Below are 112,268 nucleotides of genomic sequence, written 5' to 3'. Positions count from 1 at the left end.
GGCGAGTTGAATGCCGAGTCGGGCCGCCTCACCGGCGAGACGCTCAAGTACATGACGGACCTCGCGCTCGCGGGCGAACTCGACGGCATCTGCTTCGCGCCGCTCAACAAGGCGGCCCTGCATCGCGGCGGCTGGAACTATCACGACGAACATCAGATGTTCGCCGCCTGGACGAAGCACGAAGGCTACTTCGGCGAAGTCAACATCATTCCGCAGTTCTCGACCTTCCGCGTAACCTCGCACGTCGCGCTGCGCAAGGCCGTCGACATGGTGAAGCCCGACCGCATCGAAGGCGCGCTCACGCTCGCGCACGACACGATGCGCGCGTTCGGCAAGACCGCGCCGCGCATCGGCGTCGCGGCGCTCAATCCGCACGGCGGCGAAAACGGCCTGTTCGGCGACGAGGAAATCACGATCATTCGCCCGACCCTCGAAGCGCTGCGCGCGAAAGGTCTCGCGAGCGAAGGCCCGTTCCCGTCCGACACCGTGTTCATCAAGGCGCGCCGCGGCGATTTCGACGCGGTGGTGATCATGTATCACGACCAGGGGCAGATCGCGACGAAGCTGCTCGGCTTCTCGCAAGGCGTCACGCTGACGGGCGGCCTGAAGACCGTTTATGCGACGCCGGCGCATGGCGTGGCGTACGACATCGTCGGCACCGGCACCGCGGATGTCGGCGCGACCGCCGCCGCATTCGACGTCGCGACGCGCACCGCGGTCGCCCGCAAGAGCGCACGCGCGGCGCTCGCGCACTGAAGCACACGCACCACGATCGCATCGAAAGCCCGCCGCGCCGCCTGGAGACGGCGCGCGCGGCGGACCCGCAATAACCTGCTTACGCATTGCCATAGAGGTCAGTCATGCCCATGTTTGAGAATTTCACCAAAACGACGATCAAAACGAGCGGCGCCGAGATTGTGACGGTCAAGGGCGGTGAAGGCCCGCCGCTGCTGCTGATGCACGGCAACCCGTTCAATCACCTGTCCTGGCACAAGATCGCGCCGCGCCTCGCGAAAGAGTTCACGGTGGTCTGCACCGACCTGCGCGGCTACGGCGACAGCTCGAAGCCGCCCGGCGGCGGCGATCACTCGGACTACTCGTTCCGCGCGATGGCGCAGGACCAGGTCGAAGTGATGGCGGCGCTCGGCTTCGACAAGTTCTATGCGGCGGGCCACGACCGCGGCGCGCGCGTGCTGCACCGCATGTGTCTCGACCATGAATCGACGGTGCTCAAGGCGGCCTTCGTGGACATGCTGCCGCAACACCATCTGCTCAACAACGTGACGCGCCAGTGGGGCAAGTTCTCGTGGCACTGGTTCTTCATGATTCAGGACTATCCGACGCCGGAAAAGATGATGGGCGCGGACCCCGAATTCTTCATCCGCCGCAAGCTGTCGAAGACCGACCAGGGCACGAGCTTCTTCGGCCCGGAAGCGCTCGCGGACTACATCCGCTGCATCAGGAATCCGGACGTGATCCACGCGATGTGCGAGGACTACCGCGCGACCTTCGGCATCGACCTCGACATGGATACCGCCGACTTCGACGCGGGGCGCCGTGTCACCACGCCGTCGATGATCCTGTGGGGCGCGAAAGGCGGCGTCGGACGCAATCACAACGCGGCCGAAGTGTGGAGCCGCTACGCGACGAACATCGTGCGAACCGCAACCGTGCCGTCGGGCCACTATCTGCAGGAAGAATGCCCCGACGAGACCTACGAAGAGCTGAGCAGCTTCTTCCGCCAGTAAATCCCGTGCCATGACCGCCGCGCGCGGGCTCCGCTGGTCAGAGAGCCGCGCGCGGCGCGATCGCGCCGTAAAACAATGAATGGAGGAAGACATGTCCCCTTCGCAGCCTACGCGAAGCAGGGCAAGGATCACGTTCGTCCTGCTTTGCATCATGGCGTTCATCATGTACGTCGACCGCACCAATATGTCGGTCGCCGCTCCCGTGATGAGCAAGGAACTCGGTTTTAGCAACACCCATCTCGGCTTCATCTTCTCCGCCTTCGCCCTCGCCTACAGCTGCTTCATGATTCCGGGCGGCTGGCACAGCGACCGTATCGGCTCCCGCAAAGGCCTGTTGCTGTACGGCTCGCTGTGGGCAATCGCGACGATCGCCACCGGGGTCGTCGGCAGTCTGTACGCGCTGGTCGCCGCGCGCTTCTTCGTCGGCGTGGGCGAAGCGCCGATTTACCCGACCGCCGCGCGGATGATCGCCCGCGTGATTCCGGAAGAGCGCCGCGGCGCCGCGCAAGGCCTCATGCACGCGACCGGCCGCATCGCGAACGCGCTTGCTCCGCTGATCGTCACCGGCCTGATCGTCACGTTCTCGTGGCGGCTCACGTTCATCATTCTCGGCGCAGTCACGCTCGTTTACATGGTCGTGATGTATATCGGGCTCAACGAGGCGAAGCGACATGGCGCAACCCCGGGCGACACCGCGGCCGCGACTGCGGCTCCGGCGCGCAAGCCGATCAACTGGCCGGACATGATCCGCCGCGTATGGCCCGCGACTGCCGCGTGCTTCTGCCATGGCTGGGTCTTGTGGTTCTTCCTCAACTGGATTCCGACGCTCTTCTCGCAACGCTACGGCATGAAGCTCTCGCACAACGCGATCTTCTCCACGCTCGTGCTGCTCGGCGGCTCGCTCGGCACGGCGGTCGGCGGGATGATGACCGACTGGCGCCTCAAGCGCACCGGCAACCGGCTGCGCGCACGCCGCGAAGTCATCATTTTCGGCTTTCTCTCGTCGATCGTTTGCCTGATTCCGCTTCTGCTCACCCGCGATATCACCGTCAGTTCGATCTGCCTCGGGCTCGCCTTCTTCTGCTCGGAACTCGCCGATTCGCCGCTGTGGGTGGTCGGCACCGAGGTTTCTCGCGAACACTCGGCCACGTCGAGCGCATGCACGTTCACCGGCATGGCGTTGGCCGGTGCCGTCTCGCCCATCGTCGTCGGCCTGCTGCTCGACGTGTCGCACGGCAGATGGGTCGTTGCCTTCGCCGCCTCGATCGTCGTGCTGCTGCTCGGTCCGCTTTTCACGTTCTGGATCAAGCTCGACGACGAACCCTCCGCGGCCACCGACCACGCCGACATTCAGGCCATGACATCCCGGCCGGACGTTTCGCACGCCGCGTCGCGCTAACGCGCAGCACGGGAATCCTCAACGCGAACACCACCCGCCGGGTTCGCTGATTCCACACGGCGCGGGCCCGAACCGGCAGCGAACGGCACGCGCCGCACCGCACTACCGAAACGGTGTATCGCCGTTTCGGTAGTGCCAGGTATAACTATCTATCCACCGAAAATCGATCCGTCCCGCCATCAGGTCGGGCGAGCCGGCTATCGACCCCATAAGGAGAACAAGAATGCGTCATCAAGGGATCTTCACCGGAATAAAACCGCTTTTTCTGGGAGCGCTTCTGGCATCGCTGAGCGCGGGTGCCCATGCGCAGTCGAGCGTGACGCTGTATGGCATCGCGGACGCCGGCGTGGAATTTCTCACCGGTGTCCCCAATAGCTCGGGCAAAGCGTCGAATCTGCTGCACATGGAGTCGGGCGGCGTCAAAAGCAGCCGGATCGGACTCAGGGGCGTGGAAGATCTCGGCGGCGGTCTGAAGGCGATCTTCACGCTCGAGGGCGGCATCGACATTACCACGGGCAAGTCGCAGCAAGGCGGACGGCTATTCGGCCGGCAGGCGTTCGTCGGCCTGAGCAGCCGCTACGGGGCGCTCACCTTCGGCCGGCAGAAGGTGCCGATGTATGACTTCTCGGTACGTTACGACCCGCTCAACTACACCGTCTACGGCCTGAAGCAGACCGACGCGCAATTCGCGGGCAGAGCCGACAACTCGGTCAAATACCAGGGCAGTTTCGGCTCGATCCACTACGAGGCGCTGTATAGCACCGGATACGACTCGACGATTGCGAACGGCAGCCAGGTGCCGGGCGAATTCAAGGTCGGGCGGGAAATCGGCGCCGCCGTCGAATATGCGGCCGGCCCATTCGCGGCGATGGTGGTCTACGACCTGCGCAACGGCACTTCTATCGCCACACAATCCGGCAAGGAGCAGCATCTCGCGGCGGCCGCGACCTACCGGATCGGCAAGGCCAAGGGTTTTGTCGGCTACCGGTGGTTGAGCAGCACCTTACCGCTCGATGCGAGCACGCAGGGTCATGCGAACGAGTTCTGGACCGGCCTCGAATATCGCGTGTCCGGCCCGCTCACGCTTGCCGGCGCCGTCTTCTGGACCGACATTACTTCGGCGGGACAGCGGCCGCTGTATCTGGCCGCGACCGCGAAATATCAGTTGTCGAAACGCACGGCACTGTATTCCGAACTCGGCTACGTGAAAAACAGCCATGGCTCGAACCTCGGCCTGAACGGCTACGACACCGACGTCGTCGCGGGCCACAACCAGACCGGCGTGATGATGGGCGTCGTCCATTACTTCTGAGAGCGGCACCGAAACGAGCGAATGCCCAAGCCCCCGGCTCGGGCATTCGTGGCAAGCCCTTGGTCACACCGTTTTCCCGTCGCTTCTTCCTACAGATCTTTCCTCAGTTCTTTCTTCCGTAGACGGCATTGCGCAGCGCCCGTATTCCTGCTGTTAGAATGCTGCTCATGCGACACAGCGCTCGATTCCCCTCCGTTCTCCTGCTCTTTGGTTGGCGTTAAGCCAGCCAACCTTCCTTTGCGGCCCCACCGCGGGCATCCGCGTAACCCCGTGCGACCGGGGCGACAGCGCGGCAAATTTATCCAGGCCCCCAATCCACAGGGGAAAACCCCGGTTCTCTCAGGAATCCAGGAGCAATCATGCTGCTCATGATCGACAACTACGACTCGTTTACCTACAACCTGGTGCAGTACTTCGGCGAACTCGGCGAAGACGTGCGCACCTACCGCAACGACGAAATCACGCTCGACGACATCGCGCAACTCAACCCCGAGCGCATCTGCCTGTCGCCGGGACCGAGCAATCCGCAACACGCGGGCATCACCCTCGACGTACTGCGCGAATTCGCCGGCAAGACGCCGATTCTCGGCGTGTGCCTCGGCCATCAGGCGATCGGCGAGGCGTTCGGCGGGCGCGTCGTGCGCGCGCGGACCATCATGCACGGCAAGGTCAGCACGATCGAAACCGACTGCAGGGGCGTATTCGCAGACCTGCCGAAGCACTTCACGGTGACGCGCTACCACTCGCTCGCAATCGAACGTGAATCGCTGCCCGACTGCCTCGAAGTATCGGCATGGACCGAAGACGGCGAAATCATGGGCGTGCGCCACAAGGAACTCGCCGTGGAAGGCGTGCAGTTCCACCCGGAGTCGATCCTCTCCGAACACGGCCACGCGCTGCTCGAAAACTTCGTCAAGCAGTCGAAGCTCGCCGCCGCCGGCAAGACACCGGGTCACGCCGCGTCCGGTCACGCCTGACACACAAAGAGAGGAGACCATGTCTATTACGCCCCAGGAAGCCTTGCAGCGGACCATCGAGCACCGTGAGATTTTTCACGACGAAATGCTGCACCTGATGCGCCTCATCATGCGCGGCGAACTCTCGCCCGTGATGTCGGCGGCGATCATCACCGGCCTGCGCGTCAAAAAAGAGACCATCGGCGAAATCACCGCGGCCGCCACGGTGATGCGTGAATTTGCCCGGCACGTCGAGGTGCAGGACAACTCGAACTTCGTCGATATCGTCGGCACCGGCGGCGACGGCGCGCATACGTTCAACATTTCCACCGCGACGATGTTCGTCTCGGCCGCGGCCGGCGCGAAGATCGCGAAGCACGGCAATCGCGGCGTGTCGAGCAAGTCGGGCAGCGCCGACGTGCTCGAAGCGCTCGGCGTCAACATCGATCTGCAACCGGAGCAGGTCGCCGCGTCGATCACGGAAACGGGCATGGGCTTCATGTTCGCGCCGAACCATCATCCGGCCATGAAGAACGTCGCGCCGGTGCGCCGCGAACTCGGCGTGCGCACGATCTTCAACATTCTCGGCCCGCTCACCAATCCGGCCGGCGCGCCGAACCAGTTGATGGGCGTGTTTCACGCGGACCTCGTCGGCATTCAGGTGCGCGTGATGGAGCGTCTCGGCGCAAAACATGTGCTGGTCGTGTATGGTATGGACGGCATGGACGAAGTCTCGCTCGGCGGGGCCACGCTGGTCGGCGAGTTGCGCGACGGCGAGGTCCGCGAATACGAGATCCATCCGGAAGACTTCGGCATGCAGATGGTGTCGAACCGCACGCTCAAGGTCGCCGACGCGAGCGAATCGAAAGTCATGCTGCTCGAAGCGCTCGACAACAAGCCCGGCGTCGCGCGCGAAATCGTCACGCTGAACGCGGGCACGGCGCTCTATTCAGCGAATGTGGCGGCATCGATCGCAGACGGCATCCAGCTTGCGCGCGAGGCGATCGCGAGCGGCAAGGCGCGCGCGAAGGTCGACGAACTCGTGCGCTTTACCCAGCAATTCAGGCAGTAATCACGTAGGGAAATATTGATGAGTGACATCCTCAACCGTATCATCGCGGTCAAACGCGAAGAAATTCGGGCGGCCGAACAAAGTGCGCCGCTCGAAGCACTGCGGCTCGAAGCCTCGTCGCGCGACGTCCGCGACTTCGTCGGCGCGTTGCGTGCCAAGCACGCGGCGGGTCTCGCCGCGGTGATCTCCGAGGTCAAGAAAGCCAGCCCGTCGAAGGGCGTGCTGCGCGAGCACTTCGTGCCGGCCGACATCGCGCGCTCGTACGAGAAGCACGGCGCGGCGTGTCTGTCGGTGCTGACCGACGTGCAGTTCTTCCAGGGCAGCGCCGCGTATCTGCAGCAGGCGCGCGCGGCATGCAATCTGCCGGTGCTGCGCAAGGACTTCATCGTCGATCCGTACCAGATCGTCGAAGCGCGCGCGATGGGCGCCGACGCGATCCTGCTGATCGCCGCCGCGCTCGACACCGCGCAGATGCAGGACTTCGAAGCGCTCGCGCATTCGCTCGGCCTCGCGGTGCTCGTCGAAGTGCACGACAACCACGAACTGAAGGAAGCGCTCACGCTGAAGACGCCGCTGATCGGCATCAACAACCGCAATCTGCGCACGTTCGAAACCTCGCTCGACACGACGCTCGGCATGCTCGACGCGATTCCGGACGACCGCATCGTCGTGACCGAATCGGGCATCCTGTCGCGCGAGGACGTGGAGCGCATGCGCGCGCGGGACGTGCATACGTTCCTCGTCGGCGAGGCGTTCATGCGCGCGGACGAGCCTGGCGTGGCGCTTGAGCAGATGTTTTCCTGAGCGTTGCCGTCTCGAAGTATCGACGTCGACGCATCAACGTATCGGCCGCGCACAAACGCTCGCCACGAGGACACGCATCATGGGCATGGAACGCGAAATCAAGCTGGCGCTGCCGCCCGCGCAGGTGCAGGCGGCGACGCAGTGGTTTGTCGCACGCGCCGGCAAGGACGGTCAGGCGATCAGGCTCGTGAACCTTTACTTCGACACGCCGCAGTTGACGCTGGCGTCGTCGAAGAGCGCGCTGCGTTTGCGGCAGACGCCGGACGGCTGGCTGCAAACCTTCAAGACGGTCGGCCACGCGACGAACGGTTTGCATAGCCGGCACGAATGGGAATTGCCGGTGGCCGATGCGAAGCTCGACATCGACGCGTTGCTGCGCGTCTGCGACGAGCCGGCTGCTGCGGCGGCGTTGCAGCAGCCGGCGCCGTCGCTGATCGAGTTGTTCCGCACCAATTTCACGCGCACGCTGTGGCTGCTCGAAGTGGACGGCGCGCGGATCGAGGCGGCGATCGATCAGGGCAACGTGCTCGCGGAAGTCGGCGGTGAGACGCGTCGCGCGCCGATCTCCGAAATCGAACTCGAACTGAAATCCGGCGACGAAGCGGCGCTTCACACGCTCGCGGCGGAACTCGGTCAACACATTGCCGGCCTCGCGCCGGACGATATCAGCAAGGCGCAGCGCGGCTACCAGTTGCGGGCCGGCGAATGACGCCGACGCGGCGGCGCGAGTCAGTGCTTTAGGCGCTTTAGGCGCTGCTCGCGGTCGAACGCCTTGCACTCATGGCAATCACGGCCAGCCCCGGCAACCGGATTCCCGGCCACGCAATCCCCGCTCCGCCGCACCTTGAGCTAGCCGCCGTTTGCTGCGACACTTCCCCGCCATGACATCCGCTTCCCGTACCCGCTCCAATCCATCGCAGGCTTCGCTGTTCGGCGATGCTGAGGCCGCGTCCCCGACGCCGGCCATGCCCGCCACCGCACCGCAACAGCCGGCCGACCCCACCGCCCCGCCCACGCTCGAAGCCCAATTCGATGTCCTGCCCGCCGCGTGGCACGCGCATCTGAAGCCGTTCATCGACAGCGACGCCTACGCGCCATTGTGCCGTTTCGTCGATGGCGAGCGCGCCGCCGGCAAAACGATCTACCCGGCCGACGTGTTTCGCGCGCTGCGCCTGACGAGCCCCGATGAAGTCAAAGTCGTGATCCTCGGTCAGGACCCGTATCACGGCGAAGACCGTGGCACGCCGCAGGCGCACGGGCTCGCGTTCTCGGTCGCGCCGCACGTGCGCCCACCGCCGTCGCTGCGCAACATCTTCAAGGAAATCGCCGCGAGTCTCGGCCATGAAACGCCGCGGCACGGCTGTCTCGACAGTTGGGCCAAACAGGGCGTGCTGCTGCTGAACACCGTGCTGACCGTCGAGCGCGACAGCGCCGCGAGCCATGCGAAACGCGGCTGGGAGAAATGCACCGACACGCTGATCCACGAACTCGCGACACGCCACGACGGTCTCGTGTTCATGCTGTGGGGCGCGCATGCGCAGGCCAAGCGCGCGCTGCTCGGCGGCAAGTCGCATTGCGTGCTCGAGGCGCCGCATCCGTCGCCGCTGTCGGCGCATCGCGGCTTTCTCGGCTGCGGGCACTTCGCGACGGCGAACGAGTATCTCGTGAAGCACGGCCGCGAACCGATCGACTGGCGCCTGCCGGACGAAGCGCAGATGCTTGCCTGACTGAACACGCGGTAACCGGCGCGCAGAACCGGTCGCACTGCCAGAAAACAAAAACGCCACGGATGGAGAACCCCATCCGTGGCGTTTTTTCGTTTCACCACCGGCGCCGCGATCAAGCGGCACCACACGGCGCAACGAGATGACTCAGACTGCGGCGATCGCTTCGCGCGCGTTGCTCAGCGCGGCGCTGGCTGCGTCCGGGCCTAGGTTCAGACCTTCGGCGTAGATGAAGTTCACGTCGGTCATGCCGAGGAAGCCGAGGAAGCTCTTCAGGTACGGCGTTTGGCTGTCGTTCGGCGTGCCGATGTACTTGCCGCCGCGTGCCGACACGACGTGCACCTTCTTGCCCGTCACGAGGCCGACCGGGCCGTTCTCGGTGTAGCGGAACGTGATGCCGGCGCGGGCGATGAAGTCGAAGTACGTCTTCAGTTGCGACGAGATGCCGAAGTTGTACATCGGTGCGCCGATCACGACGATGTCGGCGGCTTGCAGTTCGGCGATCAGCGCTTCGCTGCGCGCGGCGATCTCGGCTTGCTCCGGCGTGCGCTGCTCGGCCGGCGTGAAGAACGCGCCAAGCACGGCGTCGTCGAGGTGCGGCAGCGGTTCGGCTTGCAGGTTACGGACGACGACTTGCGCGCCCGGGTTCGATTGTTGCAGCTTCGCGGTCAGCTCGTTGACGAGCATCGTCGAGTTCGCGCCTTGCGAGCGGGCTGCCGAGTTGATTTGCAGGATCGTGGTCATGGTTGACTCCAGTAGGGGGCGCGCTGTGTTGCGCGAGTGGAGCCATTGTGTTTTTTTACCGGTCCGCGAAAAAGCTATCCGGCAGCGAAGGATTGTTGCATTGATAGAACAATCCCCGCCCTCAGCCGTCAATCAATAACGTTAGGCATGACGCTCAGCTTGCAAGCCAGCGTTCGCGAGCGCGGCGCGTGGCGGCCCGCTTGTCGGTGACCGCGAGCTTGTAGCGTGCCACTTCGGGACCGTCGAGCCGCACCTGCGTGACGCGCAGCTCGTCGCGGCGGAATGCGTGGAGCTCGACCTTCGCGCCCGGCTGATAGCGCGCGAGCAGCGCGTCGATATTGCCGCCGGTCACGCGCAGGCCGTCGAGCGCGATCAGCACGTCGCCGGCGGAAAGCCCAGCCTTCTGCGCGGCGCTGCCCTCGTGCACGGCCGCGAGCATGCAATCCGCGCCGCCGCGCAGACGCACGCCGAGCGACGGCTTGCCATTGCGGTCGAAGTCAGGCGCGAGCGCCACGCCGAACGGCGCGAGCAATTCGGCAAGCGGCAAATCGCGCGTGCCGTACACGGCCTCGGCGAACAGCCCGCCGAGCTGCACGCCGGTCGCTTCCGCGAAAATCGCCTCGATCTCGTCTTCCGCGACGCCGGCCGGCTTGCCGCGATAGAAATCGCGACCGAAGCGCTGCCACAGGAGACGCATCACGTCGTCGAGCGATTTGCGGTTGCCCGTTTGCGCGCGGATCGCAAGATCGAACGAGAGCGCGACGAGCGAGCCCTTCGTGTAATAGCTGACGATCGCGTTCGGCGCGTTCTCGTCCTGCCGGTAGTACTTGACCCACGAGTCGAACGAACTTTCGGCGACGCTCTGCTTCAGACGGCCGCTGCCGCGCTGCACGCCGCCGATCACCTTGCCGAGCAGCCCGAAATAGTCGTCCTGCGAAATCACGCCGCTGCGCACGAGGATCAGATCGTCGTAGTACGAGGTGAAGCCCTCGAACAGCCACAGCAGCGAGGTGTAGTTTTCGACGCTCAGGTCGTACGGCGCGAATGCGGCCGGCTTGATGCGCTTCACGTTCCAGGTGTGGAAATACTCGTGGCTGCACAGGCCGAGGTAGGTCCGGTAGCCCTCGCTCATCGCCTCGCGGCCCTGCACCGGCAGATCGGTGCGATTGCAGATCAACGCCGTCGAGGCACGATGTTCGAGCCCGCCGTAGCCGTCGGTCACGGCCTGCGTCATGAACACGTAGCGCTCGACCGGCGCCTTCTTCGACTTCGGTTCGAACAGCGCGATCTGCGCCTCGCAGATGCGCTTCAGGTCCGCGCACAGCCGCTCCATGTCGAGCCCGATCACGCGCCCGCCGATCACGACGTCGTGCGGCACGCCATGCGCCTTGAACGTCGCGAGCGCGAACGTGCCAAGTGTCACGGGATGGTCGATCAGTTCGTCATAGTTCTGCGCGCGGTACTCGCCGAAGCCGTAGCGCTTCGTGGCGCGCGCTTCCGGCAGCGCGGTCGCGACGCGCCAGTTGCGGTACGCCTCGCCTTGGGGCTTCTGAATCTCGACCACGCACGGCGCCTCCTCATGGCCGAGCGGCGAGAGGAACACGCTCGTGCCGTTGAAAAAGCCGGTCGTATCGTCCAGATGCGCGGCGCGCACCGACAGGTCCCATGCGTACACCTCGTAGCGCAGCGTCAGCGCGCCCTTTACCGGCGCGGCCTGCCACGTGTGCTTGTCGATCTTGTCGATGCGCACCTTGCGGCCTGCCTCGTTCACCGCGCGCAGCGTGACGATGTTGCGCGCGAACTCGCGCACCATGTAGCTGCCCGGAATCCATACCGGCAGCATGAAACGCTGCCCAACCGGATCGGGGTCGGCAACGGTCACGGTAACTTCGAACAGATGGGCGGCGGGGTGACTCGGAACGATGGTGTAGCGGATCGGCTTCATCGGCAGCGGTGGGCAAATTGGAATGGGGGAGTCGAAAACGGGGCGGCCTGGGATAACCCGAGATGGCGCCCCTTGATGCGAAAGAAGGCGCTTCCCGCGCCTTCTTTCCGATGATTGTGCGGGGCTCAGTGCACCGCGGAGAGTTCCCGGTCGAGCCGGTCGGCCGGCACGGCGCCGGGCAGGCGGCGACCGTCGGCGAGGAACACCGTGGGCGTGCCGTCCACGTTCATGGCATGACCGAGCGCGAGGTTCTTGTCGATCGCGGCGGTGTCGCAGGTGCCGGCGGCGGTCGGCGCCTGATGGTTCTGCATCCACGATTCCCAGGCCTTCGCGCGATCGGCCGAGCACCAGATCGACTTCGACTTGACGGCCGAGTCCGGCGACAGCACCGGGTACAGGAACGTGTAGACCGTGACGTTATCGATCGACTTCAGCGAGGTTTCGAGCTGCTTGCAGTACGGGCAGTTCGGATCGGAGAACACGGCCATCTTGCGCGAGCCGTTGCCGCGCACGACCTTCACGGCATTCGCGAACGGCAGGCTCGCGAAGTCGATGCGGTTGGTTTCCGACAGCCGCGCTTCGGTCAGATTCTTGCGGGTCTTCGCGTCGACCATGTCGCCGAGCATCAGGTAGTCGCCGTTGGCGTCGCTATAGATGATCTGCGTGCCGAGGTTGACTTCGTACAGCCCGGCGATCGGCGACTTCGTGATGCTCTTGATCGTCACGTCGTTCAGGCGCGTTTGCAGCGTCGCCTTGAGCTTGTCGGTGGTCTGGTCGGCCTGGGCCGAGCAGCCGAGCGTGGCGGCGGCGATCGCGAGTGCGGCGGCGGCCATGCGGAAGGTCGTTTTCATGCTGGAGTCCTGAGTTCAGTCGCGCATCGAGCGCATTTTTTCACGTTCCGGCTGCGCTTTTCAGGCGCACATTGGGTCAGACCGCAAGGCGGCGATCCGCTCATGATACCCGCCCCGACCGCCGCTTATCGGCCATCGGCCATCGGTTCTCCGCACGGCGGCGGCCCCGCGCGCCGTGCCTCATCCGAGCGCGGCCGACACGAGCCAGCGCTTGACGAACGGCTGGGCACCGACAAACGCCATACCCGTATTGCGCACGACCCGCGCGAGCGGGCCCGGTATCGAGAAGAGTTTTTGCAGACCGTCGGTGGCGATCATCAGCGCGCGGATGTCTTCGCGGCGCGAACGTTCGTAGCGGCGCAGCAGCACCATGTCGCCGAGGTCGCGAAACGCCTCCTTGCCGGCAACCGTGCTCGCGAGCGCCGCGACGTCGCGCAGGCCGAGGTTCATGCCCTGCCCCGCGAGCGGGTGGATCAGATGCGCGGCATCGCCGACCAGCGCGACGCGCGGCGCGACGAGCCGGTCCACGGTTTGCAGCGCGAGCGGGAAGCCTTGCGCGGGCGTCACGCAGTCGAGCGCGCCGAACTGGCCGCCGCTCACCTGCTCCACTTCGGCGGCGAGCCGCTCGGGATCGAGCGCAAGCAGCTGCTCCGCGTGCCCGGTACGCGCCGACCAGACCAGCGACACATGGCCGTCCGGCATCGGCAGCAGCGCGATGATCTCCCCATCGCGGAACCATTGGTAGGCGGTTTCGCCGTGCGGCTTCGCGGCCTTGAAATTGGCGACCACGCCGGTCTGCTTGTAGTCGCGCCGCACCATCTTCGAGCCGATCTGCGCGCGCACCCACGAATGCGCGCCGTCCGCGCCGACCACGAGGTCGGCTTCGAGCACGCTGCCGTTGGCGAGGCCGACGCTCGCGCTGTCAGCGCTGAAATCGAGCGCCTGCGCGCGCGTGTCGATCCACGTGAGATTGGGCTGGAAGCGCAGCGCGGCATCGAGCGCGCGCTCGATCACCGACGACTCGACGATCCACGCCAGTTGCGGCACCGAAGCCTGGAACGCGGAGAAGTGCAGCTCGGCGTGCGCGTCGCCGTACACGCGCATGTCGTAGACGGGCCCGAGCCGCACCGGGTCGAGCGCCTGCCAGACCCGCAGCCGTTCGAGCAGGGCCTGCGAACTCGACGACAACGCGTAGACCCGCGAGTCGAAGGCCGCGCCGGCAGGTGGCGCCGCGCAAGGCTGCGCGAGCAGCGCGACGCGCAGCCCGCCTTGCGTGAGCGCGAGCGCCGCGGTCTTGCCGACGAGCCCGCCGCCGATCACGGCGGCATCAAAGGTCTGGTGGTGTGCGTTCATGCGCGCATTATAGCCGCGGGGTTGCGGGCCTTCCGCCCCCATCGGACCCGCTCGGCCCTAGTGCGGCGCGCTCGCCGCAAGCGCCGCGTTGGCCTCGCGGATGCGCATGAAATCCGGATCGGACGACAGGATGCGCCACGCGGCCGCTTCGAGCTGGGCCTTGCGATCGCGTTGATCGCCGCGCACCGCGCAGTCGGGGAACACGCGGTCGTACACGTGCCAGAGCGAATCGAAGTCATTCCTGTCGGCGAACTGCGCGATGCTTGCCCGATCTTCCTGACTCAGGCGGCCCGTCAGGCATTCGATCGTCTGCCGGTCCGTGGTGGCCTGGGCTTCGTCGAAATTCGGCGAGACCCATGTCGCGACCCCGCCCACGATCAGCGCCACGACGACGCCGGTTCCGACCCATCCGATGATTCGCACGTTCTTCCCCCGAAAAGTGGGCTCTGACGGCCCTGATTTAACGATTTTACAGTGGATATGACGAAATGCATCACAGCGGAAAGCCCATCCGGACGGGTTACAATTGCGCTTTCCGTGAAAACTCGCACCCAATCGTCGAGCCAACGCCCCGATTCGGTGACTTGTCCGCTCCGCTGAGCCTGCCGCGCCACGCCCCGCACGAAGGCTTGCCGAATCCGCGCACAGCGTCGAGCGCCTCACGCAACCTACTGATTCACTGAAGGATTTCCATGAGCCTCAAATGCGGCATCGTCGGCTTGCCTAACGTCGGCAAGTCCACCCTGTTCAACGCGCTGACCAAGGCGGGCATCGCCGCCGAAAACTATCCGTTCTGCACGATCGAGCCGAACGTCGGCGTGGTCGAAGTGCCGGACGCGCGCCTGAAGGCGCTCGCCGAAATCGTCAAGCCCGAGCGCATTCTGCCGGCCGTGGTCGAATTCGTCGACATCGCCGGTCTCGTGGCCGGTGCGAGCAAGGGCGAAGGGCTCGGCAACCAGTTCCTCGCGAACATCCGCGAAACCGACGCGATCACGCACGTGGTGCGCTGCTTCGAGGACGACAACGTGATTCACGTCGCGAACAAGGTCGATCCGCTGTCGGACATCGAAGTCATCAACACCGAACTCGCGCTCGCCGACCTCGGCACCGTCGAAAAGGCGCTCGCGCGCTACTCGAAGGCGGCCAAGTCGGGCAACGACAAGGAAGCGGTCAAGCTCGCCGCGGTGCTCGATAAGGTCCGCGTGCAGCTCGACCAGGCCAAGCCGGTCCGCGCGCTCGCCCTGACCGACGAGGAACAGGCCACGCTCAAGCCGTTCTGCCTGATCACCGCGAAGCCGACCATGTACGTTGCCAACGTGAAGGAAAACGGCTTCGAGAACAATCCGCACCTCGACGCGGTCACGAAGTTCGCCGCGGCCGAAGGCGCGCCGGTCGTGGCCGTGTGCGCGGCGGTCGAAGCGGAAATCGCCGACCTCGACGAAGCCGACATGGAAGTGTTCCTCGCCGACATGGGCATGGAAGAGCCGGGCCTGAACCGCGTGATCCGCGCGGGCTTCAAGCTGCTCGGCCTGCAAACCTACTTCACGGCCGGCGTGAAGGAAGTGCGCGCGTGGACAATCCATATCGGCGATACGGCGCCGAAGGCGGCCGGCGCGATCCACACTGACTTCGAACGCGGCTTCATCCGCGCGCAGACGATCGGCTTCGACGACTACATCGCCTACAAGGGCGAGCAAGGCGCGAAGGAAGCCGGCAAGATGCGCGCGGAAGGCAAGGAGTACGTCGTGCATGATGGGGACGTGATGAACTTTTTGTTCAACGTCTAAGCCACTTCACGCGCAGCATAAGCACCTGCGACTGCAATCAGGTCCGTGTCGAATCTCGGAACAGTCGCCCCTAACAGTCGCAGGGCATCACATATAATCACCAGCCGCTAAGAAATCGTTCGTTCGATCCTCGCTTTCCATGACCAAGAATATTGCAGACAACCCGGCGCATAGGCTGCACGAGATTCTGAAACAGTGCAAAGAAACCGCGGCCGGGGAAAATTGCCGGTCAGTGTGGCGAAGAATTCTCAGGACCGAGGATGAAGGCGAACTGCTTGCTCGCATCGCGAAACTACTCTACCTCTCGCGAGAGGTCGTTGATATCGTCAACGATTCGTTTTCGAAGCATCTGCAATCCATCCAGACGCTTCACCTGCAACTGAAGACGGGCATCACCCAGCAGAATCTGAACGGGCAGTGGGCCAGCTTCATTTCGCACGTACACGACCATTCGATAGTGTCTCTCGGATTCACCGCATCGTTGCTGGAGGAGCGGGAGAAGCTTCAGGCAGTTGACATCAGCAGCCTTAGCGATCAGCGAGACAAGCTGGTGGAGCTCCGCAAGGAAATTGTCTCGTCCAATGAACTACCGGACGACGTCAAGCTCACTATCGTCCGTTACCTGGGCCGCTTGATTGAGTGCCTGGACGAATATTTCATCACGGGTATATTTCCTGTGCTTGACGCAACGAACACCGCCATCGGCAACGTTGCATTTGATGAGGCCTACGGTCGAGTCCTGCAAGACACCGCACTGGGGCAGAAAGTCGCGAGCGCGTTGGCCAATGTGGCGAACTCCGTGACAATCGCCACCGGCATGTTGCAACTGGCAGAGCCTGTCGCACACCTGCTAAAACTGCTTCCTGGCAATAGCTAGAATGCGAGCGCGCAAAGCACGCGCGCTTTTCCATCGCGGCATGAGCTTTCCGAAAAGCCTGCTCCAAAGCCCGCCCCAAGCGGGCTTTTTCATTGCCGCCGCCTTTCGCCGCATCCCCCATCCCCCGCCCACCACCTCGCCCCGCCTGTTTCCGTTTCCTGACAGCCGGTGTTACATTGCGGCTTCCGGCCCCCGCCAGAAGCGCTTCCACGCCGCCTGGCCGCCGACGCCGGAATGTCATCGAAGCCAAATAGAATCGCGCGATTCGCGTCCGCGCCCGTCCGCATACCGTCATGGAATCGAAGTCAGCGTCAAAGCGCTGACCCCGATCGACACAGGAGACAAATCGATGAATTGCAAGCCGTTGCTCCGTTCACTTTCCGTCGCCGCCGTGTTAAGCGTCGGCCTCAGCCAGGCGGCCCACGCCGCGACCGAAATCCAGTTCTGGCATGCCATGGAAGCCGCGCTGGGCGAACGTCTGAACGACATCGCGAACGACTTCAACAAATCGCAGAGCGACTACAAGATCGTGCCCGTCTTCAAGGGCTCCTACGACCAGACCCTCGCCGCCGGCATCGCCGCCTATCGCAGCGGCAACGCGCCGGCCATCCTGCAGGTCTACGAAGTCGGCACCGCGACGATGATGCAGGCGAAGAAAGCCATCGTCCCGGTCACGCAGGTCTTCAAGGACGCCGGCGTGCCGCTCGACCAGAAAGCCTTCGTGCCGACCATCGCGAGCTATTACAGCGACTCGAAAACCGGCGAGCTGATCTCGATGCCGTTCAACAGCTCGACGCCAGTGCTCTACTACAACAAGGATGCGTTCAAGAAGGCCGGGCTCGATCCGAACCAGCCGCCGAAGACCTGGACCGAACTGCACGCCGACGCGCAGAAGCTGAAGGCCTCGGGCATGTCGTGCGGCTATTCGTCGGGCTGGCAAAGCTGGATTCAGCTCGAGAACTACAGCGCGTGGCATGCGGCGCCGTTCGCGTCGAAGAACAACGGCTTCGACGGCATGGACGCGCAGCTCGAATTCAACAAGCCGCTGCAGGTCGCGCACATCCAGTTCCTGCAGAACATGGCGAAGGACGGCTCGTTCACCTATGTCGGCCGCAAGGACGAACCCGTGTCGAAGTTCTATAGCGGCGACTGCGGCATCATTACGAACTCGTCGGGCTCGCTCGCCACGATCAAGAAATACGCGAAGTTCAACTTCGGCACCGGCATGATGCCGTACGACGAGAGCGTGAAGGGCGCGCCGCAGAACGCGATCATCGGCGGGGCGAGCCTGTGGGTGCTGTCGGGCAAGGACCCGGCCGTCTACAAGGGCGTCGCGAAGTTCCTCGCGTATCTGGCCACACCGCAAGTCACCGCGAAGTGGCATCAGGACACCGGCTATCTGCCGATCACCACCGCCGCCTACGATCTGACGCGCCAGCAGGGCTTCTACGAGAAGAACCCCGGCAGCGACACCGCGATCCGCCAGATGATGAACAAGCCGCCGCTGCCGTTCACGAAGGGCCTGCGTCTGGGCAACATGCCGCAGATCCGCACCGTGATCGACGAGGAACTCGAACAGGTGTGGGCAGGCAAGAAGACGCCGCAACAGGCGCTCGACTCGTCCGTCGCGCGCGGCGACGATCTGCTGCGCCGCTTCGAAAAGGCCGGCAACTAGACCGGGCATCGCCCGCAGGCGGGTTGCGATGCCGCTGCGCCGCAACCCGCCGCCATTGCAGCCCCCTTGGGAATCCCGATGGAAAAGCGCTCTTACTTCGGCACCAGCGCGCTGCCCTACCTGCTCGTCGCGCCGCAGCTGCTCATCACGCTGGTGTTCTTCCTGTGGCCCGCAGGCGTTGCGCTCTGGCAATCGACGCAAAGCCAGGACGCGTTCGGCACGTCGAGCGAGTTCGTCGGCCTCGCGAACTTCAAACAGCTTTTCGCCGATCCGCTGTATCTGGCCTCGTTCAACACGACGATCGTGTTCTGCACGCTCGTCACCGTGTCGGGCCTCGTGATCTCGCTGCTGCTCGCGGTCTGCGCCGATCGCGTGACGCGCGGCAAAAAGGCCTATCAGACGCTGCTGATCTGGCCGTACGCGGTCGCGCCCGCGATCGCCGCAGTGCTGTGGTCGTTCCTGTTCAACCCGAGCATCGGCCTCGTCACCTATGCGCTCGCGAAATACGGCGTCGTGTGGAATCACGCGCTCAATCCCGGCCAGGCGATGTTCCTCGTCGTGCTCGCCTCGGTGTGGCAGCAGGTCAGCTATAACTTCCTGTTCTTCTACGCGGGCCTGCAGGCGATTCCGCGCTCGCTGATCGAAGCGGCCGCGATCGACGGCGCCGGTCCCGTGCGGCGCTTCTTCGGCATCGCGCTGCCGCTGCTGTCGCCGACCACGTTCTTTCTGCTGGTGATCAACATCACCTACGCGTTCTTCGACACCTTCCCCGTGATCGACGCGGCGACCGGCGGCGGCCCCGGCCAGGCGACCCGCACGCTGATCTACAAGATCTTCGCCGAAGGCTTCCAGGGGCTCGACATCGGCAGCTCGGGCGCGCAGTCGGTCGTGCTGATGGTCATCGTCGTGGCGCTGACCGTCGTGCAATTCCGCTTCATCGAACGCAGGGTTCAATACTCATGATCGAGAACCGCCGCGGTTTCGACCTGTTCTGCCACGCGGTGCTGATCGTCGGCGTCGTGCTGGTGGTGTTTCCGGTCTACGTCGCGTTCTGCGCGGCGACCATGAGCGAGCACGAAGTGTTCACGGTGCCGCTGTCGCTCGTGCCGGGCACGCATCTGTTCGAGAACATCGTCACGATCTGGACGCAGGGCACCGGCAACGCGGCCGCGCCGTTCAACCGCATGCTGCTCAACAGCCTCGTGATGGCGCTCGTGATCGCGATCGGCAAGATCGCCGTGTCGATGATCTCCGCGTACGCGATCGTCTATTTCCGCTTTCCGTTTCGCACTGCTGCGTTCTGGCTGATTTTCGTCACGCTGATGCTGCCGGTCGAAGTGCGCATTTTCCCGACCGTGCAGGTCGTCTCGTCGATGCATCTGAGCAATACGTACACCGGCCTGACGCTGCCGCTGATCGCCTCGGCGACCGCGACGTTCCTGTTCCGCCAGTTCTTCAAGACGCTGCCGGACGAGCTGATGGAAGCCGCGCGCATCGACGGCGCGGGCGCGCTGCGTTTCTTCTGGGACGTTGTGCTGCCGCTGTCGCGCACCACGATGGCCGCGCTCTTCGTGATCACCTTCATCTACGGCTGGAACCAGTATCTGTGGCCGATCCTGATCACGAGCCAGCAGTCGCTGATGACCGCCGTGATCGGCATCAAGGGCATGATCGCCTCGGGCGATACCGCGACCGAATGGCATCTGGTGATGACGGCCACGCTGCTCGCGATGCTGCCGCCGCTCGTCGTCGTGCTGACGATGCAGCGCTGGTTCGTGCGCGGCCTCGTCGATTCGGAGAAGTGATCGACACGGCGCGGCACGGCGGGCCGCGCCGCGAGGCGTCGTTATGCGCCGCATAGAAAACCCCCCGCGCGCCGCCCGTCGAACGGCGCAGAAAGGCAACGCGCGGCAAGCAACTCAAAGGCTGGAACAGCATGGCTGCACTGACTCTGCAAGGCGTGAAGAAAACCTACGACGGCAAACAGTTCGTGTTGCACGGCATCGACGTCGACGTGGCCGACGGCGAATTCGTCGTGATGGTCGGCCCGTCCGGCTGCGGCAAATCGACGTTGCTGCGCATGGTCGCGGGGCTCGAGCGCATCTCCGACGGCCGCATTTCGATCGCCGGCAAGGTCGTCAACGAACTGGAGCCGAAGGACCGCAACATCGCGATGGTGTTCCAGAACTACGCGCTGTATCCGCATATGAGCGTGGCCGAAAACATGGGCTATGCGCTGAAGATCGCCGGTGTCGATCGTGCGCAGATCGCGAAGCGCGTGGAAGCCGCCGCGCAGATTCTCGAACTCGGCGCGCTGCTGCAACGCAAGCCGCGCGAACTGTCGGGCGGGCAACGGCAGCGCGTCGCGATGGGCCGCGCGATCGTGCGCGAGCCGGCCGTGTTTCTGTTCGACGAGCCGCTGTCGAATCTCGACGCGCGTCTGCGTGTGCAGATGCGCCTCGAAATCCAGCGTCTGCATGCGCGGCTCAAGACCACGAGCCTGTACGTGACGCACGATCAGATCGAAGCGATGACGCTGGCGCAACGCGTGATCGTGATGAACAAGGGCCACGCCGAGCAGATCGGCGCGCCGACCGAGGTCTACGAGCGGCCGGCCACGGTGTTCGTCGCGAGCTTCATCGGCTCGCCGGGGATGAACCTGCTCGACGGCCGCATCTCCGACGACGGCGCGACCTTCGAGGTCGCCGGCAACGGTCCGAAGCTGCCGCTCGCGGGCGTGCCGTCGATCGGCCGCGAAGTGGCAACGGGCCGCGAGTGGACGCTCGGCATTCGCCCCGAGCACATGAGCCCGGGTACGGCCGACGCGCCGACCGCGCCGCTCACGGTCGAATCCTGCGAACTGCTCGGCGCGGACAATCTCGCGCACGGCCGTTGGGGCAAGCACGACGTGACTGCGCGGCTGCCGCATGCGCATCGTCCGGCAGCGGGCGAGACGCTGCAGGTCGTGCTGCCCGCGCAGCATCTGCACTTCTTCGATCCGCAGACCGGACGGCGCGCAAACTGAGCGATGTCGGGATGCCATGACGGCGTCCAGCGGCTCGCGCCGCAGCCGGAACAAAGAACGAACAACAACGCATCACCACGCTTCGGGGAATCATGAAAAGCCTCGCCCTCCGGGCCCTCCGCCCGTATGCGGTGATTACCGCTGCGCTGCTGTTGAGCGCAGCGCAGGCATTCGCCTACGTCGCGCCGGGCACGAATCCCGACGAATCGAACCTCAGCAACCACCACACCTATACGAATCGCGACGGCAACACCGTGCATGCGCCGGTCCGTTCGCTATCGGGCAGGGCGCCCGAAGGCGCGACCGCGCGTTGCCGCGACGGCAGCTACAGTTTCAGCCAGCATCGCAGAGGCACCTGCTCGCGGCACGGCGGCGTCGCGCAATGGCTCTGAGAATCGGCGGAACGGCGCGCGAGAGGGTGTACAAGACGGCGTGCAAGACGCTGCCCGGCCCGCCGCGCGAACCGGTCTGCCACTGGAATTCCCGCTGCCTTGCCAGCCCCGCCGCGAAGTACAATGCCACCTGAACCACACGCCGCGCGCGGCAGCGTCGTCCGAGTCCGGCGCCGCGCCGGCCGGCGCCGGGTGTTCCGCCCGGCCCTCACACCGATTACCCATCCACCCTCGACTGCCCGCCCCTCGCGCGGCCGGCGTCGTTAACGTCTACTGCAAGCAAATGGCCCAATACGTTTTCACCATGAACCGGGTCGGCAAGATCGTGCCGCCCAAGCGCCAGATCCTCAAGGACATCTCGCTGTCGTTCTTTCCCGGCGCGAAGATCGGCCTGCTCGGCCTGAACGGCTCGGGCAAGTCGACGCTGATCCGCATCATGGCCGGCGTCGACACCGAGATCGAGGGCGAAGCCACGCCGATGCCGAACCTGAACATCGGCTACCTGCCGCAGGAGCCGCAGCTCGATCCGCAGAAGACCGTGCGTGAAGCGGTCGAGGAAGGTCTCGGCGACGTCTTCAACGCGCAGAAGAAGCTCGACGAAATCTACGCGGCCTACGCCGAGCCGGATGCCGACTTCGACGCGCTCGCCGCCGAGCAGGCGAAGTACGAGGCGATTCTCGCGACGAGCGACGGCAGCGCCGAGCAGCAGATCGAAATCGCCGCCGACGCGCTGCGCCTGCCCGCGTGGGACGCGAAGATCGAACATCTGTCGGGCGGCGAAAAGCGCCGCGTCGCGCTGTGCAAGCTGCTGCTCGAAAAGCCGGACATGCTGCTGCTCGACGAGCCGACCAACCACCTCGACGCGGAATCGGTCGAATGGCTCGAGCAGTTCCTCACGCGCTTCCCGGGCACCGTGGTCGCCGTCACCCACGACCGCTACTTCCTCGACAATGCCGCCGAGTGGATTCTCGAACTCGACCGCGGCCACGGCATTCCGTGGAAGGGCAACTACAGCAGCTGGCTCGATCAGAAGGAAGCGCGCCTGAAGCAGGAAGAAGCGTCGGAATCGGCGCGTCAGAAGGCGATCAAGAAGGAACTCGAATGGGTGCGCCAGAACCCGAAGGGCCGTCAGGCGAAGTCGAAGGCGCGTATTGCCCGCTTCGAGGAACTGAACAGCCAAGAATACCAGAAGCGCAACGAGACGCAGGAAATCTTCATTCCGGTCGGCGACCGTCTCGGCAATGAAGTGATCGAGTTCAAGAACGTCAGCAAGTCGTATGGCGACCGACTGCTGCTCGATAACGTCAGCTTCAAGATTCCGGCCGGCGCGATCGTCGGCATCATCGGGCCGAACGGCGCCGGCAAGTCGACGCTGTTCCGCATGCTGACGGGCCGTGAGCAGCCGGATTCGGGCGAGATCGTCCAGGGCCCGACCGTCAAGCTCGCCTACGTGGACCAGAGCCGCGACGCGCTCGACGGCTCGAAGACCGTGTTCGAGGAAATCTCGGGCGGCGCCGACGTGCTGACGGTCGGCCGCTACGAAACGCCGTCGCGCGCGTATATCGGCCGCTTCAACTTCAAGGGCGGCGACCAGCAGAAGGTCGTCGGCAATCTGTCGGGCGGCGAGCGCGGCCGTCTGCATCTGGCGAAGACGCTGATCGCGGGCGGCAACGTGCTGCTGCTCGACGAACCGTCGAACGACCTCGACGTCGAAACGCTGCGCGCGCTCGAAGACGCGCTGCTCGAATTCGCGGGCTCGGTGCTCGTGATCTCGCACGACCGCTGGTTCCTCGACCGCATCGCGACGCACATCCTCGCGTTCGAAGGCGATTCGCAAATCACCTTCTTCGACGGCAACTACCAGGAGTACGAAGCGGACAAGCGCGCGCGCCTCGGCGAAGAAGCCGCGCGGCCGAAGCGTCTGCGTTACAAGCCGATCTCGCGCTGAGCGGACGGCGGGTGAGTGACGTGACGTGACGTGAGGTGACGTGGCGTGGCATGGCCCGTCCGGCGAACGCCGGATAGGGTTGCCGGCGCGGAACGGGCATTGCTGGCACAGGTGCGGTGACGGCGATCGTTCGCCAAGTCGGCGTCATACCGGCATCACGCCGGTTCATGCGGGGCTCATGCCGCATGACGCCAGCACGACGCCGGCACCACGCCAGTTGCCCGCGCCCCGGTCCATGCGCCCAGCGTGCGCATGGACCGTTCACAGCCATACCGCGCCGCGCGGTGACGAGGAGACAAGCATGGCGATGTCGAAGGGCAAGCGCTGGATCGTCATCGTGGGCGGCACGCTGCTGGCATTGATGCTCGTCGCAATCGGCGTGCTGCTGTTCGCGCAACAGGAAGTCAGAACTCGCATCAACGCGGCGCTCGGCCCGCTCGGCAGCGTCGAACGCATCGACGTCGGCCTCACCTCGGTTCACCTCTCCCACGTTCTGCTGAAGGCACCGCCCGGCTGGCCCGCCGGCGAGCCGCTGCGCGCCGACGACATCACCATCACGCCCGATCTGCGCGATCTGCTCGCGCGGCGCATGCATATCCGCGAAGTGGTCGTGCGCGGCTTCGACCTCGCCGTGCTGCGCACGAAGGACGGCTCGCTCAGGCTACTGCCGAATCTGCGCGAATCGCTGAACCGTGGCAATCCACCCGGCAACGGCGCCGGGCCGTCGACTCCGCGCGAGAAGCAGGTCGATCACATCCGCTTCGAGCAGGGCAACTTCCATTTCTACGACATGACCGTCGGGCCGCCACCGTTCAGGGTGACGGTCAGCAACGCCCATGCGAGCGTCGACAATCTGCATCTGCCGTCGCTCAACGAGCCGACCAGCGTGAGCGTGCGGGGCTCGCTCAAAGGTCCGGTGCATACGGGCACGGTCACGTTCGACGGCTGGATCAGGATCGCAAGCCGCGATTCGCAGACCACGAGCAGGCTGCAAGGCGTCGATATCGCGCTGCTCGATCCGTATCTGCTGAAGAAGGCCGGCGCGCGTGCTCAGGTGACGGGCGGCACGATCGACCTGACGGTGGAATCGACGGTGCGCGACTATCGCCTGCATGCGCCCGGCAGCGTGACGGTGCGCAATCTGCAACTCGCGGAAAGCGACAATCCGCTCGACACCTTCATGTCGATTCCGACGCGCGCCGCCGTCGCCGCGCTGAAGTCGCACAACGGCGACGTCTCGCTGCATTTCGTGCTCGATGGCGATTTGCGCGATCCGAAGTTCTCGGTGCGCGAAGGCCTGCTCGCGCGCATCGGCGCCGGGTTCGCGCAGGCTCTCGGCGTGAGCGTCGAGGGTGTCGCGAAGGGCGCGGGCGAGACCGTGAAGGGGCTCGGGAATGCGTTGAAGAACCTGTTGGGGCAGTAGGCCCGCACGTCCGGCTCAGACCGGCAGCCCCAGCCCGCGCAGCTTCGCGCCGGTTTGCGCGGCGCTCGTGTGATGCACGCCGTGCCAGCCGAGCGCGCTCGCGGCTTGGGCGTTCTTGAGGTTGTCGTCGATAAAGACCAGTTCGGCGGGTTCGATGCCGGGCAGTTGCGCGTCGATGCGCCGGCGCATTTCCGCGAAGATTGCCGGGTCGGGCTTCACGAGCTTCACCCGCCCCGACACGACGATGTCGCGAAACCGCCGCAGCACCGGGTAGTGCTCCCATGCGTACGGAAAAGTCTCGGCCGACCAGTTGGTGAGGCCGAAGAGCGGCACGTTGGCGGCTTCGAGCGTTTCCATCAGCGCGACGCCGTCTGCGAGCACGCCCGCCACCATCTCGTGCCAGCGCTCGTAGAACGCGCGGATCAGCGGCGCGTGACCGGGAAACCTGGCGATCAGTTCAGCCGTCGCCTCGGCGATCGGCTGGCCGCCGTCCTGGCGAATCACCCAGTCCATCGAGCAGACGTGCGTGAGAAACCAGCGGCGCTCGGCTTCGTCGGGAATCAGTTCGCGGTACAGATACTCGGGACTCCAGTCGATCAGCACGCCGCCAAAATCGAACACCACTGCCTTGATCGCCATGCAGGCTCCTCGCTCGGGTCTTGCTTGAGTCTTGCTCGGGTCTCGCTACGTTCAGATCGGCTGCGTGCGCAGTTCGAGCCACGCTTTCGCGTCGCCCGTCACATGCGGCGACAGGCGCGCGCGCACCGTCTCGTGATACGCGTTGAGCCACGCGCGCTCGTCGTCGCGCAGCAGCGCGAGTTCGATGCAGCGCGTGTCGATCGGGCACAGCGTCAGCGTTTCGAACTTGAGGAAATCGCCGAATTCGGTTTTTTCGGCGGCCACGTTCAGCACAAGATTTTCGATCCGCACGCCCCACTTGCCCGACCGGTAGAGACCCGGCTCGTTCGACGTAATCATGCCCTCTTCCATCGCGGTCCACGGCTCGGCGGGCGCGTAGTGCGAGATCACCTGCGGACCTTCGTGCACGTTCAGGAAATAGCCGACGCCGTGGCCGGTGCCGTGGCCGTAGTCCGCACCCGCTTCCCAGATCGGCGCGCGCGCGATCGCGTCGAGCATCGGCGAGCGGATGCCGCGCGGGAATTGCGCGCGCGACAACGCGATCATGCCTTTGAGCACGATCGTGAAATCGCGCCGCTGTGCCTCGCTCGGCGTGCCGATCGGCACCACGCGCGTGATGTCGGTCGTGCCGCTCAGGTACTGGCCACCCGAGTCGATCAGCAGCAGGCCGTCGCCCTCGATCACCGCGTGCGACGCCTCGGTCGCGCGATAGTGCGGCATCGCGCCGTTCGCGTTGAAACCGGCGATCGTCGAAAAGCTCAGCGACACGAAACCGGGACGGCGCGCGCGGGCGGCCGTCAGGCGTTCGTCGATGGTCAGCTCGGTGATGCGCTCGCGGCCCAATGCGCTTTCGAACCACGCGAAAAATTCGGCGAGCGCGGCGCCGTCCTGTTCCATCGTCGCGCGTACGTGGGCGGCATCGGCGGCGGTCTTGCACGACTTCAGGAACGTGGACGGGTTGACCGCCTCGACCACCGTCACCGACGACGGCACCGCCTGCAGCGAGCCGTACGTGATGCGGCGCGGGTCGATCAGCAGCGTGCTGCCGGCCGGCAGCACGGCGAGCGCGGCCGCGGCATTCGCATAGGGCTCGACGCCGATGCCGTCGCGCGCGAGCACCTCGGCGAGCGCCGGCGAAACCTTGCCGTCGGCGATGAACAGCGACACGCGATCCGTGCCGATCAGCGCATGCGCGACGAACACCGGGTTGTAGCTGACGTCGGTGCCGCGCAGATTCAGCAGCCACGCGAGATCGTCGAGCGTCGAGATGAAGTGCCACTGCGCGCCTTTGTCGGCCATCGCGCGGCGCACCTGCGCGAGCTTCTCCGCGCGCGCGACGCCCGCTTGCGGCGCGGCGTGCTCGAACACGGCGTCGGCCGGCAGCGACGGACGCTGCGCCCAGATCGCGTCGAACAGATCGGCGTCGGTGCGCAGTTGCACGCCCCGCGCGCTCAGCGCCGCGCTCAACGCGCGCGCCGCGGCCACGCCGAGCACCGCGCCGTCCACGCCGACCGTGCCGCCGCTCGCGACGTTCTGCGCGAGCCACTCGAAATGCGGCGAGGTCTGCTGGCCGCCCGTCATCTTCATCAGCTCGACGCCGGTGCCGGCCAGTTGTGCGCTCGCCTGCTCCCAGTAGCGGCTGTCGGTCCAGACGCCCGCGAAATCAGCAGTCACGATCAGCGTGCCGGCCGAACCGGTGAAGCCCGACAGCCACTGGCGGCCCTGCCAGCGCCCCGGCAGATATTCGGACAGGTGCGGGTCCGCGGACGGCACGAGGTAAGCGGCGAGGCCTTCGCGCGCCATCGCGGCGCGCAGGCTCGCAAGGCGCTCGGGAATGGAAGAGGTTTCGGGGAGTCGAGCGTTCATGGTGTTACCTGCAAAGATTCATCGATGGATTGATCGGCGCGGCTATGGGTGCGTTCATCGACGCGTTCATCGGCGCACTCGTCAGCACATTCATCGGCGGCGGGTCCGGTCCACAAAGAGGCCGACCGTCACGCCGACGGCAATGAGCGCAACGGCGGTGCACACCGGCCATTCGAGCATATCGCCGTCATGGAAGAAGCCTGTCACGTTGCCGGCCATGCGCGCGACGCTCGTGCAGAGCACGCCGGCCAGCAGCGCGATCCACCAGCGGACACGGCTCGAGCGGCGCAGCGGATGCAGCCACCAGCCCGCGAGGCCGACCGCCACGCCTAACACGAGGATACCTGGCCAACCCATCAGGAATAGGCTCCTGAACGGAATTCCCAATGAGTTTCCAGATGACCTTCGAAACAGTCTTCGAAGCGAGCGTCAAACCGAGCTTCAAAGCGGTCTTCAAAATGGGCCTGAAGGCGGCCTTCCTGGCGGGACAAAATTATTTTCGGATTTATCTGATAGGCGAAAGTAGCTGGCAAAGCTAGCATTTTTGCCTCGTTAACTATAGAAGTTCAGCATGGCGCTTTCCGCATAGCGGTTGAGTTTAGGGGTCGGGGTTTGGTTAGGCAAGTTGTCAGCGTGACGAAAAAATCGGACTCCCCGCCGTTGCCAGGCTGACGCCGCGCCATGCGCATCGCCCTTATCGAACCGGACGTGCAACACGCCAAACTGGTCGACCGGCTCATCTTCGCCGGCGGCCATGTGTGCCAGCACTTCACCACCAGCGCCAAGTTCCTGCAGCGCGCCCGCGACGAATACTTCGACCTTCTGATCACCGAAAGCTGGGCCGGCGACCATTGCGCCGAGGACGTGATCCCGCGCGCACGCTCGATCCTGCCGGGCCTGCCCATCATGATGATGATCACCGAGCCGCGCGAAAGCCAGATCGTCGCCGCGCTGCACGCCGGCGCCGACGACTGCCTGAGCAAGCCGGTGCGCGGCCCCGAAATGCTGGCGCGCGTCGAGGCGCTGCAACGCCGCGCGGGCCTGCGGCGGCCGGCGAACCGGCGGCGCAACGTCATCGGCGGCTATGCGTTCGACGCCGCCAGCTTTACCGTGACCTTCCGCGATCTGAGCGTCATCCTGACGCCCAAGGAATTCCGTCTCGCCCTGCTGCTGTTCAGCAACCTCGCGCGCCCGGTGCCGCGCGCGCACATCCTCGAAACCGTGTGGACACGGAGCCGCGACGTCAAGTCGCGCACCGTCGACACGCATGCGTCGCGGGTACGCACCAAGCTGCAGTTGCGCCCCGAACTGGGCTATTCGCTGGTGCCGGTCTATGGTTACGGCTACCAGCTCGACCCGGTTCCGCTGGAAAACGCGGCCGACGCGGGCTGACGCATGCGGGGTATGCGGCGTGCAGAATGTGAAAATCGAGGAAACGCTATAATATGGAGCTGAACGATAGCTCCCCAAAATGCAGCTTCTAACGATCGGAATCAACCATCACACTGCGCCTGTCGCCTTGCGCGAACGCGTGGCGTTTCCGCTCGAACAGATCAAGCCCGCCCTCGACACCTTCAAGGGCATCTGGCTGGGCCGCATGGCGCCCAATGCGCCGGAAGCGGCGATCCTGTCCACCTGCAATCGCACCGAACTCTATTGCGTCACCGACGACCTCGCCGCGCGCGAGGCCGCGATCCAGTGGCTGTCGAAATACCACAACCTGCCGATCGACGAACTCGCGCCGCACGTCTACGCACTGCCGCAGTCCGAAGCGGTGCGGCATGCGTTCCGCGTCGCGTCGGGGCTCGACTCGATGGTGCTCGGCGAAACGCAGATCGTCGGACAGATGAAAGACGCGGTGCGCACCGCGTCCGAAGCCGGCGCGCTCGGCACCTATCTGAACCAGTTGTTCCAGCGCACTTTCGCCGTCGCGAAGGAAGTGCGCAGCACGACCGAAATCGGCGCGCAGTCGGTCTCGATGGCTGCCGCCGCGGTGCGGCTCGCGCAGCGCATTTTCGACAAGATCGCGAATCAGCGCGTGCTGTTCATCGGCGCGGGCGAAATGATCGAGCTGTGCGCGACGCACTTCGCCGCCCAGCATCCGCGCGAGCTCGTCGTCGCGAACCGCACCGCCGAGCGCGGCATGCGGCTCGCCGAACGCTTCAACGGCCGGGCGATTCCGCTGTCGGAACTGCCGGCGCGCATGCACGAATTCGACATCATCGTGTCGTGCACGGCGTCCACCCTGCCGATCATCGGCCTCGGTGCGGTCGAACGCGCCGTGAAAGCGCGCCGCCACCGTCCGATCTTCATGGTCGACCTCGCCGTGCCGCGCGACATCGAACCCGAAGCCGGCCAGCTCGAAGACGTGTTCCTCTACACCGTCGACGACCTCGGCGCGATCGTCCGTGAAGGCAATGCGTCGCGGCAAGCCGCGGTCGCGCAGGCCGAGTCGATCATCGAAACGCGCGTGCAGAACTTCATGCAGTGGCTCGACGCACGCAGCATCGTGCCGGTGATCCGCCACATGCACACGCAGGCCGACGCGCTGCGCCGCGTGGAAGTCGAGCGCGCGCAGAAAATGCTCGCGCGCGGTGACGACCCGGCCGCCGTGCTCGAAGCGCTGTCGCAAGCGCTCACCAACAAGCTGATCCACGGTCCGACGCACGCGCTCAATCGCGCGAGCAGCGACAACCGCGACACGCTCATCGAGCTGATGAGCGGCTTCTACAAACATTCCGGCTCCTCGGAGCGTTAGCGGCGCTCGCCGCATCGTGCGCGCCACACAGCATGTGGCTCGCCACGCGTCTCCGTCCCGGGCCTTCGCCCGCCCCTGGCAGCCTTCCTTTCCGGAGCCCGCTCCGCTACCCGCCCGATGAAAACGAGCATGCAACGCAAGCTCGACCAGCTCACCACTCGGCTGGCCGAACTGAACGACCTGTTGAGCCGCGCCGACATTACCTCGAACCTCGACCAATACCGCAAGCTCACGCGCGAACACGCGGAGCTGGGGCCGGTCGTCGAGCAATACGCGCTGTGGCGCCAGGCGCAGAACGACGCGGCCACCGCGCAGGAACTGCTCGCCGATGCCTCGATGCGCGATTTCGCCGAAGAGGAAATCCGCGCCGCGCGCGAGCGCATGGAGACACTCGGCGTCGAGTTGCAGAAAATGCTGCTGCCGAAAGACCCGAACGACGACCGCAACATCTTCCTCGAAATCCGCGCGGGCACCGGCGGCGACGAATCCGCGCTGTTCGCGGGCGACCTCTTGCGCATGTATCTGCGCTTTGCCGAGCGCAATCGCTGGCAGGTCGAGATGATGTCGGCGAGCGAGTCGGACCTCGGCGGCTACAAGGAAGTGATCGTGCGGATCGCCGGCGAGGCCGCGTATTCGAAGCTCAAGTTCGAGTCGGGCGGACATCGCGTGCAACGCGTGCCGGCCACCGAAACGCAGGGCCGCATCCATACGTCGGCCTGCACGGTCGCGGTGATGCCCGAGGCGGACGAGATCGGCGAAGTCGAAATCAATCCGGCCGACCTGCGCATCGACACGTTCCGCGCGTCGGGCGCGGGCGGCCAGCACATCAACAAGACCGACTCGGCGGTGCGCGTCACGCACTTGCCGACCGGCATCGTCGTCGAATGTCAGGACGACCGCTCTCAGCACAAGAACAAGGACCGCGCGCTGAAGGTGCTCGCCGCGCGCATCAAGGACAAGCAGGCCAACGAGCAGCAGGCGAAGGAAGCGGCCACGCGCAAGAACCTGATCGGCTCGGGCGACCGCTCGGAGCGGATTCGCACCTACAACTTCCCGCAGGGACGCCTCACCGATCACCGCATCAACCTGACGCTGTATCGCCTCGATGCGATCATGGACGGCGATCTCGGCGAACTGATCGCGGCGCTCGTCAGCGAGCATCAGGCCGAGCTGCTGGCCTCGCTCGGCGACGCGGACTGACGCCGCGCCGGCCCGAATGACTGAATGAAGCCTCGACGATGAGCGACGCCCCCTCGCCTCCCCTCACGCCGCCCGCCACGGCTGGCGCGTTGTTGCGCGCGTCGCCGCTGCCGCGGCTCGAAGCGCGGATTCTGCTCACGCACGTGCTCGGCTGGCGGCAAACGCAGCTGATTACGCGCGGCGACGAAGCGCTCGATCCCGCGAGCGTCGAGCGTTACCGCGTGCTCGAAGCGCGCCGCGCGGCCGGCGAGCCGGTCGCGCAACTGGTCGGCACGCGCGAGTTTTTCGGGCTCGAATTCGCCGTCACGCCGCACGTGCTGATCCCGCGTCCCGAAACCGAACTGCTGGTCGAAACCACGCTTGCGGCGCTGGAACACCGGTCGCGGCCGTGCGTGCTCGATCTCGGCACCGGCACCGGCGCAATCGCGGTGGCGCTCGCGGCAACGCGGCCCGACGCGCGGCTCTGGGCGCTCGACCGCTCCGCCGACGCGCTCGCAGTGGCCTCGCGCAACGGTATGCGTCTGCTCGACGGCAATCGCCCGGGCGGCCCCGTGACGTTTCTGCAAAGCGACTGGTACGGCTCGCTCGACGCGGCGCTGCGCTTTGACGCGATCGTCAGCAATCCGCCGTATATCGCGAGCGGCGACCCGCATCTGCAGCAAGGCGATCTGCGTTTCGAGCCGCGTGGCGCGCTCACCGACGAAGCGGACGGCTTGAGCGCGATCCGCGCGATCGTCGCCGGCGCGCCCGCCCGCCTCGTCGCCGACGGCGTGCTGTGGATCGAGCACGGCTACGACCAGGCCGAAGCCGTGCGCGCGCTGCTCGCCGCGCGGGGTTTCGCAGCGGTCCGTTCGGAGCGTGACCTCGCCGGCATCGAGCGGATCAGCGGCGGCACGTGGCGCGGCGGAGCGGCCTGACCGCGCGCCAGCGGAGAGGAAATCGCGCACGCACGGCCCGCCGCACGAACCCTGCCGGACGATGCGGCCCCGGCTCACCGTACCGAAATCCGCTATCATTTCAGCCTATTCCCTACACATATCGGAACCGCAAGGTCAGCCATGGATACGCAACAACGCATCAAGCAAATCGTCGACGGCAACAACGTCGTCCTCTTCATGAAGGGCTCGGCCCAGTTTCCGATGTGCGGCTTTTCCGGCCGTGCCATCCAGATCCTGAAGGCATGCGGCGTCAGCGAAATCGAGACCGTCGACGTTCTCAAAGACGACGAAATCCGCCAGGGCATCAAGGTGTTCTCGAACTGGCCGACCATTCCGCAGTTGTACGTGAAGGGCGAATTCATCGGCGGCTCTGACATCATGATGGAGATGTATGAATCGGGCGAACTGCAGCAGCTGTTCGCGGCCGCCTGACGTTCGCTCCCCACGGGCGCCGCAAGCCATGGAAACACGCGCTGCGGCGCCCCGCCGGCTGATCGTCGCGATCACCGGCGCGACCGGCGCCATCTACGGCGTCCGGCTGCTTGAAACGCTGCGCCGGCTTGGCGGCGTCGAAAGCCATCTGCTGGTTTCAAGCGCGGGATGGCTCAACATCCAGCACGAACTCCAGTTGGGCAAGGAAGACGTGCATCCGCTCGCGGATGTCGTCCATTCGGTACGCGACATCGGCGCGAGCATCGCGTCGGGCTCGTTCGCGACCGACGGCATGATTGTCGCCCCCTGCTCGATGAAGACGCTCGCGAGCGTCGCGCACGGTTTCTCCGACAACCTCGTCACGCGCGCCGCCGACGTCACGCTGAAGGAACGCCGCCGGCTCGTGCTGCTCGTGCGCGAAACGCCGTTCAACCTCGCGCATCTGCGCAATATGACGGCCGTCACCGAAATGGGCGGCGTAATCTTTCCGCCGCTCCCCGCCTTTTATAACCAACCCGCTTCGATCGACGAGATGGTCGATCACACGGTCGCGCGCGTGCTCGATCTGTTCGCGCTCGGCCCGGCGCTGTCCCCTGCCTGGAAAGGGCTGCGCAACGCACAGGATTGACGCCCGGCACCGCGTCTCGCAGCACCGGCGTACGTGCCGCGCCCTCTGGCGGCTCTGGCAGCGACACGGGACGATTAACAACATCGGCGACACAATCAAATCCGCTTTGGCCCGTTTATCAAGCAGCCGTGCGGACTTATATTCGTGGTAATTCAATCTCCACGCCGCGACCGCAAGGCCGCGTTGTCGCCATGAACCGTTTACCTTCGCTTTTTCTGTCCCACGGTGCGCCTACGTTGCCGATCGATCCGTCGATGCCGTCCGCGGAATTCGGCGCGCTGAGCGCGCAACTGCCGCGTCCCGAAGCCGTGCTGATGCTGTCCGCCCATTGGGGCAGCGCCCAGCCGCTCGCGAGCATCGCGACGGCGCCCGAGACCATCCACGATTTCTACGGCTTTCCGCGCCAGTTGTACGAAATCCAGTACCCGACGTCGGGCGCGCCCGACGTCGCGCGCAGCGCCGCCGCGCTGCTCGGTGCGAACGGTATCGCCGCCGACGTTCAGCCGCACGGCCTCGACCACGGCGCATGGGTGCCGATGCTGCTTATGTTCCCGCATGCCGACGTGCCGATCGCGCAACTGTCGATCCAGCCGCATCTGAACGCGGAACATCATTTCCGCGTCGGCCGCGCGCTGCGGGCGCTGAAGGACGAAGGCGTGATGGTGATCGGCTCCGGCCAGATCACGCATAACTTGCGCGCCGCCGATTTTTCGGCGCGTCCGGAAGATGCCGATCCGCGCGTCGCTGAATTCACCGGCTGGTTCGAGGAGAAGCTCGCCGCACGCGACATCGACGCGCTGCTCGACTATCGCCGCCAGGCGCCGCACGCGGTGCTGATGCACCCGACCGACGAGCATCTGCTGCCCGTCTTCGCCGCACTCGGCGTCGCGGACGACGATTATTCGCTGGCGATCCAGTCGCTCGGCACTTACCAGCGCTCGCTGGCGATGACCAACTACGTGTTCGGCTCCGCCTGATCCGGCTTCGGCGCGCGCGGGCCCAACCGGCAACGGATCGCCAACACGCCCGCCGCCGCGCAGCGTCAACAAAAAAGCCCGCCTGAGCAACTCAGGCGGGCTTTGTTTCGTCCGGACCAGACCGACCGCGGTTGCGGTCCGGCAGCTCGGGAGCGCAGCGCTTAATGCGCGCCGATCCCTTCGAGCACTTCGTCGTGCTCTTCGCGCTCGTCGAGATACTCCGAGCGATAGCCGCTATTGACGCCCCAGTAGTAGAACGCCAGCGAGAAGGCGATCACGACCAGCATGTCCCAGCCGTACGGCAGGACGCCGAAGCCGCCGAACTCCTTGCTGCCGATCAGCGACAGAACCGCCATGACCGGCAGATACGCGACCAGCCACCATGCGGCCTTCAGATCGCGGCCCCAGCCCTCGAAGCCCGACTTCGCCTGGAAGTAGAAGTACACCGGCAGCGCGACGACCATCAGCAGGATGATTTCGCCGGTCAGCGGCCACTTCGCCCAGTACAGGATCAGCGAGGCGCAGACGAACGCGAACGGGGCGATCACCTTCATGCCCGCGATCTTCAGCGGACGCTCGAGATCGGTCGCGGCGCGGCGCAGCGCCATCAGGCTGATCGGGCCGGTCAGGTAGGAGATCACGGTCGCGACCGAGATCACCGCCGCGAGCGAGCTCCAGCCGCGGAAGAAGAACAGGAAGATGAACGACACGAACAGGTTGAACCACATCGCCGGACGCGGCACGCCATAGAACGGATGCACCTGGCCGAAGATCTTCGGCATCGTGTTGTTGCGCTCCATGGCGTAGATCATGCGCGTCGTGGTCGCCATATAGGTCGTACCGGTGCCGCTCGGGCTCACGAACGCATCGACGTACAGCAGGATCGCGAGCCAGTTCAGGTTCAGCGCGATCGCCAGTTCCGCGAACGGCGACGCGAAGCTGAAGTGGCTCCAGCCCTTCATCACGTCAGCCGGGTTCACCGAGCCAATGTAGGCGATCTGCAGCAGCACGTAGATCACGAGCGCGAGCAGGATCGAGCCGATCACCGCGAACGGCACGCTCTTCGCCGGATTGCGCGCTTCGCCGGCGAGGTTGATCGGACTCTGGAAGCCGTTGAACGCGAACACGATGCCGCTCGTCGCGACGGCGGTCAGCACCGCCGACCAGCCGTACGGCGCAAACGCGGTGGTCTGCCCGAAGTTCTCGGTGTGGACGCCGGTCAGCATCAGCCCGAGGATCGTGGCGCCGGGAATGATGAACTTGAAGATCGTGATCGCCGTATTGGCGCGCGCGAACAGCTTCACGCCCCAATAGTTCAGCAGGAAGTAGATGATCACGAGCCCGGCGGACAGCAGCAAGCCGTTCGTGGTCAACGATCCGTTGACGAACAGCGCATGAGCCCAGTCGTAGGGCCACGTGCTCATGTATTGAATGGACGCCTCGGCCTCGATCGGAATCACCGATACGATCGCGATCCAGTTGGCCCACGCGCTGATGAAACCGACCAGCGCCCCGTGCGAGTAGCGCGCGTAGCGCACCATCCCGCCAGATTCCGGAAACATCGCGCCGAGTTCCGCGTAGGTCAGCGCAATCGCAAGAATCACAACCGCCCCGATGATCCAGGCGCAGATAGCGGCCGGACCGGCAATCTTTGCGGCCTTCCACGCGCCAAACAGCCAGCCCGATCCGATAATCGAGCCCAAACCGGTCAGCATCAGTGCGAATGGCCCGATGTTCCGTTGTATAGAACTTTTCACGTCTTCTCCTAAATCAGAACCATGCCGGCACCGCGTGACATCGCTTGTGGCGCTGGGAACGGGTGACACGCATGAATGCGCGTCGAAAGAGGCAAATCAGGTGCAACCGACGCGCGGCGCGTAGTTTAACGGTTGCACCGTATTACTGCAGCGAAATCAAGGGTTCTCCCTAGCAAAAAGATGTCCAGATACGCAAGCTTTGTAAGAAATTTACGACCAAGTCTGTCAAAGTATGGCCGAGAGTCTCACAGACTGTTGACCTTTTGGCGAAATCGCCGTATAAAGTTGGAGCAGGATTTCAAGTGGCGAGTGAAGTGGTTCTTTCGTAGGTCGCCCATCAACGGTACTCCGGTTGGTCCCATTACCCCTTCCTTGATTTTCATGCACCCCCGGGCTTCGGCCTTATTTACCATTTTTAGGAAAAAGTAATATGGAAACCGGTACCGTCAAGTGGTTCAATGACGCAAAGGGCTTTGGCTTCATCACGCCGGACGGCGGCGGCGAAGATCTGTTCGCGCATTTCTCGGAAATCCGCACGGAAGGCTTCAAGACGCTGCAAGAAAACCAGAAGGTGACGTTTGAAGTGAAGACGGGCCCGAAGGGCAAGCAAGCGGCTAACATCAAGCCGGTGTAAGCTCCGCGCTTCATTCTGGACGCACCCCAAACCCCGCTTCGGCGGGGTTTTTTATTATCCGTCACAAATTGAATGCGCGGATTAACTTCGCAATCCGCTACGGTTTATTTGACGATTATTCGAGATTATCCAAACACGCGCCGGGCATGAATGCCGAGGCCGGTCGCCACACTCGCGAGCCGGTCGCCGAACACCGCTTTCGCATCCGGAAATGCCGCGGCCAGCGCGCCCGACAAAAACGCGAGGCCCGTCGAGCCGCCCGTGAAGTAGACCGCGTCGACATCGCGCGCCGCGACGCCGGCCGCCTGGACCGTATCGCGCGCCGCCTGCACGATGCGCCGCGTTTCGTCATCGCCGGCCTTGATGAGCTGCGCTTCGTCGAACGCGAGGCGCAGGTCGTCTTCCACTTCCTCGAGATCGATCACGGTCTCGCCGCCCGCCGCGACGCCGATTTTCGCCTCCTCCGCATGCGCGGCGAGCGCATGGCCAAAGCGCTGCTCGACGACGCGCATCAGCCGGTCGTGATGCCTTGCGTCGCTGAAAAGATGCCGCATCAGCGCCAGCTCGCTGACGCGCTTCGGTGTGTACACGGTGTTGATCAGATGCCAGGTCGCGAGATCGAAATAGATCCGGTTCGGAATTTCGCGGCCTTCCGGATCGAGCGACTGATAGCCGAGTTCGCGCAGGATCGTCGAGAGTTCGACGCGGCGGTCGAAGTCCGTGCCCGCGACGTGCACGCCGTGATGAGCCAGCACGTCGTCCTTGCGCTCGACGCGCTTCATCCGCTGCGGCCCGACGCGCACGAGCGAAAAGTCCGACGTACCGCCGCCGATGTCGGCCACGAGCACGAGCCCCTCTTCCGTCAGATGCGATTCGTAGTCGAACGCGGCGGCGATCGGCTCATACTGGAAATGAATCTCGCGCAAACCGACCGTGCGAGCTGCGGCTTCGAGCTGCTGCTGTGCCATCTGGTCGGCGCGCGGGTCGTCGTCGACGAAAAACACCGGACGGCCCAGCACCGCGCGGTCGATCGCCTCGCCGGCGCTCGTTTCGGCCGAGCGCTTCAGGTGATTCAGGAAAATCGCGATCACGTCCGTATATTTGATCGCGGAGCCGTCGCCGAGATCGGTCGAATTCTCGGCGAGCGGCGAGCCGAGAATGCTTTTCATCGAGCGCATCAGACGGCCATCGAAACCGTCGATGTAGGCCGCGAGCGCCGCGCGCCCGAATTCGCTGGTGTTTTCGTCGGTATTGAAAAAGACCGAGGTCGGCAGCGTTGTGTAGGCGCCCTCGACCGGCGCGAGCCTTAGCTGCACACCATCGGAAATCGCGACGGCCGAGTTGGAAGTACCGAAGTCAATCGCGCAATAGTTCATGGCAGGAATCGCCGCTCACGGCTGGCGCGGACAGAAAGGGGAGCGGCTTTGTATCACGAAAACTCGGCCAGTATCAACTGAGGTATCCGCGGTGGTCGGGACATCGCAAAACGCGAGCCGAACCAGAGCGAACGAAAGCGGGCAAAAACACACGGAACAGATATTGCTTCTTCGGGCAGGATACACCACCAGAATTCGCCATCACGGAGACTTCGAGCAATGAGCGCGCCGCCCACCGCCGCCATCGACGAGAAAAACGCCACGCTCATCGAGACCGATCTGCCCTCGCGGCTCGACCGCCTGCCGTGGGGCCGCTTTCATACGCTGATCGTAGCGGCGCTCGGCGTGACGTGGCTGCTCGACGGCCTCGAAGTGACGCTGGCCGGCGCGGTCGCGAGCGCGCTGAAAACGAGCCCGGCGCTGCGCTTCTCGAATGCCGACGTCGGCCTCGCCGGCAGCGCGTACATTGCCGGCGCGGTGCTCGGCGCGCTCGGCTTCGGCTGGCTGACCGACCGGCTCGGCCGCCGCAAGCTCTTTTTCATCACGCTCACGCTGTATCTGGCCGCGACCGCGGCCACCGCGCTGTCGTGGAATCTCGCGAGCTTCATGCTGTTTCGCTTCCTGACCGGTGCGGGCATCGGCGGCGAATACACGGCGATCAATTCGACGATCCAGGAATTCACGCCGGCGCGCGTGCGCGGCTGGACCGACCTCGGCATCAACGGCACGTTCTGGGTCGGCGCCGGACTCGGCGCGGCGGGCTCGCTGGTGCTGCTCGACCCGCACCTACTGCCGGCCGATTGGGGCTGGCGCGCCTGCTTCTTCATCGGCGCGGTGCTCGCGCTCGCGATCCTGCCGATGCGCGTCTGGGTGCCCGAAAGTCCGCGCTGGCTACTCACGCACGGCGGCGAACGCGATGCGCGGGAGATCGTCGCCGGCATCGAGACGCGCTTTCGCAACGAAGGCCACACGCTCGCCGACGACAGCCTCACGCGGCTGCGGCTGCGCGCTCGCGACCATACGCCATTGCGCGAGGTGTTCCATACGCTCTTTAACGTGCATCGACGTCGTGCGCTGGTCGGCCTCACGCTGATGACCGCGCAGGCGTTCTTCTACAACGCGATTTTTTTCACCTACGCGCTCGTGCTGACCGATTTCTATGGCGTGCCGGGCGGCCATATCGGCTGGTATCTGCTGCCGTTCGCGCTCGGCAATTTCCTCGGACCGATCGTGCTCGGCCGGCTCTTCGACGTGATCGGCCGGCGCAAGATGATCGCGACGACCTATGCGCTGTCGGCGATCCTGTTGACGCTCTCCGGTTACCTGTTCGAGCGGCAACTGCTCACCGTCGTCACGCAGACGGTCGCGTGGATGGTGATTTTCTTCTTCGCGTCGGCGGCCGCGAGTTCGGCGTATCTGACGGTGAGCGAATCGTTTCCGCTCGAAATCCGCGCGCTCGCGATCGCGGTGTTCTATGCGTTCGGCACGGCGCTCGGCGGCATTGTCGGGCCAGCGTTTTTCGGCCGGCTGATCGATACGCACCAGCGCGGCGAAGTGTTTTTCGGCTATCTGGTCGGCTCGGCGCTGATGCTGGCGGCGGCGATCGTCGCGGCGATCTGGGGAGTGGATGCGGAGCGTAAATCGCTCGAACAGGTGGCGGCGCCGCTGTCGAGTGTGGGGGACGATGGGGATCGGCATGGGTAGTCAACGGGACTCTCGACGACCCGGCTCTTTCGCTCATGCCCGATATGTTCGCCACTCATGTTCACGACTCCGCGTCTACGCGCTGTAACGTCACGCGAGTTTTGACACTGTTTCACGAATAAGCAGGTGCCAGCGCCGAGTCATCTTGCGCGCCATGAGCGGCGCAGTGACATTGTGATCCCCGTCCACACAAGGCTTTTCAGCCACGAGGGTTGTGAACGACCACGCAAACAACGCATTCCTATGCGCTCACCACTCTATCCCGAAAAAAATATTCAAATCGCCCTTGGTAGCATGGTTCGGCACTTTTTTTGAGCTATAGACCTTTTCGGTCCGTATTGGGTGAAAGAGAAGATAAATTGAACAACGCGTACGGAGATTTTTGCATGGCCGATATTTTTTTAAAGATTGGCGGCATGGCAGGCGAATCGCAGGATGTCATTCATAAAGGTGAAATCGAACTCATTAGCTGGCACTGGAAGATGGCCCAGTCATCTTCGATGGTCTCCGGCTCAGGTGGTGGCATGGGCAAAGCTACGATCAATGATCTGCAATTCGTTCACCAAATCGATCGCGCCAGCCCCAATCTGATGCGTGATTGTCTCACCGGCCGTCGTATCCCCGAAGCTACTCTGTCGGTACGAAAATCCGGAGGACAGCCGCTCGACTTTCTGACAATCACAATGGGGGATGTTCTTATTACAGCTGTTGAGCCGATTGTTTTCGATTACAACTACCACGAAAGTGTCACCCTTTCCTTCGCTCGCGTAAAGCAGGAATATAAGATCCAGTCTCAGTCGGGCGGCAGTGCTGGTACCGTTACCGCCAGCTTTGATATCAGAGAGAATCGTGAACAATGAAAAGGTCTTATAACTACGTCGCACTGGCAATTGGCGGCGTCTTGTTGATTATGGCGGCGCTTGTTGGTTTAAACACGATGGTTTTTTACCGAACCTCTGCTGTTGGTATAGCCAGAGTAGCCCGTCTGAATGCGGGTAACCATCACCCTCAAATAGAATTCGATGCCACCAATGGACAGCATTACCGCTTGCCTGCCAGTTCATGGCAGGCAGTAGAAATTGGCCAGAAATTAAGGATTCGCTATTGCGCTGATGCTCCCCGGGCATCTGTGGTAATCGACAGCATCATCGATATCTGGATATGGTTTTTCTTCTTGCTCTTTCTCGCGGCCATGTTTTTGATTGGTGGAGTAAGAGACTTGAGATTTGAGCGAGTAAGTATCAGATGAAGATATTGAGAAAAAGTGGTTGGACATTTGATACGAGTGCCGGCGGTGGGGCTGGCTACGGTATGTTTTCCACCGAAGGTGGAATATTTGTTCTCGATGATCTCGAAGGGAATAGACATCGATATTTTTTTAGTGCGTTCGGCCCCTCGCTTTCATGGGCGCTAACGTCACTTCTGCGTATTCCGAAACTGGCGCTCCCCAAGATTATTGTCAAAGGAGATGAATTGAGTGGATCGGCGGCTACGTCCAATTTCAAAAGCTATGGAAAACTTTTTCTAACCGAAAGCTTCAAAGGGGTGGATTTGAAGGACCCGCGGAGCCTCGAGGGTGGAACGGTATATCTGGAAGGGGCAGGAGGATATCTGCTGGGCGGCAACGGATCGTTAATGATGCAAGGGATCAGCCGAGCCTTGCTTTTGATGGGAGTCGCCAAACCAGATTTGATCGGCATGGCGATTCGAAGCGCTCCAGCAGCTTTGACAATGGCAGGCGTCAACGAAGGCCTACAGAATATGGCTGCCCTGGCATTCATGCTAGGGCAAATTACCTATTAGGGCCTTTACTCCGACGACTCCGACTGACATCGCTCCTGTACGCCCCGCATAACCCCACGAAAAAAAACGCGCGAACAATGCCGCGCGTTTTTTATAGCCACTCACGGCAAGTGCCGAGAATCAGCCTCTCAAAAAACCTTCTTCCACCCACCGCCATACGCGATGTCCGCGAACGGCGCACGCTGGCGCGCCGCCTTCTCGCGTTCGCGCAGCACCGGGTCCAGTTTCTCGACGTCACCATAATGGCCCAGCGAAATGACCGCGATCGGCTCGACGTCGCTCGGCAACTCGAAGGCCGTGCGGAATGCGTTCACGTCGAAACCGCTCATCTGATGCGCGGCCAGCCCCAGCGCATGAGCCTGCAACACCAGCGACATGGCCGCCGCGCCCGCATCGTATTGCGCGCAGCGATTCACCTCACCCTTGTTGGTGAGCGTGTGCGTGGTCACCACGATCAGCACCGGCACAGGCGCATTCCAGCCCTGGTTGAACGGTACCAGCGTGGCAAAAGCCTTCTTGAATGCAACTTCGTCGACGCTGCGATCGAAGACGAGAAAACGCCAAGGCTGCGCGTTGTACGAAGACGGCGCCCAGCGCGCCGCTTCGAGCACGGCGCGCAGCTGCTCGCGGCTCACCGGCTCGCTCGAATACGCGCGCGGGCTCCAGCGGCCTGCAATCAGCTCGTGAATGGCAACTTCAGTAGAGGCGGGTTTGTTGGTCATGCGCTTCTCTCGGTGGAAATCCATGATCGCCGGGCGGCTGCCCGGGGCCACATAGGATAACGGGCTTTCGGCACACGCTCCACCGGGCGGGACGGTCGTATGCGCGCTAGCCGCAAAAAGCGGACGGCCCCGTTGCGGGGCCATCCGCTGCTGCGTGTTTTACGACGCCATCACACTGGGCAAACAGCGTTAGACCGCCTGCGGCGTCGGCACCTTGGCCGGCCGGTTGATACGCAGCACGATCACCGCGGCGACGAGGCACAAGCCGCCCGAGATCATCGACGCCACAGTGTAGGTGCCGAGGCTCGCGCGCAGCATGCCTGCGCCGAGCGCCGCAAACGCAGCACCGAGCTGGTGGCCCGCCACCACCCAGCCAAACACGATCGGCGCCGATTCCTTGCCGTAGACGTCGGTGGCAAGACGCACGGTAGGCGGCACCGTGGCAATCCAGTCGAGGCCGTAGAACACCGCGAACAGCGGCAAACCGAAAAAGTCGATACCGAACGCGTGCGGCAGATACATCAGCGACAAACCGCGCAGGCCGTAGTACCAGAACAGCAGCACGCGGCTATTGAAACGGTCCGACAGCCAGCCCGACAGCGTCGTGCCGAACAGATCGAACACGCCCATCGCAGCGAGCAGCGACGCGCCCTGCACCTCGGTCATGCCGTAGTCTCCGCACATCGCGATCAGATGGGTGCCGACATAGCCATTGGTGCTCGCGCCGCAAATAAAAAAGCTGAAGAACAGCAGCCAGAAATCGCGCGTCCGGCTCGCCGACGCGAGCGTGCCGAATGCGATCGCCAGCGGATTCTGCTTCGTGACGGTCTTGGCGAGCGGCGCATCGTGCGGCTCGCCGTACGGGCGCAGTTTCATGTCTTCCGGATGCTCGGGCAGCAGGAACGCGACGAGCGGAATCACGATGCCGGCCGCGAGCGCCACGACCCACACGACCTGGCGCCAGCCGTAGTGCTCGGCGATCGCCGCGAGCATCGGCAGGAACACGAGCTGGCCCGTGGCCGAACTGGCCGTCAGGATACCCATCACGAGACCGCGGCGCGTCGTGAACCAGCGCGTCACGACGGTCGCCGACAACGATAGCGCCGCCACGCCGGTCGAGCCACCGACCATCACGCCCCAGATCAGCACCATCTGCCACGGGTGCGCCATCAGCGACGACAGCGCCACGCCCGCCGCCATCGTGGCGAGCGCGGTCAGCAGCGTGGGACGCACGCCGAAGCGCTGCATCGCGGCCGCCGCGAACGGCCCCATCAGGCCGTACAGCGCAATGTTCACGGAGATCGCCAGCGAAATCGTCGCGCGGCTCCAGCCGAATTGGTGTTCGAGCGGCACCATCATCACGCTCGGCGTGGCGCGCGTGCCCGCCGCGGCGAGCAGCACCAGAAACACCACGGCGACGGTCAGCCACCCGTAGTGGAAACGCCCGCCTATCAGTCTCGCAGCCCAGTTCATCGGTTCTCCAGTCGACGCGCGCCGTGCAGCAGCGCCGCGCGTATCGTTACGGCTTCGGCAAAGGAACTTGTGACAGAGCGGTCACAATAGTGTTGCGATCTTAGTTACCGATCGGTAACATGTCAAGGCGTCAATTTCAGCAGGTATCCATCCATGTCCGATAGCGAAACTCCCAAGCCTTCTCCGGCACGGCGCGCGCGCGGCGTGCCGACGGCCGGGCCGCAGGCGCAGCGCAATCTGTTGCGCGCCGCGAGCGAACTGTTCTATCGCGAAGGCGTACGCACGGTCGGCGTCGATGCGGTGGTCGAGCATGCCGGCGTGAACAAGATGAGTCTGTACCGGCAGTTTTCGTCGAAAGACGAGCTCGTGATGGCGTATCTCGAACAGAAGGACGAGCAGTTCTTCGGCTACGTGGAAAAAAGCTTCGCCAAACATCCGGGCGAACCGGCAAAGCAGCTTCAGCAGTATTTCGACGATCTCTCGGTGCGCGCATCCATCGAGAACTATCGCGGCTGTCCGTTCGTGAACGTCTCGGTGGAATTCGCGGATACCGGGCATCCTGCGCGGCAGTTCGTGTTCCGCAACAAGGAGCGTCTGATGGCGCGTCTGCTCGACCTGTCGACGGCGGCCGGCGCGGACGATCCGGCCGCGCTCGCGAATGCGCTCGGCTTGCTGATCGAGGGCGTGTATGCGGCGAGTCAGACGTACGGGCCAGGATGCGGGCCGATTCTGGCCGCGCCGAAGGTTGCCGCGCAGTTGATCGCCGCGGCGTGCGGTGGGCCGCAAGCGCGTTGAGTTGGCGCCGATCCCCGCCGCTAAAATGGCGCTTTTACCCGCCTCGCTCATCCCATGCCGTTGCCCGCCGAATCTCACGACACCGTTATCGCCGCGACCCGCCACTGGCTGACCGAGGCCGTGATCGGACTCAACCTGTGTCCGTTCGCCAAGGCCGTGCATGTGAAAGGACAGATTCGCTACGCGGTCAGCGACGCCGAAGACATGGAAGCGGTGCTGGCCGATCTCGAAGCCGAGCTTCAGGCACTCGTCGATGCCGATCCGAATGCCGTCGACACCACGCTGCTGATCCTGCCGCGCGCACTCGGCGATTTCCTCGACTTCAACGATGGCCTCTACTTCGCGGACCGGCTCATCAAACAGTTGCGGCTCGAAGGGATCATCCAGATCGCGAGCTTTCATCCGCATTACCAGTTCGAAGACAGCGAGCCCGACGACATCGAGAATTACACGAACCGGGCGCCCTATCCGATCCTGCATCTGCTGCGCGAAGACAGCATCGATCGGGCCGTGGCAGCGTTCCCCGAGGCGGAAGAGATCTACGAGCGCAATCAGGACACGCTGCGGCGCATCGGTCTCTCGGGCTGGAATGCGTTGATGAAACGGTGAAGCGGTAAAGCGGTAAAGCGCGCCACGCTAACGGCTATTCACGCCGCGCGCCAAACCGCCTGCCCACCAAACCGACGAACTCAAAGAGACGTCAAGCAAAGACTTCAAGCCGGCAGAAAGAACCGCTCTTTCAACGCCTCGAGCCCGAGCGTGTCCATCACCTCGGTCAGCCGTTCGGCCGGCCGGCGCCGCGGCAGATCCTTGTAGTGCGCGACGATCAGCTCGTTTTTCATCGAGTGTTCCCAGCCGACCAGCTCGGTCACGCTGACCTGATACCCGTGCGCCTCGAGTTGCAGACAGCGCAGCACATTGGTGATCTGGCTGCCGAATTCGCGCGTATGCAGCGGATGCCGCCAGATTTCCGTCAACGCGTTCTTCAGCGACCGTCCCTTGTTCTGCCGCAACACGCCGGCCACTTCAGCCTGACAACACGGCACGACGACGATGTACTTCGCGTGCTTTTCGAGCGCGAAGCGGATCGCATCATCGGTCGCGGTATTGCACGCATGCAGCGCCGTCACGATGTCGACCTGCGCGGGCAGACGCGTCGACGTGATCGACTCCGCCACCGACAGATTCAGGAACGACATCCCCTTGAAGCCGAGCCGCGCGGCCAACTCTTCGGACTTCGTAACGAGTTCTTCGCGCGTTTCGATGCCGTAAATGTGCGAAGCCCCACCTGCGGTGTCCTGAAACTCCTTGAAAAAAAGGTCGTACAGAATAAAACCGAGGTAGGACTTGCCCGCGCCGTGATCGACGAGGGTCAGGCCGTCTTGTGCGCTCTTGAGGTCTTTGAGCAGCGGCTCGATGAACTGAAACAGGTGGTAGACCTGCTTCAGCTTGCGGCGGCTGTCCTGATTCATCTTGCCGTCGCGCGTGAGGATATGGAGTTCCTTCAGGAGCTCGACGGACTGGTTAGGACGGATTTCGTGAGATTTACCTGACATCGTGTAAGCCGGCATCAATTACAACGCGAACGTGCGACAGATGACGGAAAAAGAGAAAAGTTGCTGCCAGTTTACCCAAAGTGCGACGCTCCCCGCGAGGAAGCCGTACGAATCATGCAAGGCATGCCATCAACCTGGAACACTTCCTGCTCGGAAAGCGACGCGCGGAGGCGTCGCGGGAATGGCCTGAAGACAGCTTATGCGCCGGCCGGGCTCCCGGGTCCAAGCCGTGTCGCCAGAAACAGGACGCTGCAGGCGCAACGCCGGACACGCGAACCGAAAGCATGTGGGGAGGACGGTCCCGGAACACGGACCGAACGTTACGTAACCAGCGGCACGCCCGGATCGCAACCGGACGTGTGCTCGGACGATAGATGAGGCAGCAATGGATACGGTACCCAACGGCAACGTTGAACAGAAGTTTCAGGAAATGCTGGCAAAGCTCACCACGACGCCAGCCTGGTCGGAGAAACAGCAGCTCGAACTGGAGATGGCGCGAGACATCTCCACCGAAATGCTGCGGCTCGCGGAAATCATGCGCGACGGCAGCGTCGATCTCGAAACGTGCCTCACGATGCTCAAGTACGCGAAAGTACTCGACTTCGTGATGACTACGCTGGCGTCGCGGCGCGACATCAAGCCGCAAACGCTGCGCGTCATCTTCAAGCTCGCCGGGCTGAAAGTGGACGAAGCCTACCCCGGCTAGCAGTTCGGGAGCGCGGCGCGAATCGCCGGATGCCTGGCATTGCGTAATGAACTCCCATTCACGACGATCCGCCATGACAATGCGCGAGCGGCTGGACGCCGCTCGCGATGCAAGGCCTCTGCTCTTTTGAGTCGCTCGCGACGCGGCCTTCCATTCACGCCTGCGGCGCTTCGAGCGGCGGCGTTCCCTCATGAAATAGCGTTTTGAGCTGCGTGCGCAGTTCCGGCGAATCCGCATGTTTGTGAACCGAGACCGCGTGCTGGACGGCAGCTTCGAGCAATTCGCTCTCGCTGTCGGCGGACAACGCAACGGTGCAATGCATTTCGCTCGGAAACTCGCGACAGTCGATGTATTGGCGGCTCATGGCAATCTCCTTGATAGAGACGATCGGCCCTTCCATCGATTGAACGCGCGAAGCGCGTCGGCTGCCATCTGACGCGATGACGCTGCCGCGCATGGCAACGGCGGGCGACACGGCGCAGCAAAGCGAGGGGATCAACGCGGTGATCGGCGGGGGAATGACGCGAACGGCGTCCGATGGAAGGTGTTTGAAAAGTATAGGTCGCGAGGGTCGGCAGCGATGCGGCGAACGCCATGCACAGCAACGCCGGGGGCGACGGAATCCAGTATTTTCCGGCCCATCCGCACCGCGCCGAACGTCGTGTCTGTGCCGGTATCGGTACCCGGCCGCGTTTGCTCCCTGCTGCGTGCGATGTGACAATGACGCCCTTCGCGCTGCGGTCCGCTCGTTCCGCGAACCCGGCGCTGCCAGCCCCGCTTATCCGCAGAACCGCATGCCATCCTCGCTCGATTCCCCCTGCGTCGCCGTGATCGGCGGCGGCCCCGCCGGCCTGATGGCCGCCGAGACGCTTGCCCGGCGCGGCGTGCAAGTCCACGTGTATGACGCGATGCCGTCGGTCGGCCGCAAGTTTCTGATGGCGGGCAAAGGCGGCATGAACATCACGCATTCGGAACCGCTCGAACCGTTTCTTGGACGCTACGGCGCACGCCGCGCGCAGATCGAGCCGCTCCTCGACGCGTTCGGCCCCGATGCGCTGCGCGCGTGGCTGCACGACCTGGGCGTCGAGACGTTCGTCGGCAGTTCGGGGCGAGTCTTCCCGTCCGACATGAAGGCCGCGCCGATGCTGCGCGCGTGGCTGCATCGGCTACGCGAAGCGGGTGTGCAGTTTCATATGCGTCATCAATGGAGCGGTTGGGCCGCGACTCCCGGCGACGCCGCGGCTCACACGCTTCGGTTCGACACACTGGGCGGCGAACAGACCGTCAGCTGCGACGCCGTGGTGTTCGCGCTCGGTGGCGCGAGCTGGCCGCGCCTCGGCTCCGACGCCGCATGGGTGCCGCTGATGGCCACGCGCGACATACCGGTGACGCCGCTGCGCCCCGCGAACTGCGGCTTCGACGCGGACTGGAGCCCTTATCTGCGCGAGCGTTTCGCGGGTCAGCCGCTCAAGCCCATCGCGATCACACTCACCGATTTAGACAAAAAAGTCCACAATCGACAAGGTGAAGCACTTCTGACTGAAACGGGCCTCGAAGGGAGCCTGATTTACGCGTTGTCGGCGCCGATCCGCGAGCGGATTCTGGCCGACGGCGACGTCACGATTTCACTGGATCTCGCGCCAGGCTTGCCTCTCGAGCGAGTCGTCGCGGAAGTGACGCGACCGCGCGGCTCGCGTTCGATTGCGAGCCATCTGCATGGCCGGATCGGGATTGGCGGGGTCAAACTGGCGCTGCTGCACGAAATTCTGCCAAAGGAAGCCTTCACCGACGCCACCGCTCTCGCGCAGGCGATCAAGGCGCTGCCGGTACGGCTCGTACGGACGCGGCCGATCGAGGAAGCGATCAGCACCGCCGGCGGCATTCCGTTCGAAGCGCTCGACGGCAATCTGATGATCGGGCAGATGCCCGGCGCGTTCTGCGCCGGCGAAATGCTCGACTGGGAAGCGCCGACCGGCGGATATCTGCTGACGGCGTGCTTCGCGAGCGGGCTCGTGGCGGGTCGGGGCGCGTGCGCGTACCTGGAAGCGCGCGCGGCTTCGGTGTGAGGCGCGGATTGTGATTGGGGTGCGGACCGGGGCGCAAATCAAGTGGCAAATCGAGTGGCAAGGATACAGCGCCCCTCACGCCGTTTTCCTTCACCGCACCTTAAGCCGCCACAACGAAGTCACCTCGGCCGCCCGTGCCGCATGGAGCGGATCGTTCCTGTCGCTCGCCTTCGGATGCCGCGGACGAATATCCTCGCGCCCCGCGACGCTGAGCCCCGCGTTGTCGATGGCGGCCAACAGCCATTCGCGCGAGCGCAGACCGAGATACTCGGCGAAATCGGAAATGATCAGCCAGCCTTCGCCGCCCGGCGACAGATGATCCGCGAGACCGTTGAGGAAACCGAGCAGCATGCGGCTGTCCGGATCGTAGACCGCGTATTCGAGCGGCGATGCGGGCCGCGCCGGCACCCACGGCGGATTGCAGACGACGAGCGGTACCTGCCCTTGCGGAAACAGATCCGTCTGCACGATCTCGACCTGCTGCGCGTAACCGAGACGCGCGAGGTTTTCGCTCGCGCACGCGAGCGCGCGCGGGTCCTGATCGGTCGCGACGATTTTCTGCACGCCGCGTTTGGCGAGCAGCGCGGCCAGCACGCCCGTGCCAGTGCCGATGTCGAAGGCTTTGTCGAGCGCGGGCAGCGGCGCGCGCGCGACGAGATCCACGTATTCGCCGCGCACCGGTGAAAACACGCCGTAGTGCGGATGGATGCGCTCGCCGAGCGCGGGAATCTCCACGCCCTTCTTGCGCCATTCGTGCGCGCCGATCAGACCGAGCAGTTCGCGCAGTGACACGACCGAGGCTTCATCAACGGCTGGCCCGTAGGCTTCCTCGCACGCCTGCCGCACGTCCGGCGCGCGGCGCAGCGAAATGCCGTAATCGGCGTCGAGCGGAATCAGGATCATGCCGAGCGTGCGTGCGCGTTGCGACTGTGCCTGCCGATGCAGATTGAACGCATCGAGCGGCGTCGCGCCCTGCTTGCGCGGCTTGCGTTCGAGCCGGCGCGTGACGGCTTGCAGCAATTGGCGCGCGTTCTGGAAGTCGCCGCGCCACAGCAGGGCCGTGCCTTCGCAAGCAAGCCGGTAGGCCGAGTCGGCGGTGGTGCGGTCATCGGCGACGACGACGCGCTTCGGCGGCGGCACGGCCGCCTCGGAACGCCAACGCGCGGTGCGCGGGCCGTCGGCTTCGGGCCAGGTGATGGTTGCGGGAGTTGCGGCGCTGGTCATGAGATCGGGTGGGGTCGATGGTGCGTCGCCGGAGCCGTTGCCCGCTGCTGCGAGCCGGAACGTCCGCGGGCCATACCGGGCGACGCCCGAATAGTACCGTACCGGTGGTGCGTGGACCGGTGGAGCGAGGTGTACGGGGCGTACCGGTGCAGAGGTTAAGGTGAGTTCCGTAGTGCGGTTAGCACGGAAAATAGACTAAAAAGTCCACAATCGACAAGGTGAAAGAGATATCTCTATTTCGAAGTGGCATGGAATGCTCTCCGCTCATGCGAAGTCACCATAAAATTCTCATTTATCACGATATTTCATTGCATATTTTCTCAGAAAAACAAAAAATTCCGTCAAAACATCGACGGCGTTCTTTTTTCTCATGGTTCGAGCCAGCCACGCGAAATCAGGCACCAGCGGGCCCCGCCCGCCGGTGCCGAGCCGCATCAACCGGTCAGCACCGAGTTGTAGGCCGTACCCGCGATCACCACGTTGTTCAGCGTGATGCCGTTCGTGTTGGCGACGAAAACCGGTCCCGGCACCGTCGACGATGCCGGTCCGACGCACACCGGCGTACCGAGGTTGCAGTTCGTGATCGTCACGCCTGTGATCGGCGTGACGGTCGGCACCGGCAGCGGACCGTTGTAGTCGGCGGCCACCGGACCCTGCGCGACGATCGCCTGGAAGCACGAATTCGCGCCGGCGGTGAAGCCCGACGTCATCGCGTACGTCACGCTGCCCGACACGTCGGTCGCGGTCACGTTCGAGATGTTGACGTTGTTGATCGTCGCCGGATTCCAGCGCACCGCATCGCCCGACGCGCTGTAGTCGCAGTCGAACGTGATGAGGCCGCCCTGCCCCGTCGACGGGTTCGCCGCGAAGCCGACCGTGCCCGTGCCCGGCACCGAACCCGGGAAAGCCGAGCCGAGCGCGCCGCCGCCGAACTTGCCCGCGAGGTTCACGCCGTTGGGCAGCGTCACGCCGTTGATCCACACGTTGTTGATGAAGCCGCCGCGGTTCATGTTGGTCTTGAAGCGCAGCGCGATGTTCAGCGGATTGCTGGCCCAGTTCTCGTTCTGCATCGTCAGATTGCGCGCGTAGACGTTTTCCACGCCCGCGCTCATTTCGCTGCCGATCGTGAGACCGCCGTGGCCGCTTTGCATCGTGCAGTTCTGGACCACGATGTTCTGCATCGGACCGTACTCGGTGTCGAGGCACTTGCCGGACTTGATCGCGATGCAGTCGTCGCCGGTATTGAACTGGACGTTCTGCACGAGCACGGTGTTGCACGCGTCCGGATCGAAGCCGTCGTTGTTCGGGCCGACGCTGTCGGCGAACACGCCGTCGATCACGACGTTCGAGCAGGCGGTCGGATGGTGCTGCCAGAACGGCGTGTTCTGCGTGTGGTAGTTCTGCAGCAGCACGTTGGTGCAGCCGATGAACTCGATCATGCACGGACGCAGATAGTGGCCGTTGCCGAACACGCGGTTCAGCACCGGCACGCCGAGCTCGGACAGCGCGGGCAGATAGTTCTGATCCTGATTCCAGCCGGTGCCGGTGAGCAGCGTCATCAGCGTCGTGGTGGTGCCGTCCTGGTTCGTGAACGACACGTTGGCCTTCGGATTCGTGATCTGCGACGAGGGCAGGCTCGTCAGCGCGACGTTGTTCGGATTCGCGTAGGCCTGCGTCGTCGTGGTCGAGCTGGTGCAGCCGTAGGTGCTGCTCGATCCCTTGAACGTCCACCAGCACGAGGTCGGCGGCTGGGTGCTGAGCTGGATCGGCGTCATGGCCTGGCCGTTGAGCACGCAGCTGTTGTCGTCGGCGGTCACGGCGATGTTCTTCTGCTGATACGCGTAGATCGGCGAGCCGAAGTTCAGGCAGTCGTTGGCCTGCCAGCGCGTCCAGTACAGATTGCCGTTTGCGGTCGGATACGGGCCGTTCTTCGCGTAATCGGCCGGGTTCGGGCTGAAATAGATCGTGCAGCCCGCGGTGAGGTGGAAATTCACGTTGCTCAGCAGCACGATCGGGCCGCCGCAATACCAGTTGCCGGCCGGCACGACCACGCGGCCGCCGCCGGCCTGGTTCGCGGCGCGGATCGCGGCGTTGAACGCGGAGCACGCATCGTAGGCCGAGTCTGTGTAGTCGCACGGCACCATGATGTTCGAGCCGGGGCTTTGCAGGTCGCTCGTCGGATGCGCGGTCTGCTCCGAGCCGCCGGTCACCCAGGGAATCGGGCCGCCCGGCCACGCGGTCGACAGGATCAGGGCCGCCGCGGGCAGCGGCTGCGCGCCGTAGCTCGTCACCTGAAAATCGGTCGACGCGAACATCGACGGTGTGATGTTGGCGAGCTTGTTGATGATCGCCGTGGCTTCGCCGCTCGGCCCCCAGATCGGATCGGCTGCCGCGGTCGGCGGCGGGGTGGTGGCGGGCGGCGTGGTGCTGCCGCCGTTGCTGGCGGAAGGCGAGTCGGAACTGCCGCAGCCGGGCAAGCCGGCAATCAGCCCGGCCCCGGCCGTGGCGCCGGCGAACGCGAGAAAGCTGCGGCGAGCCGGCGATTGCGGGCGCTCCTGCAGCGCGTCGTTGCATGATGCGTCTACTTTTTTTGTCATGAAGCTCTAGTCTCCTGTCACTTATATGGTGTGCCCGACGCGTGCCGCAGCGCCTGCGAACGCGAATATTTCAATCCTATCTTGTAAGACGACATACAAATAATCGAGGTTTACCTGAATAGGAAAGGCAGCGAATTTGCTTATTTCTGTCGGTAAATTTTTCGTTTTATGATGAAATTGGGCTATGTGCGTGAGTACACCACACATTATGATGTAAGACATACGATAACTATGAACAAAAGTTAGCGTGATGAGGGCGAGCTCCCGAGAAGCGCGGGACGCGCAACAAAAACCCCGTAAACCATTGGGTTCTACGGGGTTGCAGATACCGCCGAAATTCAGCGCGCGAGAAACGCGGCCGGTGGCACGAAGCGTCGAACGGCTCGACTCCGCTCAACTCAACGCATCGCGCGACATCACGGCCAACTTCAGCCAGCCCGCCGGCGCAGCTTCAATCGCCGCCTTCGCCGTCCGGCTTCCTGAACCGCTTCCGATGTGCGGCAACTTTCGCACGATTGCCGCAAACCGCCATGCTGCACCACCGCCGGGCATGTCCGCGTGTGTGATCGACAAACAGCAGTGTGCAACGAGGACCTTCGCACGCTTTCACCTGCGTGAAATCCTCGTTGCACACGAGCTGCGCCAATGCCTGCGCAATCGGCATCAACAAAGATTCGGGCGATTTCCAGCGGCGGCTCTCGCGAAATTCCAACGCGGCATCTACGCCGGGCACGACTTCGCCATATCGCTCGTCCCGCCCGAGAAGCTGATTCAAGGGCTCGAGCCCGACGAGATCGGCGGCAGCCAGCGGCCGCCCTTTGTTCTCGCTGACGAAGCGCCTGAACCACTCGCGTAACGCTCGCGCCTGCCCGGCGACCACATCGAATTCGTGCGATGCGAATTGCGCGCGCAATGCCGCCTGCGCCTCGGGCGGCATCATTCGCGCCTGCTCGAGCCAGGCCAGCAGCCCTTCGCCGTCGCTGATCCAGTCGACTTCCTCATCCCCAGGAGTCGCGACCGAGTTCAGGAAATCGAGGCCCGGCGCGTCGGCCACGAACATCGCAGGAATCTGACGGTAGTCCATCTCTCGCGTGAAGACAGGTAGTTTCGATGTCTACCATCGTAACCACTAAAAATCGCCTTGACAAGTTACACACCCGACTAGTAACCTCTAAAAACAAATTTAACAGGTTACTTTGGTGCTGCATGTTGATGTGGCAGACAGACGTTTCTTCCGTTCGGAGAACGAGCCCTGCCTCGAATCGTGTTCAGCCTGTTCCGATCCGCCACGCTGTGTCCCACTGTCCGCATGGAGAGAAGTCATGACCGCTATCCGCTATCGCCACGCCAACGTCGACGGTTTCAAGGTGTTCTATCGTGAAGCCGGAGCCCGGCACGCTCCAAAGCTATTGCTGCTGCATGGTTTTCCGAGTTCGAGCCATATGTTTCGCGACCTGATTCCGAAGCTCGCCGACCGTTTCCATATCGTCGCGCCCGATCTGCCCGGATTCGGACAGTCGGACATGCCGGCGCGCGACACCTTCGCCTATACGTTCGACCACATCGCCGAGGTGATCGAACGTTTCACCGAGGTCGTCGGCTTCGACCGCTTTGCCGTGTACGTATTCGACTACGGCGCACCAACCGGCTTCCGGCTCGCGCTCAGGCATCCCGAGCGGATCACCGCGATCATTTCGCAGAACGGCAACGCTTACGAAGAAGGACTCAGCGACGGCTGGAATCCGATTCGCTCGTACTGGAAGGACGCGTCGCCGGCCAATCGCGAGGCACTGCGCGCGCTGCTCGCGCATGAAGCGACCGTCTGGCAATACACGCATGGCGTGCCGGATACGGCGTGCGTGTCTCCGGACGGCTATTCGCTCGACAGCTTCTACCTGAGCCGCCCCGGCGCGGACGAGGTCCAGCTCGACCTGTTCCGCGACTATCGCAACAACGTCGCGTTATACCCTGCGTTTCAGGACTATTTCCGTACCCATCGGCCGCCGTTGCTGGCGGTGTGGGGCAAGCACGATCCGTTCTTCCTGCCGGCGGGTGCCGAGGCGTTCCGGCGCGATATTCCGGACGCGGTGGTGCGATTCTTCGACACCGGTCACTTCGCGCTCGAAACGCACGCGAGCGAAATCGCCGATGCGATCCGCGAGTTTCTGTCCCGATGATGCGATTGGACGCGCCACCGCCGTCAGACAGGTGCGGAATGTTGATTCGATTGTTGTCTCGACCGCCGCGCACTGGATGACGTGCCGGGCTCGACTCGACGCTGAGAATGGGCGGCGGCGAAGTCGAGTCGATTCAAGGGAGCTTTGATTGAGCGCGGCGGCAAAAGAAAAACCCCGGGAGACAGTATCTCGCGGGGTTTTCAGGGTAATGCGGGTAACGCAACTTGGTGCGGCTGCAGGACTCGAATGGACCTTATACGGTCAGCAATAAAGAGATAGGTAGGCTAATTGTAAGATTGAATGCCCCGAAAAATGCCCCCACTTTGAACTGCAACTTTGGTTCGACTATCGACTTGAGTCCTACCATCCAAACGGTCGCACGATTGCACCAATGCCGTCTATGGCTGAAGGCGACCCAAAACGGTCATTGATTTGGCCGAATAACATCCTGGCTTACTCGCCCGACGGCACGAAAACTTCAACAGCGGATAGCAAAATTGGCCGCCACCAAAGCCGAAAAGACCAGTGCCGGCGCGAGATGCCGGAATGGCTCCCGGTTCCGCAGCAGCGTGAAGAGCGCTGCGATCAAGATCGCGGCGGCCACCGCCAGACCCAAGACCCTGGTTTGTTGTCCAAGAAGAAATGCCGCACTGAGTAGTTCGAGAGCACCACAGAGCAAACGCAGCCATGCCGGGTAACCCCAGCGTGCGAAGTCTTGCTTCACCGCGCCGAGTCCTGCGAGATTGACCACCCCTGCAATCGCGAACAAGGCCGCCACGATCGTTGCGAGAATTGATTCGACAGATACACTGCTCCAGATCATCGTTACGCTCCACTGCTTTGCTGAAAATATGTTTGCATGGAGAGGTCTGCAATCAGGCCGGGGCCTTGGGGTTCCCATGCAAGAATTCGCCGCGCGAGCTGACCACTTACCGTTTGATCGAGCGCCAAGGCGTCGGCAAATGCACCAAGTGATTGGCGGGCGTCGTCGAGCGGCCAGAGCTCGATGCGATCGGCGCCGACCGAAGCACGAATTGCTTCGCCTATTTCGGTAACCGCGACAGCTTCTTCCGCGGTCACATTGAAGATCTGTCCCGTGACTTGGCCGTTCCCGTTTGCCGCTTGCTCCAGCGCAAGCAGGTAAGCGATGGCGAGATCGTCGACATGGACGGCAGGCCAACTATTACGACTGTCGCCGATGATCTTCACACCACCGATCTGTTGGGCCATACCAGCCAGCATGCCGAAGACGCCGCCACCGTAGCCGTGGACCATCGCCGGTCTGAGAATCACTGCGGCAATTGAACGGTTTGCCGCTAGCGCCTGCACCCGTTGTTCCACCACGGGCCGCCAGGCCACGAGTGGTGTCGGACTGAGAGCCGATGCTTCAGTCGCGAGTTTCCCGTTCGTATTGCCGTAGACCCAGATACCAGACGTATAGACAAACACTGAACCCGGGCGCAAATGCGAAAGCATTGCTACGACTGAGACCTCATCGGTAGCGGCAGCAGACGCATCATTGGTCGACGCGGTGTGCACCACGCCATCGGCGGCACCGGCTGCTGCGGCAAAAGACTGCGGCTCGCGCAGGTCACCTGGGTGCAGTTTCACGCCAAGACGCGCCAGCGCGCTGGCCGCCGCCGATGTGTCTTGACGCACCAGCGCCGTTACGTGATGGCCACGGCCGATTGCCTTGCGGGCGACCGCTTGCCCGATGTAGCCCGTGCCACCTGTGATGAATAGTTTCAAAGCGTTCTCCCAACATATCCTGCGTAGTTGAATAGTCACAAACGAGACCATACAGTCTCGTTTTCGCAAACGATAAACGAGACTAACCAGTCTTGTCAACTATTCGGCGATCTGTTATTTATTGGGGATGAACGCTATTTCACTTTCTGGCTTGAGCCCGCTGCAACGCCGCAAGCGATCCGCAATCCTTGACGGTGCGAAAACCGTTTTTCTACGTCAGAGTTTCAGTCTGGCAACGATGGACGATGTTGCTTCTGCCGCCGGCGTGGCCAAACAGACTGTCTATCGGCACTTCGGGTCGAAGGAGGCGTTGTTCGTTGGGCTGGTGCTTTCGATGTGCACCGAGGTAGGCGAGCTGCTTGCCAATTCTCGGCGCGAGCAATCCGATGGTGCGCTGGAAGTCGAGTTGCGCGAGTTGGGATGGTCGCTAGCACACAGCCTTATCACTCCGGATAATCTGCGGCTTTACCGAACCATTGTTGCCGAGGCCGAGCGCCTTCCGGAGCTTGGCCAGGTGTTTTACGAAAATGGGGCGAAGGTCGTGCGTGCTATTGCCGCCCAAATTCTGCGCAAGCGATTTGACGAATCGATTGCTGTCGTACGAGCCGCGACATTCGTTCAGTTGGTGCTGGGCGACGCGTATCTGGAACTGTCAATCGGTTGTCCGGTTCCCGACATTGAAGCGCGCTTTGCGCTGCAGATCGACGAGGCTGTGACAGCAGCACTTCGCTAAGTAAGCGCTTCGTGTTGAAGGTCCGCTTCTGGCCGGCAAGCGACCGCTCGCCGACCGTTACGTCATTAAACTTCAGTTTGCTCCGACATCTCAAGGGCTTGATCCACTGGTTCCCGTGTCCGACCCGATTCTGGGAGCACCAGAACCCAAGAGTCCGGGATGGCCCTGACATACCTCAGTGATCGAACCCACCTTGATCTGCTATCGCCCCCAGATCGCGGGCGCCGTGCAACACCCGGATAATCGTCACCGCCTGATCGGCCGGGCGATAATAAACAGCGTAGGACGAGTGAAATAGCACTCGCAGATCTGCTGCGAGCTGCCTTCGTTCCGGGCAGCCTAACGGAAAAAGTAATAGCTGCTGACAAGCCTCGTAGAGGCCGGCGACAAACCGGTCGGCCGTAGCCTCCGATGCCTCTTCCGCAATGTACGACCAAATTTCCGCCAGATCGAGTTCGGCGCGATCGGTTAGCTGGAGCGTTCGGCTAATAGCTGCCTCCCTCGGGCAATAACGCTCTCAGGATCGAACTTCTTTACGCGGCCAGCAGCAACGTCCGCCAGACCTCGATCGATCTCGGCCTTGAGATCGGCCAGTTCGCTTAGCATCAGTTGACGCCGGGTTTTCCACTCTCGCAACGCTTCACGCACAACCTCGCTGGTCGATGCGTACTCACCGTCTTCGACAGCCTGCTTGATGGCGCTTGCCATCTCTGGCGGCATGGTTACCGTCAGGCGCTCCAGGGTGGTAGACATGGGAGACTCCCGATTAGACACCTGTTCATACTTTATCATACCGCTAGGGTTCAAGTTCCAGCGGCGTTGCAAGATGGACGCCTGCTAGCAACCGGCGACCACTTTCGCACGAGCCGCCAAGTCTGCGCACACACAGCGCACCTTTTTCGCGACGCTAGCGCACCCGTCTGCTCACGGTATCTCGTTTTTCTGCGCAGACTGTTATCGCTGCTTGCGCCGAGTGCACTCCCTTTTTGCGCCAAGTAGTTTCGCGTTGCTTCGTTTTATTCACTTCGACTCAACAACCGTGCACACGCTATTTGCACCCTTGTTGTCACGATGTCGCACATGCTTCGCATCGCATTTACACGGGCGTTAACTTTTATTGCATAGCGCGCGTACACCCGTTGAACGGGATTAACTCTGAGCCGCAAAAACAACGAGAAAACAAGGTAAGGCATGATAGGCAAGCGCCGGTTTTGGGCACCAATTGACGAACGACGATTTCCCAAGCCTAGCCGACACGCTCCTGAGACTTGAGATCATCCAGGTAATCGGCCCACCGTTGCATCATCGCCCGCCGCTCCTTGAGAAATTTCGTACGGTTGCACGCTTTCCCGAGCGTGTCGGGAACCGCATGAGCGAGCTGATGCTCAATCACCTCCGGCTTCTGTTCAAGTTCCTCGTGCAGAATCGTGCGGGCCATCGCGCGGAAACCGTGGCCGGTGATTTCCGTGCGCGTGTCGTAACCCAACCGGCGCAGTGCCGCATTAATCGCTGCGTCGCTCATCGGCCGTTGCGCGGAACGCGCGCCGGGAAAAACGTAACGACCGCCACCGGTCAACGCGTAAAGCTCCCGAAGAATCTGAACAGTCTGAGTCGCCAAAGGCACCAGATGCTCCGTCTGAGTCTTCGTAACGAGGTACCGCCATTCCGCCTTGTCCAGATCGATTTGTGTCCACTCAGCCTTGCGTAGCTCTCCCGGGCGGGTAAACAGCATAGGTGCCAGCTTGAGTGCGCAGAGAACCGGAAACGTCCCTGCAAAGCCGTCGAACGCCCGCAGCATCGCCCCGACCTTTTCCGGCTCGGTGATAGAAGCAAAGTGAATGGTTTGCGCCGGCGGAATCGCTTTGACCAGGTTCCCGGCTGGATCGTCTTTGCAGTAGCCCTCTTTGACCCCATAGCGGAATACACGGCTAATCTCGCTGCGAACCTTATGGGCCGTAAATCGTGCTCCACGGCTGTCGATCCGCCTCAGCACAGACAGAATCTCGGGCGCATCGATCTCGCTGACCGGCCGTTTACCAAGCCAAGGAAAAACGTCTTTCTCGAAGCGAGCCTTGGTCTTCTCCCAAGACCCTGCTGTGACATAAGGCTTGCGCTCATCCAGCCAGCCCTGGGTCGCTACTGCAAACGAATTGGCCGCGGCCATCCGCGCAGCAGGCTTTTCGGCCTTCTTCACCTCCCCAGGGTCGAACCCCGCTGCAAGCGCCTTCCGCGCCTCATATCGCCGCTCCCGTGCATCCGCTAACGATACGTATGGATAGATCCCAAGCGCGAGTCGCTTCTCCTTTCCGGCAAAGCGGTACTTCAGCCGCCAATATTTCGAACCGTTTGGAGCAACTTCCAGGTACATCCCCTCGCCATCGGTAAGCCGGTACAGCTTCTCCCGAGGCAACGCTTTGCGAATAGCAATGTTGGTCAGCGGCATGGCGTCACCTTACAGTGCATGGGGGCATTTTTTCTGCGAGGTGTCCAAATTCGTTGGTATCTCACCAACAAATGCCCCCAAGTGCCCCCGGATTCACCCGGAAACCACCAAACCACTATAGAACAAAAAAACCCGCTAAGCCTTACGGCGTAACGGGTTTCAGGATGTCCTCGGAACTCCCAGGACTAAAATTTGGTGCCGGCTGCAGGACTCGAACCCGCCACCTCATGATTACAAGTCAAGCGCTCTACCTGATGAGCTAAGCCGGCATGAGGCCGTGATTCTACTTCATTTCACGATCTTAAGGCGAGCCCTGCCGCCGCCTTTCGACCCGTCGTCGTCCGGTTGCGGCTTGTCCGCGGCGTTGTCAGTGCTGGCATCCAGATCGGCCGGCGCCGTTTCGACCGCGCGCGGCGCGGCGGGCACTTCGGGTTCGTCCGCGGCGTCCGCGCCCGAATCCTGCGCCTCGCCCCCCGCCGATTCGACCGGAAATGCCATGCCCTGGCCGTTTTCGCGCGCGTAGATCGCGAGAATGTTGGCGACCGGCACCTCGATCTTGTGCGACTTGCCCGAGAAGCGCGCGTTGAACTCGATCCACTCGTTGCCCATCTGCAGCTGGCTCGTCGCCTCGAAGCTGATGTTCAGCACGATCTCGTTGTCACGCACGAACTGACGCGGCACACGCGTCTGATTGTCGACCCGCACCGCGATGTGCGGCGTGTAGCCGTTATCCGTGCACCACTCGTAAAGCGCGCGCAGCAGATAAGGCTTCGTGGAAATCTCTTGCATCAACAGTCCTCTTGCGGGCGCGGGCGCGCATCGGAACGATGCGCGCCCGCGCTCCAAAGCCAAACTCAACGGCGCATCACCTTTTCCGACGGCGTCAGCGCTTCGATATAAGCCGGGCGGCTGAAAATGCGCTCGGCGTACTTCATCAGCGGCGCAGCGTTCTTCGACAGCTCGATGCCGTAGTGATCGAGACGCCACAGCAGCGGCGCGATCGCCACGTCGAGCATCGAGAACTCTTCGCCCAGCATGTACTTGTTCTTCAGGAAGATCGGCGCGAGCTGCGTCAGGCGATCGCGAATCGCGAGGCGCGCCTTCTCGTGATTCTTCTCGGCCGCCTTGCCCTTCTCGTTTTCGAGCGTGCCGACGTGGACGAACAGCTCCTTTTCGAAGTTGAGCAGGAACAGGCGGGCGCGCGCGCGCTGCACCGGGTCGGCCGGCATCAGTTGCGGGTGCGGGAAGCGCTCGTCGATATACTCGTTGATGATGTTCGATTCGTACAGAATCAGGTCCCGTTCGACGAGAATCGGCACTTGACCATACGGATTCATCACGGCGATGTCTTCCGGCTTGTTGAACAGGTCGACGTCGCGGATCTCGAAGTCCATGCCCTTTTCGAACAGCACCAGCCGGCAACGCTGGGAGAACGGGCAAGTAGTGCCGGAATACAGAACCATCATATTTACGTTTCCTCAAAAAGCTGAAGGGCCAGCGCACGGAAAAACCGCTCAGCAGGTTTTTCCTGGCGCCGGCCCCACGCCGTGTAGCGGCGTGATTATTTGATATGTTTCCAGTACGCGGCGTTCAGTCGCCAGGCGAAAAAGCTCAGGATACCGAGGAACAGCAGCACCCACACGCCAAGCTGCTTGCGGGTTTGCTGCGTCGGTTCGGACATCCATGACAGGTACGACACGAGGTCGGCCACAGCAGAATCATAATCTACCGGCGACATCGTCCCCGGAGTCAGTTGCTGGAAGCCGAGGAACTTGTGTACCGTTTCGCCGGTTTTTTCGTCGGTTTCATCGCCGAATTTCGCCGCGCGCTGCCCCTGAAGCTGCCATAGCACGTGAGGCATGCTCACGTTTTCATACACCAGATTGTTCCAGCCGGTCGGCCGCGTATCGTCGCGATAGAAGCTGCGCAGATACGTGTACAGCCAGTCCTTGCCGCGCGCCCGCGCCTCCACCGACAGATCCGGCGGCGTCGCGCCGAACCACGCTTTCGCGTCGTCCGGGCGCATCGCCACCGTCATCGTGTTGCCGACCTTGTCGGTGGTGAACAGCAGGTTCGCCTGAATTTCAGCCGGCGTAATGCCGAGATCGGTCAGGCGGTTGTAGCGCATCAGGTTCGCGCTGTGGCAATTCAGGCAGTAGTTTACAAACAATTGCGCGCCGCGCTGCAAAGAAGCGAAATTGTTCGTGTTGTCCGGCGCGCGGTCGAGCGGGAAATTCTCGTCCGCGTGGGCCGGCGCGGCCAGCAGCGCAAACAGCGTCGCGCCGATCAGCGCGCACATCGAAAGCAGTTTTTTCATCTTCGTGTTCTCCTGGCTCGCGATTAGTGAGGCTTGAACCGCACCCGCTCCGGCGGCTGCTTGAACTTGCCAAGCCGCGTCCAGAACGGCATGCCGAGGAAAAACGCGAAGTAGATCAGCGCGCAGACCTGGGCGATCAGCGTCGAGACCGGCGACGGCGGCCGCGTGCCGAGGAAGCCCAGCGTCAGGAACGCGATCACGAAGATGCCGTAGAACACCTTGTGAAAAAACGGCCGGTAGCGGATCGACTTGACCGGCGACTGGTCGAGCCACGGCAGGAAGAACAGCGAAATCACCGCGCTGCCCATCACCACCACGCCCCAGAACTTCGACTCGGTGAACGCCATCGCGAGAATCACGAGCACCGCGAGCACCGGCAGACCGAGCTTCCACTTGCCGCGCGCGCGCACGAGCGCGAGCAGGCCGAGCAGACCGATCACGATCATCAGCACGATCTTGAACGGGTCCGTGGTGGCGCGCAGCATCGCGTAAAAGGCCGTGAAGTACCACACCGGGGCAATTTCCGGCGGCGTTTGCAGCGGATTCGCGGGAATGAAGTTGTTCGCTTCGAGGAAGTACCCGCCCATTTCCGGCGCGAAGAAAATGATCGCCGCGAAGATCAGCAGGAAAACCGTCACGCCCATGAAGTCGTGCACCGAGTAGTACGGGTGGAACGGAATGCCGTCGAGCGGCACGCCGTCCGGGCCCTTCTTCGCCTTGATCTCGATGCCGTCCGGGTTGTTCGAGCCGACCTCGTGCAGCGCCACGAGGTGCGCGATCACGAGGCCGACCAGCACGAGCGGAATCGCGATCACATGAAACGCGAAGAAGCGGTTCAGCGTGACGTCGGAGACGACATAGTCGCCGCGAATCCACAGCGACAGATCCGGCCCAATGAACGGAATCGCCGAGAACAGGTTCACGATCACCTGCGCGCCCCAGAACGACATCTGGCCCCACGGCAGCAGGTAGCCGAAGAACGCCTCGGCCATCAGGCACAGGAAGATCATGCAGCCGAAAATCCACACGAGCTCGCGCGGCTTGCGGTACGAGCCGTACATGAGCCCGCGGAACATGTGCAGGTACACGACGACGAAGAACATCGACGCGCCCGTCGAGTGCATGTAGCGGATCAGCCAGCCCCACGGCACCTCGCGCATGATGTACTCGACCGACGAAAACGCGAGCGTCGCGTCGGGCTTGTAATTCATCGTGAGGAAGATGCCGGTGACGATCTGGTTGACCAGCACCAGCAACGCAAGCGAACCGAAGAAGTACCAGAAGTTGAAGTTCTTCGGCGCGTAGTACTCGGAAACGTGCTTCTTCCAGGTGGAAGTCATCGGGAAGCGCTGGTCGATCCAACCAGCCAGCCCGGTCGTCTCTACTTCGTGTTCGCTCGCCATTACGCTTCTCCTTTTTCGTCCTTCCCGATCACAAGGGACGTCGCCGACGTGAACATGAAACGCGGGATGTCGAGGTTCTGCGGGGCGGGTTTGTTCTTGAAGACGCGGCCGGCCATGTCGTAGGTCGAGCCGTGGCACGGGCACAGAAAGCCGCCTGGCCAGTCGTCGGGGAGATTGGGCTGCGGGCCCTCCTGGAAGCGCGGCGTCGGCGTGCAGCCCAGATGCGTGCACACGGCGACGGCGACGAGCAGATGCTTGTTCTCGGCGCGCGAACGGAATTCGTTGTTGCAGTAGTCCGGCAGCGGCATCGAGAACGGATTCAGCGAGTGAGGGTCCGCCACCATGTTGTCCGCTTTCTGGACGTCGGCGAGCATGCGGTCCGTGCGGTTGATGACCCACACCGGCTTGCCGCGCCAGGCGACCGTCATCATGTCGCCGGGCTTGAGACTGCTGAAATCGACTTCGACCGGGGCACCCGCTGCCTTGGCCTTTTCGGATGGTGCAAACGAACTAACAAAGGGTACAACAACGGCAACACCTCCTATGCCGCCTGCTACGGTCGTCGCTACCAGCCAGTTACGGCGGCTGCCATCGACGCGTTCCTCTTCTTTGTCTCGCATCACACGCCCCACTTCTGAGTTGGATTTTTCCTTCACGTCGCTTCTACCGCCGCTAGTTTGCTCGAATGGAGTCGCCATTTACAAGGGCCGAGTGCCAAAAACCATGCGAAGCCCTTGATAACTCAGGGTTTGTCCGTACCGATCGCAAACTTTTTCGCACCTCCTTTTAAGTGCCTTCTACGGTATTCATGCCTTTCACTTTGTTAATGCAATTCGCAATTAAACCGGATTGGGGATATCGATAAAGAGGTGTTCGATATCGAACGATTCGGACAGATGCTTGCCCACCGCCTGCACGCCGAAACGTTCGGTCGCATGGTGGCCGGCGGCGAGAAAAGCGACGCCGCTTTCCGCCGCCGCATGCATGACCGATTCCGACACCTCGCCCGTCACGTAGACGTCGGCGCCCGCGTCGATCGCCGCGCCGAACATGCTCTGTGCGGCGCCCGTGCACCAGCCGACGCGGCGCAACTCCATGTCCGGATCGCCGAATACGAGCGGCGCGCGGCCGAGCGTCTGTTCGATCTCGGCGGTGAGGTGCGACAGCGTGATCGGCATCGGCAGCGTGGCGAGCCAGCCGAGATCGTTCTCGCCGAAGCGCGCGTCGCCGATCCAGCCCATCTTCTCGCCGATCTGCGCGTTGTTGCCGAGTTCGGAGTGATCGTCGAGCGGCAAGTGGTAGGCGAACAGGTTCAGGTCGTTGGCGAGCAGCAGCTTCAGGCGCGCATGTTTGCGGCCGGTGATCTGCGGCGCCTCGTTGCGCCAGAAGTAGCCGTGATGCACCAGCACGGCGTCCGCGCCCCACTCGAGCGCAGCCTCGAGGAAGGCCGCCGAGGCGGTCACGCCGGTCGCGAGACGGCTGATCCGGCGCCGTCCTTCGACCTGCAGTCCGTTCGGGCAATAGTCCTTGAAGCGCGCGGTTTCAAGGAGATTGTTCAAGTACAATTCAAGTTCTATCCGATCCATATAGACCTCTAGTCTTCAGATGCTTAGACGCTTCTGGCTGTTATTTGCCCAAGCGGTGACTGTGCTGTTGGCGCTGATGTTCATCATTGCGACCCTCAAACCGCAGTGGCTCCAGCGTCAAGGGCAGTTCGGCAGACAACTCGCCGAACCGATCGTCGCGCTGCGGGAAGTGGCGCCAGGCATCGGCGGCGGCCATGCCGAGGCGTCCTATGCGGATGCCGCGCAAAAAGCGATGCCCGCGGTCGTCAATGTGTTCTCCAGCAAGGATGGCTCACTGCCACCCGACCCGCGCGCGAAAGACCCGCTGTTCCGCTACTTCTTCGGCGACAAAAACAATCGCAAGCAGCCGGAGCAGCCCGCCTCGAATCTCGGCTCAGGCGTGATAGTGAGTTCGGAAGGTTACATTCTAACGAACCAGCACGTCGTCGACGGCGCCGATCAGATCGAAGTCGCGCTCGCCGACGGCCGCACCACCAGCGCGAAGGTGATCGGCGTCGATCCCGAAACCGATCTGGCCGTGCTCAAGATCAACCTGACCAATCTGCCCACCATCACACTTGGGCGCATGGATCAGACGCACGTCGGCGACGTCGTGCTCGCGATCGGCAATCCGTTCGGCGTCGGCCAGACCGTGACGATGGGCATCGTCAGCGCGCTCGGGCGCAATCACCTCGGCATCAACACGTTCGAAAACTTCATCCAGACCGACGCGGCGATCAACCCCGGCAACTCGGGCGGGGCGCTCGTCGACGTGAACGGCAACCTGCTCGGCATCAATACCGCGATCTATTCGCGCTCGGGCGGCTCGCTCGGCATCGGCTTCGCGATTCCGGTGTCGACCGCGCGCAGCGTGCTCGAAAGCATCATCACGACGGGCTCGGTCACGCGCGGCTGGATCGGCGTCGAGCCGCAGGACGTCACGCCCGAAATCGCCGAGTCGTTCGGGCTCGAGCAGAAGTCGGGCGCGATCGTCGCGGGCGTGCTGAAGAGCGGCCCGGCGGATCGCGCGGGCATCAAGCCCGGCGACATCCTGATGAGCGTGAACAACCAGGAAATCACCGACACCACGCGCCTGCTGAACGTGATCGCGCAGATCAAACCGGGCACGTCGGCGAAAGTGCATCTGGTGCGCAAGGGCCATCCGATCGACCTCGACGTGACGATCGGCAAGCGTCCGCCGCCGCCGAAGCAGGCCGAAGACGATAACGGCGGCGATCAGCCGGATGATGATGGGGGTTGAGGGCCGGGCGTGAGCCTCGCGGACGCGTCGTAAGGTATGGCGAGGTGTGTTGCCGCCAGCAGGCGCCGCGCATAGCGCCTCCGCGCCGGCGCGTAGTGCGAAGACCGCCGGCTAGCCGGATACGCACGTACGAAAGCAAAAGGGCAGTCCATGATGGACTGCCCTTTTGCTTTGCCTGGCCGGGCTTGCTCGCCGCATGCCGGCGCTCAATTCGACGGCGGACTGGCATCCTCCGTCACCGCCGCCGGCTGCTTGCCGACGAACACCCGCGCCGCGATGATGCCCGCTTCGTACAGCACGATCAGCGGCACCGCGAGGATCAGTTGCGAGAACACGTCCGGCGGCGTCACGACGGCCGACACCACGAACGCGCCGACGATCACGTAGGGGCGAATCTCCTTGAGCTTCTTCAGCGTGATGACGTTCATGCGCACGAGCAGCACGACGACGATCGGCACCTCGAACGTCACGCCGAACGCGATGAACATCGTCAGCACGAAGCTCAGGTAATTGTCGATATCGGTCGTCATCTCCGCGCCGAGCGGCGCGTTGTAGTGCGCCATCACGCGAAAGATAGTCGGAAACACGACGAAGTACGCAAACGCCATGCCGCACAGGAACAGCGTGTAACTGCTCGCCACCAGCGGCGCGACCAGCTTCTTCTCGTGCTGATACAAGCCCGGCGCGACGAACGCCCAGATCTGGTACAGCACGACCGGCAGCGCGATCACGAACGCCACCAGCATCGTCACTTTCATCGGCACGAAGAACGAGCCTGTGACGTCGGTGACGATCATCTTGCCGTCCTTCGGCAGGTTCATCATGAGCGGCCGCGCCAGCAGCCGGAAAATGTCCGGCGCCCAGTACACGAGCCCGATGAACACCACGATGACGGCCAGCCCCGCACGGATGATGCGGTCACGCAGTTCGACGAGGTGGGAAATGAAGGTCTCTTCAGCGCCTTCGTTCTGGGATTGCTGGGGGTCGCTCACACCGGCCCTCGGTTAGAGATTGTCGTTCTGATCATCAGAAGAACCGCGTCGGACGACGCAGGCTGGCGGGCGTATGCCGGGCAACGCGCGCGGCACCCGACTGCACGCGCGTGCGGCGCAGGCTTGCGCGCTTGTACCAGGCGGGTGTAGCGCTCTGCTTGACGCGCCAGTTCTTGCGCCTGGGCGCAGCGGCCGGCGTGCTGACCGGCCACGATGTGGTGCCCGAAGCGTTGCTGCCGGCATCTTCGAGCGCACCGCCGGCCATGCCCGGCGACACCGACGTGCCGCTGTTCCACGCTTCGTTCAGTTCGTTCTCGTGCTTGCGCAGATTGTCCTGAACCGCGCTTTCGACATTGCTCGCGGCCTTTTCGAACTCGGTTTTCATGCGCCGTAGTTCGTCCAGCTCGATTTCGCGCGTGACCTCGGCCTTCACGTCGTTGATATACCGCTGTGCGCGGCCGAACAGCGCGCCGGCCGTACGAGCGACACGCGGCAGGCGCTCAGGCCCGAGGACGACCAGCGCGACGACGCCGATCAGCGCCATCTTGGTTAGACCGAGGTCCAGCATGAAGTGGAATGTCCGTCAGTAACGCGGGAACGGCAAAAGCGCCGCGGCTTAGCGGTAGTCGCTCGAATGCGGCGTCTTTTCCTTGGCTTCGACGTCCACCGCGCCGTTGCGCGGCAGTTCGCGTTGCTGCTGCGCGTCGTCTGCCGGCGATTCGGCGTCCTTCATGCCTTCCTTGAACCCCTTCACCGCGCCGCCCAGATCGCTGCCGATGTTGCGCAGCTTCTTCGTACCGAACACGAGCGCAACGATCAGCAACACGATCAGCCAATGCCAAATGCTCAACGAACCCATGACTACTCTCCTTAACTTCGGCATCGCCCCGCGATGCGGAAAATTTCGTGCGCCTTGCGGCGCAACCTGAAGCGCGAACGCTTCGTCTCCATCGCGTCTGTACCGCCTTGTCCCCGGCGCCTTGCCCCGGCAAGCGCTCGCGGTTGCAAGGCAGTTGCGATTCACCCGGCGGCACAACCGCTGCCATTCTGGTCAGACGACCGCGTCGGCGTTATTACACTGCGGCAAATACAACGCCCACGCCGATCGCCTTTGCCTCACCCGCCGCGGCCCGTGAGCGCGAAGCATCGCGCACCCCATGAAAGCCGCGCCGCCGCGCCTAGCCCATGCGCTGCCAGGGACGCGGTCCCGCGAGAATATGCGCGTGCAGGTGATACACCTCCTGCCCGCCGCCCGGACCGGTATTGATTACCGTGCGAAAACCCGTTTCGCCGCCGCTGTAGGCGACACCCAGTTGCTCGGCGAGGCGCGCCGTCAAGACAAGCATTCTACCAAGCAGAGGCGCATCGTTTTCGGTGCAGTTCGACAGCGTCGCGATGTGCTTGCGAGGGATGACCAGCACGTGAGTTTCGGCCGCCGGACGGATGTCGCGGAAGGCGACGAACTCGTCGTCTTCATAGACTTTGGTCGACTGGATTTCGCCGGCGGCGATCTTGCAGAAAAGGCAATTCGGATCGTGACTCATCGTATTCCTGACGCGATATGACTGGAGCGCAAAGCACGCGGCAAAATCCGCCCCGAAAGCCGGCCTGATGAACAGACCGCAAGTCGCTCAGACCCAGCCGCGTGGATTCGCGAACGGCTTGTTATCGTACAGATACAGCCAGCCTTTGATAATACGGTACAACATCCAGATGCTGACGGCCCACAGCACCGGAATGCCGATCACGACGAGCAGCAGCGACGCGCCGATCGCATAGCCGACGAGGCCCATCCAGAACGTGCGGATCTGCCACTGGAAGTGCGCTTCGTAGGGTGTGCCGGCCACGTCCGGCCGCTTGATGTAGTTGACGATGATGGCAATCAGAATGGTCAGCCCGCCAGTGAGCCAGTGCACCGCATACAGTGCGTACAGCACGTGCGTAAGCGTGCGCAGGCTGCGCTCGCGCTCAGGCTCCATGGCGTTGCGATAGACCGGCGACGGATAGCTTCCTTGCGACTGTTCCATGCTCGCGTCCTCCGAAGGTGCGTTTACCGCAATATGGGTGCCCGCGCCCGCGACTTCAAGCGCAAGCGCCCGGTTACTGCCTCGTCACGACTGCCGGATTGCCACTCAGTCGCCGTTCTGCTCACGCTCGCGGCTCTTGCGCAGCGCTTTTTCCTCGATGCCCGAGAGCCCTTCGCGGCGCTCGAGTTCGGCAAGCACGTCCGCCGGGCTCAGATCGAAATGCGACAGCATCACGAGGCAATGAAACCACAGGTCCGCGACTTCGCCGACCAGCGCCTTCGGCGCGCCGCCGTGGCGCGTGTCTTTCGCGGCCAGCACGACTTCGGTGGCTTCCTCGCCGATCTTCTTCAGCACCGCGTCGTCGCCCTTGTGAAACAGGCGCGACACGTACGAAATGTCCGGATCGCCGCCCTTGCGGCTGTCGATGACCGCCGCGAGACGCAGCAGCGTATCGTTCGTGGAAGCCGAAGCGGGCGACGGGTTTTGCGTGGATTGCGTCATTTGTAGATGTGTTCGGGGTCTTTCAGCACGGGATCGACGGCCTGCCAGTCGCCGTCCGCGACCGAGCCTTCGAATTTCTGGAAAAAGCACGAGTGGCGCCCGGTGTGGCACGCGATGCCCGACACCTGCTCCACCTTGAGCAGCACCACGTCTTCGTCGCAATCGAGCCGCACTTCATGCACGTGCTGCACGTGGCCGGACTCCTCGCCCTTGAACCACAGGCGCTGGCGCGAGCGCGAGAAATACACCGCGCGGCCCGTTTCGACCGTCTTCGCGAGAGCCTCGCGGTTCATCCACGCGAACATCAGCACGTCGTTCGTCGACGCTTCCTGCGCGATCACAGGCACGAGGCCGTTCGCGTCCCACTTGACCTTGTCGAGCCAGTTCACTGCCGAAGAATTCGTCACGTCACAACCTCACCGAAATGCCCTGGTCGGCCATGAAGCGCTTGGCCTCGCCGACCGTGTGTTCACCGTAGTGGAAGATGCTCGCGGCGAGCACCGCGTCCGCGTGGCCGTCCTTGATGCCGTCGGCGAGATGCTGCAGATTGCCGACGCCGCCCGAGGCGATCACCGGCACCGGCACCGCGTCCGACACCGCGCGCGTCAGCGCGAGGTCGAAGCCGCTCTTGGTGCCGTCGCGATCCATGCTGGTCAGCAGGATTTCGCCCGCGCCGAGTTCGGCCATTTTGCGCGCCCATTCGACCGCTTCGAGACCGGTCGCCTTGCGCCCGCCATGCGTGAACACTTCCCAGCGCGGCGGCTCGCCGTCGGCGGACACGCGCTTCGCGTCGATCGCGACGACGATGCACTGCGAGCCGTACTTGTCGGTGGCCTCTTTCACGAGTTGCGGATTCGCAACCGCCGACGAGTTCATGCTGATCTTGTCGGCCCCCGCGTTGAGCAGGCGCCGCACGTCCTCGACCGCGCGCACGCCGCCGCCGACCGTCAGCGGAATGAACACCTGCGAGGCGACCGCCTCGATGATCGGCAGAATCAGGTCGCGCTGATCCGAAGTCGCGGTGATGTCGAGGAACGTGAGTTCGTCGGCGCCCTGGTCGTCGTAACGGCGCGCGATTTCGACAGGGTCGCCGGCGTCGCGCAGTTCGACGAAGTTGACGCCCTTGACCACGCGGCCCGCGGTAACGTCGAGACAGGGAATGATGCGTTTAGCTAGAGCCATGATCGTGCAATTCTGCCAATACCGCTGATGAGGCCGCTCGCTCGTGGAGCAAGCGGCACGGTGCCGGCGCGACCTGTTGCGTCGCGCCGCGAGTGGAATGCCGGCAGGAAGCCGGCAAGGTTCCGGGTGCGGGGGCGTGCGACGCGCGCTGCCGGCACGCGCTTAGGCGTCGTCCGCTTCGCGCAGCTTGTCCGCGAGCGTTTGCGCCGCCGCGAAGTCGAGATCGCCCGAATAGATCGCGCGGCCGCAAATTACGCCTTCGATGCCCTCGCCTTCGACTTCGCACAGCGATTCGATGTCCGCGAGATTCGACAGGCCGCCGCTCGCGATCACTGGAATCTTCACCGCGCGCGCGAGGCGCACGGTCGCTTCGATGTTGATGCCTTGCAGCATGCCGTCGCGGCCGATGTCGGTGTAGATGATGGACTCGCAGCCGTAGTCCTCGAACTTGCGCGCGAGGTCGGCCACTTCGTGGCCGGTCAGCTTGCTCCAGCCGTCGGTGGCAACCTTGCCGTCCTTCGCGTCGAGCCCGACGATGATGTGGCCGCCGAACGCGGTGCACGCGTCCTGCAGAAAGCCAGGGTTCTTCACCGCCGCCGTGCCGATGATCACATACGACAGGCCGTCGTCGAGATAGCGCTCGATCGTGTTCAGGTCGCGAATGCCGCCGCCCAGTTGCACCGGAATCTCGCCGCCCACTTCCTCGATGATCGCCCGGATCGCATCGCCGTTCTTCGGCTTGCCGGCGAATGCACCATTCAGGTCGACCAGATGCAGACGACGCGCGCCGCGGTCGACCCAATGTCGGGCCATTGCCGCCGGTTCCTCGGAAAAAATCGTCGCCTGGTCCATATCGCCCTGTTTGAGGCGTACACACTGACCATCTTTCAGGTCGATGGCGGGAATCAGCAGCATAGCAATCGGGTGTTGTCTGGGAGTGGGTTGAAGGTCGGCGGCAGCGGCTGAATAGACAGCCCGCCGCAGCGCCGTTTCGCTAGTTTAGTACAACTCTTTCGGCGCTCCAGCGGGGCACCGGTCAGATACGGGACCGCGGCACCGCGCGCCCTGCGCGCGGCAACGGGATAAAGAAAGGCGTTCACGGGTTCCAGTGCACGAAGTTGCGATACACGCGCAAGCCCGCTTCGGCGCTCTTTTCAGGATGAAATTGGGTGGCGAAGATGTTATCCCGCGCTACCGCCGAGGTAAAGGGCACGCCGTAGACCGTCTCGCCCGACGTATGCGCGGAATTGTCCGGCACGACGTAGTAGCTGTGCACGAAGTAGAAGAACGCGTTGTCGGCGACGCCGTCCCACAGCGGATGCGGCTGCGCCTGGTGCACACGGTTCCAGCCCATCTGCGGGACCTTGAAGCGCGAGCCGTCGTCCTGCACCTGGCCTTCGAGTTCGAAGCGCACCACCTTGCCGGGCAGCAGCCCGAGCCCTCGCGTATCGCCCTCGGCGCTCCAGTCGAACAGCATCTGCTCGCCGACGCACACGCCCATCAGCGGCTTGCCGCGCGACGCCTCGACGACCGCTTCCTGCAGGCCGGACTCGCCGAGACTGCGCATGCAGTCGGGCATCGCGCCCTGGCCCGGCAGCACCACGCGGTCGGCCGCGCGAATCGCCTCGGGACGATCGACGATCGCCACGTCCGCTTCCGGCGCGGCCTTGCGCAATGCCTGGGCCACCGAGCGCAGGTTGCCCATTCCGTAATCCACAATCGCTATCGAAGTTTTCATTTCAAGTTTGGCCGCCCTGCCTTCAAGCGATCGGCGCGGCTGCGCGGCGTCGAACGACATACCGGCTCGCGCGCTCCTGCCCGATGAATCGCTTGAGGAAATCGCTCGAAGGTGAATGGCCTAAAGACGTTGGAGGCGATGAAACCTGTTAGAGGCTGCCCTTGGTCGACGGAATCTGCCCTGCCGCGCGTTCGTCGAGCTCGACGGCCATGCGCAGCGCGCGGCCGAATGCCTTGAACACCGTTTCGAGCTGATGATGCGCGTTGATGCCGCGCAGATTGTCGATGTGCAGCGTCACGCCGGCATGGTTCACGAAGCCGCGGAAGAATTCGATCGACAGATCGACGTCGAACGTGCCGATGCGCGCCCGCGTGAACGGCACATGAAATTCGAGGCCCGGACGGCCGGAAAAATCGATCACGACACGCGACAGCGCTTCGTCGAGCGGCACGTAGGAATGACCGTAGCGGCGGATGCCCTTGCGGTCGCCGATCGCCTTCGCGACGGCCTGACCCAATGTGATGCCGGTGTCTTCGACCGTATGGTGGTCGTCGATATGCAGGTCGCCATGCGCCTCGATCTCGAGGTCGAACAGACCGTGGCGGGCGATCTGGTCGAGCATGTGGTCCAGAAACGGCACGCCGGTGGCCAGCTTCTGCTGACCGGTACCGTCCAGATTGATCTTCACACGGATCTGCGTTTCGCTGGTGTTGCGAACGACTTCCGCAAGGCGCATGGTAATTCCTCGAATCTCGCTAGAAAGCGCTAATGATGTGGGGTGGAAAAAAGGCGAGCCTAGCTGCCGGTCAGCGCAGCACGAGCTTCAGTCCGGCGAGCAACTGGGCGTTTTCCTCGGGAGACCCGACGGTCAAACGCACGCAATTCGCCAGCAATGCATGCATTTTACTCACGTTTTTGATCAGAACCCGCGCCGTGAGCAGCGTTTCGAACAGCACGGACGCATCGGGCACGCGCACGAGCAGGAAGTTGCCCGCGCTCGGGAACACCTCGGCGCCCGGCAGCGCAGCTACCGCCTGCGCGAGTTTCGTGCGCTCTTCGCGCAATTGCGCGGCCTGCGCATCGAGCACACCGACGTGATCGAGCAGGAAACCGGCGGCGGCTTGCGTCAGCACGTTGATGTTGTACGGCGGGCGCACCTTGTCGAATTCGGTCAGCCACGCGGGCTTGCCGACCAGATAGCCAAGGCGGATACCCGCGAGACCGAGCTTCGACACCGTGCGCATCACGACGACGTTGTCGAACTGGTCGGCGCGCGGCAGCCAGCTTTTCTGCGCGAACGGCTGATACGCCTCGTCGATCACGACGAGGCTGCCCTGCGCCGCGGCGATGATGCGCTCCATGTCGGCGTCATCGAAAAGCGTGCCGGTCGGGTTGTTCGGATACGCGAGATAGACCACCGCCGGCTTATGCTCGGCAAGCGCCGCGAGCATCGCGTCGGTGTCGAGCGTGAAGTCGGGCTTGAGCGGCACGCCGACGAATTCGAGATTCGCCAGCTTCGCCGACATCTGATACATGACGAAACCGGGCACCGGCGCGAGCACCTTCGCGCCGGGCCGCGCGCACGCGACCGAGATGATGCTGATGATTTCATCCGAGCCGTTGCCGAGCAGCACATCGCAGCCGGCCGGCACGCCCATCACGTGACGGATGCGCTCGATCAGCGCTTCCGGGCGCGGTGCCGGATAGCGGTTCAGCGCGACGCCGGCGAGATGCGCGCCGAGATGCGCGGCCAGTTCCGGCGGCAGCGGAAACGGATTTTCCATGGCGTCGAGCTTGATGAAGCCGGTCGCGTCCGGAACCGGGTAGCTCGTCATTGCGAGCACGTCGCTGCGGATGAGGTCGTGAGGTGTCGTCATAGTTCGTGGCCCGGGCCGTGGGGAAATGCCGGCCCGGCATCGGCGGCGCAGGGCCGCGCTGGTTGGTCTCTATTGTCGTTATTGAACGCTTGAGTGCGGGCGATCCGTCGCTGAGCGCGGTGGGTTGGCACCGGAAACAACGGGAGCATCGGCAAGGATCGCCGGGACTCGACAGCGGGCCCCGCTTCGTGCGGCTGCCGCCCTGCCTCTTGCCGTTGCTTCCGCGCCTGCCGCCTTGGGATCAGCTTTGCCGCGCGCCGCCGTTGTCTGTCATCCGCCTCAGCCGCGTTCGTTGTTGTTGTGCCGCATCCGGTATTCGGCGCTGCGTGCATGCGCTTGCAGGCCTTCGCCGTAGGCGAGTTCGGCGGCGATCTCGCCGAGCGTCTGTGCGCCTTCCGCGCTGACTTCGATCAGGCTCGAACGCTTGAAGAAATCATAAACGCCGAGCGGCGACGAGAACCGCGCGGTGCGCGAAGTCGGCAACACGTGGTTCGGCCCCGCGCAGTAGTCGCCGAGGCTCTCGCTCGTGTAGCGGCCAAGGAAGATCGCGCCCGCGTGGCGAATCTGCTGCGCCCATTGATGCGGCTCCAGCGCCGAGATTTCGAGGTGCTCGGGCGCGATATCGTTGGCGATCGCGCAGGCTTCGGCCATATCGCGCACCTTGATCAGCGCGCCGCGATTTTCGAGCGACGTGCGGATCACTTCGTGGCGCGGCATGGCCGGCAGCAGTTCGTCGATCGCTTCCTTCACACGCGCGATGAACGCGTCGTCCGGGCACAGCAGGATCGACTGCGCGAGTTCGTCGTGCTCGGCTTGCGAGAACAGGTCCATCGCGACCCAGCGCGGGTCCGTCGTACCGTCGCACAGCACGAGAATTTCCGAGGGCCCCGCGATCATGTCGATGCCGACCGTGCCGAACACGCGCCGCTTCGCCGAGGCGACGTACGCGTTGCCGGGGCCGCAGATCTTGTCGACCGCGGGCACCGTCTGCGTGCCGTACGCGAGCGCGCCGACCGCCTGCGCGCCGCCGATCGTGAACACGCGATCGACGCCGCCGAGCAGCGCTGCCGCCAGCACGAGCGGATTCTTCACGCCGTCCGGCGTCGGCACGACCATGACGATTTCGCGCACGCCGGCCACGCGGGCCGGAATCGCGTTCATCAGCACCGACGACGGATACGCCGCCTTGCCGCCCGGCACGTAGATGCCCGCGCGATCGAGCGGCGTGACCTTCTGGCCGAGCACCGTGCCGTCGGCCTCGGTGTACTGCCAGCTATGGCTGCCGCACTCGATCCTCTGCTTCTCGTGATAGCCGCGCACGCGCGCCGCCGCCGCTTCGAGCGACGCGCGCCGCTTCGGTTCGAGGCTTTCGAGCGCCGCTTCGAGCTCCGACATCGGCAGTTCGAGCGCGGCCACGCTCCGCGCATCGAGCCGGTCGAAGCGGTTCGTGTACTCGAGCACCGCCTCGTCGCCGCGCGCCTTCACGTCGTTCAGAATCTGCGCGACCGAGCGCTCGATGGCGTCGTCTTCGCTCGCCTCGAACGCGAGCACCGCATGCAGCGACTTCTGGAAGTCGGGCGCGGTGGAATCGAGTTTGCGAATCTTGGTAGACATACAGGTATCCGTTTCGGTAAGGCGCTCGGTCGCAGCGTAGTCAGAGTGCCGGGCAGAGTACCAGCGCCGGGTGCCGACGCTCAGGCCGCCGGGGCACCGGCTTTCGACGATGCCTTGGCAAACGCGTCGAGAATCGGCCGCAATGCGGCGCGTTTGAGCTTCAGCGCCGCCTGGTTCACGACGAGGCGCGACGAAATCTGCATGATCTCTTCCACCTCGACAAGATTGTTCGCACGCAGCGTATTGCCCGAGCTGACCAGATCGACGATCGCGTCGGCGAGGCCGACCAGCGGCGCCAGTTCCATCGAACCGTACAGCTTGATCAGGTCGACGTGCACGCCCTTGGCGGCAAAATGCTCACGTGCGGTTTCCACGTACTTGGTCGCGACACGCAGACGCGCGCCCTGACGCACCACGCTCGCGTAATCGAAACCGGCCGCGACCGCGACCGACATGCGGCAACGCGCGATGTCGAGATCGATCGGCTGATACAGGCCGCTGCCGCCATGTTCGAGCAGCACGTCCTTGCCGGCCACGCCGAAGTCGGCCGCGCCGTACTCGACATAGGTCGGCACGTCGGTCGCGCGCACGATGATCACGCGCAGGTTCGCGTCGGTGGTCGGCAGGATCAGCTTGCGCGAGGTTTCCGGGTCTTCCGCGACTTCGATGCCGGCCGCCGCGAGCAACGGCAGCGTTTCCTCGAAGATACGCCCTTTCGACAACGCGAGCGTGAGCGGCGCGCTCACCGCCGGCGACGACGACGTTTGCGGCATCGAACTCATGCTGCGCTCCCGGACACGCGGCGCACCTTCGCGCCGATTGCGTTGAGCTTCGCTTCCATGCGGTCGTAGCCGCGATCGAGGTGATAGATGCGGTCGATCAGCGTCTCGCCCTCGGCGCGCAGCGCGGCGATCACGAGACTCGCGGACGCGCGCAGATCGGTCGCCATCACCTTCGCGCCGGACAGCTTCGCGACGCCGTTCACGAGTGCGGTGTTGCCGTCGATCGTGATGCTGGCGCCGAGGCGGTTCAGCTCCTGCACGTGCATGAAGCGGTTCTCGAAGATCGTCTCGACGACCTGCGAGGTGCCGTCGGCGATCGCGTTGAGCGCCATGAACTGCGCCTGCATGTCAGTCGGAAACGCCGGGTATTCGGACGTGCGGAACGTAACCGCGCTCGGGCGCCGGTCCATGCGCACGCGCATCCAGTCGTCACCTTCCTCGACCGTGACGCCCGCTTCGCGTAGCTTCTCGGTAACGGCTTCGAGCAGCAGCGGACGCATCTTGCGCAGCGTGACGTCGCCGCCGGCCGCCGCGACCGCGCACAGGAACGTGCCCGCTTCGATGCGGTCCGGAATCACCGCGTGCTGCGCGCCGTGCAGCTTGTCGACGCCCTGGATCACGAGACGGTCGGTGCCGATGCCGTCGATCTTCGCGCCCATCGCAACGAGCAGATGCGCGAGGTCGACCACTTCGGGTTCGCGCGCGGCATTCTCGATGACCGTCTCGCCTTCGGCGAGCACCGCCGCCATCAGCAGGTTCTCGGTGCCGGTCACGGTAATCATGTCGGTGACGATGCGCGCGCCCTTCAGACGCTTCGCGCGCGCCTCGATGAAGCCATGCTCGATCGTGATCTCGGCGCCCATCGCCTGCAGGCCCTTGATGTGCTGGTCGACCGGCCGCGCGCCGATCGCGCAGCCGCCCGGCAGCGACACGCGCGCATGACCGAAGCGCGCGACGAGCGGACCGAGCACGAGGATCGACGCACGCATCGTCTTCACCATCTCGTACGGCGCGACGAGGTTGTCGACCTTCGACGCGTCGAGCGCCACGCGGCCCTCGCCCGCCTCGATACGCACGCCCATCTGGCCGAGCAGCTTGAGCATCGTGCGCACGTCCTGCAGATCGGGCACGTTCTCCAGATGCACCGGCTCGGCGCTCAGGAGACCCGCGCACAGGATCGGCAATGCCGCGTTCTTCGCCCCCGAGACGACAACTTCACCGGAGAGCGGGTGACCACCTTCAATGACGAGTTTATCCATGCCTGTCGGCTCCTGATCGGCCCGGTTCGCGCCCGGACCTGCCTTGACTGTGTTCGGCGCGCCGCTCGCGGCGTCGCGCCCTTCCTGTGTGATTCGCACTGAATTTCCAGATTACGCGTTCTGCCATTCGGCGGGCGTCAGCGTCTTCATGCTGAGCGCGTGGATTTCTTCGCGCATGCGGTCGCCGAGCGCCGCATACACGAGTTGATGGCGCTGGATCAGGCGCTTGCCTTCGAAGCTCGGCGAGACGATCGTCGCAAAGAAATGCTGACCGTCGCCTTGGACTTCGAGATGCTCGCACGCGAGCCCAGCCGCTATGTATTGCTTGACCTGTTCGGGAGTCGGCAACATGAGAGATGCTCCTCGTCAGTGGCGCAGCTTGTAGCCGGTAGCGAGCATGCGCATCGCCACGACCGCCAGCACCACGAAGAAACCGGCGACGATCGCGAGGCTCACGAGCGGGTCGATGTCCGACACGCCGAAAAAGCCATAGCGAAAGCCGTCGATCATGTAGAAAAACGGATTGAGCCGCGACACTTCGCGCCACACGGGCGGCAGCGTATGCGTCGAATAGAACACGCCCGAGAGGAACGTGAGCGGCATGATGAGGAAGTTCTGGAACGCGGCGAGCTGGTCGAACTTCTCGGCCCAGATGCCGGCGATCAGGCCGAGCGTGCCGAGAATCCCCGCGCCGAACATCGCGAACACGATGATGTAGAGCGGCGCGCTGAAGCTGAGCGGCACGAACCAGATCGTCACGATGAACACGCCGAAGCCGACGCACAGACCGCGCGCGACGGCCGCGAGCACGTAGGCCGCGAACATCTCGTAGTGCGACAGCGGCGGCAGCAGCACGAACACGAGGTTGCCGGTGATCTTCGACTGAATCAGCGAGGAAGAACTGTTCGCGAACGCGTTCTGCAGCACGCTCATCATCACGAGGCCCGGAATCAGGAAGCTCGTGTATTCGACACCCGGATAAACCTGCACGTGGCCGCGCAGCGCGTGGCCGAAGATGGTCAGATAAAGCAGCGCCGTGATGACCGGCGCGAGCACGGTCTGGAACGACACCTTCCAGAAACGCAGCAGTTCTTTGTAAAACAGCGTGCTGAATCCACTGTAGCCGCTCATGCGAGCCCCTCGATCACTTCCGGACCGTTCATCACCTGAACGAATACGTCTTCGAGGTCGGCCTTGCGGACCTCGATCTCTTCGAATGTACAACCGGCCGCGCGGCACTGCGCGAGGATGCGCTCGACGTCGTCGTAGCTCGCCAGACGCAGCAGATGCTGGCGGCCGTTGCCGCTGGTTGCGCTGCTTTCCGCTTCGAGCGGACGCAGCTCGGCGGGCAGCACGCCCTGTGCGAAGCGCACGAACAGCTGCATGCCGGCGAAGCGCTGCAGCAGCGTGCTCGTGCGATCGAGCGCGACGACCTCGCCGCGGCGCAGCATCGCGATGCGGTCGCACAGCGATTCGGCTTCTTCCAGATAGTGCGTGGTCAGCACGATCGTGTGACCCTCGCGATTCAGGCGCGAAATGAATTTCCACAGAGTCTGGCGCAATTCGACGTCGACACCCGCGGTCGGCTCGTCGAGCACGATGACGGGCGGACGGTGCACGAGCGCCTGGGCGACCAGCACACGCCGCTTCATGCCGCCGGACAGCGCGCGCATGTTGGCGTCGGCTTTCTCGGTGAGATCGAGATTGGCCATGATCTCGTCGATCCACGCGTCGTTGTTGCGCAGACCGTAGTAGCCGGACTGGATGCGCAAGGTTTCGCGCACGGTGAAGAACGGGTCGAACACGAGTTCCTGCGGCACCACGCCGAGCGCGCGGCGCGCGTCGCGGAAATCGCCGACGACATCGTGACCGCGCACCGCGATGCTGCCTTCGTCGGCGCGCGCGAGCCCCGCGAGAATGCTGATGAGCGTCGTCTTGCCCGCGCCGTTCGGACCGAGCAGTCCGAAGAACTCGCCTTCTTCGACCGTGAGGCTGACGCCCTTGAGCGCCTGCAAGTCCTTGTAGCGCTTCTTGACGTTACGAATTTCTATGGCTGACATGACTATGGGCCGCGTGCGTGGCGGCGCCTGAAGTAGCCCCGACGGAGCGTGGGGGCGAGCAAATGCTGGAAGAAACGGAACCGGGGCCGATTCAGGGCCAATTCAGCGCCCCAAAAAACGTTTGATTATAGGGCAAAAAGCCCTAAGCCCGGCCCGACAGGAAGGATTGGAGACGACGCCAGTGGAGCGTCAATGTCGCGCCGACGCAACCGCGCCGGATGCGGCGGGAGCAAGAAGCGTGTCGACGCCGTAGGCGCGCGCGAGGCTGGCGAGACCCGCCGGCAGATTGACGATTTCAAACTTGAGGCCGCGCGCCGCGCTCGCGCGCACCCACGCGAGCAGCACGGCGAGTGCCGCCGAATCGAACTGCGTGAGCGGCGCGCAATCGACGCCGCCCGCGCCCGCCGCGATGCGTTGCAGACCCGCCGCGAGCGCGGCCTTCGCACTCGCGTGGGTCAGCGTCGCGCCGCACTCGAAGCGGTTCGCGACCGGACTCAGCACTTCGCTCACGACTGCTTGCCCGAGGCGAGTTGCTGGTTGCGCTGCGTGAGGAACTGGATCAGCCCGTCCACGCCCTTCTGCTGGATCTGCTCGTTGAACTGCTGCTGATACGCCTGGATCAGCCATGCGCCGAGCACGTTGATGTCATACACGCGCCAGCCTTGCGGCGTCTTGTACAGGCGGTAGTCGAGCTCGATCGGCTGGCCGTTGTTCATCACGACCGAGCGCACCACCGTATCGGTGTCGTCCGGGTTCATGCGGAACGGCTTGTACTGGATCTGCTGGTCCTTCACCTGCGCGAGCGCGCCCGAGTAGGTGCGGATCAGCAGCATCTTGAACTGCTCGACCACCTGGTTCTGCTGCTCGGGCGTCGCGGTGCGCCAGTTGCGGCCCATCGCGAGCTGCGTAGTGCGGCGGAAATCGGTGTACGGCAGGATCTTTTCGTTGACGAGCGCCGTGATGTGCGAGATGTCGCCCTGCTGGATCGACTTGTCGTTGCGCACCGCGTCGACCACCTGCTGGGTCACGGTCTTGATCAGCGTATCCGGCGCGCTGGTGTCGGCGGTTTGTGCCGATGCGCCTGCGCTGACGAACGAAAACAACGCGGCAAACAGGGGAATCAGGAAGAATTTTTTCATATCGAGCCTTACCTCAAAAATAGTGCAACGGTTTGAGCCGACCTTACCACGCGAGTTCGACAGCAATCCATGCGCAAACTGCGAGAGTCGTATCGATCTGTTACCGGCGCGCGCTCAATGCAGCTTGAAGGACGGGAAGTTGAAACGCGTGGGCGGCACCAGTTGACCCGCCGGAATCTGCGTTTCGGGACCGCCGTTCACATCGAGCGGCGGAGTGGCGGTGCCCGAGGCCGCCTCGGGCGCCGACGCGCCCTGCGCAGTCGCAGCCACGCCCGATGCCGGCGCCGCCTTGGCGGCAACACCCTGCGTGCCCGCGGCGGCGCCTGCCGCACCGGCCGCGCCCGTCTCGCCTTCGTCGTACTTCGGCAGCGGCGCTTCCTCGTCATAGCTCGGCAGGTCCTGCGGGCGCCGGCGGTTATCCGACAGCAGATACTGACGGCGCTGCAGATACGCGTTGCGCACGAACGAGTATTTGTCGAGCGCCGCGCCTTCCAGCAGGTTGCTCGCGCCGAGCAGGTTCGCGCGCGTATTGACGATGTTCAGGCCCCACAGGGCCCAGCTCAGGCCCGACGGACTGACGTAGCTGATCGGGTTCACGTAGTAGTTGCCGATCGAGCCGACCGCGTCGCGCACCGTGCTCGGGCCGAACAGCGGCAGCACGAGATACGGGCCCGCCGGCACGCCGTAGTGGCCGAGCGTCAGACCGAGGTCGTTGTCGTGCTTGGGCAGCTTCGCAAGCGTCGCGACGTCGAACAGGCCGCCGACACCGAACACCGTATTGATTACGATGCGCATGATGTCCGACACGCCGTCGGCGATGCGCAACTGCAGCAGGTTGTTCGCCGCGATGTAGACGTCGCCGATATTCGAGAAGAAGTTCGTCACGCTGTCGCGCACCGGCTGCGGCGTCGCCCAGACATAGCCCTGCGCGACCGGCTTCAGCGCGTACTGGTCGATCTTGTCGTTGACGGTGAACACCGTGCGGTTCAGGCCTTCGAACGGATCGCCCTTGGTCGGCGTCTGCACGGTCGTGCAGCCGGTGACGAGCGCCGCGGCCACCGCCACCTTGCCTAACTGGAAGACGCGCACGCGCGCCGAACGTGTGGTTTGCATTCTTGTTCTCCTTATTGGCTGGCGGCGCCAGCAGCAGGCGCCGCCGGCGCATTCGCCCCGCCCGCGGGCTTCGAGGCGCCGGAATCCGCCGCCTTGCTGTAGAGGAACTGGCCGATCAGGTTTTCGAGCACGATCGCCGATTGCGTCATCGAGATCGTATCGCCAGCCTTCAGCATTTCCGTGTCGCCGCCCGGTTCGAGCCCGATGTACTGCTCGCCGAGCAGGCCCGAAGTCAGTATCTTCGCCGAAGTATCTTTCGGAAACTGGTATTGCTTGTCGATATCGATCGTGACGAGCGCCTGGTAGGCATTGCTGTCGAAGCCGATCGAGGCGACCCGGCCGACCGTCACGCCGGCGCTCTTCACCGGCGCGCGCGCCTTCAGCCCGCCGATGTTGTCGAACTTGAGTTTGACCGGATACGTTGCCTGGAACGACAACGAGCTCATGTTGCCGGCCTTCAGCGCGAGAAACAGCAGCGCCACGAAACCCAGCACCACGAACAGGCCGACCCAGAAGTCGAGAGCAGTCTTTTTCATCGTCATCCCAAAGTGAATCCGCCACGCCATCGGCACCCCGTCGCGCGCGGCGCACGATGCGCCGCCGGCAGCCGGTGTGCGGCGCGGTCTTTAGCTGAACATCAGTGCGGTCAGCAGAAAATCGAGCCCGAGCACCGCGAGCGACGCGTACACGACCGTGCGGGTCGTCGCGCGCGACACGCCTTCCGGCGTCGGCTTCGCTTCGTAGCCCTGAAACAGCGCGACGAACGTCACCGCAAGGCCGAACACCACGCTCTTGACGACCCCGGCGCCGACATCGCGCCACACGTCGACGCCCCCCTGCATCTGCGACCAGAACGCGCCGGCATCGACGCCGATCAGCAGCACGCCCACCACATAACCGCCCAGAATACCGACCGCGCTGAAAATCGCGGCGAGGATCGGCATCGAGATAATGCCCGCCCACAGGCGCGGCGCGACCACGACCTTGACCGGATCGACGGCCATCATTTCCATCGCGGTCAGCTGCTCGCCCGCCTTCATGAGGCCGATCTCGGCCGTGAGCGAAGTGCCCGCGCGGCCCGCGAACAGCAGCGCCGTGACCACCGGCCCGAGTTCGCGCACGAGCGACAGCGCGACGAGCAAGCCGAGCGCCTGCTCGGAGCCATAGCGGTTGAGCGTGTAGTAGCCCTGCAGGCCGAGCACGAAGCCGACGAAGAGCCCCGACACGGCGATGATCACGAGCGAATAATTACCGACGAAGTGGATCTGCTTCGTGACAAGACGCGGCCGGCGCAGCAGCGGGAAAAACTCGAGCACGAGGCGCAGGAAGAAGCGCGTCGCGTAACCGGCCGTGCCGAGCCCGCTGATCACCGAGCGACCGAGCGCACTGATCATGACTGGCCTCCGCCGATGCCGAAGTCCGCCGCGAGCGGCGTCTGGGCCGGATAGTGGAATTTGAACGGGCCGTCCGGCGCGCCGTCGATGAACTGCCGCACGGTCGGATCGGTCGAGGCGCGCAGTTCGTCCGGGGTGCCCTCGGCGAGCACCCCGCCGTTGGCGAGAAAGTAGACGTAATCCGCGATGGCGAACGATTCGGGCACGTCGTGCGTGACGAGAATCGAGGTGGCGCCGAGCGCCTGATTGAGCGTGCGGATCAGGTTCGCGGTGATGCCGAGCGAGATCGGATCGAGGCCGGCGAACGGCTCGTCGTACATCATCAGTTCGGGGTCGAGCGCGATGGCGCGCGCGAGCGCCACGCGGCGCGCCATGCCGCCCGAAATCTCCGAGGGCAGCAGATCGCGCGCGCCGCGCAAGCCCACCGCGTTGAGCTTCATCAGCACGAGGTCGCACAGCAGTTCTTCGGGAAGATCGGTGTGCTCGCGCAGCGAGAAGGCAACGTTTTCGAACACCGACATGTCGGTAAACAACGCGCCGAACTGGAACAGCATGCCCATTTTGCGGCGCAGCGCGTAAAGGCCTTCGCGCGTCTGCCGGCCGAGGTCCTGGCCGTGGAACAGCACCTCGCCGCGCTGCGCGCGCACGAGGCCGCCGATCAGGCGCAGCACCGTGGTCTTGCCGCAACCGGAGCCGCCCATGACCGCGACGACCTGCCCGCGACGGAAGCGCAGGTTCAGATTCGACAGGACGAGCCGGTCGCCGTAACCGAAGTCGACGTCGCGCAGTTCGAGTAGGGGCTCGCGGGAGGAAGGCACCAAGCTGACAATCCTTTTACACGGAAGGCCGAATTATAGGGCCATCATGCAAAAGCTGCCGTGAGGTGCCCCGTCCATTGACTATGCCTGAGGATTATTGCGTAAACACGTGTTGCAACGCAGAAACCGCGGCAGCCGGATCGGCCGCATCGGTCACTGCGCGCACCACCGCGGCGCAGCCGACGCCGGTTGCCAGCACGTCGGGCAGCACCTGCAGATCGATCCCGCCGATCGCGACGAGCGGCACCACGCCGTCGAGCAGCCGCACGTAGCGTGCCAAACGCCGCAAGCCCTGCGGCGCGGTCGGCACCACCTTGGTCGCGGTCGGAAAGACCGCGCCCAGTGCAATGTAACTCGGACGGAAGTGCAGCGCCTTCAGCGTCTCATAAAAACCGTGCGTCGACAGACCAAGCCGGACGCCAGCCGCCGCAATCGCGGACAGATCAGCGGTATGCACGTCTTCCTGACCGAGGTGCACGCCGTACGCGCCCGCCTCGATGGCGGCCTGCCAGTGATCGTTGATGAACACCTGGGCGTCGTGCGCGCGTCCCACCGCCACGCTGCGGGCGATTTCGCGCTTCAGTTCGTCGGCGGGTTCGGCCGACTTGCGGCGCAACTGCACGGTCTTCACGCCGAGGCCGACCACCCGCTCGACCCAGTCCGCGGTCGGCAGCACCGGGTACAGGCCGAGCTTGTGCGGGCAGCGCGGAAACGGCTGCGCCGGCGCGGCCGGCAAGCCGGTCAGGCGCGGAAAGCGCGCGAGGTCGGATGGGAATGCGTCGGCGGCGCGGGTTTCGTCACGCGCTTCGTCACGGGTTTCGTCACCGTCGCGCCAGGCGAGCGCGAGCACGAGCGCGTCGTGCGGATCGAAACCGCAGTCGAGGAACGCAGCGAGCGCGGCAATCCAGTCGTCCGCCAGATGGCCTTCGAGGCCGTACTTCTCGCCGCCCAGATGCAGCGTCGCGCGGTTTTCCGCGGCGACGATCACGCCCGCGCCCTGCGTGAGCCAGCGCGCCATCTGCTCGCCGTGCCGTTGCGCGTCGGCAAGCACGATCAGGTCGCCGCCGTTCGGCGCATCGGGCGCGGTCAGGCAGATGCGCCACGGCGCGTGCGTCGGCGGCCAGTCGCCGAGACGCGCGCGGATGCGCTCGGCGGCTTCGACCAGTTCGTCGGCGGGCGGCCAGAACAGATCGCGGTCCTTCAACGTCAAGGACTGTGTCATGCGGCACTCCCATCCTGATGCCAGAACGGCATGCCGACCACCGGCGTGCTCGCGTGCGCGCTTTCGCGCTCGGCCATCGGCCCCGCGAGATACGCCTGCCGGCCCGCCTCGACGCCGAGCGCGAACGCGCGCGCCATCGCGTCGGGGTGCGTCGCCTGCGACACGGCCGTGTTCAGCAGCACGCCGTCGAAGCCCCACTCCATCACCTGAGCCGCGTGCGACGGCACGCCGAGCCCGGCATCGACGATCAGCGGCACGTCCGGCAACCGCTCGCGCAGCACGCGTAGCCCGTACGGATTGATCACGCCCTTGCCGGTGCCGATCGGCGCGCCCCACGGCATCAGCGCCTCGCAACCGGCGTCGAGCAGACGGCGGCCGATCACGAGGTCTTCGGTGCAGTACGGCAGCACCTTGAAGCCGTCCTTGACGAGCCGCGCGGCGGCCTCGATCAGGCCCACCGGGTCGGGCTGCAGCGTGTAGTCGTCGCCGATCAGTTCGAGCTTGATCCAGTCGGTTTCGAAGATTTCGCGCGCCATGTGCGCGGTCGTGACCACTTCGCCGACCGTCAGGCAGCCCGCCGTGTTCGGCAGCAGCGGCACGGCGTGGCGCTTGAGCAGATCGAAGAAGCCGGCTTCGGCGCCGCCCTCGTTCATCTGCCGGCGCAGCGCGACGGTGACCATGCCGGGCCGCGCCGCGTCGATCGAATCGGACAGCGATTGCAGCGACGGATAGCGCGAGGTGCCGAGCAGCACGCGGCTCGCGAAAGTTTGGCCGTATAGCGTGAGGGCGTCGGCGGTCTGATGGGAGGTCATGTGCGTCATCCTGGTTTGCCGCTGCGACGTTGCGCAACGGCCTTGCGGCAAGGGGTTTCCGGCGCTCGTTTGCGGCAACGGGCCCGGCAATGAATCGGCGGCAGGCCGGCGCGCCGGCGCTCAGCCGCCCGCAACCGGTTGCACGACGTCGAGCCGGTCGCCGGCTTGCAGCGCGCGCGCCGCATGCTGGGTGCGCGCGACGAAATCGCCGTTGAGCGCGACCGCGAACGGCGGGCGCGCGCCATAGGCGGCGAGCGCATCGGCGACAGTCGCGCCCTCGGGCAGCGACAACGGCTTCTGATTGATATGAATGTCCATGGTGCTCGAATACGGTTCAATCGATGGCGAAAGCGGCCCGATGCGCGACGCGGCGGCCGCGGCGCTCAGGCCGGCTCCCGCACGAAATCCTGTTGAAAAAGCTCGCTCCAGCGCGCCTCGCGCCGCCAGCCAGCGAACGCGTCGGCGTCGCCGATGCGGCCGTCGAGCAAGGCGCTCGCGAAGCGCACAGCTTCGTCGGCGACTTCGGGCGCGATCATATAGCCGTGCCGGTACAGGCCGTTCACGCGCAGCGTGCGCGCGCCGTCCCACAGCAGCGCCGGACGATGATCGGGCAAGGTCGGGCGGCACTGCGAGTTGAGTTCGAGGATGCGCGCCTCGCCGAAACCCGGATGCACCGAAAACGCCGCGCTCAGCAGTTCGAGCGCCGAGCGCACGCTGACGGGCGACATGTCCTCGCCTTCGACCTCGGTCGCGCCGATCACGTAGAGGCCGTTCTGCTTCGGCGCGATATAGAGCGGATAGCGCGGATGCAGCAGCCGCACCGGACGCGTCAGGTGCAGCCCCGGTGCATGCACGCGCGCGACTTCGCCGCGGATGCCGCGCAGCGTCGGCAGCACCGGCTTCGCGCCGAGACCGCGGCAGTCGATCGTGATGCCGGCTTCGGGCAGCGCAGCCTCGTCGACGGGCGTATTCCAGTGGGTCTCCACGCCGCGTTCGGCGAGACCGGCGGCGAGCGCGGCCAGCACCTGGCGGTTATCGAGCTGGCCTTCGCGCGGCAGCAGCCAGCCCTGGTTGAAGCGGCCGGCCAGCGCGGGCTCGGCGGCGCCGAGCTGGGCGCCGGCCAGCGCGACGAAGCCGCCGTCGAGCAGTTCGGCCGGCGCATTCGCGCGCACGCGGCGCTCGAACAGCGGCGCTTCGGTGCGATCGGCGTGATGCCAGACGACGAGCGTGCCGTTGCGCTGGAAAAACACCGGCTCCGGCAATTCGGCCAGCACGCGCGGCCAGCTTTCGAGCGAACTCGCGCCGAGCCGCGTAATCAGCAGTTCGGCGCTGGCGGCCTCGGCGAGCGGCGCCAGCATCGCGGCGGCGACCCACGCGGCCGCCTGCGTCCCAGCGGCATCGCCGCGCTCGTACAGCGCCACGCGATGCCCCTCGCCGGCAAGCCGCCACGCGACCAGCCGGCCGCACAGGCCGCCGCCGAGCACGACGAAATCGGGTCGGGCGGGACGGTTCATCGCGCACGCTCCACGGCCAGGCGGCGCAGCGCATCGCCAGAGCGGGCCATGCCAAAGCGGCACGGCGCGCCTGCGGCGGCGTGACGGGAAGCAACGTACATGTATGAAGAATAGGCGGTCATCAAGTCCTTTCCGTACGGCCCAAAAACGCACGTACCGAGGACGAAACCGGCGGGTGAAGCCGGCCGGGCAAGATGCGCGCGCGTCATGCGCCAGCGCCGCCCGGCGGGGAATGGAAGACGGTTGCTTCCGGAAACTTCCCGCGCCGGTATTACCCGGATCGGGTGCAAAGGGTCTCTCTCAGCCTCGCCGCCGCAGCATGGAAATCATGCCGCCCGTGGGCGAAGCACCCCTGTTTCGTCACGGGTCATTAGACCATAAAAGGCCGGACGCCCGCAAACCAGCGGGGCGCCGAGGCGGCCGCGATTTCGCTCCGGCACCCTCTATGGCGATGCCGATGCGCCGCGAGCCGACGCTCTGGCACAATGCCGTGATCGGTGCCGCGAACGCGGCGCGCGCGGCGCTTCAGGCCGTATGCGCGGCGCTTACACGGGGGCGCGCCGGCGGCGCAAATTAATGCCCGCTTAAGGGCGTCACGCCAGAATCGGGCGCCCGTCCGGCGGCGCGCGCCCCGAGCACGAAAGCACGACGCCCGGGCAGGCATCGCAGACCCGCCGCAGGGCAACCCAGCATACGGACCGGCTCGTCGCGGGATCGCCCGACATGGCGCAACCCGACCAGCCCGACACCGAGGATCGACCGGCTCGACCCATGGCCAGCACATCACCAGGACGCTCATGACATCCAATACTTCCGCCAGCCCCGCGCTGCCGCCCGACGAAAAAGTCTCCGCCTGGAGCCTGATCAAGCCTTACTGGGTTTCCGAGGAACGCTTCGTGGCGTGGGGGCTGCTCATCGCGATCGTCGTGATGAACCTGCTCGTCGTCTGGATCAACGTGCGCCTGAACCGCTGGAGCGCCGATTTCTACAACGCGCTGCAGCAGAAGAACGTCCACGACTTCCCGCACCTGCTGATGATCTTCAGCGGGCTCGCGTTCGGTTTCATCATCCTCGCCGTGTATGGCCGCTATCTGCGCCAGATGCTCGGCTTCCGCTGGCGCCAGTGGCTGACCACGCGCTACCTGAACGAGTGGCTCGACGACAGCGCGTTCTACCGCATCGAGCGCGACCGCCTCGCCGACAACCCCGACCAGCGGATCAGCGACGACCTGCAATCGTTCGCCACCACCACGCTTTCGCTCACGCTCGATCTGCTCTCCACGGTCGTCACGCTCGTGTCGTTCATCACGATCCTGTGGTCGCTCGCGGGCGCGCTGACCCTTTCGCTCGGCGGCATGCCGCTGCATATCCCCGGTTATATGGTGTGGGCTGCTGCGCTGTATGCGGTGGTCGGCTCGCTCGTCACGCAGAAGGTCGGTCATCCGCTCGTGTCGATCAACTATCAGGCACAGAAAGTCGAGGCGGATTTCCGTTTCGGCCTGATCCGTCTGCGCGAGAACGCCGAGCAGATCGCGTTCTACAACGGCATGGAAACCGAGAAGCACAACGCACGCACGCTGTTCGGCCGCATCCGCGACAACTGGTGGCAGGTGATGAAGTACACCAAGCGCCTGACCTTCGTGCTGAGCTTCTACGGCCAGATCGCGATCATCTTCCCGATCGTGGTCGCCGCGCCGCGCTACTTCGCGGGTGCCTTCACGTTCGGCGTGCTGATGCAGATTTCGAGCGCGTTCGGCACCGTCAGCGATTCGTTCTCGTGGTTCATCAACAGTTATACGAGCCTCGTCGAATGGCGCGCCACCGTGAACCGGTTGCGCGAATTCAAGCGCATCATGCATGCGCCGCGTCTGAAGGAATCGGTCTCGCCGGCCACCGAACACGGCGGCATCAACCTGCATTTCGTCGACGCCAACCAGCTCTCCACCGCCAGCCTCGAACTCGCGCTGCCGAACGGCAACCCGCTGTCGCGCATCCGCGATGTCGCGATCCGGCCGGGCTCGCGCTGGCTCGTGCGCGGTCCGTCGGGCGCCGGCAAAAGCACGCTGATGCGCGCGCTCGCGGGCCTCTGGCCGTTCGGCGACGGCTCGATCGACGCGCCCGTCAACGCGCGCATGATGTTCATCCCGCAGGTCAGCTACATGCCGATCGGTACGCTGAAGGCGGCGCTCGCGTATCCGTCGGCGGCCGACACCTATAGCGACGACGAATGCCGCGAAGCGCTCGTCACCTGCCATCTGTCCGAATACGCGGACCGTCTGCAGGAATCGGCGCACTGGACCCGCGTGCTGTCGCCGGGCGAGCAGCAGCGCTTCGCCGCCGCGCGCGTGCTGCTGCACAAGCCCGACTACCTGTTCCTCGACGAAGCGACCAGCGCGCTCGACGCGGAAAACGAGGCGCGCCTGTACCGCCTGTTCACGGAGCGGCTGCCGAAGGCGGCGATCGTCAGCGTCGCGCATCGCGAGTCGCTCTCGGCGTTCCACGACGAAACGCTCGACGTCGAACGCAGCCGCGAAGCAGTAGCGGCCTGATCCGCCCGGCGAGCAATCCAACGAGCAACCCGGCGAACCGAACGACGCGATGAGCGAGCAGGCAAGCAACGCCAACGCTGGCATCGACAACGACACCAACGGCAGCGCGCGCGTCGTGCTGATTACCGGTGCCGGCTCCGGCATCGGCGCGGCGCTCGCGCAACGTCTCGCCGCGCCGGACACCGCGCTGATGCTGCACGCGCGCGGCGCCGACGACGCTTCCCGCCAACGCCTCGCGCAAGTCGCCGATCGATGCGCCGCGAACGGCGCGCGCTGCGCGACCGTGTTCGGCGATCTCGCCGAGCGCGGCGCGGCGGAGCACGTAGTCCATCAAACGCTCGCGAACTTCGGCGCGCTCGATCAACTGGTCGCCAACGCCGGACACGCGCAACGCCAGACTCTTTCCGCACTCGACCCCGACACGTTCGGCGCGGCGTTTGCCGCGATGCCGGCCGCGTTCGCCGCGCTCCTCAAACGCGCGCTGCCCGCGCTCGAAACGTCGCGGCGCGGCCGCGTGGTCGCGGTGAGCTCGTTCGTCGCGCATCGCTATCGCGCGGACGCGCCGTTTGCCGCGACGGCCGCGGCGAAGGCGGCCCTCGAATCACTCGCGAAAACCGCGGCCGCCGAGCTTGCGCCGCGCGGCGTGACCGTCAATTGCGTAGCGCCCGGCTATACGCGCAAGGACCGCGGCCCGAGCGCCGACAACGTGGCGGCATGGGCGCGCGCCGCCGAGGCGACACCGCTCGGCCACGTCGCCGAGCCGGCCGACGTCGCCGCGCTGATCGCCTTCCTGCTTTCCGGCGAAGCGCGTCACATCACCGGTCAGGTGATCCATATCGATGGCGGGCTCACGCTCGGCTGAGCCGCGTCCCTCGCCACGCAGCGCAGCGCGCAAACCGTACGTGCAAAACCGTGCGTACGACAGCCGGCACAGCACCGGCCACCCGCGCCGCCCCATCGAGCACCGGCGGCTTGCCACGTCTTACATCGGAAAGGATTCGAAAGCCGGACACGCTTTGCCCGGCCCGCGCGGATCACTAAGATGCCCTGAATGAACCAGACCATCCTGATCGTCGACGACGATCCCGTCGTGCGCGAACTCGTCAGCGAATATCTGCAAGGGCGCGGCTTCAAGGTCGTCGCGCTCGAACACGGCATGGCGCTGCAGCGCAGCCTGCTCGAGGAACGCCCCGCGCTCGTCGTACTCGACATCATGATGCCGGAGCTCGATGGCATCAGCGCGCTGCGGGCGTTGCGCGTCGCCGGCGACGACCTTCCCGTGATCCTGCTGACCGCCCGCGCCGAGCCGATCGACCGCGTGATCGGCCTCGAACTCGGCGCGGACGACTATCTCGGCAAGCCGTTCGAACCGAGCGAACTGGTCGCGCGAATTCGCACCGTGCTGCGGCGTCGCGGCACGGTTGCGCCGGGCGCGCCCGAGCAGCGCGCGCCCTATCGCTTCGGCCACTTCGAAGTGAATTTCCCCGAGCGCGAGCTGCGCCGCGACGGCGAACGCATCATGCTGCGTTCGAGCGAATTCGCGATGCTGAAAGTGTTCGTCACGCATGCGATGACCGTGCTCACGCGCGCGCAATTGCTCGAAAAACTGCGCGGCAACGACGAGACGCATCGGAATCGCAGTCTCGACGTGTCGATCTGGCGTTTGCGCCGGCTCATCGAAGCGGACCCGTCGGCGCCGCGCTATGTGCAAACGGTGTGGGGACGCGGTTACGTGTTCGTGCCCGATGGCGAGATCGGCGCAACCGGGCGCGGGCTCGCGCCGCCGCTCCGGGAACACTGAAACCGGGGCTCGAAACGCCGCGCTTCCGTGCGCCGGCGCAGTGCGCCGCATCGGCCGGCCACAACCCCGGCAGCCCGTCGAAGCAGTGCTAAAGTAAGCGCTGGTAAGCGTTGCACCTTGCGTCGCGCGCCGGCAAGCCCCGCGTCACACCGTAAGCATTGGTAAGGAAACGCCCGGCCGCCTGCCGCACGCGCCCATCTAGAATTTCGCCATGAATCCACAGGTCCTCATCGTCGACGACGATCCGGTCGTACGCGATCTGCTTTGCAAGTTTCTGCAGTCGAACGGCTTCGATGCGTCGGTTCTGCACGACGGCACGCATCTGCAGCGCCGTCTCGAACGCGAGCGGCCGTCGGTCGTCGTGCTCGACATCATGATGCCGAACACCGACGGCCTGCGCGCGCTCACCGCGCTGCGCGCCGCCGGCGACGACATTCCGGTGATCTTCGTGACCGCGCGCGGCACGGTGGCCGACCGCATCGTCGGCCTCTCGCTCGGCGCGGACGACTACCTGACCAAGCCGTTCGATCCGCGCGAACTGCTCGTGCGCATCCAGACCGTGCTGCGCCGGCGCGGGCCGTCTACCACGAGCGCGCCCGAAGCGCGCAAGCGCTATCGCTTCGGGCCGTTCGAACTCGACTTCACCACGCGCTCGCTGACCCGCGACGACGCGAAACTGCCGTTGCGCGACAGTGAATTCGCGCTCCTGAAGATTTTCGTCAACAACCCGTACAAGGTGCTGTCGCGCGTGCTGATTCACGACCTCGTGCATCGCGACAACCTGGCCTTCCGCGACCGCAGCCTCGACGTGCCGATCTGGCGTCTGCGCCGCGTGATCGAGGACGACCCGTCCAATCCGTGCTACGTGCAAACGGTACGCGGCAAGGGCTATGTGTTCGTGCCCGACGCCAGCAGCGCGCCCTTCGAGGACGAGGCCGCCCCGAGCGCATGAAAAATCCGCTGAACACGCTGTTCGGCAGAATGGCGTTGCTGTCTGCCGCGGTGTTGTTCGCGATTCAGGCAAGCTGGTTCGTGCTCGTGACGATGCAGCCGCCGCGCCATGAAATCGACGGCTTCGCGCGCGGCATTCTGCTCGTGCTGCAGGCGATCAACGGCGAGCCGATCAAGGGCGCCGCGCTCGCGCCCGCAATGCGCGTGCATCTCGTGCCCACCTGGAACATGCCGACGAGCGTGCATCTGCATGAGCCGAAGGAACGTCTGCTGATCGAACTGGGCCAGCAGTTGCGCGAGAACCTGCCGGGCGGCACGCAGATCGCCGTCGACGATCTGCGTCCGCCGCAACTCTGGGTGCTGTTTCCGGGCAAGTCGAACTGGGTCGTCGTGCCGGTCGACGTGCCGCCGCCGCCGCGCTTTCTGGTCGAGGCAGTCTCGATGCTGCTTGCCGCGCTGATCCTCTCGCTATTTGCGGTCTGGCAGATGCAACGGCCGCTCTCGCGCGTCGCCGACGCGGCCCGCGAGTTCGGCTCGGGCGTGCGGCCCGAGCCCGTGCCCGTGCAGGGCCCTCGCGAGCTGCGCGATCTGATCGGCTCGTTCAACGACATGATGCGGCGCCTCAACGAAGCCGGCGACGACCAGGCCGTCATGCTGGCCGGCGTCGCGCACGATCTGAAGGCGCCGCTCACGCGCCTGAAGCTGCGCGCGAGCGTGCTGGTCGAGGAAAGCGAGCGCGCCGGCCTGATTCGCGACGTCGATTCGCTGACCAACATCGTCCAGCAGTTCCTCGAATTCGCGGGCCAGTCGGCCGACGCCGGGCCGCCTGTCGAAGTGGACGAGTTCCTGCGCGAGCAGTTTTCCGCCGGTGAAAACGCCGGCGGCGCGGAAATGGCCGAAGCCGCCGACACCGCCGAAGCGCCGCTCTTCGCGCTCGATCTGCGCGCCGGAGCATCGTTCACGCTACCGCGCACGCTGCTCGACCGGCTCGTCACGAACCTCGTCGACAATGCGCTCGAACACGGCATGCCGCCGGTCGAGATCGCGACCGCGCGCAACGACGGGCGCTGGACGATCCGCGTGCGCGATCATGGCCCCGGCATTCCCGACGACCGCATCGCCGCCGCGATGAAACCGTTCGTGCGGCTCGACGCCGCGCGCGGCGGCGAAGGTCATTGCGGCCTCGGCCTCGCGATCGTCGCGCGGCTCGCGCATGATCGCGGCGGACGCTGCCAGGTGCGCAATCATGCGCGGGGCGGACTCGAAGTGCGGATCGAATTGCCGGTGAATGCGGCAGTGACTTGAGGATGACGCGGCAAGCGGCGGCGCGGCCAACCCGAGCAGCGCGGCGCCGGCACATGGGCGAGGCGCGCTCGAACAGACGCCGCCCGCTCATGCACATGCTCACGCACACGGCGCCATGCGCTTACACGCCCTTACCGGATCGCCTTCGGCACTGGCTACGGCTTTATAGTCGGCCTTGGCAACCTCAATGCCGCCCTTCTCCATCCGCCCATGCCCTTGGGGCGGATTTTTTTTGCCCGGCCTTTTTGTCCGGTTCTTTTTGGTGCCGCCCTTGCCCGCGCTGCTCCTGCCGCGCGGCTTCACGGCCGATCGCCGTGCGGCTCAGTCCACGAGCCGCTTAGTGCACACGTCGCTCAGTGCGAGCCGGTTACCTCAGTGCACAAGCCGATTACGCAACGCGTCGATCGTCGCCGCGGAAAGACCGAGCCCTTGCATCAGATAGCCGGTCATCGTGCCGTAGCTCGCCTGCACCTGCTCGAAACCCGCTTGCAGATAGCCTTCCTCGACGTCGAGCAACGGCGCTTCGACCGTGGCGACGGCGGCGCCGTCCTGCACGCGCAGCGTGGCCGTTTGCGCGGCGATCGATTGCGCGAGATAGGTGTTGCTGAGCAGATAGTCCTGCATGATGACGTCGAGCGGCACGTTGGCGATGCTGAGCAGCAGCGCCGCGACCCAGCCCGCGCGATCCTTCCCCGCATTCGAATGAAACAGCTGCGCGCCCGCGCCGTCGGCGAGCGCGGCGAGCAACGTGCCGTACGCGGCCCGCTGCGCGTCGCCCGTCACGTAGGCACGCGCCTGCGCCTCCATGAACGCGACGGCGTCCGCGGACGTATCGAAGGTGGGCGCAATGAAGTCGTTCGTGCCGAGCACATTGAGCCGGCGCGCGAACGCGCCGGCCGGCAGGCTGTCGGGATTGCGCGCGATTTCGGCGGGCGTACGCAGGTCGTAGATCGCTGCGATGCCGACCTTGTCGATCGTCGCTTCGTCGGCGCTGCTCAAGGTCAACGCATTCGAGCGATAGAACGCGCCGCGGCGCATCTGCTTGCCGTCGACGGTCGGATAGCCGCTGCCCACGCCCGCGAGATCGCGGAAATTGGTGACCGATGCGAGGCGCGGCGTCTCCACCTGATTGGGGTCGAGGCTGCCGCCGCACGCCGACAGCAGCGTGCTGCCGAACCCGGCGGCCAGCAGCGCGCCGGCCGAACCCCAGAGGAAACGCCGCCGCGCTACCGACGTTTCGCCCGACGCGTCATGGCCTGCCTGCACGGTCGTGCTGGCAACAAGGCGGAACGGCGAACGGTTTTTCGCGAAAACGGGCATCAGGGGTGACGGTAAGGAAGGGGGCGTGCAGCCGGGCTGCAGACGCAGTTTAACGTTCGTCAATAACTTTTGCGTTACACCGTAGTAGGCGGTAAGGAAAAGGGCGAGATCAACACAGCCTTTCGCGAAGCGCGTACGGCAGCGTGTGCGGGACCGGGCAGAGGCGACGCGCCGTTCTGAAACCGATTTCCGCCAGCTTGCGTGTCTTATCGGTGATTACGCGATCGTTACCGCTCGATGCCATTTTTGCCACATCCGACCGCACGACGCCGCATCCCCGTAAAATACAGAAAACCTATCGTTCAGCCCCCGCAGGCAAAAGAAACCTGGAGACCACAACAAAACATGGCTTCTCTCCAATGGTTCACCGAGTTGTCCCCGCGCGAGCGCCGCACGCTTTATGCCGGCTTCGGCGGTTACGCGATCGACGCGTTCGACTTCATGATCTACTCGTTTCTGATCCCGACGCTGATCGCAACATGGGGTCTGAGCAAAAGCGAAGCGGGGATGATCGCCACCAGTTCGCTGATCTCGTCGGCGCTCGGCGGCTGGCTCGCCGGCATTCTAGCCGATCGCCACGGCCGCATCCGCGTGCTGCAATGGACGATCGCCACCTTCGCGATCTTCACCTTCCTGTCGGGCTTCACGCAGTCGTTCTGGCAGCTGCTCGCCACGCGCACGCTGCAAGGCATCGGCTTCGGCGGCGAGTGGTCGGTCGTGACGATCATGATGGCCGAGACGATCCGTTCTCCGCAGCATCGCGCGAAGGCGGTCGGCACCGTGCAGAGCAGCTGGTCGTTCGGCTGGGCGGCCGCGGCGATCGTCTACTGGGCCGCGTTCGCGCTGCTGCCTGAAGAGTACGCGTGGCGCGCCTGCTTCTGGATCGGCCTGCTGCCCGCCGCGTGGATCATCTACATCCGCCGCAACGTGAGCGACCCGGACATCTTTCTGGAGACGCGCCGCGCGCGCGAAAGCGGCTTCAACACCTCGCACTTCATGCAGATCTTCTCGGCCGCGCATCTGAAGACGACGCTGCTCGGCAGCGCACTGTGCACCGGCATGCTCGGCGGCTACTACGCGATCACGACGTGGCTGCCCACGTACCTGAAGACCGTGCGCCATCTGTCGGTGTTCAACACGAGCGGCTATCTGATCGTGCTGATCGTCGGCTCGTTCGCCGGCTATATCGTCGGCGCGATTCTGTGCGACCGGATCGGCCGGCGCGCGTCGTTCGTGCTGTTCGCGATCGGCTCGTTCGTGCTCGGCATGGTCTACACGATGCTGCCGGTCACCGACACGATGATGCTCGCGCTCGGCTTCCCGCTCGGCATCGTCGTGCAGGGCATTTTCGCGGGTGTGGGCGCGTATCTGTCCGAGCTGTATCCGAACGAGATACGCGGCTCGGGACAAGGCTTCTGCTACAACCTCGGGCGCGGCGTCGGCTCGTTCTTTCCGATCCTCGTCGGCACGCTCGCGCAGGGCATGACGCTCGTGAAGGCGATGGGCATCGTCGCGGGCTCCGGCTATCTGCTCGTGATCGTCGCCGCGCTGTGCCTGCCGGAAACGAAAGGCAAGGTGCTCGGCGCGAGCCGCTCCGCCGCCTGAATTCGCCGCACATACTCATGAAAACGATTGTTCTCGGCGGCGGCGTGATCGGTGTCGCCACGGCTTTTTACCTGTGCCAGCAAGGCTGCGAAGTCACGGTGATCGAGCGCGAACCCGACGTCGCGCTCTCCACGAGCTTCGGCAACGCCGGCGTGATCGCACCGGGCTACGTGACGCCGTGGGCCGCGCCCGGCATGCCGGCGAAGATTCTCAAATATCTGTTCAAGCCCGCTTCGCCCCTGATCTTCCGGCCGACGTTCGATCCGGCCCAATGGCGCTGGATCGCGCGCTGGCTGCGCGAATGCGACCTCGAACGCTTTCGCGTGAACAAGCAGCGCATGCAACGCGTCGCGTATTACAGCCGCACGTGTCTGCACGAATTCCGCGGCCGTCATCCGTTCGACTACGGCCGCAGCCAGGGCTATCTGCAACTGTTTCGCAGCGACTTCGACGTCGAGCTGGCCCAGCCGGCGCTCGCGGTGCTGCGCGACGCGGGCATCGCGCATCGGGAAGTCAGCGCGGCGCAGTGCGTCGAGATCGAGCCCGGCTTGCGCTGGGCGCAGCAGGCGCCGCACGCGGGCCTTTATCTGCCCGACGACGAGGCCGGCGATTGCGCGCGCTTCACCCGCGAGCTGCGCGCGATCTGCGAGCGCAACGGCGTGCGCTTCCGCTTCGATACGCGCGTGGACTCGCTCGACGTGCAAGGCCAGGCGGTACGCGGCGTGCAGATTCAGAGCGAGCGCGGCATCGAGACGCTGCGGGCCGACCACGTGGTCGTCGCGCTCGGCGTCGATAGCCCGGCGCTGCTGGCGCCGCTCGGCGTGAAGGTGCCGCTTTATCCGGTGAAGGGGTATTCGGCGACGTTGCCCGTCATCGACGAAGAAAAGGCGCCGCACGCGGCGCTCATGGACGAATCGCTGAAAACGGCGATCACGCGCTTCGGCAACAACCTGCGCGTGGCGGGCACGGCGGAACTCGGCAATCATCAGACGACACTGCGCGAACAGGCCTTGCAGACGCTGCTCAAGGTGCTGCGCGACTGGTTTCCGCATGCGGCCAAGCCGACCTCGGCGCATTTCTGGGTAGGCCGCCGGCCGATGACACCCGATGGCGCGCCGCTGCTCGGTCCGTGCCGCGTGGAGAATCTGTGGCTGAACCTCGGGCACGGCTCGACGGGCTGGGCGATGTCGATGGGCTCGGGGCGCGTGGTCGCGGACCTGATCACGCAGCGCAAGCCGGAAATCGATCTCGATGGGCTGACCTTGGCGCGCTATCGCAAGTAGCGGCGCGAGAAGCCGGGCCAGCAAACGCAGCGCGCCATAAAAAAACCGGACTCGCCCTTTCAGACGAGCCCGGTTTTCTTTTATTCACTGCTTCGCTTTACCGCTACCTGTGCCTGTGAACCGGCACATTGTCGTCTCCACGTCTTCCTGCAAATCGTGGCCGGCTCGCGCGCATCGGACATCGAGCGCGCAAGCCGTGCCGGAGACACTGACCAGAGACGCCTTAGCGCGGCAGTTCCGAATGCCCCATCAGGAACGCATCGACCGAACGTGCGCACTGACGGCCTTCGCGGATCGCCCACACCACGAGCGACTGGCCGCGGCGCATGTCGCCCGCGGTGAACACCTTGTCCACCGACGTGTAGTACGCCTTGTCGCCTTCGGTCGAGGCACGCACGTTGCCGCGCGCATCCTTGTCGACACCGAATGCTTCGAGCACCGGCGAAACCGGCTGCGTGAAGCCCATCGCGAGCAGCACGAGGTCGGCCTTCATTTCGAATTCGGAGTTCGGCACTTCGACCATCTTGCCGTCCTTCCATTCGACGCGCGCGGCGATCAGCTTCTCGACCTTGCCGTTCTTGCCTTCGAGGCGCTTGGTCGCGACCGCCCAGTCGCGCTCGCAGCCCTCGTCGTGCGACGACGACGTGCGCAGCTTGATCGGCCAGTACGGCCACACGAGCGGCTTGTTCTCTTCTTCGGGCGGCTGCGGCAGCAGTTCGAACTGCGTGACGCTCTTCGCGCCATGACGGTTCGACGTGCCGACGCAGTCCGAACCCGTATCGCCGCCGCCGATCACGACGACGTGCTTGCCCTTCGCGAGCAGCTGGTTCGGCACCTTGTCGCCGGCATTGACCTTGTTCTGCTGCGGCAGGAATTCCATCGCATAGTGGACGCCTTCGAGCTCGCGGCCCGGCACCGGCAGATCGCGCGGCGTTTCCGAACCGCCGGCGATCACCACCGCGTCGAACTGCTCGTTCAGCTCGGCCGGCGTGATGGTTTCCTTCGCGGTGTTGCCGATGTAAGCCGGCAGCGAATCGGCGCGGCCGATGAGCACGTTGGTGCGGAACGTCACGCCTTCGGCTTCCATCTGGCGCATGCGGCGGTCGATCTGCCACTTCTCGAGCTTGAAGTCGGGGATGCCGTAACGCAGCAGGCCACCGATGCGGTCGTTCTTCTCGAACACGGTCACGTCATGACCGGCGCGCGCGAGTTGCTGCGCGGCCGCGAGACCCGCGGGGCCCGAACCGACCACGGCGACCTTCTTGCCGGTCTTGTGCTTCGGCAGTTGCGGCGCGACCCAGCCTTCGGCCCAGGCCTTGTCGATGATCGCGTGCTCGATCGACTTGATGCCGACCGGGTCGTTGTTGATGCCGAGCGTGCACGCCGCTTCGCACGGTGCCGGGCAGATGCGGCCCGTGAACTCGGGGAAGTTGTTGGTCGAATGCAGCACTTCGATCGCGTTCTTCCAGTCCTGGTGGAACACGAGGTCGTTGAAGTCCGGAATGATGTTGTTGACCGGGCAGCCGTTGTTGCAGAACGGAATGCCGCAGTCCATGCAACGTGCGCCTTGAATCTTCGCTTCGTCGTCGCTCAGTGCCGCGACGAATTCCTTGTAGTGCTTCACACGCGTGAGCGGAGCCTCGTACGTCTCGTGGCGACGTTCGAACTCGAGAAAACCGGTTGCCTTGCCCATGTGGTTCTCTTCTCTAATCTGTATGTAGGGTGATCTGGACCCGCCGCGCGTCGAACCTTCGAGACGCGGCGGGTACGGCTAAATGATTTTTTGCGGAGCTTTGTGCGGAGATTTAGGCGGCGAGCACTTCCTTGTTCGCCTTCTTCGCGGCGAGTTCGCCGAGCGCGCGCTTGTATTCGGTCGGGAACACCTTCACGAACTGACGGCGCGAAGCGTCCCAGTTTTCGAGCAGCGCCTTCGCACGCGGCGAGCCCGTGAACTGGAAGTGACGCTCGATGAGACCGCGCAGCAGTGCTTCGTCGGTCGTGCCGCGATGCCACACGCCCTGGTCGACCGTGCGCTCCTGTTCGGCCTGTTGCAGCACCGGGTCGAGCGCGACCATCGACTTGTTGCACTTGCCCGCGAACGTGCCGTCCGGATCGAACACGTAGGCGATGCCGCCCGACATGCCGGCCGCGAAGTTGCGGCCCGTCTCGCCGAGCACGACCACGGTGCCGCCCGTCATGTATTCGCAACCGTGGTCGCCCGTGCCTTCGACGACCGCCGTCGCGCCCGAGTTACGCACGCAGAAACGCTCGCCCGCGACGCCGCGGAAGAACGCTTCGCCGTCGATCGCGCCGTACATCACCGTATTGCCGCAGATGATGTTCTCTTCCGACTTGCCGCGGAAATCGTTGGTCGGACGGATGATGATGCGGCCGCCCGACAGGCCCTTGCCCACGTAGTCGTTGCCGTCGCCGACGAGGTCGAGCGTGACGCCCTTCGCGAGGAACGCGCCGAAGCTCTGGCCCGCCGTGCCCTTCAACTGGATGTGAATCGAGTCGTCGGGCAGGCCTTCGTGGCCGTACTTCTTCGCGATCGTGCCGGACAGCATCGCGCCGACCGTGCGGTTCACGTTGCGCACCGGCTGGATGAACGAGACGTGCTCGCCCTTCTCGATCGCCGCCTTCGCCTTCTCGATCAGCGTATGGTCGAGCGCACGGTCGAGGCCGTGATCCTGCACGTCGACGTGCTTGCGCGCGACTTCCGCCGGCACTTGCGGCTGATAGAACACGCGCGAGAAGTCGAGACCCTTCGCCTTCCAGTGCTCGACGCCCTTCTTCATGTCGAGCAGTTCCGCATGGCCGATCAGGTCGTCGAACTTGCGGATACCGAGTTGCGCCATGATTTCGCGCGCTTCCTCGGCGACGAAGAAGAAGAAGTTCACGACGTGCTCGGGCTGGCCCTGGAACTTCGCACGCAGCACCGGATCTTGCGTCGCGACGCCGACCGGGCAGGTGTTCAGGTGGCACTTGCGCATCATGATGCAGCCTTCGACGACGAGCGGCGCCGTCGCGAAGCCGAATTCGTCCGCGCCGAGCAGCGCGCCGATCACGATGTCGCGGCCCGTCTTCATCTGACCGTCGGCCTGCACGCGGATACGGCCGCGCAGCTGGTTCAGCACCAACGTTTGCTGCGTTTCGGCGAGACCCAGTTCCCACGGCGTGCCGGCATGCTTGACCGACGACAGCGGCGACGCACCCGTGCCGCCGTCATGACCGGCGATCACGACGTGATCGGCCTTCGCCTTCGCGACACCCGCTGCAACCGTACCGACGCCCGACTCCGACACCAGCTTCACCGAGATGCTCGACGACGCGTTGACGTTCTTCAGATCGTGGATCAGCTGCGCCAGGTCTTCGATCGAGTAGATGTCGTGGTGCGGCGGCGGCGAAATCAGGCCGACGCCCGGCACCGAACAGCGCAGCTTGCCGATGTACTCGGACACCTTGTGGCCCGGCAGCTGACCGCCTTCGCCCGGCTTCGCGCCCTGCGCCATCTTGATCTGGATCTGGTCGGCCGACGCGAGGTATTCCGCCGTCACGCCGAAGCGGCCCGACGCGACCTGCTTGATGCGCGAGCGCAGCGAATCACCTTCCTTGAGCGGAATGTCGGTGACCACTTCATCGCCGATGATCGACTTCATCGTGTCGCCATTCTTGATCGGAATGCCGCGCAGTTCGTTGCGATAACGGTTCGCATCCTCGCCGCCTTCGCCGGTGTTCGACTTGCCGCCGATGCGGTTCATCGCGACGGCGAGCGTGGCGTGCGCTTCGGTGCTGATCGAGCCCATCGACATCGCGCCGGTCGCGAAACGCTTGACGATTTCCTTCGCCGGTTCGACTTCGTCGAGCGGAATCGCCCTGGTCGGATCGAACTTGAACTCGAACAGGCCGCGGAAGGTCATGTGGCGTTTGGTCTGATCGTTGATCAGATGCGCGTATTCCTTGTACGTCTGGTACGAGTTGCTGCGTGCCGAGTGCTGCAGCTTGGCGATCGCATCGGGCGTCCACATGTGTTCTTCGCCGCGCACGCGGTAGGCGTACTCGCCGCCCGCGTCGAGCATGTTCGCGAGGACCGGGTTGTCGCCGAACGCGTCGCGGTGCAGACGGATCGCTTCTTCGGCGACGTCGAAGAGTCCAATGCCGCCCACCTTCGACGACGTACCGTAGAAGTACTTCGACACGAGGTCTTCGGCGAGGCCGACCGCTTCGAAAATCTGCGCGCCGGTGTACGACATGTAGGTCGAAATGCCCATCTTCGACATGACCTTCTGCAGGCCCTTGCCGACCGCCTTCGTGAAGTTGTAGACCGCCTTCTCCGCCGACAGGTCGCCCTTCAGGCCGGCCGCGAGCTGGCCGAGCGTTTCCATCGCGAGGTACGGGTGCACGGCTTCCGCGCCATAGCCCGCGAGCAGCGCGAAGTGGTGCGTTTCACGCGCCGAACCGGTTTCGACGACGAGGCCCGTGCTCGTGCGCAGACCCTGCTGCACGAGGTGCGTGTGGATCGCGGCGGTCGCGAGCAGCGCCGGAATCGCGACGTTGTCGCGGTCGGTCTTGCGGTCCGAGACGATCAGCATGTTGTAGCCGGACTTGACCGCATCGACGGCTTCCGCGCACAGCGACGCGAGGCGCGCCTCGATGCCTTCCTTGCCCCAGGCAACCGGATAGCAGATGTTCAGTTCGTACGAGCTGAACTTGCCGCCGGTGTACTGATCGATCGCGCGGATCTTCGCGATGTCCTTGAAGTCGAGCACCGGCTGCGACACTTCGAGGCGCATCGGCGGGTTGATGTTGTTCGTGTCGAGCAGGTTCGGCTTCGGGCCGATGAACGACACGAGCGACATCACCATGTTTTCGCGGATCGGGTCGATAGGCGGATTCGTGACCTGCGCGAACAGCTGCTTGAAGTAGTGGTAGAGCGTCTTGTTCTTGTTGGACATGACCGCGAGCGGCGAGTCGTTGCCCATCGAGCCGACCGCTTCCTCGCCCGCTTGCGCCATCGGCGCCATCAGGAACTTGAGGTCTTCCTGGGTGTAGCCGAACGCCTGCTGGCGATCGAGCAATGCAGCGGCTTCGCGGCGCTCCGTCACGACGTCTTCGGCCTTCGGCTCGATCTCGTCGAGCTTGATGCGCACGGCGTCGATCCAGCTCTTGTACGGCTTGGCGTTCGCGAGGTTGTCCTTCAGTTCCTTGTCGTCGATGATGCGGCCGTGCTCCATGTCGATCAGGAACATCTTGCCCGGCTGCAGACGCCACTTCTTGACGATCTTCGATTCGGGAATCGGCAGCGTGCCCGCTTCCGACGCCATGATGACGAGGTCGTCGTCGGTAACGATGTAGCGCGCCGGACGCAGACCGTTACGGTCGAGCGTTGCGCCGATCTGGCGGCCGTCGGTGAACGCGATCGCGGCGGGGCCGTCCCACGGCTCCATCATCGCGGCGTGGTATTCGTAGAACGCCTTGCGGTTCTCGTCCATCAGCGTGTGCTGCTCCCAGGCTTCCGGGATCATCATCATCATGGCGTGGACGAGCGGGTAGCCGGCCATCACGAGCAGTTCGAGGCAGTTGTCGAACGATGCCGTATCCGATTGGCCCGGATAGATGAGCGGCCACAGCTTCGGCAGATCGTCGCCGAGCACGTGCGAGGCGATCGCGCCGGTGCGCGCGTTCAGCCAGTTGACGTTGCCCTTCACCGTGTTGATTTCGCCGTTGTGGGCGATCATGCGGTACGGGTGAGCCAGTTCCCATGCCGGGAACGTGTTGGTGGAGAAGCGCTGGTGCACGAGCGCGAGCGCCGAGACGGTGCGCTCGTCCTGCAGATCGCGGTAGTACACGCCGACCTGGCCCGCCAGCAGCAGCCCCTTGTAGACGACCGTGCGCGCCGAGCACGACGGCACGAAGTATTCCTTGCCGTGCTTGAGCTTGAGCGCCTGGATGCGGTGGCTCGCGGTCTTGCGGATGATGTACAGCTTCCGCTCGAGCGCGTCGGTCACCATGATGTCCTTGCCGCGGCCGATGAAGATCTGGCGGATCAGCGGCTCGCTCGCCTTGACGGTCGGAGAGATCGGCATGGTGTGGTCGACCGGCACGTCGCGCCAGCCGAGCACGACCTGGCCTTCGGCCTTCACCGTGCGCTCCAGTTCCTGTTCGCAGGCGATGCGCGAGGCGTGTTCCTTCGGCAGGAAGATCATGCCGACGCCGTATTCGCCGGCCGGCGGCAGCGTCACGCCCTGTTTGGCCATCTCTTCGCGATAGAAGCCGTCCGGAATCTGGATCAGGATGCCCGCGCCGTCGCCCATCAGCGGATCGGCGCCGACGGCGCCCCGGTGGTCGAGGTTTTCGAGAATCTTCAGACCCTGCTCGATGATCTCGTGGCTCTTCTGGCCCTTGATGTGGGCGACGAAGCCGACGCCGCAGGCGTCATGCTCGTTCTGCGGGTCGTACAGACCTTGGGCGGCGGGAACCGGGTGTTGCTGGTGGTCGTTCATGGGGACACCGTCTGTGAGGGGCCGGACAGGCCGTTAAACCGTTTTTCTTTTGCCGCAGTGCGGATCGCAGCCACGACGACGCTCTTCCCGCGGACGGACCATGCGTATCAAAAAGCGTCGGAATTCGGAATATACGCGACGAATCAATGGAATAGCAAATAAAACGTGATGATTGATCCCCAATTATCGAATTGGTGCATCGCAGATATTTTTTATTGGTTCCATATCAAAACAGGGCAAAAGAAAACGGCATGCGCAATGCCGTTTTCATGCAGCCCTTTGATGCAAAACGCTTTCTTTCGATTCAGGGCGGCGCTATGAGGGCCCTACGCTGCACCAGCGTCGCCTCACTGCGTATGCGGCGTCTCGCGCACCTTGCGCGGCCGCCCGCGCGGCAGCGGCGAAACGCGCCGGTTCGCGGCGCGCGCCGCCCACTCGCGGTACGTGTCGCTGCCGAGCACCCAGCCTTTCAGCGTGGCCTGCTGGAGCTGGCTGGCTTCGCGCTCGTCGAGCGGCTGCTCGCACAGTTCGCGGTACGCGCGCTGCCGCTCGAACGGCGTATTGCCGAGCGACCAGTAGAGCGGATGATCGGTGATGAGGCTGTCGAGGGTCAGCCCGATGTGATGCCGGTAGCTCGACCAGCGATAATCCTCAGGCGCCGTGGCCAGTTGCGCGCGTACCGGACACATCTCGACGACGCGGCTCGCGAGCAGGAAATAACGCTCGCCTTCGATTACCGTGGCCCGGTAACGGCCTTCCCACAAGGTGCCGCGGCGCGCATAACGGCGGTTGAAATGCGCGACGTAGCGCCGGCCGACGGCCTGCATCGCCTTGGGCAGGCTCGACTCCTCGGTCGGCGTGACGAGCAGTTGCACGGCGCCCGGCATCAATGCGTATGCGTGAATCGAGAGGTGATGGTCCCGCGAAGCCGCCTTCAGGCAGTCGATGAAAAGCTCGTAGTCCTGGTCGTCGACGAAAGCGGGCTGCTGGTCGAGCCCGCGAAGGATGACGTGTTGCGGCTGGTCGGGGACATAAAGACGTGCAAGCCGTGCCATGCTGGAGTATCCAATAGTCGCGTTGGTATATACCCGAAGGTCCGAAGAGCCACATGCGCGCGAGGTTCGGCGCCACGCGGCCAAGCCAGAAACCACGCGGCGCTTAGGGAGAAAGCTCTAACCGCCGCGTATGGTTTGTTTCAAACGTTCTCGTCATAATGAGCAGGCCTTTTATGGAGGAGCACATATGAAATTAAAACAGGCCGTAACGGGGATGGCAGTGCTAGCCTGCATGAGCACGGCAGCGCACGCGCAATCGGCCGGAAGCATTTACGTCACGACAGGCTGGTTCCACCTTGCGCCTCAGTCGAGCAGCGACCCGCTCACAGTGACCAGCATCGGCGGCAGCCCAACCAACATCACCCAGCCGAACACCGGCGCCTCGCTCAGTTCGGCCGACACCATCGGTTTCACCGCCGGCTACTTCATTACCGATCACATCGCCACCGAATTCGTTCTGGGTGTTCCGCCTACTTTCGACCTGTACGGCACAGGCAGCCTCGAACCGTTCGGCAAGATCGGGCAGGCGAAACAGTGGAGCCCGACGTTGCTGTTCAAGTACTACTTCAATGCGCCGACAACTTCGTTCCGGCCGTATCTCGGTGTCGGCGTAAGCCGTATCTGGTTCACGGGCGAGCAGATCACCAACAGCGCATTCGAAGCGAACGTTCTGCATGGTCCGACCAGCGTCTCCACGGATAGTTCGTGGGAACCTGTGTTTAATGCGGGCTTCACGTACGCGTTCAATCAGCACTGGTTTGCCGGCATGTCGATCTCGTACCTGCCGCTCAGCACGACCGCCAAGCTGAGTTCGGCAGCGGCTACGCCGGTCGGCACGCTGACCGTGCAATCGCAAACCAAGATCAAACTGAACCCGATCGTCACTTACGTCAACATCGGTTACCGTTTCTAACGCTTCGGAATATTAGGGGTCGTTCAGTTAGGGTAGTCGAATTTTCGGGGCATGGGTAACGCCGTCATCGATCCGATGGCGGCGCTTTCATGCGGCGAGCGCCGCGCGCTGCGGTGCGCCTCGCGCATTTGTAAATTTGACGTGGGTGCGCGCGAGCGCGTGCAATATCTGCTGACGATAAGCCCGCCTTCGCCGCGATCCGGGCTCCCGACCGCCATGCACCGAAGGTGCTCCGCGGTTTGGCACTGAAGTTGCGTTCCGGTGGCGTTTCCCGCATGGCAACAGTCATGCTGTGCGCGACTGCGCGCGGGACACTTTCAACTCATCGACGGAGCGACCATGACAGCACTTCCGAATACCAGAGACGCCCTCGGCGAATCATGGACCAGCGCGAGCCGCCGCGCGCGGCGCATCGCCCGCCATAGCCGGCATGCGGCCGAAGACATCGCGGACGAATTGCGCACGCTGCTGTCGGAACTCGAATCGACGCTCGCGGACGGCACGCATGCCGATGCCGTGGCCTTGCGCGGCAAGCTCAACAAACGGCTCGACGAGGCGCGCACGCGCCTGAACGACACGCGCGACTCGATGCGCCAACGCGCCGGAGTCGCCATGGCGGATGCCGACACCTACGTGCGTGAAAACCCGTGGCAGACGATTGCGATCGTCGGCGGACTCGCGCTGCTTGCCGGCGCCTTGTTCGCGTCGCGCCTGCGTTGAGGGGACGCGCGCGCGCAATGCAGTGAGGCAGGCGCGCCCGGAGCCGTGCGGGGGATGAACCAATGACAAGCCGGGCGAGCCTGCCTAGTAGCTATCGTCGATCACGAACAGCCGCTGATACTCCTTCACCGCGTAGCGATCCGTCATGCCCGCGATGTAATGCGAGATCAGACGCGGTTGCAGCGCCGCATCGGCCGACTGGTAAGCCGGCGGCAAAAGCCGCGGATCGTCGGTGAATGCGTCGAACAGGCCGACGACGACGCGGCGCGCCTTGTTGGCCATGCGCATCACGCGGTAGTGACGGTACAGGTTTCTGAACAGAAAACGCTTCAGCACAGCGGCTTGCGCGGCGACCGCCTCGCTGTGCGCGACGAGTGGCGGCGAGCCGCGCACGTCGTCTAGCGACGCCGGCGCGTAACGCGCGAGATTCGAGCGGGTCGTCTCGATCAGATCGACGATCAGCGTATTGATGATGCGCCGCACCGTCTCGTGAATCAGCCGGCGCCCCTCGATGTGCGGAAAATCGCTGCGCGCCGCCGCGTAGTGCGTCTGCCATAGCTCCACTTCGGCAAGCTGCTCGATCGTGAGCAGGCCCGAGCGCAAGCCGTCGTCGACGTCGTGGTTGTTGTACGCGATTTCGTCGGCGACGTTGGCGATCTGCGCTTCGAGCGACGGCTGCCGTCCTTCGAGAAAGCGCTCGCCGAGCGCCCCCAGACGCCGCGCATTTTCACGCGAGCAATGCTTGAGAATGCCCTCGCGCGTCTCGAAGCAGAGGTTCAGGCCATTGAACGCGCCGTAGTGCTCTTCCAGTTCGTCGACGACCGCGAGGCTCTGCAGGTTGTGCTCGAAGCCGCCGTGCTCGCGCATGCATTCGTTCAGCGCATCCTGGCCCGCATGGCCGAACGGCGTATGGCCGAGATCGTGCGCCAGCGAAATCGCTTCGACGAGGTCTTCGTTGACACGCAGATTACGCGCAACCGAACGCGCGATCTGCGCGACTTCGAGGCTATGCGTGAGGCGCGTGCGAAACAGGTCGCCCTCGTGATTGACGAACACCTGGGTCTTGTATTCGAGCCGGCGGAATGCGGTCGAGTGAACGATGCGATCGCGGTCGCGCTGAAACTCGGTGCGCGCGCTCGGCGCGGCCTCAGGATAGCGGCGCCCGCGCGACTCGGCCGAGTGCGCCGCATACGGCGCGAGATGCGCTTCGAGTGCCTGCTGGGTCGGTGCGGTGACAGCGGTCGTATACGCGCCGATGGTTGCGGTACTCGCTGTGTTCGCAGCGGCAGCGGCAGCGGCACGCGCCGCCGGTTCATGCTTGAGGTCGTCGCTGCGCCTGTCGGTCACCGGGTTCTCCGAAACATGGGCGGCCTCTCCTGACTCCGATGCGCGACGCGTGGCAGCCATGCCGCGGCGTGTTTAGACGGCGGCGGCCAGCGTCGCCTGCACCTCGGCGTCGGGCGCCCGGGTGATCAGCGTCTCACCGAAACGCTTCAGCAAAATGAATTTGATCGCGCCGCCCTCCGCTTTCTTGTCGACCTGCATCAGTTCGACATAGCGGTTGGCGCCGAGCGAGGGCGCGCGAGTGGGCAAATGCGCGCCGACGATTACGTCGACGAGACGCTTGCGCGACGCTTCGTCGAGATGGCCGAGACGCACCGACAGATCGGCCGCCATCACCATCCCGCAGCCAACCGCCTCGCCGTGCAGCCACTCGCCGTAGCCGAGCCCGGCTTCGATCGCATGGCCGAACGTATGGCCGAAGTTGAGGATCGCGCGCAATCCGCCTTCGCGCTCGTCCTGCGCGACCACCGACGCCTTGATCTCGCAAGAGCGCTTGACCGCCTCGGCCAGCGCCTCGGGTTCGCAGCGGTTCAACGCTTCGATATTGGCTTCGATCCAGCTGAAGAAACCGGCGTCGGCAATCGCGCCGGTCTTGATGACCTCGGCGATGCCCGCCGCGAGTTCGCGCGCGGGCAGGGTTCGCAATGCGCCGATGTCGGCGATCACGGCCTGCGGCTGGTAGAACGCGCCGACCATGTTCTTGCCGAGCGGATGGTTGATGCCGGTCTTGCCGCCCACCGACGAATCCACCTGCGACAGCAACGTGGTCGGCACCTGGATGAACGGCACGCCGCGCATGTAGCAGGCTGCGGCAAACCCGGTCATGTCGCCGATCACGCCGCCACCGAGGGCGATCAGCGTAGTCTTGCGGTCGGCGCGCGAACCGAGCAGCGCGTCGAAGATCAGGTTCAGCGTTTCGAGATTCTTGTGCGCTTCGCCGTCTGGCAAAACGACCGTGGACACCTGCTTGCCGAGCGGCGCGAGTGCCGCGCGCAGCTTGTCGCCATACAGCGGATCGACGGTGGTATTGGTGACGATCGTAACCGAGCTGCCGGCGATGTGCGGCGCAAACAGCGCGGTCTGTCCGATCAGGTCGGCACCGATATGGATGGGGTAGGCGCGCTCGCCCAGTTCAACGTTGACGGTAATCATACGGTCCATTATGACGCAGGATGTTTGGCGACACCGGCCATCTCGAGCTGCATCAGAACCATGTTGACGAGTCCGTTGACCGAGGGCCGGCCGGTTTCAATCACGAAATGCGCGCACTCACGGTAGAGCGGGTCGCGCACTTCATAGAGCGCTTCGAGGCGCGCCTTGGGGTCTTCCGTTTGCAGCAGCGGACGATTCTTGTCGCGCCGCGTGCGCAGCCACAGGTCGTGCGGATTGGCGCGCAGGTAAATCACGAGGCCGCGGCTTTTCAGCGCTTCGCGGTTTTCCGGCCGCAGTACCGCGCCGCCACCGGTCGCGAGCACGATATTGTCGCGCCCGGTGAGATCGGAGATCACGCCCGCTTCGCGGTCGCGAAAGCCCGCCTCGCCTTCCAGCTCGAAGATCGTCGGAATGCGCGCGCCCGTGCGAGCCTCGATTTCATGGTCGGAATCGAAGAACGGGCGCTCGAGACGGCGCGCAACCGCCCGACCCACGGTGGTTTTTCCTGCCCCCATGAGCCCTACGAAAAAAACATTGGCGTGTGCGTCCCGCGCTTGCAACGGTGTCCTCTGGCTAATCCGGTGTAGTTCGTGCCGCAGCTTACTGGCAAAGCGGCTGCCTTGTCGAGCCTGCGCACCGCCCGTGAACGGCAGCGGTGGCCTGCCTGACGCGCCCTAATTTTCGTGAACGACGCTCGGCGTGATGAAAACCGCCAGTTCGCTAAGCGAGTCACGGTGGGCCCGGTTGCGGAAAAGCGCGCCCAGAACCGGTATTTTGCCGAGAAAGGGCACCCGTTCCACGTCGTCCCGGTCGTCGGTCGCGTAAATTCCGCCTATCGACACCGTACCACCATCCTCGACCTCGACGCGCGTTTGCACGTGCTTGGTGTTGATCGCGGGCCCGGCGTCGGTCTGCTCGCCGACGCTGTCCTTCGCCACGTCGAGATCGAGCACGACGCGGCCGTCCGGCATGATCTGCGGCTCGACTTCCAGTTTCAGCGTGGCCCGGCGGAACTGCACGCCCGACACGCCCTGCCCGACCTTGGCCTGATACGGCAGCTCGGTGCCCTGCTCGACGATCGCCTTCATCCTGTCGGCGGTGACGACCCGCGGGCTCGAGACGATTTTCCCATGCCCCTCGGCCTCGAGCGCGGAGAGTTCGAGATTCAGCAGCCGCGTGGCGTGGGCCG

At 64.2% G+C, this 112,268-nt stretch carries 109 protein-coding genes, 1 tRNA gene, 1 pseudogene and 1 riboswitch (2 of these 112 only partly in view); of the genes and pseudogenes, 47 read left to right on the top strand and 64 right to left on the bottom strand.

The genetic code is table 11. From position 1 onward, the window contains the following. The 9 genes from F3J19_RS21775 to F3J19_RS21735 all read left to right on the top strand — a co-directional run. Nucleotides 1–756 carry the 3' portion of a 4-hydroxythreonine-4-phosphate dehydrogenase PdxA gene (locus tag F3J19_RS21775; RefSeq protein ID WP_167045802.1) on the top strand. It extends 264 nt beyond the left edge of the window, so 756 of the gene's 1,020 nt are visible here — the last part of the coding sequence; its start codon lies off the left edge, out of view; it ends in the stop codon at nucleotides 754–756. 110 nt (nucleotides 757–866) lie between these two features. Then, the gene (locus F3J19_RS21770; RefSeq protein WP_167045800.1) at nucleotides 867–1,748 is read left to right on the top strand and encodes an alpha/beta hydrolase; all 882 of its coding nucleotides are present in this window, start codon (nucleotides 867–869) and stop codon (nucleotides 1,746–1,748) included. Nucleotides 1,749–1,839: 91 nt separating this feature from the next. Then, the gene (locus F3J19_RS21765; protein ID WP_167045797.1) at nucleotides 1,840–3,147 is read left to right on the top strand and encodes an MFS transporter; all 1,308 of its coding nucleotides are present in this window, start codon (nucleotides 1,840–1,842) and stop codon (nucleotides 3,145–3,147) included. 223 nt (nucleotides 3,148–3,370) lie between these two features. After that, on the top strand, nucleotides 3,371–4,459 hold the full coding sequence (locus tag F3J19_RS21760; RefSeq protein ID WP_167045794.1) for a porin: 1,089 nt from the start codon (nucleotides 3,371–3,373) through the stop codon (nucleotides 4,457–4,459). 359 nt (nucleotides 4,460–4,818) lie between these two features. After that, nucleotides 4,819–5,436, top strand: coding sequence for an aminodeoxychorismate/anthranilate synthase component II (locus tag F3J19_RS21755; RefSeq protein ID WP_167045791.1), 618 nt, complete (start codon nucleotides 4,819–4,821; stop codon nucleotides 5,434–5,436). 19 nt (nucleotides 5,437–5,455) lie between these two features. Further along, entirely contained in the window at nucleotides 5,456–6,487 is a 1,032-nt protein-coding gene (gene trpD / locus F3J19_RS21750) for an anthranilate phosphoribosyltransferase (protein ID WP_167045788.1), read from the top strand. Between the two features lie 18 nt (nucleotides 6,488–6,505). Beyond that, nucleotides 6,506–7,291 carry an indole-3-glycerol phosphate synthase TrpC gene (trpC, locus tag F3J19_RS21745; RefSeq protein WP_167045784.1) on the top strand — a complete coding sequence of 262 codons (786 nt, stop codon included), beginning with the start codon at nucleotides 6,506–6,508 and terminating at the stop codon, nucleotides 7,289–7,291. 79 nt (nucleotides 7,292–7,370) lie between these two features. Next, a complete protein-coding gene (locus F3J19_RS21740; protein WP_167045781.1) occupies nucleotides 7,371–8,000 on the top strand; it encodes a CYTH domain-containing protein in 630 nt (209 codons plus the stop codon). 172 nt (nucleotides 8,001–8,172) lie between these two features. Then, nucleotides 8,173–9,018: a uracil-DNA glycosylase gene (locus F3J19_RS21735; RefSeq protein WP_167045778.1), complete on the top strand. Its 846-nt coding sequence runs from the start codon at nucleotides 8,173–8,175 to the stop codon at nucleotides 9,016–9,018. 144 nt (nucleotides 9,019–9,162) lie between these two features. Here F3J19_RS21735 and F3J19_RS21730 read toward each other — a convergent pair whose 3' ends face one another. From F3J19_RS21730 to F3J19_RS21710, 5 genes are all read right to left on the bottom strand, one after another. After that, entirely contained in the window at nucleotides 9,163–9,759 is a 597-nt protein-coding gene (locus F3J19_RS21730; RefSeq protein WP_167045775.1) for an NAD(P)H-dependent oxidoreductase, read from the bottom strand. Nucleotides 9,760–9,913: 154 nt separating this feature from the next. Next, the gene (locus F3J19_RS21725) at nucleotides 9,914–11,704 is read right to left on the bottom strand and encodes a PDZ domain-containing protein (RefSeq protein WP_167045772.1); all 1,791 of its coding nucleotides are present in this window, start codon (nucleotides 11,702–11,704) and stop codon (nucleotides 9,914–9,916) included. Between the two features lie 125 nt (nucleotides 11,705–11,829). Next, nucleotides 11,830–12,555 carry a DsbC family protein gene (locus tag F3J19_RS21720; protein WP_167045769.1) on the bottom strand — a complete coding sequence of 242 codons (726 nt, stop codon included), beginning with the start codon at nucleotides 12,553–12,555 and terminating at the stop codon, nucleotides 11,830–11,832. A gap of 180 nt (nucleotides 12,556–12,735) precedes the next feature. Next, nucleotides 12,736–13,908, bottom strand: a complete 1,173-nt coding sequence (locus tag F3J19_RS21715; RefSeq protein WP_167045766.1) for a UbiH/UbiF family hydroxylase — start codon at nucleotides 13,906–13,908, stop codon at nucleotides 12,736–12,738. A gap of 57 nt (nucleotides 13,909–13,965) precedes the next feature. Beyond that, nucleotides 13,966–14,331, bottom strand: coding sequence for a hypothetical protein (locus F3J19_RS21710; protein ID WP_345889900.1), 366 nt, complete (start codon nucleotides 14,329–14,331; stop codon nucleotides 13,966–13,968). A gap of 269 nt (nucleotides 14,332–14,600) precedes the next feature. On the opposite strand from F3J19_RS21710, the gene ychF reads away from it, so the two are divergent. The 9 genes from ychF to F3J19_RS21665 all read left to right on the top strand — a co-directional run bounded on the left by ychF (nucleotide 14,601) and on the right by F3J19_RS21665 (nucleotide 25,035). Beyond that, nucleotides 14,601–15,695 (top strand): redox-regulated ATPase YchF, encoded by a 1,095-nt coding sequence (gene ychF / locus F3J19_RS21705; protein WP_167045764.1) that lies wholly within the window; start codon nucleotides 14,601–14,603, stop codon nucleotides 15,693–15,695. 139 nt (nucleotides 15,696–15,834) lie between these two features. Continuing rightward, on the top strand, nucleotides 15,835–16,572 hold the full coding sequence (locus F3J19_RS21700; RefSeq protein WP_167045761.1) for a hypothetical protein: 738 nt from the start codon (nucleotides 15,835–15,837) through the stop codon (nucleotides 16,570–16,572). 349 nt (nucleotides 16,573–16,921) lie between these two features. Then, entirely contained in the window at nucleotides 16,922–18,247 is a 1,326-nt protein-coding gene (ugpB, locus tag F3J19_RS21695) for a sn-glycerol-3-phosphate ABC transporter substrate-binding protein UgpB (RefSeq protein ID WP_167045758.1), read from the top strand. Between the two features lie 78 nt (nucleotides 18,248–18,325). Further along, a complete protein-coding gene (gene ugpA, locus F3J19_RS21690) occupies nucleotides 18,326–19,210 on the top strand; it encodes a sn-glycerol-3-phosphate ABC transporter permease UgpA (RefSeq protein WP_167045755.1) in 885 nt (294 codons plus the stop codon). Then, the gene (gene ugpE / locus F3J19_RS21685) at nucleotides 19,207–20,052 is read left to right on the top strand and encodes a sn-glycerol-3-phosphate ABC transporter permease UgpE (RefSeq protein WP_167045752.1); all 846 of its coding nucleotides are present in this window, start codon (nucleotides 19,207–19,209) and stop codon (nucleotides 20,050–20,052) included. Before ugpA ends, ugpE begins: the two co-directional genes overlap by 4 nt. A 131-nt stretch (nucleotides 20,053–20,183) precedes the next feature. After that, the gene (locus tag F3J19_RS21680; protein ID WP_167045749.1) at nucleotides 20,184–21,272 is read left to right on the top strand and encodes a sn-glycerol-3-phosphate import ATP-binding protein UgpC; all 1,089 of its coding nucleotides are present in this window, start codon (nucleotides 20,184–20,186) and stop codon (nucleotides 21,270–21,272) included. A gap of 92 nt (nucleotides 21,273–21,364) precedes the next feature. Then, nucleotides 21,365–21,664 (top strand): DUF3761 domain-containing protein, encoded by a 300-nt coding sequence (locus F3J19_RS21675; protein WP_167045746.1) that lies wholly within the window; start codon nucleotides 21,365–21,367, stop codon nucleotides 21,662–21,664. Between the two features lie 283 nt (nucleotides 21,665–21,947). Then, nucleotides 21,948–23,612, top strand: coding sequence for an energy-dependent translational throttle protein EttA (ettA, locus tag F3J19_RS21670; RefSeq protein WP_167045743.1), 1,665 nt, complete (start codon nucleotides 21,948–21,950; stop codon nucleotides 23,610–23,612). Nucleotides 23,613–23,913: 301 nt separating this feature from the next. Beyond that, nucleotides 23,914–25,035, top strand: a complete 1,122-nt coding sequence (locus F3J19_RS21665; RefSeq protein ID WP_167045740.1) for a DUF748 domain-containing protein — start codon at nucleotides 23,914–23,916, stop codon at nucleotides 25,033–25,035. Nucleotides 25,036–25,050: 15 nt separating this feature from the next. Here F3J19_RS21665 and F3J19_RS21660 read toward each other — a convergent pair whose 3' ends face one another. From F3J19_RS21660 to F3J19_RS21650, 3 genes are all read right to left on the bottom strand, one after another. Beyond that, nucleotides 25,051–25,674: an HAD family phosphatase gene (locus F3J19_RS21660; RefSeq protein WP_167045737.1), complete on the bottom strand. Its 624-nt coding sequence runs from the start codon at nucleotides 25,672–25,674 to the stop codon at nucleotides 25,051–25,053. A gap of 51 nt (nucleotides 25,675–25,725) precedes the next feature. Continuing rightward, nucleotides 25,726–27,540, bottom strand: a complete 1,815-nt coding sequence (locus F3J19_RS21655) for an aminopeptidase P family protein (protein WP_167045734.1) — start codon at nucleotides 27,538–27,540, stop codon at nucleotides 25,726–25,728. 90 nt (nucleotides 27,541–27,630) lie between these two features. Beyond that, nucleotides 27,631–27,897: a hypothetical protein gene (locus F3J19_RS21650; RefSeq protein WP_167045731.1), complete on the bottom strand. Its 267-nt coding sequence runs from the start codon at nucleotides 27,895–27,897 to the stop codon at nucleotides 27,631–27,633. Between the two features lie 41 nt (nucleotides 27,898–27,938). On the opposite strand from F3J19_RS21650, the gene F3J19_RS21645 reads away from it, so the two are divergent. From F3J19_RS21645 to F3J19_RS21610, 8 genes are all read left to right on the top strand, one after another. Further along, entirely contained in the window at nucleotides 27,939–28,079 is a 141-nt protein-coding gene (locus tag F3J19_RS21645; RefSeq protein ID WP_167045728.1) for a hypothetical protein, read from the top strand. Between the two features lie 142 nt (nucleotides 28,080–28,221). Beyond that, entirely contained in the window at nucleotides 28,222–28,932 is a 711-nt protein-coding gene (locus F3J19_RS21640) for a response regulator transcription factor (RefSeq protein WP_167045725.1), read from the top strand. A gap of 79 nt (nucleotides 28,933–29,011) precedes the next feature. Further along, the gene (gene hemA / locus F3J19_RS21635) at nucleotides 29,012–30,298 is read left to right on the top strand and encodes a glutamyl-tRNA reductase (RefSeq protein WP_167045721.1); all 1,287 of its coding nucleotides are present in this window, start codon (nucleotides 29,012–29,014) and stop codon (nucleotides 30,296–30,298) included. Between the two features lie 117 nt (nucleotides 30,299–30,415). Then, nucleotides 30,416–31,498: a peptide chain release factor 1 gene (gene prfA / locus F3J19_RS21630; RefSeq protein WP_167045718.1), complete on the top strand. Its 1,083-nt coding sequence runs from the start codon at nucleotides 30,416–30,418 to the stop codon at nucleotides 31,496–31,498. Between the two features lie 38 nt (nucleotides 31,499–31,536). Beyond that, nucleotides 31,537–32,415, top strand: coding sequence for a peptide chain release factor N(5)-glutamine methyltransferase (gene prmC, locus F3J19_RS21625; protein WP_167045715.1), 879 nt, complete (start codon nucleotides 31,537–31,539; stop codon nucleotides 32,413–32,415). A gap of 141 nt (nucleotides 32,416–32,556) precedes the next feature. Then, nucleotides 32,557–32,868 carry a Grx4 family monothiol glutaredoxin gene (grxD, locus tag F3J19_RS21620; RefSeq protein ID WP_167045712.1) on the top strand — a complete coding sequence of 104 codons (312 nt, stop codon included), beginning with the start codon at nucleotides 32,557–32,559 and terminating at the stop codon, nucleotides 32,866–32,868. A 28-nt stretch (nucleotides 32,869–32,896) separates the two neighbouring features. Continuing rightward, nucleotides 32,897–33,496 carry a UbiX family flavin prenyltransferase gene (locus F3J19_RS21615; protein WP_167045709.1) on the top strand — a complete coding sequence of 200 codons (600 nt, stop codon included), beginning with the start codon at nucleotides 32,897–32,899 and terminating at the stop codon, nucleotides 33,494–33,496. A 191-nt stretch (nucleotides 33,497–33,687) separates the two neighbouring features. Next, entirely contained in the window at nucleotides 33,688–34,473 is a 786-nt protein-coding gene (locus tag F3J19_RS21610; protein ID WP_167045706.1) for a class III extradiol ring-cleavage dioxygenase, read from the top strand. A gap of 161 nt (nucleotides 34,474–34,634) precedes the next feature. On the opposite strand, the gene F3J19_RS21605 is transcribed toward F3J19_RS21610, so the two are convergent. Beyond that, the gene (locus tag F3J19_RS21605; protein ID WP_167045703.1) at nucleotides 34,635–36,230 is read right to left on the bottom strand and encodes an APC family permease; all 1,596 of its coding nucleotides are present in this window, start codon (nucleotides 36,228–36,230) and stop codon (nucleotides 34,635–34,637) included. Between the two features lie 430 nt (nucleotides 36,231–36,660). Here F3J19_RS21605 and F3J19_RS21600 point away from each other — a divergent pair, with 430 nt between their 5' ends. Further along, nucleotides 36,661–36,864 (top strand): cold-shock protein, encoded by a 204-nt coding sequence (locus tag F3J19_RS21600; protein ID WP_007180251.1) that lies wholly within the window; start codon nucleotides 36,661–36,663, stop codon nucleotides 36,862–36,864. A gap of 125 nt (nucleotides 36,865–36,989) precedes the next feature. Here F3J19_RS21600 and F3J19_RS21595 read toward each other — a convergent pair whose 3' ends face one another. Further along, complete coding sequence (locus tag F3J19_RS21595) at nucleotides 36,990–38,240, bottom strand: Hsp70 family protein (RefSeq protein ID WP_167045700.1); 1,251 nt, start codon at nucleotides 38,238–38,240, stop codon at nucleotides 36,990–36,992. Nucleotides 38,241–38,459: 219 nt separating this feature from the next. Here F3J19_RS21595 and F3J19_RS21590 point away from each other — a divergent pair, with 219 nt between their 5' ends. The 4 genes from F3J19_RS21590 (at nucleotide 38,460) to F3J19_RS21575 (ending at nucleotide 41,747) form a co-directional block, all read left to right on the top strand. Beyond that, nucleotides 38,460–39,944, top strand: a complete 1,485-nt coding sequence (locus F3J19_RS21590) for an MFS transporter (protein ID WP_167045697.1) — start codon at nucleotides 38,460–38,462, stop codon at nucleotides 39,942–39,944. Between the two features lie 386 nt (nucleotides 39,945–40,330). After that, a complete protein-coding gene (locus F3J19_RS21585; RefSeq protein WP_167045696.1) occupies nucleotides 40,331–40,804 on the top strand; it encodes a type VI secretion system tube protein Hcp in 474 nt (157 codons plus the stop codon). After that, on the top strand, nucleotides 40,801–41,193 hold the full coding sequence (locus F3J19_RS21580; RefSeq protein WP_167045691.1) for a DUF3592 domain-containing protein: 393 nt from the start codon (nucleotides 40,801–40,803) through the stop codon (nucleotides 41,191–41,193). Before F3J19_RS21585 ends, F3J19_RS21580 begins: the two co-directional genes overlap by 4 nt. Next, entirely contained in the window at nucleotides 41,190–41,747 is a 558-nt protein-coding gene (locus tag F3J19_RS21575; RefSeq protein ID WP_167045688.1) for a hypothetical protein, read from the top strand. The genes F3J19_RS21580 and F3J19_RS21575 overlap by 4 nt, the downstream gene beginning before the upstream one ends. Nucleotides 41,748–41,875: 128 nt before the next feature. Here the strand turns inward: F3J19_RS21575 and F3J19_RS21570 are convergent, their stop codons facing one another. After that, on the bottom strand, nucleotides 41,876–42,469 hold the full coding sequence (locus F3J19_RS21570) for a nitroreductase family protein (RefSeq protein ID WP_205193110.1): 594 nt from the start codon (nucleotides 42,467–42,469) through the stop codon (nucleotides 41,876–41,878). Nucleotides 42,470–42,658: 189 nt separating this feature from the next. Then, nucleotides 42,659–43,942 carry an MFS transporter gene (locus tag F3J19_RS21565; protein WP_167045683.1) on the bottom strand — a complete coding sequence of 428 codons (1,284 nt, stop codon included), beginning with the start codon at nucleotides 43,940–43,942 and terminating at the stop codon, nucleotides 42,659–42,661. A 153-nt stretch (nucleotides 43,943–44,095) separates the two neighbouring features. Between F3J19_RS21565 and F3J19_RS21560 the strand changes: the two genes are divergently transcribed. Next, nucleotides 44,096–44,737, top strand: coding sequence for a TetR/AcrR family transcriptional regulator (locus F3J19_RS21560; protein WP_167045680.1), 642 nt, complete (start codon nucleotides 44,096–44,098; stop codon nucleotides 44,735–44,737). A gap of 54 nt (nucleotides 44,738–44,791) precedes the next feature. Next, a complete protein-coding gene (locus F3J19_RS21555; RefSeq protein ID WP_167045677.1) occupies nucleotides 44,792–45,346 on the top strand; it encodes a DUF1415 domain-containing protein in 555 nt (184 codons plus the stop codon). A gap of 104 nt (nucleotides 45,347–45,450) precedes the next feature. Here the strand turns inward: F3J19_RS21555 and F3J19_RS21550 are convergent, their stop codons facing one another. Then, nucleotides 45,451–46,293 (bottom strand): SAM-dependent methyltransferase, encoded by an 843-nt coding sequence (locus F3J19_RS21550; protein ID WP_167045674.1) that lies wholly within the window; start codon nucleotides 46,291–46,293, stop codon nucleotides 45,451–45,453. A 385-nt stretch (nucleotides 46,294–46,678) separates the two neighbouring features. Between F3J19_RS21550 and F3J19_RS21545 the strand changes: the two genes are divergently transcribed. Further along, nucleotides 46,679–46,999, top strand: a complete 321-nt coding sequence (locus F3J19_RS21545; protein ID WP_167045671.1) for a DNA-binding protein — start codon at nucleotides 46,679–46,681, stop codon at nucleotides 46,997–46,999. Nucleotides 47,000–47,153: 154 nt separating this feature from the next. On the opposite strand, the gene F3J19_RS21540 is transcribed toward F3J19_RS21545, so the two are convergent. Then, a complete protein-coding gene (locus F3J19_RS21540; protein WP_167045668.1) occupies nucleotides 47,154–47,363 on the bottom strand; it encodes a DUF1059 domain-containing protein in 210 nt (69 codons plus the stop codon). Nucleotides 47,364–47,793: 430 nt separating this feature from the next. On the opposite strand from F3J19_RS21540, the gene F3J19_RS21535 reads away from it, so the two are divergent. Then, a complete protein-coding gene (locus tag F3J19_RS21535; RefSeq protein WP_167045665.1) occupies nucleotides 47,794–49,065 on the top strand; it encodes a TIGR03862 family flavoprotein in 1,272 nt (423 codons plus the stop codon). A gap of 90 nt (nucleotides 49,066–49,155) precedes the next feature. Here the strand turns inward: F3J19_RS21535 and F3J19_RS21530 are convergent, their stop codons facing one another. The 3 genes from F3J19_RS21530 to F3J19_RS21520 form a co-directional block, all read right to left on the bottom strand. Beyond that, nucleotides 49,156–50,289 (bottom strand): class I SAM-dependent methyltransferase, encoded by a 1,134-nt coding sequence (locus F3J19_RS21530; RefSeq protein WP_167045662.1) that lies wholly within the window; start codon nucleotides 50,287–50,289, stop codon nucleotides 49,156–49,158. Nucleotides 50,290–50,723: 434 nt separating this feature from the next. Next, nucleotides 50,724–52,886 (bottom strand): glycoside hydrolase family 28 protein, encoded by a 2,163-nt coding sequence (locus tag F3J19_RS21525; RefSeq protein ID WP_167045659.1) that lies wholly within the window; start codon nucleotides 52,884–52,886, stop codon nucleotides 50,724–50,726. Between the two features lie 451 nt (nucleotides 52,887–53,337). Beyond that, a complete protein-coding gene (locus F3J19_RS21520) occupies nucleotides 53,338–53,970 on the bottom strand; it encodes an ABATE domain-containing protein (RefSeq protein ID WP_167045656.1) in 633 nt (210 codons plus the stop codon). Between the two features lie 238 nt (nucleotides 53,971–54,208). Between F3J19_RS21520 and F3J19_RS21515 the strand changes: the two genes are divergently transcribed. After that, complete coding sequence (locus F3J19_RS21515) at nucleotides 54,209–55,063, top strand: alpha/beta hydrolase (protein WP_167045653.1); 855 nt, start codon at nucleotides 54,209–54,211, stop codon at nucleotides 55,061–55,063. A gap of 478 nt (nucleotides 55,064–55,541) precedes the next feature. On the opposite strand, the gene F3J19_RS21510 is transcribed toward F3J19_RS21515, so the two are convergent. Both F3J19_RS21510 and F3J19_RS21505 read right to left on the bottom strand, forming a co-directional pair. Continuing rightward, nucleotides 55,542–55,886 (bottom strand): DoxX family protein, encoded by a 345-nt coding sequence (locus tag F3J19_RS21510; RefSeq protein WP_167045650.1) that lies wholly within the window; start codon nucleotides 55,884–55,886, stop codon nucleotides 55,542–55,544. Nucleotides 55,887–55,888: 2 nt separating this feature from the next. Then, complete coding sequence (locus tag F3J19_RS21505; protein ID WP_167045647.1) at nucleotides 55,889–56,812, bottom strand: NAD-dependent epimerase/dehydratase family protein; 924 nt, start codon at nucleotides 56,810–56,812, stop codon at nucleotides 55,889–55,891. Nucleotides 56,813–56,939: 127 nt separating this feature from the next. On the opposite strand from F3J19_RS21505, the gene F3J19_RS21500 reads away from it, so the two are divergent. Beyond that, nucleotides 56,940–57,545, top strand: coding sequence for a TetR/AcrR family transcriptional regulator (locus tag F3J19_RS21500; protein ID WP_167045644.1), 606 nt, complete (start codon nucleotides 56,940–56,942; stop codon nucleotides 57,543–57,545). Between the two features lie 468 nt (nucleotides 57,546–58,013). Here F3J19_RS21500 and F3J19_RS21490 read toward each other — a convergent pair whose 3' ends face one another. The 9 genes from F3J19_RS21490 to F3J19_RS21450 all read right to left on the bottom strand — a co-directional run bounded on the left by F3J19_RS21490 (nucleotide 58,014) and on the right by F3J19_RS21450 (nucleotide 65,294). Then, nucleotides 58,014–58,298 (bottom strand): ribbon-helix-helix protein, CopG family, encoded by a 285-nt coding sequence (locus tag F3J19_RS21490; RefSeq protein ID WP_240159127.1) that lies wholly within the window; start codon nucleotides 58,296–58,298, stop codon nucleotides 58,014–58,016. A 493-nt stretch (nucleotides 58,299–58,791) separates the two neighbouring features. Further along, nucleotides 58,792–59,988 (bottom strand): integrase arm-type DNA-binding domain-containing protein, encoded by a 1,197-nt coding sequence (locus tag F3J19_RS21485; protein WP_167045641.1) that lies wholly within the window; start codon nucleotides 59,986–59,988, stop codon nucleotides 58,792–58,794. Between the two features lie 193 nt (nucleotides 59,989–60,181). Continuing rightward, a tRNA-Thr gene (locus tag F3J19_RS21480) sits at nucleotides 60,182–60,257 on the bottom strand. Nucleotides 60,258–60,276: 19 nt separating this feature from the next. Further along, the gene (locus F3J19_RS21475) at nucleotides 60,277–60,777 is read right to left on the bottom strand and encodes a ClpXP protease specificity-enhancing factor (RefSeq protein WP_167045638.1); all 501 of its coding nucleotides are present in this window, start codon (nucleotides 60,775–60,777) and stop codon (nucleotides 60,277–60,279) included. A gap of 65 nt (nucleotides 60,778–60,842) precedes the next feature. After that, nucleotides 60,843–61,454 (bottom strand): glutathione S-transferase N-terminal domain-containing protein, encoded by a 612-nt coding sequence (locus tag F3J19_RS21470; RefSeq protein WP_006052302.1) that lies wholly within the window; start codon nucleotides 61,452–61,454, stop codon nucleotides 60,843–60,845. 95 nt (nucleotides 61,455–61,549) lie between these two features. After that, nucleotides 61,550–62,305: a cytochrome c1 gene (locus tag F3J19_RS21465; RefSeq protein WP_167045635.1), complete on the bottom strand. Its 756-nt coding sequence runs from the start codon at nucleotides 62,303–62,305 to the stop codon at nucleotides 61,550–61,552. Between the two features lie 23 nt (nucleotides 62,306–62,328). After that, nucleotides 62,329–63,708 carry a cytochrome bc complex cytochrome b subunit gene (locus F3J19_RS21460; protein WP_167045632.1) on the bottom strand — a complete coding sequence of 460 codons (1,380 nt, stop codon included), beginning with the start codon at nucleotides 63,706–63,708 and terminating at the stop codon, nucleotides 62,329–62,331. Next, nucleotides 63,708–64,328, bottom strand: coding sequence for a ubiquinol-cytochrome c reductase iron-sulfur subunit (gene petA, locus F3J19_RS21455; RefSeq protein ID WP_167045869.1), 621 nt, complete (start codon nucleotides 64,326–64,328; stop codon nucleotides 63,708–63,710). Before petA ends, F3J19_RS21460 begins: the two co-directional genes overlap by 1 nt. Nucleotides 64,329–64,547: 219 nt before the next feature. Continuing rightward, nucleotides 64,548–65,294: a Nif3-like dinuclear metal center hexameric protein gene (locus F3J19_RS21450; RefSeq protein ID WP_167045629.1), complete on the bottom strand. Its 747-nt coding sequence runs from the start codon at nucleotides 65,292–65,294 to the stop codon at nucleotides 64,548–64,550. Nucleotides 65,295–65,313: 19 nt separating this feature from the next. On the opposite strand from F3J19_RS21450, the gene F3J19_RS21445 reads away from it, so the two are divergent. Continuing rightward, nucleotides 65,314–66,534 (top strand): Do family serine endopeptidase, encoded by a 1,221-nt coding sequence (locus tag F3J19_RS21445; RefSeq protein ID WP_167045614.1) that lies wholly within the window; start codon nucleotides 65,314–65,316, stop codon nucleotides 66,532–66,534. A gap of 206 nt (nucleotides 66,535–66,740) precedes the next feature. On the opposite strand, the gene tatC is transcribed toward F3J19_RS21445, so the two are convergent. The 28 genes from tatC to F3J19_RS21305 all read right to left on the bottom strand — a co-directional run bounded on the left by tatC (nucleotide 66,741) and on the right by F3J19_RS21305 (nucleotide 88,578). Next, the gene (tatC, locus tag F3J19_RS21440; protein ID WP_167045611.1) at nucleotides 66,741–67,526 is read right to left on the bottom strand and encodes a twin-arginine translocase subunit TatC; all 786 of its coding nucleotides are present in this window, start codon (nucleotides 67,524–67,526) and stop codon (nucleotides 66,741–66,743) included. Nucleotides 67,527–67,560: 34 nt separating this feature from the next. Further along, nucleotides 67,561–68,094 carry a Sec-independent protein translocase protein TatB gene (tatB, locus tag F3J19_RS21435; protein WP_167045608.1) on the bottom strand — a complete coding sequence of 178 codons (534 nt, stop codon included), beginning with the start codon at nucleotides 68,092–68,094 and terminating at the stop codon, nucleotides 67,561–67,563. A gap of 48 nt (nucleotides 68,095–68,142) precedes the next feature. Continuing rightward, entirely contained in the window at nucleotides 68,143–68,385 is a 243-nt protein-coding gene (gene tatA / locus F3J19_RS21430) for a Sec-independent protein translocase subunit TatA (RefSeq protein ID WP_167045605.1), read from the bottom strand. Nucleotides 68,386–68,704: 319 nt separating this feature from the next. Then, nucleotides 68,705–69,070, bottom strand: a complete 366-nt coding sequence (locus tag F3J19_RS21425; RefSeq protein WP_167045602.1) for a histidine triad nucleotide-binding protein — start codon at nucleotides 69,068–69,070, stop codon at nucleotides 68,705–68,707. Between the two features lie 87 nt (nucleotides 69,071–69,157). Next, nucleotides 69,158–69,553, bottom strand: coding sequence for a hypothetical protein (locus F3J19_RS21420; RefSeq protein WP_167045599.1), 396 nt, complete (start codon nucleotides 69,551–69,553; stop codon nucleotides 69,158–69,160). A gap of 105 nt (nucleotides 69,554–69,658) precedes the next feature. Beyond that, a complete protein-coding gene (locus tag F3J19_RS21415; RefSeq protein ID WP_167045596.1) occupies nucleotides 69,659–70,054 on the bottom strand; it encodes a phosphoribosyl-ATP diphosphatase in 396 nt (131 codons plus the stop codon). Next, nucleotides 70,051–70,461: a phosphoribosyl-AMP cyclohydrolase gene (gene hisI, locus F3J19_RS21410; protein ID WP_167045593.1), complete on the bottom strand. Its 411-nt coding sequence runs from the start codon at nucleotides 70,459–70,461 to the stop codon at nucleotides 70,051–70,053. The genes F3J19_RS21415 and hisI overlap by 4 nt, the downstream gene beginning before the upstream one ends. Nucleotide 70,462: 1 nt before the next feature. Further along, the gene (gene hisF, locus F3J19_RS21405; protein ID WP_167045590.1) at nucleotides 70,463–71,236 is read right to left on the bottom strand and encodes an imidazole glycerol phosphate synthase subunit HisF; all 774 of its coding nucleotides are present in this window, start codon (nucleotides 71,234–71,236) and stop codon (nucleotides 70,463–70,465) included. Between the two features lie 162 nt (nucleotides 71,237–71,398). After that, nucleotides 71,399–72,151 (bottom strand): 1-(5-phosphoribosyl)-5-[(5-phosphoribosylamino)methylideneamino]imidazole-4-carboxamide isomerase, encoded by a 753-nt coding sequence (hisA, locus tag F3J19_RS21400; RefSeq protein WP_008918717.1) that lies wholly within the window; start codon nucleotides 72,149–72,151, stop codon nucleotides 71,399–71,401. 181 nt (nucleotides 72,152–72,332) lie between these two features. Then, nucleotides 72,333–72,974: an imidazole glycerol phosphate synthase subunit HisH gene (gene hisH, locus F3J19_RS21395; RefSeq protein WP_167045588.1), complete on the bottom strand. Its 642-nt coding sequence runs from the start codon at nucleotides 72,972–72,974 to the stop codon at nucleotides 72,333–72,335. Between the two features lie 148 nt (nucleotides 72,975–73,122). Next, a complete protein-coding gene (gene hisB, locus F3J19_RS21390; protein WP_013090696.1) occupies nucleotides 73,123–73,710 on the bottom strand; it encodes an imidazoleglycerol-phosphate dehydratase HisB in 588 nt (195 codons plus the stop codon). A 70-nt stretch (nucleotides 73,711–73,780) separates the two neighbouring features. After that, the gene (hisC, locus tag F3J19_RS21385; protein WP_167045585.1) at nucleotides 73,781–74,851 is read right to left on the bottom strand and encodes a histidinol-phosphate transaminase; all 1,071 of its coding nucleotides are present in this window, start codon (nucleotides 74,849–74,851) and stop codon (nucleotides 73,781–73,783) included. Nucleotides 74,852–75,130: 279 nt separating this feature from the next. Beyond that, a complete protein-coding gene (gene hisD, locus F3J19_RS21380; RefSeq protein WP_167045582.1) occupies nucleotides 75,131–76,465 on the bottom strand; it encodes a histidinol dehydrogenase in 1,335 nt (444 codons plus the stop codon). A gap of 80 nt (nucleotides 76,466–76,545) precedes the next feature. Beyond that, nucleotides 76,546–77,247, bottom strand: a complete 702-nt coding sequence (hisG, locus tag F3J19_RS21375; protein ID WP_167045579.1) for an ATP phosphoribosyltransferase — start codon at nucleotides 77,245–77,247, stop codon at nucleotides 76,546–76,548. Then, a complete protein-coding gene (gene murA / locus F3J19_RS21370) occupies nucleotides 77,244–78,506 on the bottom strand; it encodes a UDP-N-acetylglucosamine 1-carboxyvinyltransferase (protein WP_167045866.1) in 1,263 nt (420 codons plus the stop codon). Before murA ends, hisG begins: the two co-directional genes overlap by 4 nt. A 111-nt stretch (nucleotides 78,507–78,617) precedes the next feature. Continuing rightward, nucleotides 78,618–78,857, bottom strand: a complete 240-nt coding sequence (locus F3J19_RS21365; protein ID WP_167045576.1) for a BolA family protein — start codon at nucleotides 78,855–78,857, stop codon at nucleotides 78,618–78,620. A 15-nt stretch (nucleotides 78,858–78,872) separates the two neighbouring features. Then, entirely contained in the window at nucleotides 78,873–79,637 is a 765-nt protein-coding gene (locus F3J19_RS21360) for an ABC transporter permease (RefSeq protein WP_167045573.1), read from the bottom strand. Then, nucleotides 79,634–80,566, bottom strand: a complete 933-nt coding sequence (locus F3J19_RS21355) for an ABC transporter ATP-binding protein (RefSeq protein WP_167045570.1) — start codon at nucleotides 80,564–80,566, stop codon at nucleotides 79,634–79,636. The genes F3J19_RS21360 and F3J19_RS21355 overlap by 4 nt, the downstream gene beginning before the upstream one ends. Before the next feature lie 189 nt (nucleotides 80,567–80,755). Next, entirely contained in the window at nucleotides 80,756–81,076 is a 321-nt protein-coding gene (locus F3J19_RS21350) for an STAS domain-containing protein (protein ID WP_167045567.1), read from the bottom strand. Continuing rightward, nucleotides 81,073–81,705, bottom strand: a complete 633-nt coding sequence (locus tag F3J19_RS21345; RefSeq protein ID WP_167045564.1) for an ABC transporter substrate-binding protein — start codon at nucleotides 81,703–81,705, stop codon at nucleotides 81,073–81,075. The genes F3J19_RS21350 and F3J19_RS21345 overlap by 4 nt, the downstream gene beginning before the upstream one ends. Nucleotides 81,706–81,819: 114 nt before the next feature. Beyond that, nucleotides 81,820–82,818 carry a VacJ family lipoprotein gene (locus F3J19_RS21340; RefSeq protein ID WP_167045561.1) on the bottom strand — a complete coding sequence of 333 codons (999 nt, stop codon included), beginning with the start codon at nucleotides 82,816–82,818 and terminating at the stop codon, nucleotides 81,820–81,822. 11 nt (nucleotides 82,819–82,829) lie between these two features. Further along, a complete protein-coding gene (gene mlaD, locus F3J19_RS21335; RefSeq protein ID WP_167045558.1) occupies nucleotides 82,830–83,354 on the bottom strand; it encodes an outer membrane lipid asymmetry maintenance protein MlaD in 525 nt (174 codons plus the stop codon). A 90-nt stretch (nucleotides 83,355–83,444) separates the two neighbouring features. After that, on the bottom strand, nucleotides 83,445–84,212 hold the full coding sequence (mlaE, locus tag F3J19_RS21330; protein WP_167045555.1) for a lipid asymmetry maintenance ABC transporter permease subunit MlaE: 768 nt from the start codon (nucleotides 84,210–84,212) through the stop codon (nucleotides 83,445–83,447). After that, the gene (locus tag F3J19_RS21325) at nucleotides 84,209–85,030 is read right to left on the bottom strand and encodes an ABC transporter ATP-binding protein (protein ID WP_345891061.1); all 822 of its coding nucleotides are present in this window, start codon (nucleotides 85,028–85,030) and stop codon (nucleotides 84,209–84,211) included. Before F3J19_RS21325 ends, mlaE begins: the two co-directional genes overlap by 4 nt. Before the next feature lie 94 nt (nucleotides 85,031–85,124). Then, a complete protein-coding gene (thiE, locus tag F3J19_RS21320) occupies nucleotides 85,125–86,252 on the bottom strand; it encodes a thiamine phosphate synthase (RefSeq protein ID WP_167045548.1) in 1,128 nt (375 codons plus the stop codon). Beyond that, on the bottom strand, nucleotides 86,249–87,064 hold the full coding sequence (locus tag F3J19_RS21315) for a thiazole synthase (protein ID WP_167045545.1): 816 nt from the start codon (nucleotides 87,062–87,064) through the stop codon (nucleotides 86,249–86,251). The genes thiE and F3J19_RS21315 overlap by 4 nt, the downstream gene beginning before the upstream one ends. 120 nt (nucleotides 87,065–87,184) lie before the next feature. Next, on the bottom strand, nucleotides 87,185–87,382 hold the full coding sequence (gene thiS / locus F3J19_RS21310; protein WP_075303282.1) for a sulfur carrier protein ThiS: 198 nt from the start codon (nucleotides 87,380–87,382) through the stop codon (nucleotides 87,185–87,187). Nucleotides 87,383–87,447: 65 nt separating this feature from the next. Then, nucleotides 87,448–88,578, bottom strand: coding sequence for an FAD-dependent oxidoreductase (locus tag F3J19_RS21305; protein ID WP_167045542.1), 1,131 nt, complete (start codon nucleotides 88,576–88,578; stop codon nucleotides 87,448–87,450). Nucleotides 88,579–88,818: 240 nt separating this feature from the next. Next, nucleotides 88,819–88,942, bottom strand: a riboswitch (TPP riboswitch). A gap of 433 nt (nucleotides 88,943–89,375) precedes the next feature. On the opposite strand from F3J19_RS21305, the gene F3J19_RS21300 reads away from it, so the two are divergent. From F3J19_RS21300 to F3J19_RS21280, 5 genes are all read left to right on the top strand, one after another. Continuing rightward, nucleotides 89,376–91,127: an ABC transporter ATP-binding protein/permease gene (locus tag F3J19_RS21300; RefSeq protein ID WP_167045539.1), complete on the top strand. Its 1,752-nt coding sequence runs from the start codon at nucleotides 89,376–89,378 to the stop codon at nucleotides 91,125–91,127. A 49-nt stretch (nucleotides 91,128–91,176) separates the two neighbouring features. Next, nucleotides 91,177–91,989 carry an SDR family oxidoreductase gene (locus F3J19_RS21295; RefSeq protein WP_167045536.1) on the top strand — a complete coding sequence of 271 codons (813 nt, stop codon included), beginning with the start codon at nucleotides 91,177–91,179 and terminating at the stop codon, nucleotides 91,987–91,989. A 189-nt stretch (nucleotides 91,990–92,178) separates the two neighbouring features. After that, nucleotides 92,179–92,928: a response regulator gene (locus F3J19_RS21290; RefSeq protein WP_167045533.1), complete on the top strand. Its 750-nt coding sequence runs from the start codon at nucleotides 92,179–92,181 to the stop codon at nucleotides 92,926–92,928. Nucleotides 92,929–93,139: 211 nt separating this feature from the next. Beyond that, entirely contained in the window at nucleotides 93,140–93,880 is a 741-nt protein-coding gene (locus F3J19_RS21285; protein ID WP_167045530.1) for a response regulator, read from the top strand. Next, nucleotides 93,877–95,184 carry an ATP-binding protein gene (locus F3J19_RS21280; RefSeq protein ID WP_167045525.1) on the top strand — a complete coding sequence of 436 codons (1,308 nt, stop codon included), beginning with the start codon at nucleotides 93,877–93,879 and terminating at the stop codon, nucleotides 95,182–95,184. Before F3J19_RS21285 ends, F3J19_RS21280 begins: the two co-directional genes overlap by 4 nt. 372 nt (nucleotides 95,185–95,556) lie before the next feature. On the opposite strand, the gene F3J19_RS21275 is transcribed toward F3J19_RS21280, so the two are convergent. Beyond that, nucleotides 95,557–96,504 (bottom strand): tyrosine-protein phosphatase, encoded by a 948-nt coding sequence (locus F3J19_RS21275; protein WP_167045523.1) that lies wholly within the window; start codon nucleotides 96,502–96,504, stop codon nucleotides 95,557–95,559. A 345-nt stretch (nucleotides 96,505–96,849) separates the two neighbouring features. On the opposite strand from F3J19_RS21275, the gene F3J19_RS21270 reads away from it, so the two are divergent. Further along, nucleotides 96,850–98,109: an MFS transporter gene (locus F3J19_RS21270; RefSeq protein WP_167045520.1), complete on the top strand. Its 1,260-nt coding sequence runs from the start codon at nucleotides 96,850–96,852 to the stop codon at nucleotides 98,107–98,109. Between the two features lie 17 nt (nucleotides 98,110–98,126). Further along, entirely contained in the window at nucleotides 98,127–99,392 is a 1,266-nt protein-coding gene (locus F3J19_RS21265; RefSeq protein WP_167045517.1) for a D-amino acid dehydrogenase, read from the top strand. Between the two features lie 223 nt (nucleotides 99,393–99,615). Here the strand turns inward: F3J19_RS21265 and F3J19_RS21260 are convergent, their stop codons facing one another. The 3 genes from F3J19_RS21260 to F3J19_RS21250 form a co-directional block, all read right to left on the bottom strand. Then, the gene (locus tag F3J19_RS21260) at nucleotides 99,616–101,085 is read right to left on the bottom strand and encodes a glutamate synthase subunit beta (RefSeq protein WP_167045514.1); all 1,470 of its coding nucleotides are present in this window, start codon (nucleotides 101,083–101,085) and stop codon (nucleotides 99,616–99,618) included. Between the two features lie 112 nt (nucleotides 101,086–101,197). Next, nucleotides 101,198–105,895, bottom strand: a complete 4,698-nt coding sequence (locus F3J19_RS21255) for a glutamate synthase-related protein (RefSeq protein ID WP_167045510.1) — start codon at nucleotides 105,893–105,895, stop codon at nucleotides 101,198–101,200. 347 nt (nucleotides 105,896–106,242) lie between these two features. Further along, on the bottom strand, nucleotides 106,243–106,950 hold the full coding sequence (locus F3J19_RS21250; RefSeq protein ID WP_167045507.1) for a transposase: 708 nt from the start codon (nucleotides 106,948–106,950) through the stop codon (nucleotides 106,243–106,245). A gap of 187 nt (nucleotides 106,951–107,137) precedes the next feature. On the opposite strand from F3J19_RS21250, the gene F3J19_RS21245 reads away from it, so the two are divergent. Both F3J19_RS21245 and F3J19_RS21240 read left to right on the top strand, forming a co-directional pair. Further along, nucleotides 107,138–107,863: an OmpW family outer membrane protein gene (locus tag F3J19_RS21245; RefSeq protein WP_167045504.1), complete on the top strand. Its 726-nt coding sequence runs from the start codon at nucleotides 107,138–107,140 to the stop codon at nucleotides 107,861–107,863. 339 nt (nucleotides 107,864–108,202) lie between these two features. After that, entirely contained in the window at nucleotides 108,203–108,583 is a 381-nt protein-coding gene (locus F3J19_RS21240) for a DUF883 family protein (RefSeq protein ID WP_167045501.1), read from the top strand. An 84-nt stretch (nucleotides 108,584–108,667) separates the two neighbouring features. Here F3J19_RS21240 and F3J19_RS21235 read toward each other — a convergent pair whose 3' ends face one another. From F3J19_RS21235 to pilQ, 4 genes and pseudogenes are all read right to left on the bottom strand, one after another. Beyond that, nucleotides 108,668–109,930: a deoxyguanosinetriphosphate triphosphohydrolase gene (locus tag F3J19_RS21235; RefSeq protein WP_167045498.1), complete on the bottom strand. Its 1,263-nt coding sequence runs from the start codon at nucleotides 109,928–109,930 to the stop codon at nucleotides 108,668–108,670. Nucleotides 109,931–110,002: 72 nt separating this feature from the next. Next, complete coding sequence (gene aroB, locus F3J19_RS21230; RefSeq protein WP_167045495.1) at nucleotides 110,003–111,088, bottom strand: 3-dehydroquinate synthase; 1,086 nt, start codon at nucleotides 111,086–111,088, stop codon at nucleotides 110,003–110,005. Next, on the bottom strand, nucleotides 111,088–111,639 hold the full coding sequence (locus F3J19_RS21225) for a shikimate kinase (protein WP_167045492.1): 552 nt from the start codon (nucleotides 111,637–111,639) through the stop codon (nucleotides 111,088–111,090). The genes aroB and F3J19_RS21225 overlap by 1 nt, the downstream gene beginning before the upstream one ends. Nucleotides 111,640–111,753: 114 nt before the next feature. Further along, nucleotides 111,754–112,268 (bottom strand): annotated as a pseudogene (pilQ, locus tag F3J19_RS21220) (type IV pilus secretin PilQ) (it continues 1,214 nt past the right edge of the window).

Source organism: Burkholderia sp. Ax-1724 (assembly GCF_011752995.1).
Taxonomy (GTDB): domain Bacteria; phylum Pseudomonadota; class Gammaproteobacteria; order Burkholderiales; family Burkholderiaceae; genus Paraburkholderia.
The sequence above is the reverse complement of the archived record's forward strand: the minus strand, read 5'-3'. Positions and strand labels throughout refer to the sequence as shown.

Coding starts and splice junctions, on each gene's coding strand:
- F3J19_RS21485 (WP_167045641.1), bottom strand. CDS start 59,988: ATGCCGCTGACCAACATTGCTATTCGCAAAGCGTTGCCTCGGGAGAAG.
- F3J19_RS21725 (WP_167045772.1), bottom strand. CDS start 11,704: ATGAAGCCGATCCGCTACACCATCGTTCCGAGTCACCCCGCCGCCCAT.
- ychF (WP_167045764.1), top strand. CDS start 14,601: ATGAGCCTCAAATGCGGCATCGTCGGCTTGCCTAACGTCGGCAAGTCC.
- F3J19_RS21465 (WP_167045635.1), bottom strand. CDS start 62,305: ATGAAAAAACTGCTTTCGATGTGCGCGCTGATCGGCGCGACGCTGTTT.
- aroB (WP_167045495.1), bottom strand. CDS start 111,088: ATGGACCGTATGATTACCGTCAACGTTGAACTGGGCGAGCGCGCCTAC.
- ugpB (WP_167045758.1), top strand. CDS start 16,922: ATGAATTGCAAGCCGTTGCTCCGTTCACTTTCCGTCGCCGCCGTGTTA.
- F3J19_RS21420 (WP_167045599.1), bottom strand. CDS start 69,553: ATGGAACAGTCGCAAGGAAGCTATCCGTCGCCGGTCTATCGCAACGCC.
- F3J19_RS21340 (WP_167045561.1), bottom strand. CDS start 82,818: ATGCAAACCACACGTTCGGCGCGCGTGCGCGTCTTCCAGTTAGGCAAG.
- F3J19_RS21740 (WP_167045781.1), top strand. CDS start 7,371: ATGGGCATGGAACGCGAAATCAAGCTGGCGCTGCCGCCCGCGCAGGTG.
- F3J19_RS21450 (WP_167045629.1), bottom strand. CDS start 65,294: ATGGATCGGATAGAACTTGAATTGTACTTGAACAATCTCCTTGAAACC.
- F3J19_RS21500 (WP_167045644.1), top strand. CDS start 56,940: ATGAACGCTATTTCACTTTCTGGCTTGAGCCCGCTGCAACGCCGCAAG.
- F3J19_RS21515 (WP_167045653.1), top strand. CDS start 54,209: ATGACCGCTATCCGCTATCGCCACGCCAACGTCGACGGTTTCAAGGTG.
- mlaE (WP_167045555.1), bottom strand. CDS start 84,212: ATGATCAGTGCGCTCGGTCGCTCGGTGATCAGCGGGCTCGGCACGGCC.
- F3J19_RS21290 (WP_167045533.1), top strand. CDS start 92,179: ATGAACCAGACCATCCTGATCGTCGACGACGATCCCGTCGTGCGCGAA.
- ettA (WP_167045743.1), top strand. CDS start 21,948: ATGGCCCAATACGTTTTCACCATGAACCGGGTCGGCAAGATCGTGCCG.
- F3J19_RS21535 (WP_167045665.1), top strand. CDS start 47,794: ATGCCATCCTCGCTCGATTCCCCCTGCGTCGCCGTGATCGGCGGCGGC.
- hisC (WP_167045585.1), bottom strand. CDS start 74,851: ATGACGACACCTCACGACCTCATCCGCAGCGACGTGCTCGCAATGACG.
- F3J19_RS21555 (WP_167045677.1), top strand. CDS start 44,792: ATGCCGTTGCCCGCCGAATCTCACGACACCGTTATCGCCGCGACCCGC.
- F3J19_RS21345 (WP_167045564.1), bottom strand. CDS start 81,705: ATGAAAAAATTCTTCCTGATTCCCCTGTTTGCCGCGTTGTTTTCGTTC.
- hisH (WP_167045588.1), bottom strand. CDS start 72,974: ATGAAAACTTCGATAGCGATTGTGGATTACGGAATGGGCAACCTGCGC.
- F3J19_RS21760 (WP_167045794.1), top strand. CDS start 3,371: ATGCGTCATCAAGGGATCTTCACCGGAATAAAACCGCTTTTTCTGGGA.
- prfA (WP_167045718.1), top strand. CDS start 30,416: ATGAAAACGAGCATGCAACGCAAGCTCGACCAGCTCACCACTCGGCTG.
- F3J19_RS21275 (WP_167045523.1), bottom strand. CDS start 96,504: ATGCCCGTTTTCGCGAAAAACCGTTCGCCGTTCCGCCTTGTTGCCAGC.
- F3J19_RS21295 (WP_167045536.1), top strand. CDS start 91,177: ATGAGCGAGCAGGCAAGCAACGCCAACGCTGGCATCGACAACGACACC.
- hisG (WP_167045579.1), bottom strand. CDS start 77,247: ATGAGTTCGATGCCGCAAACGTCGTCGTCGCCGGCGGTGAGCGCGCCG.
- hisB (WP_013090696.1), bottom strand. CDS start 73,710: ATGCGCCTTGCGGAAGTCGTTCGCAACACCAGCGAAACGCAGATCCGT.
- F3J19_RS21525 (WP_167045659.1), bottom strand. CDS start 52,886: ATGACAAAAAAAGTAGACGCATCATGCAACGACGCGCTGCAGGAGCGC.
- tatA (WP_167045605.1), bottom strand. CDS start 68,385: ATGGGTTCGTTGAGCATTTGGCATTGGCTGATCGTGTTGCTGATCGTT.
- F3J19_RS21355 (WP_167045570.1), bottom strand. CDS start 80,566: ATGTCAGCCATAGAAATTCGTAACGTCAAGAAGCGCTACAAGGACTTG.
- F3J19_RS21715 (WP_167045766.1), bottom strand. CDS start 13,908: ATGAACGCACACCACCAGACCTTTGATGCCGCCGTGATCGGCGGCGGG.
- hemA (WP_167045721.1), top strand. CDS start 29,012: ATGCAGCTTCTAACGATCGGAATCAACCATCACACTGCGCCTGTCGCC.
- F3J19_RS21665 (WP_167045740.1), top strand. CDS start 23,914: ATGGCGATGTCGAAGGGCAAGCGCTGGATCGTCATCGTGGGCGGCACG.
- hisF (WP_167045590.1), bottom strand. CDS start 71,236: ATGGCTCTAGCTAAACGCATCATTCCCTGTCTCGACGTTACCGCGGGC.
- F3J19_RS21270 (WP_167045520.1), top strand. CDS start 96,850: ATGGCTTCTCTCCAATGGTTCACCGAGTTGTCCCCGCGCGAGCGCCGC.
- F3J19_RS21545 (WP_167045671.1), top strand. CDS start 46,679: ATGGATACGGTACCCAACGGCAACGTTGAACAGAAGTTTCAGGAAATG.
- F3J19_RS21700 (WP_167045761.1), top strand. CDS start 15,835: ATGACCAAGAATATTGCAGACAACCCGGCGCATAGGCTGCACGAGATT.
- trpD (WP_167045788.1), top strand. CDS start 5,456: ATGTCTATTACGCCCCAGGAAGCCTTGCAGCGGACCATCGAGCACCGT.
- F3J19_RS21510 (WP_167045650.1), bottom strand. CDS start 55,886: ATGATCTGGAGCAGTGTATCTGTCGAATCAATTCTCGCAACGATCGTG.
- F3J19_RS21560 (WP_167045680.1), top strand. CDS start 44,096: ATGTCCGATAGCGAAACTCCCAAGCCTTCTCCGGCACGGCGCGCGCGC.
- F3J19_RS21610 (WP_167045706.1), top strand. CDS start 33,688: ATGAACCGTTTACCTTCGCTTTTTCTGTCCCACGGTGCGCCTACGTTG.
- F3J19_RS21655 (WP_167045734.1), bottom strand. CDS start 27,540: ATGAACGCTCGACTCCCCGAAACCTCTTCCATTCCCGAGCGCCTTGCG.
- F3J19_RS21765 (WP_167045797.1), top strand. CDS start 1,840: ATGTCCCCTTCGCAGCCTACGCGAAGCAGGGCAAGGATCACGTTCGTC.
- thiE (WP_167045548.1), bottom strand. CDS start 86,252: ATGACACAGTCCTTGACGTTGAAGGACCGCGATCTGTTCTGGCCGCCC.
- F3J19_RS21540 (WP_167045668.1), bottom strand. CDS start 47,363: ATGAGCCGCCAATACATCGACTGTCGCGAGTTTCCGAGCGAAATGCAT.
- F3J19_RS21650 (WP_167045731.1), bottom strand. CDS start 27,897: ATGGGTTGGCCAGGTATCCTCGTGTTAGGCGTGGCGGTCGGCCTCGCG.
- F3J19_RS21675 (WP_167045746.1), top strand. CDS start 21,365: ATGAAAAGCCTCGCCCTCCGGGCCCTCCGCCCGTATGCGGTGATTACC.
- F3J19_RS21645 (WP_167045728.1), top strand. CDS start 27,939: ATGACCTTCGAAACAGTCTTCGAAGCGAGCGTCAAACCGAGCTTCAAA.
- F3J19_RS21280 (WP_167045525.1), top strand. CDS start 93,877: ATGAAAAATCCGCTGAACACGCTGTTCGGCAGAATGGCGTTGCTGTCT.
- F3J19_RS21305 (WP_167045542.1), bottom strand. CDS start 88,578: ATGAACCGTCCCGCCCGACCCGATTTCGTCGTGCTCGGCGGCGGCCTG.
- hisA (WP_008918717.1), bottom strand. CDS start 72,151: ATGCTGCTGATTCCCGCCATCGACCTGAAAGATGGTCAGTGTGTACGC.
- F3J19_RS21490 (WP_240159127.1), bottom strand. CDS start 58,298: ATGTCTACCACCCTGGAGCGCCTGACGGTAACCATGCCGCCAGAGATG.
- F3J19_RS21425 (WP_167045602.1), bottom strand. CDS start 69,070: ATGAGTCACGATCCGAATTGCCTTTTCTGCAAGATCGCCGCCGGCGAA.
- petA (WP_167045869.1), bottom strand. CDS start 64,328: ATGCGAGACAAAGAAGAGGAACGCGTCGATGGCAGCCGCCGTAACTGG.
- F3J19_RS21660 (WP_167045737.1), bottom strand. CDS start 25,674: ATGGCGATCAAGGCAGTGGTGTTCGATTTTGGCGGCGTGCTGATCGAC.
- F3J19_RS21550 (WP_167045674.1), bottom strand. CDS start 46,293: ATGTCAGGTAAATCTCACGAAATCCGTCCTAACCAGTCCGTCGAGCTC.
- F3J19_RS21445 (WP_167045614.1), top strand. CDS start 65,314: ATGCTTAGACGCTTCTGGCTGTTATTTGCCCAAGCGGTGACTGTGCTG.
- F3J19_RS21365 (WP_167045576.1), bottom strand. CDS start 78,857: ATGTTGCCGACTCCCGAACAGGTCAAGCAATACATAGCGGCTGGGCTC.
- F3J19_RS21730 (WP_167045775.1), bottom strand. CDS start 9,759: ATGACCACGATCCTGCAAATCAACTCGGCAGCCCGCTCGCAAGGCGCG.
- F3J19_RS21570 (WP_205193110.1), bottom strand. CDS start 42,469: ATGACCAACAAACCCGCCTCTACTGAAGTTGCCATTCACGAGCTGATT.
- F3J19_RS21530 (WP_167045662.1), bottom strand. CDS start 50,289: ATGACCAGCGCCGCAACTCCCGCAACCATCACCTGGCCCGAAGCCGAC.
- F3J19_RS21260 (WP_167045514.1), bottom strand. CDS start 101,085: ATGGGCAAGGCAACCGGTTTTCTCGAGTTCGAACGTCGCCACGAGACG.
- F3J19_RS21240 (WP_167045501.1), top strand. CDS start 108,203: ATGACAGCACTTCCGAATACCAGAGACGCCCTCGGCGAATCATGGACC.
- F3J19_RS21460 (WP_167045632.1), bottom strand. CDS start 63,708: ATGGCGAGCGAACACGAAGTAGAGACGACCGGGCTGGCTGGTTGGATC.
- F3J19_RS21680 (WP_167045749.1), top strand. CDS start 20,184: ATGGCTGCACTGACTCTGCAAGGCGTGAAGAAAACCTACGACGGCAAA.
- F3J19_RS21640 (WP_167045725.1), top strand. CDS start 28,222: ATGCGCATCGCCCTTATCGAACCGGACGTGCAACACGCCAAACTGGTC.
- F3J19_RS21580 (WP_167045691.1), top strand. CDS start 40,801: ATGAAAAGGTCTTATAACTACGTCGCACTGGCAATTGGCGGCGTCTTG.
- F3J19_RS21755 (WP_167045791.1), top strand. CDS start 4,819: ATGCTGCTCATGATCGACAACTACGACTCGTTTACCTACAACCTGGTG.
- trpC (WP_167045784.1), top strand. CDS start 6,506: ATGAGTGACATCCTCAACCGTATCATCGCGGTCAAACGCGAAGAAATT.
- prmC (WP_167045715.1), top strand. CDS start 31,537: ATGAGCGACGCCCCCTCGCCTCCCCTCACGCCGCCCGCCACGGCTGGC.
- F3J19_RS21360 (WP_167045573.1), bottom strand. CDS start 79,637: ATGAGCGGCTACAGTGGATTCAGCACGCTGTTTTACAAAGAACTGCTG.
- F3J19_RS21415 (WP_167045596.1), bottom strand. CDS start 70,054: ATGACGCAATCCACGCAAAACCCGTCGCCCGCTTCGGCTTCCACGAAC.
- F3J19_RS21470 (WP_006052302.1), bottom strand. CDS start 61,454: ATGATGGTTCTGTATTCCGGCACTACTTGCCCGTTCTCCCAGCGTTGC.
- F3J19_RS21600 (WP_007180251.1), top strand. CDS start 36,661: ATGGAAACCGGTACCGTCAAGTGGTTCAATGACGCAAAGGGCTTTGGC.
- F3J19_RS21575 (WP_167045688.1), top strand. CDS start 41,190: ATGAAGATATTGAGAAAAAGTGGTTGGACATTTGATACGAGTGCCGGC.
- F3J19_RS21720 (WP_167045769.1), bottom strand. CDS start 12,555: ATGAAAACGACCTTCCGCATGGCCGCCGCCGCACTCGCGATCGCCGCC.
- F3J19_RS21595 (WP_167045700.1), bottom strand. CDS start 38,240: ATGAACTATTGCGCGATTGACTTCGGTACTTCCAACTCGGCCGTCGCG.
- hisD (WP_167045582.1), bottom strand. CDS start 76,465: ATGTCTACCAAGATTCGCAAACTCGATTCCACCGCGCCCGACTTCCAG.
- F3J19_RS21265 (WP_167045517.1), top strand. CDS start 98,127: ATGAAAACGATTGTTCTCGGCGGCGGCGTGATCGGTGTCGCCACGGCT.
- murA (WP_167045866.1), bottom strand. CDS start 78,506: ATGGATAAACTCGTCATTGAAGGTGGTCACCCGCTCTCCGGTGAAGTT.
- F3J19_RS21245 (WP_167045504.1), top strand. CDS start 107,138: ATGAAATTAAAACAGGCCGTAACGGGGATGGCAGTGCTAGCCTGCATG.
- F3J19_RS21735 (WP_167045778.1), top strand. CDS start 8,173: ATGACATCCGCTTCCCGTACCCGCTCCAATCCATCGCAGGCTTCGCTG.
- F3J19_RS21285 (WP_167045530.1), top strand. CDS start 93,140: ATGAATCCACAGGTCCTCATCGTCGACGACGATCCGGTCGTACGCGAT.
- F3J19_RS21475 (WP_167045638.1), bottom strand. CDS start 60,777: ATGCAAGAGATTTCCACGAAGCCTTATCTGCTGCGCGCGCTTTACGAG.
- tatB (WP_167045608.1), bottom strand. CDS start 68,094: ATGCTGGACCTCGGTCTAACCAAGATGGCGCTGATCGGCGTCGTCGCG.
- F3J19_RS21770 (WP_167045800.1), top strand. CDS start 867: ATGTTTGAGAATTTCACCAAAACGACGATCAAAACGAGCGGCGCCGAG.
- F3J19_RS21520 (WP_167045656.1), bottom strand. CDS start 53,970: ATGGACTACCGTCAGATTCCTGCGATGTTCGTGGCCGACGCGCCGGGC.
- F3J19_RS21315 (WP_167045545.1), bottom strand. CDS start 87,064: ATGACCTCCCATCAGACCGCCGACGCCCTCACGCTATACGGCCAAACT.
- thiS (WP_075303282.1), bottom strand. CDS start 87,382: ATGGACATTCATATCAATCAGAAGCCGTTGTCGCTGCCCGAGGGCGCG.
- ugpA (WP_167045755.1), top strand. CDS start 18,326: ATGGAAAAGCGCTCTTACTTCGGCACCAGCGCGCTGCCCTACCTGCTC.
- F3J19_RS21255 (WP_167045510.1), bottom strand. CDS start 105,895: ATGAACGACCACCAGCAACACCCGGTTCCCGCCGCCCAAGGTCTGTAC.
- F3J19_RS21250 (WP_167045507.1), bottom strand. CDS start 106,950: ATGGCACGGCTTGCACGTCTTTATGTCCCCGACCAGCCGCAACACGTC.
- F3J19_RS21615 (WP_167045709.1), top strand. CDS start 32,897: ATGGAAACACGCGCTGCGGCGCCCCGCCGGCTGATCGTCGCGATCACC.
- F3J19_RS21585 (WP_167045696.1), top strand. CDS start 40,331: ATGGCCGATATTTTTTTAAAGATTGGCGGCATGGCAGGCGAATCGCAG.
- grxD (WP_167045712.1), top strand. CDS start 32,557: ATGGATACGCAACAACGCATCAAGCAAATCGTCGACGGCAACAACGTC.
- ugpE (WP_167045752.1), top strand. CDS start 19,207: ATGATCGAGAACCGCCGCGGTTTCGACCTGTTCTGCCACGCGGTGCTG.
- F3J19_RS21565 (WP_167045683.1), bottom strand. CDS start 43,942: ATGAACTGGGCTGCGAGACTGATAGGCGGGCGTTTCCACTACGGGTGG.
- F3J19_RS21590 (WP_167045697.1), top strand. CDS start 38,460: ATGAGCGCGCCGCCCACCGCCGCCATCGACGAGAAAAACGCCACGCTC.
- mlaD (WP_167045558.1), bottom strand. CDS start 83,354: ATGAAAAAGACTGCTCTCGACTTCTGGGTCGGCCTGTTCGTGGTGCTG.
- F3J19_RS21300 (WP_167045539.1), top strand. CDS start 89,376: ATGACATCCAATACTTCCGCCAGCCCCGCGCTGCCGCCCGACGAAAAA.